The sequence below is a fragment of the Aphanizomenon flos-aquae FACHB-1287 genome (assembly GCF_014698755.1).
GTDB lineage: Bacteria > Cyanobacteriota > Cyanobacteriia > Cyanobacteriales > Nostocaceae > Dolichospermum > Dolichospermum flosaquae.
Genome location: NZ_JACJTO010000007.1, coordinates 57,672 through 145,630 on the forward strand (window position 1 = coordinate 57,672; position 87,959 = coordinate 145,630).

The window sequence follows — 87,959 nt, forward strand, 5'->3', positions numbered from 1 at the left end:
AATCTCCACCTTTATCGGAACTATTGATAGAGACAAATGTAAATAGTAATAATTTGTATGCTGAGACTTTGCTCAGGAGTTTAGCTATTAAAAAACCAGGAGAAAAAAATCAAAATACCGCTGTTATTGGCTTAGAAATTATCAGAGAAACTTTGACTCAATTAGGAGTTGAACCAGAAGGTTATATAATTGTAGATGGTTCTGGTTTATCCCGGAAAAATTTAATGACTCCAGCCACATTGGTACAACTTTTACAAGGAATTGCTAAATCACCCCAAGCAGAAGTTTTTCGGGCTTCTTTACCTATTTCTGGTATGAAAGGTAGTCTAAAAAATCGGTTTATTAATACTGCTGCTGCGGGAATTGTGCAAGGAAAAACAGGTTCAATGACAGGAATTTCTGCTTTGTCTGGATATATAAATGCACCTAATTATGAGCCGTTGGTTTTTAGTATTATGGTAAACCAATCTACACAACCTGGTAAAGTTATGAGAACAGCAATAGATGAAATTGTAGTTTTATTAGCGCAGTTGAAGCGATGTTAAAATAATAAGTAATATAGAAATATAGACAACTGACAATTGACAACTGACAACTGACAACTGACAACTGACAACTGACAACTGACAACTGACAACTGACAACTGACAATTGACAACTGACAACTGACAACTGACCATTGACAACTCTATGAACCTACAGGCATGATTAATCACACCTGTAGATTAACTACTGATTGGATAAATGTTCCAATTGCATCCTCTGTTCCATTTGTCGGAGAAAATAACCCGTCATCATTGCGGATGCTAATAATCCCGCCAGATTATCTCTGTCTGTTGTAATTTGTACATTAAAATGTTCCGTCGGTATCACCCCCACTAGTCCTTGGACATTTTGGGAAATGATTTGCTTAATTTCGGGGCTGACAGCTTGGGCGACACGGGCTAAAACTTCAGGAGATTGATGCTGTAAATATTTAAGTAATTGATTTGGGTTTTCCCCAAGATGATCATTCAGAAGTTGATTAGGGTGTTGCTCAGAGTCGTCATCTAAAAAGTCAGGATCAAACACCATTGGCAATTTATATGAATTTAACTGCTAGTTCTACTTTAAACCATATTACTAGACTAGCGTATTTTCTACGAGAAATAGGCAAAAGGCAAGGAATAATAGTTTTTTAATTTTTAATTGTTTTTTCTAACTCCACTTCTGGTTGTTGTTCTTTTTCAGGAGTTGTCAGAATTTGCGGAAGTTCTTCAATTTGAAAATACTGATGAAATTTTGGTGTGATTTGCAGGGTAAATGAACGAGAATCACCCTCCCGGCGTTTGCGGATAAAACCGGATTCTACTAATTCTTGAACGTGCTGATAAGCACCAGAGCCTCGTAGATTAATCAATTCGCTTTGTAATATAGGGTTATGAAGGGCGATCGCTGCTAATGTCCGTAAAGCACCTACACCAAATTCTACAGGTATCAGAGCTTGAACTAAATCATGAAAATCTGAGCGTAGTTGTAAACTATAACCATGTTCAGTTTCTATGACCTCTAAAGCAGTATCTCGACGGGCATAATTTTCCATTAGTTCGATAATTCCCTCTTCTGCTATTAAGCGATCGCACTTCGCATATTCAGCAATCTCGCTGATAGATAAAGGCTTCCCCTTTAAGTAAAGAATCGCTTCTATTTTCGCTGCTATGGGTATATTCTTGAGCATTCAAAAGTTTAAACTTGAGTTTGGTTATTGAGAAAACAATTCTCCCCTACTTTCTGATCCCTACTATTCCCTAGAACTAAGTATAAATTCTGCCATTGCTAAATCCTGAGGAGTGGTAATTTTCAAATTAGTTTCTTCTCCTGGAACTATTCGTACTTCAATACCACATTTTTCAAATAAAGCCGCATCATCAGTTACTTCCCAACCTTGACGGATACCTTCATCATGACACTGTTTCAACAATTTGACATCGAACCCTTGGGGAGTTTGAGCAGCCCAAAGTTGTTGACGATCTGGTGTGTTTTTAATTACGCCGTTGTCCTTAACCACTTTAATAGTATCTTTAACAGGTACAGCCGCAATTAAGCCAAAACAATCAATAATTGCTTCCGAACAAGCATTTAATAAATTTGGTGTTGCCAAACAACGAGCACCATCATGAATTAATACCCGTTTCGCATGACTTGGCAATGCTTGTAAACCATTGTAAACTGATTCTTGACGAGTAGAACCACCAGAAATTAATTCTATTGTTTTTTTCAGCCTTAAGTCAGCGATAATGGACTTAAAATCGTCCCAATCAGGAGGTTGAGAAACAATTCCTATCCAACTAATAGAACTTGCGGCTTCTGCTGCTAACAAAGTCCAAGCAATCAAAGGTTTTGAGCGTATCTGTAATAGAAGTTTATTACGGTCAGCACCCATTCTCTTGCCACTTCCGGCCGCGGGAATTAGTAAATACACAACTTTCCTTAATCTTCAAATAAATAAATTTAAAATGCCTATCAGCAGAACTGTACACAAAAAACGGCTAATTTTTAGATTTTGGCCAGACTTGCACCCCTACCTCCTAACTCCTAATTTTCAATACCTATATTCTCCTAAAATATAAAACAATAAGCGTTAATAGCGTTAATAAATATTATGTATGTAGTCGCCCTTGTACCTGGTTCAATTGATAACCAAATTCTTTTTTTTGCCACCCTTGATGATCTGAAGCGTTATTACCCCCACGCGCAGATAGATGTGATTGTAGAACCTCGGTCAAAGGCTGCTTACCGAGTCAGCAAGTCAGTTCATGATGTATTAACCTTTGATTACAAAGATCGTAATAGTTTAGCTGATTGGAGTAACTTAGTTGGCATGATCCGAGATCGTGAGTATGATATTGCTATTGTTGTCGGACAAAGTTGGTTAATAGGCTTATTGATCTGGTTAACAGGAATCCCTACACGCATTGGCTATCAAGGACAAGGTGCAGTTTTTCTCACTAACCCCATTACGCCTAAGCTATCTGAATATGTAGCGAAAATGTACCATGACTTACTCAAACCTTTAAAAATTGATACTCCTTGTCCAGCATTATCAGTTAATGTGCCTAAAATAGATCTTGAATGGGCGCGAGGAGAACAGAAACGCTTAGGAGTGAATGAAACAGGTTTTATTCTCATTAATGCTGGTGGAATTACTTTAGATACAACCTATCCCGGAGAAAGTTGGCAACAAATCATTGTTGCTTGTCAAGAAAAACAACCAGATTTACCTGTTGTTGTCATTAAAGAAGCCAAAAATGAGCCTTTAGTAAGATCGCTTTTAGAGCATTGTCACAATATTAAGGTTACTTCCCCCGACGATATTGGCAAATTAACTGCCATGATTGGTGGTGCTAGTTTAATGTTGTCTGTGGAAAATAGCCTCCTTCAATTGAGTATAGCTGTAGAAACATATACTATTGCTCTCCTAAATTGTACGGAGGCAGAAAAGTTATTACCGACAAGTGATAAAGTCTTAACTATTACTTCAAATACTGGAAAGGTAGCAGATATTTCACCACAAACAGTATTAGAAAAAATCTGGGGAGGCTGAGTATCAATTGTAGATTTTGGATTTTAGATTTTAGATTCAAAATCCAAAATCATCCAGTATAATTCAGGAATAAAAAGTCAGTAATTTCACTTTTAAAAGTATGATCTTTTTGTTCCCTATTCCCTTTAAGAATTGCTTTTTTCAATCATGTCAAAGAAAGCATCATCTAATTCATAACCCATAATTTGGGCTAGGGATTTGAGTCTAGAGGGACTAGCAATATTTTGTTTTTGCAACCAATCACTTAAAATAAAGATCTTATGCATCAAAAATATTTCTAAGGCTTCGGGATTATATTGGACACCTTCTTTAGAACTAAACTGATGAGGTATTAACATAGCTGCGTACCGAGCTAATTCTCCCGCTTTCCAGTCTAGTAAAAAAGGCAACCAGGGATATTTACTATCAAGACGTATGAACCAGAGTCTTACTTCTGGAATTTCCGATAGTTCTCGTGGGTCATTTGCTTCCCGTTCATAATTAATTTCTAGTCGCAGTTGCTGTTCATGGGAGGAAATGCTTCCTTCTTGTAGCAGTGGTTCAATCACCATTAAGGCTGGTGATATATCTAAACTATAAATAAAGTCGTTGTTGAGGGTGATTGTGATTGTCATGGACTATTGGCTGCTTACTTACTCAACAGTGTTGAGAATTAACAGTAGCAGTTTTTTAAACTCTTTAGGTAGATATTTACAAGAATTTTAAGATAAAGTTGTAATGACTTTGTTATAAGCATGGGAGATATAAAAATTTTCTTGAATTTGAAGAGCAGCAAGTTTTACGGTAAGGATATTTTGATTTGATTTGTCACTGATTCCTGAAATTCATAAACCGAAATATGTACAAGCAAGCGAGTTATAGTAAGCCTATTCGTTCCTTACAAGATGCTTTAGATAGGTGTCAAAATTTAGGAATGCGTGTCAGTCGTCAGCGGCGCTTTGTTTTGGAGTTGCTTTGGCAAGTAAAGGAACATCTTTCTGCTAGAGAGATTTATGATCGTCTTAATCAGAAAGGAAAAGTGATTGGACATACTTCAGTTTATCAAAATTTAGAAGCTTTATCTAGTCAAAGTATTATTGAGTGTATTGAACATGGTGATGGACGATTATACGGAAATAATAGTGATTCCCATAGTCATGTTAACTGTATAGATACAAATCAAATTTTAGATGTGCATATAGAATTACCTGAGGATTTGTTGCGTCAAGTGGAAGCGCAAACGGGGATAAAGATTTCTGAATATAGTATTAATTTTTATGGTTATCGTCATAAACCAAGTGATTAAGACTGCAAAATTAAAAATAACCTAAAAAATTAGGAATTAACTCTCTTGTAAAAATGAGCGATCGCCTTTTACAATTTTTATTAATTGATCCAGATCCAATTTTTCGGTTGGGACTGAAAGTAACCCTGGAAGCTATTCCTAATTTACAGGTAATAGCAGACGTGCCCACAGCAACCGCTGCTTTACAGGTTTTAGGGGAAATGGTGGTAGGAAATGATCAGCCAATTCAATTAATTATCTTAGAATTGGATTATGAGCAACTGGGATTAAAATTCTGTGGACAATTAAAAGCTTTATATCCCCACATACCTATATTACTTTTGAGTTCCAAATCTCAACCGGAACTGCTCATAGCTGCAAAAGCAGCAGGAATAAATGGTTATTGTTCTAAAGGTATATCAATTTCTGAATTAGTCCCCATTCTTCAAGAAGTAGCTAATGGTGGTTATTATTGGGTTACAGATTTGGTAATTGTCAATGCTTCTTTACCGTTTTTTAAGTTGCGAAATAATTTACAAATTTCAGGTATTAATGATATTGATCAGGCTCTTTATCAAGTCACAAAACAATTACAATTACCGGGAATAACCCTATTGAGTAAAGCAATTTTAGCCGGACAACGACGGGAACTTTTAGCATCTCGTTGGATTGTTAATCACCTATTAACACTACCGAAAGAAAGACAAAAACCATCACCAGAAAATAAATTATCATCCGTAAATACTTCTCCCAATCAGGCTATTATCAAATCAGATACACAACCATTAATAAATAAATCTCCTTTAGTTAGTTCTCAACAATTGCAATCAGAATTATTGATTTTATGTTTAAATAAACTACAATTTCCTTTAGATAATTTGACTAATACACCTTTAGAAATTGATATTTTGCAAGAAAATAAAAAGCGAGAGTTACTTTATATTATTCTGCGGAAATTTTTTCAGCAGTTGGAAGAAATCCGCGCTTTCAATTTTGATAAAAATCAGTTATTCAATTTACAAAGTCAGATTTTACTAGATTTATGGCAATTTACTATTACGGAGTTTTTTGGTAATTATTCTCGGATTATTTTAGATAAACAAGAAATCAGTTTAGTTAAATTTTTATTAGATAAAACCACAGATTTACAAACAGAAATCATCAATAAAGTTCCGTTGTTATTTGAATTATTGTCTCATTTACTATTACTAACAGATTTATATATTGATAATATTTCCTATCCAGTAGGAACTAAAGAATCTGAATCTCAAGCATTATTAATTTTAGAAAATTTATTGATTGATATGGCTAATGCTGTAATTCAACCATTACTAAATAATTTAGCAGACGAGGAAAGCATTAAACAAAATTTTTATCATCGACAAATGATCTCTACTAGAGAAATTGAGAAATTTAGAAATAACTTATCTTGGAAATACCAATTACGTCAATATGTAACTGAAGCGCAAACAATTTTTGAAAGTCGTTATGAGTTATTTATTTTCGCACCTCGTGGGATTACTAAAATTTCTATTTACGCACCTCGCAACCAAGAATTATTCCAACTTTCTGGTATTCCTCTAGGAGTAACATTAATACTAGAATTTCGAGATGCTATTTCCCCGCGTATACAATCATTAGTAGGGTTTTTAGGAACAGGAATTGTTTTTGTTCTTACCCAGGTAATTGGCCGGGGTCTAGGTTTGGTTGGGAGGGGGATTTTACAAGGAATTGGTAGTGTTTCTTTCACGGACAAGGGACAACGGAAGAATTGATATAGCAATTCCCAAGCTCAAGAAATACAACCCTCCCATGAACTTTAGGAGAGTTAATTTTGTATCTCACTAGAGAGGGAAAGGTTATAAATTCCAATCACGACGATAATTAAAGAAACTGAGTAACAATTCTTGGAAAACACGACTTTTATTAATTTTGTGTCTATACCATTCTCCGGCTGTTTCTTGGAGAATTTCCGATAAACTGGGATAAATAGGAGATAATTTTGCTAAATGATGAACTTTAATATTTTGTGATATTGCTAAACCAATTATATTTATTAATTCCCCTGCTTCTATTCCTAATATAGAACATCCTAGAATTGTTCCATTTTCTAAAACTATTAATTTACAAATACCTGTAATTTGTCCTTGGATTTGTGCGGCTGTAGCTGTTTTAAAATATTGCTTGAAAACTAAAACTTGATTTTGAGAATATCGTTTTTTGGCTTTGATTTCTGTTAAACCAATTTGTGCTACCATTGGTCGAGAAGATATTCCCCAAGGAACAGATTGATAATTAACTTTCAGTCTAGGAAAAAATAGGGCATTTTCTACAGCAATATTAGCTTCATAATTACCAATATTCTGAATATTATAACCTCCTAGCACATCACCACAAGCGTAAATGCGATGATTTGTAGTTTGTAATTTTTGATTGACAACTAAGCGCTGTTGATGATATTTTACTCCCACTGCTGGTAAATTCAGATATTCTAAATTTGGCTGTTGTCCAGTAGCAATGAAAATTTCATCGGTTTCAATAGCTTGATTTCCAGCTTGTACCCATTTTTTATTGTCTATTTGTCGTACTTGTGTGACTTGAGTTTGTGTTAAAATACGCACACCATCAACTTCTAATTGTGCTGTTAGTAATTGGGCTATTTCTACATCAAGATCAGGTAAAATGGTAGAATATTTAACTATTAAGGTAACTTGACAACCAAATCTGGCTAATATTTGGGCGATTTCTATACTTTGAGGAACACCACCCAAAATTACCCAATTTTCTGGTAAGGTAGTTTTTTCTAAATATTTCCAAATATTAGCTAAAGTCAAATATTCAATATTATCTAATCCTGTAATGTTGGGAATAAGGGGACGAGAACCATTAGCAAGTAAATAAGTACGACTATATAGCCGTCTTTCATTAATTGTTAAACTTAATTTAGGAGAAGATTGAAATTGACTATTACCAATAATAATATCAACTCCTTGAGCAGCTAAATGATGAAGAGAATTGATTGTATCAAGATTTTTTGACACCGCACCTGCATAGAATAATCCTTTTTTCCAGTTAAGATCTGCTGTATTTAATTTAATATTTATTTGGTGAATTCCTAGATTTGCTAAATTAGAATATTTTTGAGTAATTTGACTAATTTCACTTAGTGTATATTGATAATTTAAATCATATTGATGAGAAAAATCCTCACTGACAATTAAGGCAACCTTAGCGTGTAGCCGAGTAGCGGTTAAAGCGGCTTGGTATCCGGCAATACTGCCACCAATAATAACGAGATCGTAATCAATATTGGTCATTAGTCAGTTGTCAGTGGTTCGTGGTCAGTTGTCAGTGGTCAGTTGTTACAGTGGTTTCTGCTCTTATGAGGTATAAAGTTGAATCATCAAACTCTTGTGGTGCGGGCATCTTGCCCGCTAGATATGTACCTCATAACACCAGGAAGTGCTGTATTTTAAATTAAATTAGGTTGTCTCGTAATTTACCAATACTGAACTAAGAGCAGTTAATAGACGTTGATGATCAGATTCAGTACGGACCGCAACGCGAAAATAACGATCGCCTAATTCTTTAAAGCTTAAACAATCACGAATTAAAATTTGGTGTTCCTGAAGTAAAATTCTTTGTAACCGAGAAGTAGATTGTTGAGACTCTACCAATAGGTAGTTAACAGAGCCTTCTAGGGGGGTTAAACCAGGAATTGACGATATACATTGAAATAGTTCTTTTCTAGCGGCTGGTAGCCATTTCCAACTGCGAGTTTGAAATTCTGTATCTTGGAGAGCAGCAATGGCAGCGGCTGCGGCTAAAGTATTGACAGGCCAGGGATCTCGCCATGATTTCCATTTTGCCAATCGGTCGGGGTGGGCGATAGCATATCCTAATCTTAACCCTGGTAGACTGTAAAATTTGGTGAGCGATCTTAAAATCACTAAATTCTCATATTCTTGCACCAACCCAATTAGGCTTTGTTCCTCTTCCGGGGGCAAAAAATCCATAAACGCTTCATCTATCACCACCAAAGCAAACTTTTGTAAATACGGTAAAACAGATGCCCGTGAAAATAATTTTCCCGTTGGGTTGTGTGGATTATTCAGGAGTAGGCCAAATTTTGAAGTATCAAGCCTAGAATCTGGAAATAGGGAAATATTCGGTTTTCCTGTGCCTAAATCCACAGGAAACTCCAGAACCCTAGCGTTATCAACCGCAAGAGAGCGGTAATAGTCGCCAAAGGCTGGAGTTAGTAAAACTGTTCCCCCTAATTGCGCCAATTCTCTACCCACCAGAGTTAATAATTCTGCCGAACCATTACCTGGCAAAATCCATGCCGGGAGTAATTGGTGAAAATGACTCAGAGCTAGTCTGAGATCAATATACTCTGGGTCAGGATAATTTCTGAGATTATGCAGTTGGGAGACAATCGCGGCGATAACGCTGTTTGGTGGTCCCAAGGGGCTGATACTGGCAGAAAAATCCACAATAGCATCAGGGGAACAACCAGCCAGTGCTGCTGCCCAAGCTAAATTTCCCCCGTGCGCTTGTTGTGGCATCAAAAATATCTTTCCTATAACTGAATTTACTCTTTTGGCTCTTTTGGAGGTGCTACTCTTTCTCTGAACTGCTTCCCAGCCGAGAAAGCCGGAACTCTAGTAGCAGGAATTTCCATTTTTTCGTTGGTTTTGGGGTTGCGTCCTTCACGGGCTTTGCGTTCCCGTGATTCAAAAGAACCAAAGCCCACCAATGTTACTTTATCACCGGAAGAAACCGCTTCAACAATGGTTTCTATGGCAGCGCTCAAAACTTGGTCAGCCTGTTTCTTGGTAACGTTAGCCTTTTCAGCCACTGCATCAACTAATTCGCCCTTGTTCATGTCAAACTCCTAAAGTTTTATCAGAGATTATTTAAAGATGCACTATCAAAGCATCTCTACGTAAATCTCTGTTCGTAGAAATACAAAAATCGTTCCTTGAGAGCATTTACACTCAAAATCGCCGTAAATCTCATTGACTCGACTTTTCAAAGAATCATTCTAAGGTGTTGTAGCCCTAAGTGGATAGATGAAACTATTAATTTATATAGATTTCAGGGTTTTTTTATCTTTTCCGCCTCTTTTCTGTATTCAAAAGATCCTATTTTTAGAAATAAATACTTAGTGGACTCTTGTCGGTGGTCTGTTGTCAGTTTTTCTTTGTTCCATTAGTTCGGGTTTCCTGGGTCATGTCCTTTTTTCTAGCTTTCAGGACTCTACGCAGTCGGTCAGCACTCAAGTAAACTTGTCGGTCAGATGCTAGTTTTTTAGCTAGTTGTTTGGAGTTATAAGTCTGAGACCCTTCAAATAGACAGTTTTCTAGATATTCTAAATCATCTTCTGAATAACGGGGTTTTCCCCCTCGACCTGGAGCATCCCATAATCCTGTTAAACCCATTTTTTGCCAACGATGTAAGGTTTGACGGACTGTAGAAATTGCCCAGTTTAAACCTTGAGCAATTTCCTCATTTTTTAACCCCCGATCATTCAATAGTAAAACTTGAGCACGATCTTTAGTGCGTTGAGGAGCGTCCTTGGCTTTTCTCAACTCTTCTAGTGTTAATTTTTCTTCATTAGTTAAAAAAATTCTTAGTCGACATCCCATAAACCTTTGACTCTGATGAATGTATTTGGTATACTAATATCTGTTTACGACTGTATACTGGCAATTAAAGTATATAACGCCTTATGTGATTTGGAGTAGCAAAAAAGAAGGGTAAACTTCAAAATAAAGGTAATGACACCGGAGTTTGAGGTATTCCCATGAATATGATAGACGGTTCGAGCCTGTTAATAACAATTTTTATGTTAGTAGATGATTGGTATCAGCAATAAGGCTATTTTTATGTAACTTTATTGTCAGATTCCCTACCAAAATTCACAGATAGTCAAATGTTACTTTATTAGTAGCAAAGGTTTATTAAACAGCCTCCAAGAGCGGGTTGTAAGTGTATTTAATGAGGTACAAAATACCGGATGTAATTTGAAACGTCTACCCCGACGTAAAACTCAGAAATTGTGTAGAATTGCTAGGTGTAACGATGAACCTAGATAATGGATTTTAATCTCCAAGCGCCCTTTGTCCCGACCGGTGATCAACCACAAGCGATCGCTCAACTTTCTGCTAGTATTCAAAAAGGAAATCATTATCAAACATTACTGGGTGCGACAGGAACCGGTAAAACATTTTCTATAGCCGCAGTTATTGCTAAAGTCAATAAACCTACTCTAGTATTAGCACATAATAAAACATTAGCAGCCCAGTTATGTAATGAACTGCGGGAGTTTTTTCCTGATAATGCAGTTGAGTATTTTGTCAGTTATTACGATTACTATCAACCCGAAGCATATCTACCTGTTACTGATACTTATATAGAAAAAACATCAGCAATTAATGAAGAAATAGATATGTTACGACATTCCGCTACCCGTTCTTTATTTGAACGCAAAGATGTAATTGTTGTGGCTTCAATTAGTTGTATTTATGGTTTAGGAATGCCGGCAGAATATTTAAAAGCTGCCATTAGGTTACAATTGGGAATGGAAATTGATCCGCGTCAAGTTTTACGAGATTTAACAGCAGTTCAATATACTCGCAATGATATCGAAATGGGGAGGGGAAAATTTCGAGTTCGGGGTGATGTTTTAGAAATTTCTCCTGCTTATGAAGATAGAATTATTAGAGTGGAATTTTTTGGTGATGAAATTGATGCAATTAGATATGTAGATCCTGTTAGTGGTGAAATTCTCCACAGTTTAGAAGCAGTAAATATCTACCCAGCACGTCATTTTGTCACCCCGAAAGAAAGAGTAGAAATAGCTTGTGAAGATATAGCTACAGAATTAAAACAGCAACAATTAATATTAGAAGAAACTGGGAAATTAGTGGAAGCCCAACGCATTGACCAACGTACCCGTTATGATTTGGAAATGTTACGAGAAGTGGGATATTGTAACGGCGTAGAAAATTATTCTCGTCATTTAGCTGGAAGACAAGCAGGAGAACCACCGGAATGTTTAATTGATTATTTTCCCAAAGATTGGTTATTAGTAATAGATGAATCTCATGTTACTGTTCCCCAAATTCGCGGAATGTATAATGGAGACCAAGCGAGAAAAAAAGTATTAATAGATCATGGTTTTCGGCTTCCTAGTGCGGCGGATAATCGTCCCTTAAAAGCCGAAGAATTTTGGCAAAAAGTCAATCAATGTATTTTCGTTTCTGCGACTCCAGGAAATTGGGAATTAGAAATTTCGGAAGAGAATATTATTGAACAAGTAATTAGACCGACGGGAGTAATTGACCCCGAAATATTTGTGCGTCCCACGGAAGGACAAATTGATGATTTATTAGGAGAAATAAAAGACCGCGTTGACCGTCAAGAAAGAACTTTAATTACTACATTAACTAAACGTATGGCGGAAGATTTAACGGAATATTTGGAAGAAAGGGGAATTAAAATCAGATATTTGCATTCAGAAATTAATTCTATTCAACGCATAGAAATTCTACAGGATTTGCGAAATGGTGTTTTTGATGTTTTAGTGGGTGTAAACTTATTACGAGAGGGTTTAGATTTACCAGAAGTTTCTTTAGTTGCAATTATGGACGCAGATAAGGAGGGTTTTTTGAGAACTGAACGTTCCTTAATTCAAACTATCGGACGCGCAGCCCGTCACATTAAAGGAAAAGCTATTTTATATGCTGATAAATTAACAGGTAGTATGATTAAAGCCATTGATGAAACTGATAGAAGAAGAGGCATCCAAACGGCTTATAATAAACTACATGGAATTACACCGCAGCAGATTATTAAAAAACAGAGTAATTCGATTTTATCATTTTTAGATGCTTCCAGACGATTAAATACTACTGATTTAAAATTTGTTGATGAACATTTAGATGAATTATCGTTGGAAGATATTCCAGAGTTAATTATCTTATTAGAAAAACAGATGAAAGAAGCAGCGAAAAAGATGGAATTTGAAGAAGCTGGAAAATTACGCGATCGCATTAAGCATTTACGAGATAAAATGTTAGGTAGATAAACTAAATTTACAATTAGCGCACTACTAACTTCTTTTGAATAGCAGCATCTTGAATTACATAGTTGTTGCTAGTAAAAACCTGAATACCGGGAACAACACTATAATCCATATCATCAGTAATAATCTTAACTGTTCCTGCTCCTGCTATGCTAATAGCTTCGAGCACCAGCAAATCATAACCATCAATCCCAAAACCAAATGTTAGTATCTACAAAGAAAATATTGAATACTGAATAGTACCATATTCAGGATAGTGCTGACCGCAGCTATAAACACCTATTTTAGATTGACTGTAATCAAAAGCATTAGAATATATTTCTACGTTTTTTTCTGTTCACACACTTGTATGGTATTTGTGATTTGTGTAAATATTTTTTTAACGAACCACAGAGGCGCAGAGGACGCAGAGGAGGAGAGGTGGAGGGGATGTTTTCTGGTAACGAGGAAGCACCAATATTACAACGCGAATCTTTTTTCATATATAAACACAAAAATCCCCATTTATCTTTTGATTGATTTTTTTAGAGTCACAGTCATAGCAAAAAAGAGGAAGTTTTTACTTCTTTCTAAGCAAGTATTAAGGGGGTGTAAAGAAGACAAAAAACAACCCCCAAAAAATAAAGGTAAATATTCAGAGTACTAAATAGACAGCACTTCTAGCTAGATCAAGAGTAAAGATCTTATTATCGTAGAAACTGAATGGACCACGATATGCTGTTTCTAAATTATTTATACCATCATAAACAGTCGTTAAAGCAACATCTCGTCCACCCAAGAAAGGTAAAGGTAAAGGTATAATCCCAGTACCTAATAGCTTCTGTGTTTGCTCTGAATTTAAGTCATACAAAAATGTCTTTTCCTGTAAGTCAGAAATTACGATTGTAGCCATGATCTTATTTCCTCGTCAAATAGTGAAGAGTTCTGCTAAGTTTGACAAAATCGCCCTTGAATCTGAACAATTAACGGTTTACCCAAGCATTAACTGTTCGAGCATAATCTATAGTATTGAATTTATTATCATGAAAATTACCTGCTCCTTCATAAGTTTTGGATATGGTATTGACTCCATCATAAATTGTGGTTATATAAACACCTGGATTCAAGCCTAAGTTGGGATAAAGTCCCCAAAATGTCCCTCCTAATATAATACTTAGTTCTTTCGGCTCTAAGTTATCAATATAAGTTCCTAAAACCATAGGATACAAATCATAAATTACTATGTGATTCATTGTATTATCCTCTGAATCTTGAATTAAGTTAACTATTACATTTTTACATTATTTGTATCTTGATAATCCAAAAGTTGCATATCAAAGTCTTTTTTTTTAGACATAAATTTATGTTTTTTGTCTTTGATAATGTAACAATTATAAATGATTTGTAAAAAAAATAGCTATACATAAATATCTTCCGAAAGTCAAAAATGATCAAGAAGAAATTTCATAAATTCTCCTAAACGATATTTTTGCTGTTTGTAATCTTCGCTAATTAATTGAGCTTGATGTATTCCAGTTCGTTAGTAATCAATTCTCTCTCTGTAAGTAGCAGGGTACAGTACCATGAATTATGCGAAGTTTAATACTTGAAACATGGATCACCTGCATCTTTAGCTGCTATTATGATATTAAATATCTTTTTGGGTGATTTTACTCATTGTTAATGCACCCAAAAATCTGCTTTGATATTCTCAATGTTCATTAATATATAAAAAATGCTGGCTAGAATTTGGAGTGCATCTATTGTCGGAATTGACGCTGTAAAAGTGGGAGTAGAAGTTGATATTTCCGGTGGTTTACCGGGAATTGTAATTTTAGGCTTACCAGATTCTGCAATTCAAGAATCTAAAGAAAGGGTAAAAGCAACTTTAAAAAATGCGGGTTTTGCCTTTCCCCTCCGGAAAATTGTCATTAATCTCACTCCCGCAGATTTACGCAAGGAAGGACCTGCTTTTGATTTACCAATTAGTGTGGGAATTTTAACGGCTTCTGAACAAGTTAATGCGGATTTATTGGGAGATTTTTTATTTTTAGGTGAAGTTTCTTTAGATGGTAGTTTGCGTCCAGTTGCTGGTGTTTTACCTATTGCAGCAACTGCTAAAAAAATGGGAATTACGGGTTTAGTTGTTCCTGTTGATAATGCCCAAGAAGCTGCTGTAGTTGAAGGTTTAGCAGTTTATGGTTGTAAAGATATTGCTGATGTAGTGGACTTATTAAATAATCCTCAAAAATACCAACCTGTCCGCTTAAATCAAACCATTGAAACTTCCCAGACAACATCTTTAAATTTAGCAGATTTACAAGATGTTAAGGGACAAGCTCACGCGAGAAGGGCTTTAGAAATTGCGGCTGCGGGGGGACATAATTTAATTTTTGTTGGACCACCAGGAAGCGGAAAAACAATGTTAGCAAGACGGTTATCTGGGATTTTACCACCTTTAAGTTTTTCTGAATCTTTGGAAGTAACACGGATTTATTCTGTAGCAGGACTGTTAAAAAATCGCGGTTCTTTGGTGCGCGAACGACCTTTTCGCAGTCCCCACCATTCGGCCTCTGGTCCATCTTTAGTTGGTGGTGGTACTTTTCCCCGTCCTGGGGAAATTTCTTTATCTCACAGAGGTGTACTTTTTCTTGATGAATTAACGGAATTTAAAAGAGATGTTTTAGAGTTTTTACGTCAACCTTTGGAAGATGGTTTTGTGACAATTTCTCGCACTAAACAATCTGTGACTTTTCCGGCACAATTTACTTTGGTAGCCAGTACAAATCCCTGTCCTTGTGGTTACTATGGTGATACAATTCAAGCTTGTACTTGTTCACCTCGACAACGGGAACAATATTGGGCAAAATTGTCTGGACCATTAATGGATAGAATTGATTTACAAGTCGCGGTAAATAGGTTGAAACCAGAGGAAATTACCCAACAACCAACGGGAGAACCATCAAAATCTGTAGCAGAACGAGTGGAAAAAGCCAGAGAAAGTTCTTTAATTCGGTTTCAGGGAGAAGGAAATTTACAATGTAATGCTCAAATGCAAAGTCGTCATTTACAAAAATGGTGTAAATTAGATGATCCTAGTCGGAATCTATTAGAAGCAGCAATTAGGAAATTAGGATTATCAGCAAGAGCAAGCGATCGCATTCTTAAAGTAGCACGAACTATAGCCGATTTAGCAGGAGATGAAAATCTCAAACCCCACCATGTAGCTGAAGCAATTCAATATCGGACAATTGATAGAATGCAATAATGTAAAAATGTTCTATATTTCTACATTATTCCTATCTAATTTATAGGCAAATTATCAGGATCAATATTAAATAATGTTGATTCTAACCAAATTCTACTGATGAATCGGATTAACTGGAATATATATGAGATAATGTTACAGAGATTTGAAAATATTTCTCATAGATACAGCAATTCGTGAATTACCCCTACAAATATGTACAAATAATCTGATGTTCTACTACCTGTCGAAAGCACCTCGAAACAAAAAGAGACAACCGGATTTATCCCCTTAATTTCCGCTAAAATCAACATTGGGGAATTATTAAACAGGAGAAATCAAGCGTGCCTACACTCGGTGTAAATATTGATCATATCGCTACTATTCGTCAAGCTCGACGCACAGTAGAACCAAATCCCATTGCAGCAGCATTACTAGCAGAATTAGCAGGTGCAGATGGCATTACCGCCCATTTGCGTGAAGATAGAAGACATATTCAAGATAGAGACGTGCGACTATTGCGGCAAACCGTCAGAACCCATTTAAACTTAGAAATGGCTGCCACTGAGGAAATGTTAGCCATAGCTCTAGATATTAAACCTGATTATGTCACCTTAGTACCGGAAAAGCGGGAAGAAGTGACCACAGAAGGTGGTTTAGATATTGTCGGACAAACTGCTAGAATAGGAGCAATAGTTGATAAACTGCAAAATGTCGGCATTCCCGTAAGTTTGTTCATTGATGCCGATTTACCACAAATTGAGGCATCTGTCAAGGTAAAAGCCAAATTTATTGAACTGCATACAGGACAATATGCAGAAGCCAAAGACGAAACAACTCGTCAGCGGGAACTAGCTTTATTAAACCAAGGCTGTGAACAAGCCATTAAAGCGGGTTTAAGGGTGAATGCTGGTCATGGACTCACGTACTGGAACGTTTACCCCATAGCTGCAATTCCAGGCATGGAAGAACTCAATATCGGTCATACTATCATTAGTCGAGCCGCTTTAGTAGGGATAGAAAGAGCAGTTCGAGAAATGAAAGCAGCAATGGGAGGTAATTGGTAATTGGGTAAAATTCTTATCTTTTACTGGAGGGTATTAGCTGCGAAATCCTGTAAATTAAATTAAAGTCAAACTTGAAACTTTTATGACTCCTACACAGTCAAATGACTTACCCCTATGGGTACAGGATAGAGCTAAAGTAATTGCAGCCAGTACAGACGCTCAATGGCGCTATCAAAAGCCACCTGACTATACCCGTTCTCAGCAAAATCTAGATAAAGAGAGTATTCACCATCATTTAGAAGGTACACTAGAGGCAATTGTCGAAAACCTAGTTAGAACCTTTGAAATGGAAGTATCATGGAAAACCAACCCCCAACAGTGGTTATCAGTCGTTAATGATAAATTCCGGGTGAGTAGCAATGGAGGACAAGAATATACCGCTGCTGAATTAGGCGCGAAAGGTACTTATAATTTATTTATGGCTGATTCTGAACATTATAAAGCTTCAGAAGAAAGTTTTGAGTCATCCCATGATATCTTTCATAGTACCTTTCCCCAAGGATTTCCCTGGGAAGTATTAGCGGTTTATTCAAGTCCACCCCATGTTACATTCAAATGGCGACATTGGGGACATTTTCAGGGTGAATATAAAGATTATGCACCAACGGGGGAAACAGTGGAAATGATCGGTATGAGTGTTGCCCATGTTACCGATGATTTAAAAATTGTTTCCTTAGAACACTATTTTGATAATGCCCTGTTCTTGGAAAAGTTGACAGCAGGTGGCAAAATAGAAAATAGTGAAAATAAAGGTAGTGGTTGTCCTTTTGCTTCTTGGTTTCAGGGGTTAAAGAAAAGTTAATTGTTCCGAGTACAGCGCCAATACTGTACCATAATCAAATTCCCGATTTCTTTTTTTTCATGATGTCAATAAATAAATTATGAATTAATACAGAAGTCGGGGATATTACCACCCTAGCATAAAATTATAGATTAATCAGCAAACACAGAAAATGGAAAAATATTATTACGTTTTGGCCAGTCAACACTTTCTTATGGAAGAAGAACCAATAGAAGAAGTTCTCAAGGAACGGACTCGTAACTATCATGAACAAGAAAAAGAAATTGATTTTTGGTTAGTCAAGCAACCCGCTTTTTTAGAAGCACCAGAAATGAAAGATATTAAAAATAAATGTCCACAACCAGCAGCAGCAATTATTTCTACTAATGCTCAATTTATTACCTGGCTAAGATTACGGTTAGAGTATGTCATTACTGGAGAATTTTCAGCCCCTTCTAATATTATACCTAATCCATTAGCATCTCTTAGCAAGGTTTCTTAATAGGGAACAGGGAATAGGGAATAGGGAATAGGGAATAGGGAATAGGGAATAACAACTGACAACTGACCGCTGACAACTAACTAGATAATATATCAGAATTTCACTTTTTCTCCAATTATCAATTTATGCACAAATTACAAACTTTATCAAGTGTTTTATTATTGACAGTTACCCCTTTAATTAGCAATATTAATCCTGTTATTGCTCAACAAAATCTTACTAATTGTCAACCACCAAATATAGGGGAATATCTATTATTAATAGTAAGTCCCACAACTGAAAATCAAAAGCAACTGCGTAGTGCATTACCTACTGAATTTAAACCTGTTATTTGCAAATATAACAACCAGATAGTGACGCGAACTGGTGGGTTTAAAAATGTTGATGATGCCAGTCGCTGGGGAAGGTATATTCAAAATATAGTTGGGTTATCTCCTATTATTACCACTCGTGCGACAGAACAACCCCCACAACCAACATCAAACGGAGACAATTCAAAAATCAGCTATAATCCGAAAATATTAGGGGAAGGTTATGCAATTCTCATAGATTATTTTAATCGTCCAGAAATGGTTAGTCGTCTGCAAAAGGCTGTGGGAGGTAATGTAGGTTTTGTATCCTATGGACAACGCCCTTATTTACTAGCAGTTTATACTAATAATCAACAGCAAGCGTATAATACATTACAAAAACTCAGCAACAGTGGATTTGTAGCCGTTTTAGCAGACGGTCGGAAAGTGGTTTTGCTGCGCTCAATTGTGCGTTGATAGTTGTCAGTTGTCAGTTGTCAGTTGTTTTTTAATCAGTGACCGAAACTAGATACCTGGATTTCTCTTAAAGAATGAGAATATGACAGTCAATTGTTTTTTCTCACTTGTGAGAAATCTGGGGTGCTAATATTACAACAAAGAAAGTTGTGTATCCGCTTGATTAACCACATAAGCAACTCGCTTTTCTATTTTTGTTTTTATTACTTTACCTTCATTTATAGCTCTTGTTAACCAATCATCCATTTGTACTTTTCTCACTTGTAGAGAGTCCGCAAGTGATTTTGCATCCTTTGGTTGCTGTAAATGACTGAGAATTACAGGTAAAACAACATTATAAATATCTTTAGGAATAGTGGTTAAACTTTGTGAAATAGTATTATCATTATATTCTGGCTGTGTTGTAATTACTTCTTTTTTTATACTTTCAAAATCACCTATAGTTTTTACTAACATTTCCTGCAAATTACCATTATCAAATTCTAAAGGAAACTGTTTTGCACCTCGATTGTATAATTCTTGATTTCCTGCTGCAATTGGATATATCATGTTGACAAATACAGGAATTTCTTTGATTTTAGATAATGCTTCTACAGCACCATTCCAAGTCCCACCTTTTTCTAAATCAGACTTAACAACTAAAGCATAATCGGCTAAACTATAAATATATTTATTCCTTCCCATTGCATTACCTGTATTAAATCCAGCATCAGGATCATAACTGGAAATTAAAGTTAATCTACCTTCTCTAATACCAGAGCGATATTTACTATTTACTGCTGCTTTAGTTAAGCTATCAGCTAATACACCAACACAAGTTCCTCTATTATTTAAAATACCTAACATTGATTCTTGATCTATACCCCTTGCACCTCCAGAAATAACTTGTATATTTTGTTGAGAACAAGTTTTTGCTACTCTTTGTGTGTATTGAATCATCTCCTCATCTACATCACGAGAACCTACAATTGCTAATCCTCCTAAAGATAATAATTCTACATTTCCCACCCCATAAATAATAGCTGGTGCTGAATGTTTTAATATTTGTTTGAAACGTTGAGGATATTTAGGGTCACTACGTCCTAATATCCATAAACCTTGACTTGTCCATTTTTCTACTGCCAAACTTAACATTAAACCACGTTCTAATAAAGCTATAAGCCTATCAGGGTTAAGTTTATTAATGGTTATTTTTTGTATTTTTTCTATGGCTGTTGTTTCCAGTAAATCTCCTGGACGCATTTGATTTTCTAGCAACCATTCTGTTAACAAGTTATATTCACTTAGAGTTAGAGGTAACGGTTCAGTTTGGCGATTTTGACCAAAACTAGCGCACAATAGCAAAATTGCTTGAGTATCTGGTGGTAGAATATGATTTGACAAAGTATTAAACATAATTTTCTAATCCTCTTGACCCAATGAATTAAGAGCTAATGCTAGAGGATAAACTAATCCACTTCCAGTATTACGCAAAAGTGCAGCAATTACAGTAAAAGTCCAACGGGAATCTACCATATCATCAATTAAGAATACATTACCTCTCATTCCTTGCCAAGATTCAATTAAAAAAGCTCCATCTAAATTATGAGCTTGTTGATAACTATTGCTCATATTTTTTTGTAACTGAGTGTGTCGAATTTTGCGGACAACTGGTTTAAATGGTAATCCTAATTTATCTGCTAGTCTTTTGGCAAAGTTAGGTACAAGTTCTGGACGATTTAAAGAAGGAACACAAGTAACCCAAGTGGGAAAGGGTTGAGGTTTCCAATTTTGAATCATCTCAAAGGTAGCTTGTACAAGTTCATCATCAAAATGATTATCTCTATATTTTCCTTTTTTAACTAATTCTCCCCAACCTGCATCACCCCATAAAGATAATGCTCTTCCTGTTTCTGCTCTTAAATTAGTTCTGATGTTTCCCGAAAATTTATAAGTTAATAATGCTTGTGGTGGCCATTGTTTACGTGGTTCGAGAATTTGATTACTACGACGTAAAAATAGATTTGCTTGATTTAGTCGTGCATTGGTAAAACTTTCTGGTAATAAGCGTGTACCTACACAAACTGTACATCTACCACATTTTTGTGGATTTGGATCATCTAATTCTGTTGCTAAAAAAGCCATTAAACATTGTGGACTTTTCATATATTCTAACATTCGCTCTTGTTCCCGTCTGCGAATTTGTGTTAGCTCTTCAATTTTTTCCCTGTTATATTGATAATTTATAGCTGTGACATACCATTTTGAACCTTGTTTACTTACTGGTGCAGGAGATTCCAGAGATAGAATTTTTAAAACTTTATCAATTTGTCCTCTGGAAAGATTGAGTTGTTGTTCTAATTGAGGAAGAGAAAAACCATCAACAGCTTTTTCTAGTTCATTTAAAACTTGTTGCGTATGAATTTCTGGAGGAAATGCTGTATTAATAAAGTAATTATTAATTTGATCATCTTCATCACCACTCAAGAGAATACCATAAGCTGTTTCTACTGCTCTACCGGCTCTACCTACTTGCTGATAATAGTGAACAACAGAACCAGGTCTTTGATAATGAATAACAAAACCTAAATCTGGTTTATCAAAACCCATTCCTAAAGCTGTGGTAGCGACTAATGCTTTAATTTCATTATTCAGTAATTCGTCTTCTAATGCTATACGAACTTGAGTATCTAACTCGCCAAAATAGGCTTTTGCATTAATACCTTGAGTGTTTAACCAATCAGCAACTCTTTGAGCATCTCTAACAGTTAATGCGTAAATAATACCACTTCCAGGTAACTGAGGGAGGTGCTGTGCTAACCAAGCTAACCTTGTAGTTTGACTAGGAAGATAAATGTTTTGTAAGCGCAAACTTTTTCTAGTTAAATCACCTCTAGAAATACGCAATTTCTGCCCCAATTGAGCTTTGATATCATCAAATACTCGGTTGTTAGCTGTAGCTGTTGTGGCCAAAACAGGAATATTGGGAGGTAGTCCCTGTAAAACTCTAACAATTCGGCGATAATCAGGACGAAAATCATGTCCCCAATCAGAAATACAATGGGCTTCATCAACTACAAATAACCCGATTTTTTGAGATAATGGTAAAAGAATATTATTATAAAAATCTTCATTAGCTAATCTTTCTGGGGAAATTAATAAAACATCTACTTGATTTGTTAATAACTTTGTGTTGATAAGACTCCATTCATCAGTATTACTGGAGTTTATTGTTTCTGCTCTTATCCCTATACGTTTGGCCGCTGCAATCTGATTTCGCATTAATGCTAAAAGAGGAGAAATTAACAGAGTACAACCAGCACCTTGATCTCTTAATAAGCGAGTTGCTAAAAAGTAAACTAGACTTTTTCCCCAGCCTGTGCGTTGAACAACCAGTAACCGCGATTTGTTCAGTAGTAATTCTTCTATAGCTTCCCATTGTGCATCACGAAAATCAGCGCTTGGGTTATTCAAAGCCTGACGCAGAAGGACTAATGCTTTTTCTCTGAGTATGGTTGTCATATATGCTGAGTATCTACTTGACATACTATTGTATCACAAAGCATAACCAACACCATTTGTAATAGGTTGATCATCTGGGAAATCCGGGGAATTACCAATGACTAATAGGCTGCCCTAGCTAACCAAGAAATAGTTACACCCAGAACTGAACCAGCAATAACTTGAACTGGTGTATGTCCCAATAACTCCTTGAGACGGTCTTGAAAAAAGTCCGGTTTTTCATGAAATAATTCATCAATCATTTGATTAAGTATCCGGGCTTGCTTACCAGCAGCTTGACGGACACCAGCAGCATCATACATAACAATAATAGCAAAAACCGCAGCTAGAGCAAATTCTGGAGATGCCCAACCTAAAGTTTGTCCTACACCGTCTGCTAGGGCTGTCACTAGGGCTGAATGAGCGCTAGGCATACCCCCGGTCGTGACGAGGACACGCACATCTAATTTTTGGTGTTTGACTAACTCAACGATCAGCTTTAATCCTTGAGCCACAAAACAAGCTACAAGCGCGACCAACAGCACCCGGTTGTTAATAATTTCGCCTACGCCTATGTCCTGCATGGTATTTTGGTGAGGTTAGTAAGTGTGAGTAGTGGTTGTGTGGAGGAAAAACGAGTGTACAAGCCGCCAAAATCCAAAATTGGGCAAATCCAAAATAGAGGTTAGTGATTGCGGCTGGTGATAAAATGAGCGAGAGCTTGAAGAGGAATGGCCTTTTCCCCATAAAATTCTAATTCGGCACAAGCCTCAGCAACTAGTTGTTGAGCTTTAGCGCGAGATTCTTCAATTCCCCACAAACTAGGATAGGTGACTTTTTTAGCTGCCAGATCCTTACCAGCGGTTTTACCTAACTGTTCTTGGGTAGCAGTGATATCTAGGATATCATCAATGATTTGGAAAGCGAGACCAATATTTTGAGAATAACGGGTTAATTTTTGCACATCTTGAGCAGATGCACCAGCAATAATTCCTCCACAAACTACCGAAGCTTCTAACAAGGCTGCGGTTTTATGATTATGAATAAAATTCAGAGTTTCTAGGGAAATATCTGATTTACCTTCCGATTCTAAATCTACCACTTGGCCACCGACTAAACCAGCAGCGCCCAAGGCCTTAGCTAGACGAATAATTACTTGTAGAACCCTATCCTTAGGTACATTTTCGGGAGTTTGGGCGGCTACATACTCAAAAGCTAAAGCCAATAAACCATCACCTGCCAAAATAGCTACATCTTCGCCATAGACTTTATGATTTGTCAGTTTACCACGACGATAATCATCATTATCCATAGCGGGTAAATCATCATGAATCAGTGACATGGTATGGATCATTTCTACGGCGCAAGCTGTGGCCATGGCCATTTCTATTGTGCCACCAATCATGTCAGCAGTGGCGAGACAGAGAATAGGGCGAACTCGTTTACCTCCAGCTAAGAGAGAGTAGCGCATGGCTTCATAAATCTTTTCTGGATAAACGACGGTAATGGAATTATCCAAAGCCTGTTCACAAAGCTGTTGTCGTTTTTTGAGATAGGTAGCGAGGTTAAAACTAGCCGACTCTGATTCTTTTGGGGTTATTAATCTTTCATCCGTTGCTACCATGCTTTGTATTCCTCTTAACTGTTGAGAATATGGGGCTGTTGTTTGCGATTCTGTATAACAATTTTACGGGGGTTTGGGGCGGAAAGACTCACCGAATTTTAGATTTTAAATTTCGGCTTAAAGATTCAAAGTTTCAAATCTCAAGGAGTTTGAAGCCCCCAAATTCATTCGGGACATAAATCTAAAATCCAGAATCCAAAATTTTTAATCCTCCCGCATTCATAAAAATTATTTCTCAATTGCCTGTTGTTTGTAAATAGCTAGAAACAGTATTTTGCAGTAACATAGCCACCGTCATTGGACCGATACCACCGGGAACAGGGGTAATATATTCTACTACATTAGCGATCGCTTCAAACTGAATATCACCAACTAACCGACTTTTGCCATTGTTATCTGTAACTCGATTTATCCCTACATCTACCACAACCGCGCCCGGTTTTACCATATCGGCGCTAATCATTCCTGGAATACCTGTAGCAGCAATCAAGATATCAGCATCTTGAGTAATAGTTGGTAAATCCTGAGATTTTGAATGAGCAATGGTGACTGTAGCATTAGCCTCTAATAACATCAAGGCCATGGGTTTACCTACTAAAATACTACGTCCTACGACCACTGCTTTTTTACCCTGTAAAGGAATTTTATATTCTGCTAACAACCGCATGACACCAGCAGGGGTACAACTACGTAGACCTGTTTCACCCCGCACCAGTCGCCCTAAATTTACAGGGTGGAGTCCATCAGCGTCTTTATCCGGTATAATTCGATGGAGTAGACTGACGGCCTCTAAATGATTAGGTAAGGGTAATTGTACCAAAATCCCATCTACCCTTTCATCTTCGTTGAGTTCAGCAATGACTTCCTCCAATTCAGTTTGACTGATTTGGGTGGGGAAGTGTTTACCAAAAGAGGTAATTCCCACTTTAACACAGGATTTTTCTTTATTACGGACATAAGCGGCTGAAGCTGGGTTATCCCCAACCATTAATACTGCTAAACCAGGTGGTCGACCAATTTTACCTTGTAATTCGGTGATTGTTTGACTAAGTTCTGTTTGAATTTTATCGGCTAATGCCTTACCATCTAGTATTTTGGCAGTTTGTATATTCATAAAGAGGGGAACAGGGAACAAGGAAGAGTTTTTGATTATTCATTTTCTCATTTTCCCAGCCCCCTAAAATTAAATTTTTGCAGTAAAATACTAACTTGCTTTGTTCACCAATTTCCAGAATAATCAATATTAGGTTATGTGAATATAAGCACAAATCGCATACCCCAACTACTTATCTATCGTGCAAGATACCGACTCCATGAATGACATTGCTGCTGCACTCCAACAACCAGCAGATTTAGACTTTGAACTACCAGATCCAGAAGATGAAGAAATTCTTGAGTCTGATTTTTTACAACAACTTGATGTAGCATGGCAGGTATGTGATCGTTTTGACTTGCAAACAGAAATTTGGCGAGGCCGGATTTTACGTTCTATCCGTGACAGAGAAAAAAAAGGCGGAGATGGACGCGGTACTGGTTTTCTGAAATGGCTTAAAGAACGCGAAATCAGTAAAACCCAGGCCTACAGTTGGATTCAATTGGCTAATAGTGCTGATACCCTGATTTCTGACGGCAAACTAGACCCAGACACAGTTAATAACTTTAGTAAACGGGCTTTTGTCGAAACCGCCAAAGCTGTACCAGAAGTACAACAGATGGTTAGTGAAGCTGCACAAAAAGGCGATCGCATTACCCGCAGAGAAGTCCGTCAACTCAGCGACGAATGGACGGCCATGTCTTCCGATTTATTACCGGAAGAAGTCAGGGAAAAAGCCGCAGATAACAGCCTACCACCGCGCTATATCGCCCCTCTAGTCAAGGAAATGGAAAAACTGCCCGAATTGCACCAAAAGGCATTACAAAGGGATATAGCCGCCAATCCTGACGTTGATACTGTTAAACAAGCGACTTCAGAAGCCCGACAATTAGCTAAATATCTCAAATCTGCTGCTCAGGTACAAGCCTTAATAGCGGAAGATGTAGATATTGAAACCGCATTAGAAGAAGCACAAAGGGTCGGTTGTTTAAGTATCGCGGCTGACTTAGTAAATCAAGCGTCTCAAATTGAACAAACTATTGCCAAATTGTATATGACTTGGAAAAAAATTGGCAATTTAGCGGATAGATTATATGTAGATACTGGTGCAAGTACACCCAATTTGCGATCGCTCCTCACTTGTATAGAACCTCTCGGTGGTGAAATCATGGAATTACAACTAAGTGGCGCGATAGAACATACAATTAGACTACAAATTCAAGAAGCGAGTTAAACTAGCGGTTAGAAACTTAGTGTACACAGTCAAAATCATTAACTTTTCTTTTCATTCTGATTAAGCGAACTTAGTTAGGGTGACAAAGCCATATTATATTTGCCGATGCTATGATTTTAAGATGCTAATTCTTCCATTTTTTTCGCCAATTCCAAATCTAAATTACTGATAGCATTACCTATATCGTGGGTAATAAGATTCACTCGGACGGTGTTGTAAACATTAAACCATTCCGGGTGATGTCCCATTTTGTCTGCGTGAACACCAACGCTAACCATCCAACCTAAGGCAGTTGCAAAAGAGTTAAATTTATATTCTTTGTACAATTTGCCATCTTTGATTTGCCATCCTGGTAGACTGTTAAGGCCTAGTGTTAGTTCAGTTTCGCTCAATTTTTGTGCTATCATTTTCCTAACCTACACAGAGATTTATTAATAACTATTATATCTAATTTAATATCTAATCTCTCATCCACGTCCCCAAATTATTGTATAGTCTGAAGAGATACTACTTAACAATTTTTGAGTTATAATTTAATCTTTCATCGTCAAGAGAAAATCCTGAGCAGAAGGAGGTGGGGCTGTTCGATAAATAACTATAGGTGACAGGAAATAAAGAATCATCTACAATTTATATTGTATCAAAACTGTAATTAGTAAATTTTGTAATTAGTAAATTTCTAATTCGCTCAAGGGCGGATTTATCCGCGTTTATTTGCGTTTAATTCCTAATTTCCGTACCGACGGTGAGATGGGAAAGACTATAAAATCTGAATTAATTTAAACTGCGATCACTACTAGGGTACAATTAACAAAGGCCAGTAAAAACCTTCTTTCCATAGTGATCGACAATTGGCTAAAGTCCAATTACTTGGGAAAATCGCTGCTTTTGTTACCTAACCCTCCAAAAGGTCAGGAAAACAATAAATACACCTGTTAGCACCACTAACAGGCTCAAAAAATTGGCATTTTTGAGATTCCAATTTAGCTTGGACATTGGTTATGACTTCATGTATTTGTTTTTCTGGTACTAGAACATCAGTAAAAACTAATCTAAATCACTATAGTTCCTTGTTAAGTTAAATTAAATCACAGTGATAATTATCCCCAATTTTATCAGGTAAGTTCGGTTTTTGTATCAAATAGGATGAATGGAGTGATAGGGAATATGCAGCAGATAGTAGATGAAGTTAAAAAAATTGACTTTCAAAGTGAAGTATATAAAGATGCCTATAGCCGCATCAATGCCATTGTCATTGAAGGGGAACAAGAAGCCCACGAAAATTACATCACATTATCTCAATTATTACCGGCACAAGCAGAGGAATTAATTCGCCTGTCAAAAATGGAAAGTCGCCACAAAAAGGGATTTGAAGCCTGTGGAAAGAATTTAAAAGTAACTCCAGATCTGGAATTTGCCAAGGAGTTTTTCTCAGGATTGCACAAAAACTTCCAAACCGCAGCAGCAGAAGGTAAAATAGTTACTTGTTTGCTAATTCAATCTTTAATTATTGAATGTTTTGCGATCGCAGCCTATAACATATATATTCCCGTGGCTGACGACTTTGCCAAGAAAATTACAGAAGGAGTTGTCAAAGAAGAATACAGTCATCTTAACTTTGGTGAGGTGTGGCTGCAAAAAAACTTTACAGAATCCAAGGCTGAATTAGAGCAAGCAAACCGTCAAAATCTGCCCATTGTCTGGAAAATGCTGAATGAAGTAACAGATGATGCCAAAGTTCTAGCCATGGAAAAAGACGCTCTAGTAGAAGACTTTATGATTCAATACGGTGAAGCATTAAGTAACATTGGCTTCACGACCCGTGACATCATGCGTCTTTCTGCTTACGGACTTGCAACCGCGTAAATATTAATTATGGGGGTGACAATTTTGTTACCCTCCGACAAGATCAGTAAATATGTGGTATAATTTACGGCTACACTGATCCTGCGTACAATTGATAATTAGCGGTTTTTCCCAAATCCAGAATCTTAAATCCCAAGTTGGTATTGCTTAATCATTACACAGCTTTGCACAACAGCACACGCCTAATATATCACTCCATGTTTGGTTTAATTGGACATCTGACTAGTTTAGAACACGCTCAATCCGTAGCTCAAGAATTGGGATATCCAGAATATGCCGATCAAGGGCTAGACTTTTGGTGTAGCGCTCCACCGCAGATAGTTGATCATATCACTGTCACCAGTATTACCGGACAGATAATAGAGGGAAAGTATGTAGAATCTTGCTTTTTGCCGGAAATGCTGGCTAATCGGCGAATTAAAGCCGCAACCCGCAAAATCCTCAACGCTATGGCTCATGCACAAAAGCATGGTATTGATATTACAGCTTTGGGGGGATTTTCCTCAATTATATTTGAGAACTTTAATTTAGAACAGTTTAAACAGGTCCGTAATATTAATCTAGAGTTTGAACGATTCACCACAGGTAATACCCATACAGCTTACATTATTTGCAAGCAAGTAGAAGCAGCATCTAAACAACTAGGAATTGAATTATCTAAAGCGACGGTGGCTGTGTGTGGAGCGACGGGGGATATTGGTAGCGCAGTAACCCGCTGGCTAGATAAAAAAACAGATGTCCAAGAATTGCTATTAATTGCCAGAAATCAAGAAAGGTTGCAAGAACTACAAGCAGAACTAGGACGGGGTAAAATAATGGGATTGGAGGAAGCATTACCCCAAGCGGATATAGTAGTATGGGTGGCTAGTATGCCCAAGGGGGTAGAAATTGACCCAACAACATTAAAGCAACCCTGTCTTTTGATTGATGGTGGTTATCCTAAAAACTTAGGGACAAAAATTCAACATCCGGGGGTATATGTGTTAAATGGTGGCATTGTGGAGCATTCCCTAGATATTGACTGGAAAATTATGAAAATTGTCAATATGGATGTACCAGGCCGCCAATTATTTGCTTGTTTTGCTGAATCAATGCTACTGGAATTTGAGAAGTTATATACAAACTTTTCTTGGGGGCGTAATCAGATTACCGTAGATAAAATGGAGCAAATTGGTCGAGTGTCTATCAAACACGGTTTTAGACCATTGCTAGTTTAGTCATTGGTCATTGGTCATTGGTCATTGGTCATTGGTCATTGGTCATTGGTCATTGGTCATTGGTCATTGGTCATTGGTCATTGGTCATTGGTCATTGGTCATTGGTCATTGGTCAGTAGGAAAGAGAATACAACTGACAACCAACAACTGACAATCAACAACTGACAACCAACAACTGACAACTAAAATAATTATGGCAACCACTGAGCGCAAACCCTTACTATTAGATTTTGAAAAGCCCTTAGCAGAATTAGCGAACCGAATTGACCAAATTCGCCAACTAGCTGAAGAGAATGGTGTTGATGTTTCTGGACAAATTCGCCAACTAGAAGCAAGGGCTATGCAGTTGCGGGAGGAGATATTTAGTAGTCTGACACCATCTCAAAGATTGCAGGTAGCCCGTCATCCTCGCCGTCCTAGCACCTTAGATTATATCCAGTCTATCAGTGATGAGTGGATGGAGTTGCATGGCGATCGCTGTGGCGGAGATGATCCCGCTTTAGTGGGTGGTGTGGGTCGGATAGCTGGACAACCTGTGATGATGTTAGGACATCAAAAAGGCCGGGATACCAAAGATAACGTCGCTCGTAACTTTGGTATGGCTGCTCCTGGTGGCTACCGTAAGGCTCTACGCCTCATGGAACACGCCAATAAGTTTAGTATGCCAATTTTGACCTTTATTGATACTCCTGGGGCTTGGGCGGGCATAGAAGCCGAACACCAGGGACAAGGAGAAGCGATCGCCTATAATCTGCGGGAAATGTTCTGCTTTGATGTACCAATTATTTGTACAGTTATTGGTGAAGGTGGATCTGGTGGGGCTTTAGGTATTGGTGTAGGCGATCGCTTAATGATGTTTGAACACTCAGTTTATACCGTAGCTACCCCGGAAGCCTGTGCGGCAATTTTGTGGAAAGATGCTAGTAAATCGCCCCAAGCTGCCGTAGCTTTGAAAATCATTTCCCATGATCTGAAAAATTTGGGAATAATTGATCAAATTCTCCCTGAACCCTTGGGTGGTGCCCATTCTGACCCCTTAACAGCAGCTACCAATTTGAAACAAGCTTTGTTAGAAAACTTAGACGAACTGAACCGTATGACCCCAGCGGAACGTCGTCAACTCCGTTATGATAAATTCCGTAATATTGGCGTTTTCACAGAACTTGCTCACTAAAAATACTTCAGACAAGCCCATAAAATTAGAGTAATGCTATAATTGCCTGTGGCTGCTTAAAGATTATTAATCATCTTCTCAGCTACGGGCATTTGTATTTACTTAATTTTATGAGCATCCGTTGGCTGACAGGATTGCCAAAAACTGAAAAATATCATGAATTTTGAGAAAAAAAGACGAGCCTTGATCACCGGGGCCAGTACTGGAATTGGAAAAGCAACAGCTTTAGCCTTTGCAAAGGCCGGTATAGATGTAGCCTTAGTCAGTCGTTCCCAGGATAAATTAGAATCTGTAGCTAAAGCTGCACAGGAGTTAGGGGTAGAAGCTGAAGCTTTCTGTATGGATTTGGCAGAAGTTAGCCAAGTGAAATCCAAAATTCAAGGGATATCTGATGAATTTGGCAATATAGATATTCTCATCAATAATGCTGGTATTGCATATACAGGCAATCTGAGTGAAACGCCCTTAGAAGACTGGCAAGAAGTAATTAATTTAAACCTTACCAGCGTTTTTCAGTGCATGATGGGAATTTTGCCGGGAATGCGTCAACAAGGAGAAGGTACAATTATTAACATTGCTTCTATAGCGGCTAAACAGGCTTTTCCTGGTTGGGGTGCTTACTGTGTTAGTAAAGCGGGACTTGTTTCCCTATCCCAAACTCTTGCACAAGAAGAACGTGCTAACGGTATTCGTGTGATTGCTATTTGCCCAGGTTCTGTTAATACTGAAATTTGGGATACCCCCAAAGTCCATGCTAACTTTGATCGTTCCCGAATGTTAACTCCAGAAATTGTGGCTGCAACAATTCTGCACGCTGTCTTATTACCACAAGACGCAGTAATTCAAGAATTAACCATTATGTCCAATGCTGGTGTTCTCTAATTAGTGATTTTGTTATTTATCTCAATGGATAATTAATTAACACTGACTGACAACTGACTGATAACTAACAACTGACAATACTAACATTCAATCATGACTATCGCTGGTTCAAACGTTTCTAACAACCCTCAATCACCTTTAATTACCAACTTAGCAGAAGCTATCAATGTCCGACCAGACCGCAATACCCATGATGGTAGAGAACCAATAATAAATCCACCATCTGAGGAAACAATGAATGAGATGATGGCAGCGGTGCGAACAATGATCATAGGAGTAGGAGAAGATCCAGAACGAGAAGGACTCCTAAAAACACCCAAACGAGTAGCTAAGGCGATGAAATTCCTTACTAGTGGCTACAATGAATCTCTAGAAGACCTCATCAATGGTGCGATTTTTGATGAAGGACATGATGAAATGGTGCTAGTTAGAGATATTAACTTCTTTAGTTTGTGTGAACATCATATGCTGCCATTTATGGGTAGGGCTCACGTTGCTTATATTCCCAATCAAAAAGTGGTAGGATTAAGTAAACTGGCGCGAATTGTCGAAATGTATTCTCGTAGATTGCAAGTCCAAGAAAGACTGACTCGACAAATTGCTGAAGCACTGCAAACCGTTCTTGAACCGAGAGGGGTTGCTGTCGTCATGGAAGCCAGTCATATGTGCATGGTCATGCGTGGAGTTCAAAAACCTGGTTCTTGGACAGTTACTAGTTCAATGGTAGGCATATTCCAAGAAGAACACAAAACCCGTGAAGAATTTTTCAACTTGATTCGTCACCAAGCGTCATTTTATTAATTGGGAATTTCCTAGAAGGCAGGTGGGAAGAACAGGTAATTTGATTTTCCCCAATTATCTATTATCTAGTATCTAGTTTTTGAAATAATAGGGCTACTTTGTGTAGGTCTTTGTTACCTGGTGAGTGTTCGACACCGCTGGATAGGTCAATGCCACTCGGTTTAATGTGACTAAGTGCAGTTAAAATATTATCTGCTGTGAGTCCTCCGGCTAAAAACCAAGGAAGACTAGGGCTAAATTCCTGATTTAACTTATGCCAATTTAAGGTTTGCCCTGTTCCTCCTAGCTGTTGGGGATGATAGGCATCAAGTAGTAGGGTATCTACATAATCAGTGTAATTGGTGGTGGTTTGTAGATGCTCTAAACTGCGGACTCGGATAGCTTTGATAATTTCTACTTGGGGTAGGGATTGACGTAATTGCTGGCAAAATTCTGGTGTTTCCTCTCCATGTAATTGGATACCAGTTAAACCGGATTTTGTGACTATTTGACTAATTTCTGCAATGGTAGTATTAGCAAAAACGCCGATTTTATCAATATTTTGGGAAAGTGGCGCTATCGCCGCCTGAATTTGAGCTATGGTAACGTAGCGAGGGGAGCTAGGAACACAGATAAATCCTAGCGCCGTTGCACCCAGGGAAGCTATAGCTAGAGATTGCTGTGGTTGAGTAATACCGCAAATTTTAACCCGCATTTCTATCTGAAAAGTTACAAATAATCACAAAAGTATCTTAATTCAAATTAAAAACTTTTGCTTTGTCCTGGGTAATTTTATAATCCGTTAGGACTATATTCATTTTTTCGTTCAGGAGAACACACTTTGATGTCATCAATCTTATTAGCCGCAGCGTCCGTTCCTGTTACACCAGTGTGGAGTCCTACAGTCGGCATCATTATCAGCGCCAGCAGCGTAGTTGTACTTTTATTCACTTTTGCACTAAAATCTGCTAAGGTCGGACCAGGGATGCCTATATTACCTGTAAGTGTGCCAGGATTCATTGGGGCAATGGCTTTTGGTCATGTAATTGGTATTGGTATTGTCTTAGGACTAACTAACATTGGTCGTTTGTAAGTTGGATTAATCTTTTTGTCAGCAGCGATAGGTGATAGGCTGTACCGCATTTAGTTTGTATAATTCTAGCGGGCAAGATGCCCGCATCACAAAGTTTAAGTAAATTGTGGTTATCAAATTTAGCTGCGTAACGGCTTAAGTTTACCTATCTAAGTTTTACTGCATTTAGTTTGTATAATTCTAGCGGTCAAGATGCCCGCACCACAAAGTTTAAGTAAATTGTGGTTATCAAATTTAGCTGGGTAACGGCTTAAGTTTACCTATCGCTGTTTTGGCAAATTCCAGATCCCCGAATTTTCTAAAAAGTCTGGGATCTGACGCTTTTTTTGGTGATCAAATTTGGGAAATTGTCTATCCTAGAGTTATACCTAAATTTCTAACTATAAAAGAATTTCTGGAAATACTTAATAATGCAAACAAATTGGCAAATAGGTTCTTTATTTGGGATTCCTTTATTTTTAGACCCCTTATGGTTTGTAATTTTGGGGTTAACAACTCTCAATTTTGGTTTAGCTTACCAACAATGGGGGACTGTCGCGGGTTGGGGTGCTGGTTTAATTATGGCACTGCTGTTATTTGTTTCCGTACTGCTGCATGAGCTAGGACATAGTTTGGTGGCACAATCCCAGGGAATTAAAGTTAATTCTATTACTTTATTTTTCTTTGGGGGAGTTGCGGCTATAGAAGAGGAATCAACAACTCCAGGTCTGGCTTTTCAAGTGGCCATCGCAGGTCCTGCGGTAAGTGTGATTCTATTTTTATTACTGCGTCTAATAGCGAGTGTAATTCCTGATAGTAACCTCTTGAATGAAATGACGGGAGATTTATCAAGAATTAACTTAGTTGTGGCTTTATTTAATTTAATTCCTGGTTTACCTTTGGATGGAGGCCAGGTTTTAAAAGCGGCTTTATGGAAAATTACGGGTGATCGCTTTCAAGCGGTACACTGGGCTGCTAGATCTGGGCAAATTTTAGGTTATACGGCGATCGTTTTGGGATTTGTGATTGATTTTTTAACTGGGGAATTAATCACGGGTTTATGGATTGTTTTGATTGGTTGGTTTGCAATTCGGAATGCTAACAGTTATGACCGTGTAACTACATTACAAGAAACTTTACTAAAGTTAGTAGCATCTGATGCCATGACGCGGAATTTTCGGGTAGTTGATGCTAATCAAACATTGCGAGAATTTGCTGATTCCTATCTTTTGGAAACCACTACATCTCAAGTTTATTTTGCTGCTGCTGATGGTCGTTATCAGGGTTTAGTGGCGATTAATGATTTGCGGACAATCCAAAGAAGCGAATGGGAAAATCAAACTTTGCAAACAATTGTTCAGCCTCTGAATACAATTCCTACGGTTGTCGAATCTACTTCTTTTGCTGAGGTAATTAAGAAATTAGAAACTGCACAATTATCTCAAATTACCGTTCTTTCTCCTGCGGATGCTGTTGCTGGTGTTATTGATAGAGGGGATATTGTTCAAGCATTAGCACAAAATTTAAATTTGCCAATTCCCTCATCGGAAATCAAGCGTATTAAAGAAGAAGGTAGCTTTCCTCCTGGATTACAATTGGGGGTAATAGCAAAATCTCTAGAAAAATAAAAGGCTCTTAGATACTTGTTATGAGAAGGGAACAGGGAACAGGGAACAGGGAAAAAATTAATTTTCTAGTTTTTTAATAAGACTAATAATCATTCTGCTTTCTTCTTTTAATACATTAAGAATCATTACTATGAGTCTACTGAGATTAGAAAAAACGGAAATCTGAATTGTTTTCTTGCTTGATATAATTCCCCACTCTTCTTTGACCTTTTGCACTACCTGTTTTAACGGTCTTGGTTCTTGTTTTACAAATTCTCTGATTTTTTCTTTTTGCTCTGTATTAAATTTTGATTTACATCCTCTACCTGGTTTATTATACAATCCAATCATACTATTTGGCTGAAAGAGGATTGATTTCTCGAATAAATATCATTTTAATTAGAAATTAGAATTAATATAAATACTCTTATATCTTAATATATTATGTTATTTATTTGTGTAATTAATTATCTCCAGGTACTTACCGCGTTTGATCTCAAACTGCTGTAAAATCCATCGTGTCGCTTATATCTCAGATATCACTGAGTTTTACGCTTCCTGGATACTCTTATAAAAAGAGGGTTGAAAGAAAGTACATTGTTGACATATCGCTTTGATATATCAATAAATGACATTAATTTTTCACTACCATTAAAACGACAACAATTAACCTAACGACACTAAATTGTCACCAATGACATATTATAACTAGTCACTATACAAAAAGTATGGACGGTATTGGACTCGAACCAACGACCCCATCGATGTCAACGATGTACTCTAACCACCTGAGCTAACCGTCCTTAATCCCATAGACTAATAACATATCACATAAAATATAATTTGTCAATCCCTAAAATCCAAATTTTATTCTACATATATCTAGTCAACTGTACCCGATAGCGATCCTTTTTTGTCACCGCAATTTCCCCAACTTCCAACCGACCTTTTCCCCGAATAGCGATTAAATCCCCTGTTTTCAATTGAGAACTGGCTTGAGTGACTTCCTTCCAATTGACACGCACATCATTGGAATCTATTAGATCTACCATTTTACTGCGGGACATCCCAAACCCAGCAGAAGCCACCGCATCTAACCGCAAAGAAGCTTCCACGGTTGTTAATTCTTTTTTCTTAGGTTCGCGGATTTTTAATTCGCTAATATCGATACGTTGAGTTCTCACTGGTACAGAGCGCACCTGTTTTAAACTCATCTCTAAAAATTCTCCCAATTCCGGGACAACAATCACCTGTGACCCTCTTTCCCCCAAGACAATCACATCTCCCGTTTTTTCCCGGACAATCCCCGTTCCCAACATTGCGCCTAAAAAATCCCGGTGATTTGCTGTATCAAATAGGAAATTACCGGCAATTTCCAAAGCCATGATAGCAACTTGAGACTGATCTAATGGTAAATCAGCACGAGCGATCGCCAGTCGTTGTCTTTCCGCTTGTGGATATCCCCCCCAGGCTACCGAATGCACCTCCGTTAAGCGGCTAAATACCCTTTGAATTTCCGCCAACTCCGGCGGAGACAAAAAATCTGTAAATACGACTTCCCAGGTCTTTATAGCCTGATCTGCTTGATCAATCACACGGGCGACAGTATCGCGGTTTTCAACACCTTTTAAAAGTTCTTCTCTAGGTAGCATGAATTTAGGATTTACAGGGGGCTGGGGGCTGACAACGGACAACGGACAACGGACAACGGACAACGGACAACTAACTAATTAGTTTCAGCATAACCTTGAATATTTTCTGGTTCAAACTGGCGTAAAATACGAGTAGCTTGACGGGTCAGAGTTTCCGAACCCTGAACCACAATTAAATACTTACCTGCATCTAAACGATTACGATAGGGTAAAGCATCACCACCTCCTTCAAATAAACCAACACCACCCCCCACAAATATACTACCCATAGCCCCACTACCAGCGCCCAAAATTCCGCCAATTACGTGATTACCGATTTCTCCAGCCCAAGCAAAGGTATCTAAACCAGTGATCAAACTGAAAGTGAAACCGGAAAAAAAGCCAAATGGTACTAACCAAATCGCCATTAATTTTACTTGTTTTTTCGCTTGTTCTTTGGGATCAATTAAACCAAATTCATCAGCACTTTTATAACCTCTACCAAGAATAGTGCCATTTATGCCTTCTTTTTCTAAAGCTAGATCAGCGGCTTCGGCTTGGATACGGTCTGATAATACAGCAACAAGATAATTCATCAATTTTAAAATTCAGGATTAATGTGACTTTAGCAAGTCCAAAGGCTCACAAAAACTATTCACACCTTGTTTAAGAATATAAATTAAAACGGGTGCAGCTAGACCTTGGGGAAAACTAGGTATTGTCCCTAGATGTTTAATTATCTCTTGAATTGACCCATTTAACAAGTCTTCTCGATGTTCTTGTTCACAAATTATAGCCCGCCATTTTTTGGCTAAAGCGTCTAACCATTCGGAATTTGTTTGTTCTGGTTGTTGTCCAGCTTTAATAGCCAGAGTCATTACCGCGTCTTCTAAATCTCCATCGCAGTCCTCTATCAAGTCTAATGTTTCCATTGCTTGAGGATCATCTACCATAAGGGAACGAAATTTTGCAATCTCTTGTGATGTAACTTTAGTCATGAGTTTTTGACTAGCCCGGAGTTTGAAAACTATTTTACAGCATTGGGTATTGGGTATTGGGGACTGGGAAAATAAATTCTTGCCCCCTGCTCCCTGCTTCCTGGCTTCTTACTTAACTCCTGACTCCTGTAATTGTTTCAAACCCCTAGATGTTACATATCTTTGTAACTCTGTCAAAGCACGATTGTAATCTAATATTGCTTTGACGCGATTTCCTTCCGACCGTGTCAGATCATTTAATGCGTTAATTACATCACTTTGAGTTCCTACACCTGCTTGGAATCTTAACCGCGCTAACCGCAAAGACTCTTTAGCTTGTTCTAAAGCCACATTGGAAGTTTGTACGTTTTCTAAACTTGATGCTTGGGTAGAGTATGCTTGTTCTACCTGGAAGCGGATTTGGTTGCGCTGTTCAGAAAACTGAGTTTCAGCGATCGCAATACTGGTTTTAGCTTGGGCTGCTCTTGCTGTTCCTGCTCCCCCACCATATAAATTAATGCTGGCTTGTAGTCCCAATGAATAACCATCGCTGACACTAGTTTGGTCATCAAACTGATCTAATAAGTTATATCTACCGACTAAGCTCACCTGAGGACCAGAAGAAGATAAAGCCTGTTTTATTTGTGCTTCACCAATTTTGCGCTGTGCTAGGTTTTGTTGTAGTTCAGGACGATTTTGATAGGCTGTAACAATACTTTGCTCTAGTGGATGCTGCCATAAACCCGCTAATTTTACAGGATCACCTGCACTAATACTCACTGACTGGGGTAAATTTAACAGTGGTGCTAACTTGCGGCGGGCAATTTGTTGTTGAGAGATGGCATTAGTTAGCTCTTGTTGAGAATTAGCTAGGTTTACCTGCGATCGCAATACATCAAAACGAGTACCTACGCCAGCTTTTTCTAAGGCCATGGCATCTTTTAAACTAGCTTGTGCGTTTTCTACTGCTGACTGAGAAATTCTGACATTTTCATCGGTTTGTTGGAGATCATAATATGCCCTAGATACATTTAGGCGAATTTCTTCTGATTGTCTTTCTACATCCAATTCTTGTACACGTATCCTTTCTTCAGCCTCCTGAATAGCGCCATTACGCCTACCAGAGGTATAAATATCATATTTTATCTGTGCAGTTCCGCTTAGTGTCGTATTGGATGGAGGATCACCGACTAAAGGATTTGTAGTTCTAGCTTGGTCAAACTGTAGTGTAGTTCCAACATTGCGACTATTGGTAACATCAGCACTCAAATCCACACTAGGAAATAAAGCCGCTTGGGCTTCACGTAAAACTGACTTACTCTGTTCTAGTCTTAACACAGACACCTGTAAATCATTATTATTCCGTTTAGCCAATTCCAGAGCCTGTGACAAACTAATGGGCTGATTTCCCCCCACTTTCACTTCCTCTACTTGCGTCGGATATAACAGCGGATTAGGGCTAGGATCTAACTGATTAGAAACATTAGAAATAACAGGTTGATTAGGTGCGGGTTGAACATTCTCCGCAGGAGGAGACGGAGGAGGAGTATTAGATTCAGAGGTAGTAGGAACTGTTGTTTGTGCTATCCAACCATGAGTATTTTGGGGTAAGCAGGTATGAGCAGCAAGTAGCAAAGCCGCTTGACTTTTTAGTTGTGTCTGTGAACAATTACTAGATTCTAGTAACTTTGCGACACTGATATCACCACTTAATGTAGGATTACTAGTAGCTAGTAAATTACCGTTTGATAGATCAGAAAAACTGACAAATCTATTCTCATCTTTTTCAAGGATTTTTCCGCCCTCAAGACTGAGATAATTGTCAGCGATGATTACAGGTAGACCCCGGTTACCAACAGGGCTGATAGGACCTTGACTGAAATAACTAGCGGGTAATAATCCTGAGTTACCTTTAACCTGAACTTTGGGCAGTAAGCTATTGTCCGTGAATAAATTTTCACTCTTAGTAGCAAGCAACACGCTAGAAGCAGAAGTTAGCTGTATCTCACCGACTTTCATAACACTAGCCCAAGCTGGCTGAGTTGTTAATACTGCTGCTGTAACACCTGGCAAGAAACAATGGAATAATTGCTGTCCTTTCACCGCATCCCCTCACACAAAAAATATTAATATAAGCGGTAGAGTACCCGTCTTCACCACAAAATATAGCACGATCTCAAGTTTTAAGCAGAAATATCGCACCATACCCTATTTTAAATGTCAGAATTCGGCTTATCTTCAAAACGTTTGACAATCTGAGAAAGTTCCGCCTTTTCGTCTACATTAACGCGGCTAGGTGCACCACTAATAATTCGCTCATAATTACGGAATGAATCTTTAATATCAGGTCCATCGGCCGTAATATTGTATTCACGGATTCCTTTATCATGCCACGAGCCGCGCATTTTAAATACGTTAATTGCCCGTGACATTTCTCCATGAATTTCTACATATTGTAATATCAAAATTGTGTCTGTAATTGTGGAAATATGGGAGTCAGTAATGGAATTAAAACCGAGAAATTGGTCTGTAGTATTGGTAAAAAAACCAGTAATTTCTTCTTGTTTAGCATAACCTGTAACACCAATTACAAACTGACGAAAGGCGTTATTACTCACACCTCTAGCCATTGCTGACAGTGAATCAATGGCAATGCGGGCGGGTTTAAAATGGGATATTTCTGATTTAATAATTTGTAAGTGATTTTCTAAACCAGTTGATTCAGGATAGGTACAAATTATTTTTAGTAATCCTTGATGTTCTAGTTCCTCAAAATTAATTCCCCAGGAATAGGCATTTCGAGAAAGTTGGGCGCGAGATTCTTCATAGGCAAATAATATTACTTTTTCACCATTAATGCAGCCATCTTCAATAAACTTACTAACTAATAAAGTTTTACCAGTACCTGTAGCTCCTGTTGCTAAAATAATCGAATCTTTAAAGAAACCACCTCCACACATTTGATCCAGAATTTTCACCCCAGAAGATACTCGCATATTAGAGGATCTTTGTGTTAATCGCATTGCTCCCAAGGGGAATATATTAACTCCTTCGTTGGTGATTGTGAAGGGATATTCACCTTTCATGTGGGTTGTTCCCCGTAATTTGAGAATTTCAATGGTTCGACGACGGCGTTCTCCTGCTAAAATGTTGCGAACAATAACTACATTGTCGGAAACAAATTCTTCAACGCCAAAAGATGCTACAGGACCATATTCTTCAGCCCGTTCAGTGGTAATGATTGTGGTGACATTCAATTGTTTCAACCGTGCTACTAAACGAAATATTTCTCGCCGGACTACGCCGATAGCTTCATATTGTTGAAATATGGCTGTCATTGAATCAATGGAAACTCTTTTAGCTTTGTATTTACGAATGGCATATTGTAACCGTTCAATCAGGGCAGATAAATCAAAATTACCGACTATATCTTGACCTTCAGGATCTGGAGAAGCGTCGAGAATAAATAATTTACCTTCATCAATTAAACCTTGTAAATTCCAATCAAAAATATGAGCATTTTTAATAATGTCATTGGGTGATTCCTCAAAGGTGACAAATACTCCTGGTTCGTCAAAGTAAGTGATGCCATGATAAAGGAATTGCAGTGATAATAAAGTTTTGCCTGTTCCTGAAGTCCCACTAACTAAAGTAGTTCTACCAACGGGCAATCCACCATGACTAATATCGTCAAAGCCCTCGATCATTGTGCGAATTTTTTCGACACCAATGGGTATTTTTTTTTGTTCAGGTTGCTCTTTTGTGGTCATGGTTTATCTAATATGGATATTCAACCCAGGTTTTTAAAATCAAGAAAGTTTTTAATTATTTTTAATAACTAAATAAATATACCAAGTTTCAGGTAAATAAATTCCCAAATTTACATCAATAAATAGCTACCTCCAGGAATTTACTCTTACCTTTTGCCTCCTGCATTTTGTATTATTCTTTTCTATTTTCTTCATTTAATTCTTCATAAAGTAGATCTAAACCAATTAACACTCTTTCTCTGTCTGTTAAATCACCAATAATTTTTCGCACAGGAGGTGGCAAAATTTTTGATAGTGTTGGTGTGGCAAGTATTTTATCTTCTTCAGCTAATTGGGGGTTCTTCAGGACATCAATTACTTTTAAGGCATAAACTCCTTGAAATTCTTCTTCTAAGATATTTTTGAGTGTTTTTAAAGCCCGCATTGAATTAGGGGTTTTTCCTGCTACATAGAGCTTGAGAACATAGGTTTTTTTAGCTTCATTCATACAATATAAACTCCTAAAAATATAGAGGTAAAAGATCAAAAATTGCATTCCTGATATACACATTTAAGGATGTAGATGTAATTTCTACTAGTATTTAACTGATTTTAGCAACAAAACAGCGATACACTTCACCAGGATGTGCCAAAATATCTATTAAGGTTAAGCGGTAATCTGTTTCATTGCTTCTGCCTTCTATCCTTAATTGTCTCGCAAATTTATCAATGATTTTCATCTGCATTTCTATAATTTGTGGTACAGGAATATTAGCATAACATAAGGCATTAATAAACTTATCAATTTTTTCGTGTAATGCTTTGTCACTAATAAAATAATTGATAATAATTTGCCAATAATCTGATTTAAGTTTTGCTAAAAGTCGCTGTTTTTCATTAGCATTCATATCCTGAAAAGTTGGTGACTTTTGCGATTTGCTAAAGCACAAGAAATAATTATCTTGATTAGCTGATTTTTGATTAGGGTTTTGTGGCTGACAATATATTGACTTGCAACTAATGATACTTATTCAGACTCAGTAATAAAACTGGTAAATTCTAAGACTTACGCATTTAACCCAGGGTAACAACTGAGGGAAGATGTGATTGACATATCTATCAGGGGATAGATGACAAAATTTCATTTATTGATAAGATACTTAAACGAATTTAAAGAATTGTGGCATTTTAAATCATTATAATTCCTCAAGGTTCTAAAACGAATCTTTAGAGTCATAATTATTGTTGTAGTTGTCACCATAAAAAAATGATGACTTTCAACACCAGTAGCAAGCTGGTAAGGACGGTTACTTGCCCAAGGTAGAAACGTCAATTGTCAGCAGAATCGCTAATAGCGTAGTGTGGCGTAGCCATTCTAAATATTCTTGAAGGATATTGCTTCAGGCTTGAAGACCATCTAAACCAAGTGCTGATGGTAATGCTGGAGTTGATCACAAGAAGAATGACCACCGAGGATTTATGTTATGCTACAGTACCCACTTTATGAACTTCTAGCAACTGTACCAATTTGCTTAGAAACAAAGACTTTAGCAACAGCACTGCACATTTTTACCAAAGAACAGTGCGATCGCTTAGTAATAGTTAATTCAAAGCAATGTCCCGTTGGTTTGTTGTACTCTGCTCGGTTAGTGCCACAATTATTGGCGACGGCCGCTGGTGACTACCCCTTAAATTTAGAACAACCACTTTCACAGGTAGAAAAATCCCTAATAGAACCAATACAGACCATTCCAGCCGCAGACAGTCTGGAAAAATTCAGCTTATCTTTAAAATACCAGAAAACTAAACAACAAAGAAGCTTAAATTGGGTGCTAGTTGACTCAAATGGTAAATATTTGGGAATCCTCGATACTTTACGCCTATTACAATTATTAACTGGGGGGAAAATTCCCATTAGTACCACCAGGGAAGAAATAGGTAACAATTGCCAAACTACTGACAAAGCTTTAATACCCCAAGAAAATAGGAAACAAGGACAACAACACCAACCGAAAATACACAAATCCATAGTCCATTTATTAGCTAGATTACCCTGGCCAATAATGTTACAAACAAATTATGGTGAAGTAATTACGCAAAATCCCGCTTGGTGGCAACAACTAGGAGTATTAAAAGATCCCGAAGGCATTAGGAAACAGGTAGAAACTATACTTACCCCAAAAGATGCTCCACAACACCAGAGACAAGGTATTTCACCGACAGGTTTTCCGCCTTACTCACCATCAATTTTACCATTTCTACAAGAATCACCCCTAACTATAAGTAGTGGTGCTGACCGCTGTATTTTAGATACGCAATTAGATATTTGTACTTGTGTTGTTGAAATTAAAACTGGTCAAGAACGGATTTGGCAGTTTGCAAAAGTCCCTTTAGATAGTAGTGAATTAAAAATTTGGGCTACGGATTTAGAACCAACACCAAATAGAGAAGAACTATGGCTAATATTAGCCACAGATGTAACAGAACAACAACAAATTTATAAAGAATTGGCGGCAAAAAATGCCGATTTAATTCAACTTAATCGCTTAAAAGATGAGTTTTTAGCTTGCATTAGTCATGAATTAAAAACACCACTAACGGCAGTTTTGGGACTATCTCGATTACTTGTAGATCAACAGTTAGGACAACTAAATGAGCGTCAAGCCCGCTATGCTGGGTTAATTCATCAAAGTGGCAGACATTTGATGAGTGTAGTTAATGATATTTTGGATTTGACTCGAATGGAAACGGGACAAATGGAACTCACTTTCACTCCAGTAAACATTCAGTCAATCTGTGAACGAGCTTTTTCAGATGTTAAAAATATTTATCATCAAACTTACAAAACTAAACAGTTATCGAAATCAGAAAATCAAAATTTATCTAACCACCAATTTAGCCTAGTTATTGAACCGGGTTTAGAACAAATGGTAGCAGATGAATTACGTTTGCGGCAAATGTTGGTACATTTACTTGCCAATGCCTTTAAATTCACAGAAATATCTGGAGAAATTGGTTTACGGGTAACCCGTTGGGAACGTTGGATTACTTTTACTGTTTGGGATACAGGAATTGGTATTCCTGAACAACAACAACATTTAATTTTTCAAAAATTCCAGCAATTAGAAAATCCGCTGACGCGCCAGTTTGAAGGAACGGGTTTAGGATTGGTCTTAACTAGAGCTTTGGCTCGTTTGCATGGTGGAGATGTGAGTTTCTTGTCTCGTGAAGGTAAAGGTAGTCAGTTTACTTTGCTTTTACCTCCCAGCCCCCCAAAAGCCAGTTTTAGTGACTCTGAAGATATAGTCCCAAAAAGGAGGGAAATGGATAATTATGCTGATGATAGTCTCAATAATTCCTCCCAATATCAATCTAATTCTTCCCAAAGATTGGTGTTAGTAGTAGAAGCAGTAACTCAATATATTGAGGAGTTAACGGAACAACTCAAAGGTTTAAATTATCGTGTGGTTATTGCTAGATCAGGAACAGAAGCACTAGAAAAAGCTCGACGTTTACAACCAAAGGCGATATTTTTAAATCCTTTATTACCTTTACTTTCTGGTTGGGATGTGATCACTTTACTGAAATCTGATGTTTTAACTCGGGACATTCATGTTATTATTACAGCTACAGCAACAGAAAAGGAACAGGCATTTACTAAACAAGCTGATAGTTTTTTAAGTTTACCAATCAAGGAACAATCATTGATATCATTGTTAGAAAAAATATCAATAACGACTGAATTTAAGCATTCAGGAATAGAAAATCAGGATATCAATCCGAAGAATATTTCTCTCCGAATTCTTAGGTTAATAAATCCAGAATTAGAAGCAATTAATCTTTATCCTTCTCTGCGAGAACATAGGGTAATTGAAGTAGATGATTTAGACCAAGCCGATTTATTAGCGCGAGTCTGGCAGTTTGATGTGATATTATTAGATATGCAAATTTCTACCGCTCGCACTTATCTAGAACAATTAACTAAATATGAAACATTGACCATGCTACCATTGGTAACTTGTGATGTTGCTACTACTTTGGCTGCTTCCCAAATACCAGGATTATCTGTATTTCCTTGTTTAAGTCCCTTAATTCAGGAAAATAATCATCAAAATTATCAACAAGATGCTTTATCATCTGTATTACAAATTGCTGCTGGTATTTGTTGTCCAATAAATATTTTAGTAGTAGATATAACTATGTTGAGTAATTTAACCAAAGAAAAACGCCAACCAATCAAAGATTATCAATCAGTTAACAATTCTGTTCTTAATTCTGAAGAAGAGCAAATTAATAAGGGATATGAATGGTTTCAAGCTTTAATTCAATATTTACAAACTGCTGGTTTTAGAGCTTCTATTCCTAGTTGTTGGTCGGAAGTTGTTCAACAAGTCAATCGTAAAAGTGTTGATTTACTTTTGATTTGCTTACACGAAACGGCAATTAATAAAGAAGTACAAAAAGCTATAGAATCATTGAGTAATATACCCTTTAAATTACCGCCAATTTTGGTACTTGACCAAAAATTAAATCAACAGAATTATGGAAATCTGGCAAAATCTCGGAAACAAAAATATACCTCCTCTGCAGAAACTGCGGTTCGAGAAATTGCTACCCAGATATTACCACATTCCATTTCCATGGAAGAACTATTAACTCATATAAATCAAGCTTTGGCTAAAATTTGATTTATTTAAGACAAGTTGAAATTTTCCTGTTTAGCTGTTTTCAAAGGAATGCGAATAAGACGATAAGCACCTTTGGTAGCTAGATTTTTATAACTATCAGGTGATAAATTCATTTCTCGAAATTTTCCCTCTTCAAGTAGGATTAATAATGATGGTGGTTTAGTTTTTTGGGATGCTTGCTTTTGAATATATTCTAGAGCTTGTTGGGAAAATTTGATGTAATTAACATTCTGCTGGCTGTAGAAAGTCACGGTAGGTTTTTTAAAACCTACCATAATTAATTCTTCATTGGCTTGTTTTGATTCAACAATTAGGGCTGATAATTCTCTCAGAGGCAGTTGACGCTGTTGGTCCATGATTAAAACAGCAGGTATTAAAGCAATAGTAAGAAAGGCTATAAATCCTACCAAATTAATGATGATGATCTGTCGGTAACAGTGTTTTAATATGAGAATAGCTAAGGTAACTGTAGATAATAACCAAATTATTCCCCCAGCTTTGAGTATGCCTGATTTCTCCATTTGTACGTATAATTCAGGAGCAGCAGGATCAGACCCTGCAATTTGGGTAAGGTTGAATAGGGCAATGGCAATAATAGTCAAAAAGACTACGTTTATCCAAGCACTGATACGTAAAGATTTAAGAGGAATTGGGGTGAAAGTAGGGAAAAGATCACTCCAGAATAATGCCACAAGTATGGCCGCGGCTGGCATTAAAGGTAATACATAACTGGGTAACTTGGTAACGGAAATTGTGAAAAAGGCAAATACACCCAGAAACCATAAACAGGCAAATAAACCTAACTGTTGCGAACGTTCTTGTTTTAACCAGTGCGATCGCTGCCAAAATTTTACTCTAGCTAGGGACGCAGGGATGTATACTGCATAAGGGGCAAAGCCCAGCAATACGACTAAAAAGTAAAAATACCAGGGGGCTGAGTGACCATTCACAACTTCGGTAAACCGTTCTAAATTGTGATAAACAAAAAAGGCGTTAATAAAATTCCAGCCATTGCGCCAAGTTACCAAAATATACCAAGGAAGTGATAACCCTAAAACTATGCCCATACCCAAAATTGGGCGCATTTCCCGCCAAAGTTCCCAAAATTTCCCCACATACAAGGCAAAGGCAATCATAATTAATCCTGGTAAGACAATGCCTACGGGACCTTTAGTTAATATTGCCCCAGCAATTAAAACATAACAAGCTAGATACCATTGATTAGGAAGTCGCCAATTAGCAATGAAGATGGAAGTGTTATTATGAGCATATCCTAGGAAAAAACATAATAAGCTTGAACCTATACAGCCGGTGAGTAACATATCAGAAACCCCGGTTCTTCCCCAAGCAATCATTTCCGGGTTGAGTGCCATTAAAGCCGCAGCTATAGCCGCTGTCAAGTAACGTCTGGGTAAGTTGCTAACTTGTTCTAATTCGTCTTTTTTGGCAAAATACCATTGCACAGTATAAAACGCCAAGGCAATTACACTCATTGCGGCTAATACTGAGGGGATACGGGCGGACCATTCATTCACCCCCATAATAGAGTAAGCGATGGCTTGACACCAATAAATCAAAGCAGGTTTATCAAAGCGAGTTTCACCATTAAAAAACGGCGTAATCCAATCACCAGTAACTAGCATTTGTCGGGAAGCTTCCGCAAAAAGTGGCTCAGTTTCATCAATTAAGCCCACATTGCCCAAATTCCAGCCAAAGGCTATCCCACCAATCACCAATAACCACAGGGACGAAACAGCTACAGCCAGGACTGGGCGCTGTTCTAAATTATTGAACCACTGATCAAGAATTTGCCGAGGAACACTAAATTTTATACTCATGAATTCATACTTCCAGACTGGGAAATCCTGTCCTGCCCATAGACAATAAACAGTTTACAAGGGAATAACCTATCACCTATCTTGTAACACCAATTGCCATTCTTGAGTTTGAGGATTCCATTCAGGGGAGGACGTTTCTCCTACAACATAGGGACCCCAATAGCGTCGAGAACCATCTTGGGCAAAGGCCACTAAAATATCACCTTTCTTTAGTCTTAAATTAGCTTGAGGTAAAGATAAGACTAGCCCCCTCTCGTTGCCTTCTTGGGGAGCGAAATCCCAATGGGCTGGAATACTAGATTTATTTTTATTGACAGTGGCACTTTTTGAAGATGATTGTCTGGCTAATAATGCTAGACGGACAGGTTGTGTAGTTTTGTTGCTCATGCGAAGTGAGCCAGCGACCTTGGGTTTACTATCTGAATTAACCTGATAGTCTACAACTGTGGGCTGATTTTTCTGTGAACTTGATTCTACTGACGCATTTCTTGTACTATCTAAGTTAATTTGATCTCTATTTTCGCCAGTATTGGTGATCATCTGTCCAGTTGTTTCTGGATTTTTAGGCTCAAAAGATATTCTCATATCTAAGCATCCTGTGATGATCCCCATAAATCCCAAAGTCCAAAAAGCGATAATGAAGTGACGAGACGGATACAGAAGGTTTTTCATCATGATATAGATTTAGAAATAAGATTTTTTGTAGACAAACTCAATGATTTTCCAGGAAATTAGAGTAATTTACTGAGATTTTATAACAGTAAATTATCTAGGTTCACAAAATTAAACTGATTTTTTCTCCCCCGCTTTTTGTTCTCTGTCACTATGCAGAATACTCGTCTGAACAAGTTGTTAGTCACAATTTATAGAAGCTTGAGCGAATGGTTTCTTAATCCTTGGCGGCGCTTATCCCTAATACTAATTAGTTTTTTGTTTGGCTTTTTTTTGGGGTCTGCAGTATCAACAACTGCTGGACAAAAGGCAGAATTAGACATTGTGGTGGCTGGATTTTTGGTTTTACTAACTGAAATTACTAGTAGGATATTTTACAGCCGCAGATTCTTCGCTTACCAAGTATTTTGGGTGGAAATACTTAATTGTCTCAAGGTTGGTTTTATCTATAGTCTCTTTCTAGAAGCTTTGAAGCTGGGTTCTTGATTTTATGAGTAATGAATGGCTAGGTAAAATTTTGACAACGGACACATCTTGGCAAGTATTAGCACAAGCCTCAGCCTTGGCAAATCCAATACAGGCTAAGGTGTTTAATATTACTTCTGATAATGTGGTTGAACGTATACAAGGAAGGGGGGATTTACTGAAGTTAGTTTTCCCTGATTTTAGCCAATTTTGTCAAATTACCCTAAAAACTGAACCCCAAGCCCTGTTAAGGCCATTGTGGGATTTATGGCTACCTTTGGGAGTCCAAATTGCCACAAAACATAAACTGCTAGGTAAACCTTTTGTCCAGGGGATTTTAGGCTCACAAGGAACTGGTAAAACTACCATCTGCAAAATACTGGGTTTGATTCTCCAGCAGTTGGGATACCGGACTTTAAGTTTGTCTTTGGATGACTTATACAAAACCTATAATGACCGCTTGGCTTTAACACAGCAAGACTCCCGTTTGCTTTGGCGTGGTCCGCCGGGAACCCACGATATTCACCTAGCTCTAAGTGTACTCGATCAGGTTGCTCAAGGCAATAGTCCTGTCATAGTTCCTAGATTTGATAAATCTGCTTATGGGGGTGCTGGCGATCGCACTACTCCTGAATATATCACAAATTCTGTGGATATTGTTCTGTTTGAAGGTTGGTTTGTGGGTGTGAAACCAATTCACCCCAGAGCGTTTTTAACTGCACCACCACCGATTATTACAGATGCAGATAGACAATTTGCCGCTGATATGAATGCTCAACTTAAAAATTATTTACCACTTTGGGAAAGATTGAATAGTTTAATAGTTCTTTATCCCACAGATTATCGTTATTCTTTAGTATGGCGAAAACAAGCGGAAAAAGAAATGATTACTACTGGTAAATCAGGTATGAATGAATTAGAAATAGAGGAATTTGTGAATTATTTTTGGCGTTCTTTACATCCAGAATTATTTATTGATCCTTTAATTCAATCATCATCTGTTGATTTAGTAATTGAAATTAATGCTGATCATAGTTTTGGTAAGTTTAGATCCCCGACTTTTTGAAATGAACCACTCCAGGCACAGAGATCACGGAGGTAGAGAAAGGAGATATTTACACTTTTATTATCAATCTGCTGGTATGTACTTGAATGGATAAATTTTAGCCCCCTCCTCTCTTGTGGGGTGGGGGTTGGGGTGGGTTTCTTGTATTATTTCCCTGTCTGTAGTGTTTCCACTAAATCATAAAAAGGTTGCCAATTATCATCCTCGGTGATTCGTTCCCAAACTGACTCAATTACAGGTCTTAATAATGCTGTTTTTGGATTAGTTTCGGTTAAAGTTTTACTAATTTTATCCATTTGATCAAGATCAAAATGATTGAGGATTTGATGATAAAGGAAACACCAATTATCAAAAGTTGCTGATTTTCCTAATGGGGGGATAATATCTGAACCATTCATTACTAAAGCTGGATCATCTCGCCATTTATGAGAAAAGGTAGTAGCTATATCAGCAAAGAATTGATGATAACCAATTTGACTATCATGTAAAAAGGTGATAGTTAACCGCAACAATTCGTCAGCTTCTTCTAATTGTAAATCTGCAAAACCCAATTTTTTCAACATTAAAGACCGATATTCCGCTTGATAATATTCAGCAAATTTAGATAAACCAGTGTCTAAATCATTTTGAGGAATTATTGCTTTTAACGGTTCTTGTAAAAGTTCTAAATTCAGTTTGCAAATTCCTGGTTGCTGACTGTAACAATAACGTCTATAATAATCAAAATATGCTGCGGTAAATTGCAAATCGTAGGTAGGAATAAAAGCATAGGGTCCATAATCAAAACTTTCCCCGGTAATTGACATATTGTCAGTATTCAACACTGCATGACAAAAACCCGCTGCCATCCATTGGGCTACTAATTCGGCGACTCGCTGCACTAATTCGGCGTAAAACAAAGCGTATTTTTCATTTTCAGCTTGTAAATGTGGGTAGTATTGCTCAATTACATGATTTAATAGTTTTTGCGTTAAATCAGGTCGTTGGAAATAGTTTAATCGTTCAAAAGTACCAAAACGAATATGGGATTTACTCATGCGAATCATTACAGAAGAACGAGTTGGCGAGGGTTCATCACCGCGCCATAAGCCCAAGCCTGTTTCAATCATGCTTAAACAACGAGAAGTACGAACGCCTAAACCATGAAGTGCTTCAGCGGCTAGAACTTCCCGTACTCCTCCCTTAAGTGTTAACATACCGTCACCACCGCGAGAGTAGGGGGTTCTCCCAGAGCCTTTTGTGCCAAAATCGTATAATTCGCCGTCAATACCCCGTACTTGTCCATAAAGAAAGCCTCTACCGTCACCTAATTGGGGGTTATATTGTCCAAATTGATAACCGTGATAACGTAGAGCTAATAGGGGTTCTCTGTACTCAAATTTACCAAAAGCGTTAATAAAATCTTCGTCTTTTACGGACTGAGGATCAAGTCCTAAGCGTGGTAATATTGCATTATTGCGCCAACGTAAGATATGTTGAGGAAATTCCTCAGCTACGACTTTATCATAGTAGTCATCACCTAAAGATTCTAGGGCTGATTCATAGTTGAGGGTAAGTAAAGGATTGGTGGAATGGGTATGATTGGGAGTTTCATCCAGAGTCATTATAATTAGGCTTAATTGATATTTCTTTAATGATAGACAAAAAAGCGTAATTTTGATTCAAATGCTATTCAAGGATAAAATACCCCATTTAAGCTGGCTGGTAAAGTATTTAATATCCAAGACTTTTTTGTTTTAAAAGGTAATGTTAATTTAAAAACTCAAAAACTCTGGGAAAAAGATATTCCTGGAAACATTGAAGAAGCTAATCAAAATTTGCCTGGTATAGCTAAGAAAATTCGTCGTTAAGAGGTTATTTGAAAGGTATTAAATTAAACCGATAATCTTCAGAAACCTCACCCCCCTTTTCTGTTAGGGACTGGGGCTTCAAAGCATCTCCCGGACGCGGGAGAGGTTCACCAAAGGGGTTAAAAGTCCATTAAAACCAAAAATTTAACTTTAATTTATACATCTGAAGATATCTAATAAGTTATTTAAATCATTCTTCAACAAAAAACACTAGTACCCTATATTCTCATAATCTATTTACAAACCTGTTATAATGTGAAGAACAACTTAAACAGTAATGTGCCAGTTAACAGTTGAATTATTAGTTATTAAAAATGTCGTCTAAAATTACACTTACTATCACACAGGGTAAACTTTCTGGACAACAATATGTTTTTGCATCTCGTAGCACTTGCATTGTTGGCAGAAATGATGATTGCAACTTACAAATAGCAGATAAGGTTGATATGACTATTTCCCGCTATCACTGTTTACTGGATATTAATCCTCCAGATATCCGTGTGCGAGATTTAGGAAGTTTAAATGGTACATTTGTAAACGGTAAGAAAATTGGACAAAGACAAAAAGAGCAACCAGCAAAAGAAGCATTAAAATTAAACTTTCCCGAATATAATTTACAAGATGGTGATGAAATTAAGTTGGGTGATATTTTTTTTAAAATTGGTGTAGAAGTAGAAACCGAATTAAACAAAACACCAGACTTAATCGTTGAAAAAGAAAATGATCAACCCACTTTTTCAACCATTGCTAAAAAGCTTCTGGATTTAGCTCAAAGTGGTAATATCAGTCTTCAAAGTATATCTGGATATAATTTAACAAAATCATTGGGGAAAAGTGAATTTGCAGAAGTGTTTTTAGCCAAGCATACTGAAAACAATGACTTAATTGCTCTTAAGATCATGTTACCAGCGGTTACTGACCAAATACAAAGGGTAGAAATGTTTCTGGGAGCAACAGAAAATATCAAGATGTTGCAACATCCCAATATCATACAATTGTTAGATTATGGCTTTGTGGAAAATATATTCTTTTTCAAAATGGAATATTTTTCAGCCGATAATCTTTGGGACTTTATGCAAAAATTAGGATGGCGTTTACCTATTGATGTTGCTCTGGATATAACTTTGCAAATTATCGATGTTTTGATATATGCCCATGAAATCGAACTTTCTTCTATTAAATCAATTGATGGAAAAATTACTAAAGGTAAAGGTTTATTTCATCAAGATCTAAAACCAAATGATATTTTTATCAGTAAAATTAACGATAAAATAGTCGTGAAAATAGGCGATTATGGTTTGTACAAAGCATTCGATTTAGCTGGGTTAAGTGGACAAACTTTAACAGGGGCAAAAATAGGCACACCTGCATTTATGCCCCGTCAACAGGTACTAGATTTTCAAAACCAATCACCAGAAATTGATGTATGGGCAACTGCAGCTTGTTTATATAATATGTTGACGGGATATTTCCCACGTAATTTTATGGGTGATCCTTGGTTGTCTGTTTTACAAAATAACCCTGTTCCGATTCTTCAACGTAATAATAATATTCCCGAAAATTTAGCAAAGGTAATAGATTTAGCGTTGACAGAAAAACCGCAAATTTATTTTCAAACAGCAGCAGAATTTAAACAGGCATTGTTAGAGTGTATGTGAATTATTGAATTATCAAGGTAAGAAATTATGAGTGCATTACCAACAATGCAAAAACTAGCATCTCAATTGATTACACCAGAAAATTTTCAAGCCTATGGACAAGTAATATATGCAATTGGAGATAGGAACATTTTTGATCAAGAAGACGCACAATTAAATTTACAAAATGGTAGTCCCCGTTTTTATATTATGCGGTTACAGGAAAAAGGCCGAAAATTTCACCAAATTACTCGTCATATCAAATGTACCCAATGTTTAGGTTCTTTAGATGGTAAAGACTGGTTAATGGCAGTTTGTCCACCTAATAATGATCTGCATAAACCTGTATTATCAGAACTTGTGGCTTTTCAGATTCCGGGAAATTGTTTTATTAACTTAAGTGTGGGAACTTGGCACGCAGGTCCATATTTTGATCATGAGTTTGTAGATTTTTATAATTTAGAATTAAGTGATACAAATATAGTAGATCATTTCAGCTATAATTTTCTCAAAAGTGATAATTTAGCCTTTGAGATAATTTAATTAGCTTCATATTTGCACCACGCCAATTATTCCTGTAACTTTAAAGGTAAAATACGTTAAAATTCAATCAGAGTAAGTATTTACTGCTGAAATATACCCATGTTAGAAACTCTAGAAACCCGAATTTACGAACTTGAACAACTTGCTAACATCCTTGTTGCTAACCAACTTACTCACCTGAGTATTGTTAGTATTGCCATTATTTTTGCGGCTGGCTTGCTTACCAGCCTCACTCCTTGTATGCTGTCCATGCTGCCTATTACCATTGGCTATATTGGCGGTTATGAAGCTAAAACTCGCTTACAAGCAGCAGCCCAATCAACTTGGTTTGCGTTGGGATTAGCAACTACATTAGCAGGAATGGGAATCGTAGCAGGTTTAGTTGGTAAAGTTTATGGACAGATAGGAATTGGTTTACCAATCATTGTCAGTATTATCGCTATTATAATGGGGCTGAATTTATTAGAAGCATTACCCATACAATTTCCTTCTTTAAAGGAAACAAATTGGATTTCTCAAGATTTACCTCCCGGAGTGCGTTCATACTCTATTGGGTTAACATTTGGCTTAGTTGCTTCTCCTTGCAGCACACCAGTTTTAGCCAGTTTATTAGGTTGGGTTGCTAATACCCAAGATTTAATTTTAGGTGCTGTTTTACTACTTGCTTACACAGCCGGATATGTAACTCCATTAATTTTAGCAGGTACTTTTACTGCTAGTATTAAAAAACTATTAGAATTGCGTCGTTGGTCTGGCTGGATAAATCCTGTTAGCGGGGTATTATTAGTAGGATTTGGTGTTTTTTCTTTACTTTCTCGCATCCCTTTTGACAGTTTTTAGGCATGACTTTAGATAATACAACATCTACAGAATTAAGTTGGTGGTTAATACCTGGGCGATTTATCCGCAGGGAGATTTTGCCTATATTAACTGATTTACGGTTGGCAATTATCCTATTATTAGCAATTGCTATATTTAGTGTTAGTGGTACGGTAATTGAGCAGGGACAATCACCTGCATTTTACCAGTCTAATTACCCAGAACATCCGGCTTTATTTGGTTTCCTATCTTGGAAAGTTATTCAAGTTGTCGGATTAGATCATGTATATAGAACTTGGTGGTTTTTAGGTTTATTAGTTTTATTTGGAACTAGTTTAACAGCTTGTACCTTTACTCGTCAATTACCAGCCCTCAAGGCTGCTCAAAAATGGAAATATTACGAAGAACCTCGCAATTTTAAAAAATTAGCCTTGAGTGCTGAATTAGAGGGTATTTCTTTACCAACAATTACACCTATTTTACAGCAGAAAAGTTATCAAATTTTCCAAGAGAAAGATGATATTCTTTATGCTCGTAAAGGTATTATTGGCAAGATTGGTCCAATCATTGTTCACATTGGTATTGTGGCTATTTTGTTGGGTGGAATTTGGGGAGCAATGACGGGATTTATGGCTCAAGAAATGATTTCTAGTGGCGATACATTCCAGGTAAAAAATATTGTTGATGCTGGTGCTTGGTCTTCTCAGGATGTGTTAAAAGATTGGTCTGTGCGTGTCAATCGTTTTTGGATTGATTACACACCAACAGGAGGAATTGACCAATTTTATTCAGATATGTCTGTGTTGGATAATGATGGCAAAGAAGTTAATCATGAGAAGATTTATGTTAACAAACCTCTGCGTTATCATGGTGTAGTTTTCTATCAAACAGATTGGGGAATTTCCAGTGTTCGGGTCAGATTAAATAAAAGTCCAATTTTCCAATTACCAATGGCACAATTAGACACCAAAGGTAGAGGGAGACTTTGGGGAACTTGGATTCCTACCAAACCTGATTTAAGTGAGGGTGTTTCCCTATTAGCTAAAGATTTGCAAGGTATGGTATTAATTTATGATGGCCAAGGTAAATTAATTAATACTGTGCGTGCGGGAATGTCTATCCCTGTGAATGGGGTAAATTTACAAATTCTTGATGTCATGGGTAGCACTGGGTTACAAATTAAGTTTGATCCTGGTATTCCTATTGTTTATACTGGCTTTGCTTTATTAATGTTGGGCGTGGTCATGAGTTATTTTTCCCATTCTCAAATTTGGGCTTTACAAAAAGGTGAAACTTTATATATTGGTGGAAAAACTAACCGCGCTCAAGTTGCATTTGAACAAGAGATTTTGGGAATTTTAGATCAACTTAGTGCCGTCAAAAAGCCCTAAATTTAAGATCCCCAACTTTTCTAAAAAGTCGGGGATATAAGATTTAATTAAACTGGGGTGAGCATTTCTGACCGCATTTGTGCAATTAATTTATCTAAATTACCTGTATTTAACCGATAACTTAAAGGGTGAACAATTAACCGGGCTGTACTTTCATACAAAGTCGCAATTTCAATTAAACCATTTTCTTTTAAAGTCTTTCCCGTCGAAACTATATCAACAATTGCTTCTGACATTCCCGTAATTGGACCTAATTCCACAGAACCATATAAAGGGACAATTTCTATTGGTAAATCCAAATTTTGGAAATATTCTCGCGCACAATTTACATATTTAGAAGCAACTCGACCATGGGCAGGTAAATCTAAAGGAGATTTGTAGGAACTGGTAGCTTTTACAGCTACAGACATCCGACAATATCCAAATTTTAAATCCACTAATTGGGCAACTTGTGGCTGTTTTTCTCTGAGGACATCGTAACCCACAATTCCCAATTGTGCCTGACCATATTCTACATAAACAGGCACATCTTGTGCTCGGACTAACAAGGCTTTTGCCTGTCCACTAGGATCAGAAATTTGCAATTGGCGGTTTCCTGATTCTAAGAAAGCACTAAAATCTAATCCTACAGATTGTAATATGCCAAGACTAGGTTTCAGTAGTTCCCCTTTTGGTATTGCAACAGTTAACATTGTTTTTTTGGTATTCTTAATGTGTTTGCAGTTCACTATATTGAGAATATATCTATATTGCTCACTAAGAACGTCATGAAAATTTTATTAGTTGATGATGAAGTCGAACTAACTGACCCTTTAAGTCGTCTGTTAACCCGTGAAGGTTATAGTGTAGATGCTACTTATGATGGAGTAAGTGGCAGCAATTTGGCAAAAATAGGGAGTTATGATTTACTGATTTTAGATTGGATGTTACCAGGAAAAACTGGTTTAGAGATTTGTCAGGAATTACGTCGTCAAGGGAAAAAAACTCCTGTGCTATTTCTAACTGCAAAAGATACACTTGATGACCGAGTACAGGGTTTAGACGCGGGTGCAGATGATTATTTAGTCAAACCTTTTGAATTGCGGGAATTATTGGCAAGAGTCCGGGCTTTGTTGCGTCGTACTAGTACCGAATCCCATACTGGGACAACGGGAAAGTTAGCTGTAGCGGATTTAGAACTGGATATAGAAAATCAAATAGTTTATCGTCACGGGAAAATTATTGAACTCTCTCAAAAAGAAAGTCAGTTATTACAATACTTTATGGAAAATGACGGACAATTACTGACTCATGCTCAAATTTTGCAGCATTTATGGCAGAATGAAGAACAACCTAATAGTAATGTTATTGCGGCTTTAATTCGTCTGTTACGTCGTAAGGTAGAAATAGGAGATAACACTCAACTTATTCATACTGTTTATGGTAAAGGCTATCGTTTTGGAATTATTGTACTTGAATAGGCCAGAATAAACCTAATAGTTAAAGTCGGTTTTAACCGACTTCTTCAAGAAGTCGGGGATCTAAATTTATCCAGAAATATGAACTACCAATTCTCTCACATTATTCTGTTGACGATGTTCCCAAACATAGATTCCTTGCCATGTTCCTAATACTAAATGACCACGATTAATAGGAATTTGTTCAGAAGTGTGGGTTAAAACTGTGCGAATATGTCCTGGCATATCATCTGGTCCTTCAGAATTATGAATATAATAGTTTCCTTCTGGTACTATTTTGGCCATGAAATTAGCTAAATCAACTAATACATCAGGATCAGCATTTTCTTGAATTACTAAACTAGCTGAGGTGTGACGTAAAAATAAACTACAAAGCCCAGTTTCTATGCCAGATTCGGCAACAATGGCTTCAATTTTAGCAGTAATATTGTGAAATGATTTGCCCGTGGTGGAGACTCTTAATAATTTTTGGTAGTGGGTCATAATCCTCATGCTGTAAAGTCCCCAACTTCTTTTGCAATGATATCAATAAATAATGAATCAATGATAGAAGTTAAGGATATGAATACTTACAAATAATCTATCACGGCTTTGGCTATTGTTTCATTGCCATTTTTATTGATTACCTGTGTTTGTTTTGGAGGTTGGGGTGACTGATAAAGAAAATCCCAATCTCCTTGAAAAAATTCCGGTGCTGTGAGAATTTGATGATGGTTATAATCAGCAAGTCCTGCTAACATAAAAGCCGCTTCAGCAAAATCATCACGGGGAATAGTTACCACTGGTACTTCTAGTAGGGTAGCCTCTGAAAATGTTCCATAACCAGGTTTAGAGATAATTCTCCCACAAATCGGCATAAAATCTACAGGACGATATTGACGATTTGTAACTTTAATTAAGTTGGGTAAATCTGGGGCTAAAAAATCAAAAGTAATAAATTGCCAATCGGGAAATTTGCTAATATTAGCATAAGGAATTTCTTGCAAACCTAAACCACCAAATGTTAGTAAAATGGTTTTTTCTAAAGTTGTATTTATTTGCCAATTACTGCGTAATTTATCAGTAGAAAAATGGGGAGAACCACCTGTTAAACCGACATCTATAATATTTGTAAAAGCGGACATTGGTTCATGAAAAGGAAGACGAAATAAACGGTTAGACTTTCCATACCAATCGCTAATCCAATCAGCAATTTCTGTAAATTCTCCCCCCCAATCTCTATAGATAAAATCCCAACCAAAGTTACTAATCATCCAGCAAGGAATATCTGTAGCTTCAGCAAATCCAACCGCAAGAAAGGGAATATCTGCTAAAATTATATTCACGCGATTTTGACGAATAAAATTAACTTCTGAAGCAATTAAAGATTTGTAATTTTTCTTAATTTCTCGCAATTTCTCCAGAGTTGCTGGTTTATCCATTGTCAAACTATCAGCTTGAATTACACCTAAATCAAACGCCCGTTGACGTAAAATAAAATCACCTTCTATATAAGATTCTAATAACCAGCGCGGTGCGGTAGTAACTATAATTAATAACACTTCAGGACATAATTTTTGAATGGTATTAGCTATGGAAGCTGTGCGGGTAGCATGACCAAAACCGTGATTGGTAATGGCTATGTATATAATTGGTCTTTTCATGATTTAAAACAAGGTTAAAAAGAGTATTAGGCGATTGGAAATCGCTACTATATAAGCAAAGTCCGCCGTCGCGGACTAATATAATTTAACCCATAAAGGTGGGTTTTGTCTGTGTAGCCGCGACTTCTAGTCGCCCATTTCTCTAAAATTTGATACTGCTGTGATTAATTCATCAATCTCTGATTCTAATGTTAAGTAATGAACGCTAATACGAATACAGTTAGGTTGAGAAATTGTTCTGGTTAAAATCTGTTGTGATTCTAGATATTGCACTAATTTAATACTAGTTTGATTCGTTAATTGAAAAGAGACTAACCCGCTTTCTGGAGGAGAATTTTTCAAACATTTAACATTAGATAAAGAGGTTAATTTTTGCCAAAGATATTGACTATTTTTGCAAATTTGCTCATATCTTTTCTCTGCTGTTCCCCACTGTTCATGAATTGTAATTGCTGCTTTTAAACCTATATATAATGGTGTTGATAAAGTAGAAACTTCATATCTGCGCCCATCTGGTTGCCAACCCGTCGGTTGAGCTTGACTATTAGTAGTAACTCCATTTAAACCAATAAATGTAGGATGCAAATTTTCCCTGGTTTCGGGACGGACATATAAACCACCCACACCAGCAGGACCACATAACCATTTGTGACCAGTAAAGGCATAAAAATCTACACCCAACGCGGTTAAATCTACGGGGAGAACACCCACTGATTGAGCCGCGTCTATCAACAGCAGAGAATTATTACTTCTGCATAGTTCTACAATTTTGTCAATAGGTAAAACTTGACCGGTATTCCATAAAACATGACTTAAAACTACTAAACGGGTACGAGGACGGAGATTCTCAGCAATAATACTGATAGGATTTCCCTCATTTAAAGTAGCCATTAAGGGACAGGTAGTAACTTCTATCGCCAATCTACGGGCAATTTCCTGGGCAGTAGCAATGACTCCAGGGTGTTCGCAGTCAGAAAGAAGAAGATGATCACCGGGTTGCCAATCAATACCCCACATAGCGATATTACAACCTATGGTAACATTACCAGTGAGAGTGATTGTGTTAGATGGTATATTTAATGTGGATGCGATCGCTTCTCGGCTGGCTTGTATTTGCGGTGATATCCAACCATAGGCCGCATTACCAAAAGGACCGAGATGTTGAATATGTGCCTGAGATTGGGCAATAGCATCCATAGCCCCTTGAGGCATTGGACCCTGTCCCCCGTAATTAAAATAAATTTTATTACTTAAAGCGGGAAATTGGGCGCGATGGTGATGTAATTTATTCATAAAATCAACTAGGTTTGTGGTTTTTATCTAATTCATTGATATATACTTTTATCAATAAATAATCAACATCAAATTCTACATCAAAAACTATGAATTGGTGGCAACGACTTAACAAAAATCCTTTAGCACGATCTGGGGCAATTGTCCTCTTCTGCTTCTATTTAGCCGTAATTGGTGCTGATTTTATCGCTCCTTATAACCCTTATGATTCACAACCGAACGGTTCACTACTTCCACCGACTCAGATTCATTGGGTATCTCAATCAGGGCAGTTTATTGGACCCCACGTATATCCTACAACACAAGGCGATACTAACTTAGAAACTGGGGAAAGAAAAATAATTATAGATCAGACAAAACCTTCACCATTACGATTATTTGTGACTGGGACAAAATATCAATTATTTAATTTGAGTATTTCCCTACCTCCAAAATGGCAGGAAGTCACAATTATTCCGGGTATTTCTTTAAATTGGCATTTGTTTGGCGTTATTGGTGACGCAAAATTTAATATTTTGGGAACAGACGAACAAGGGCGCGACCAATTTAGTCGCTTGTTACATGGTGGTCGAATTAGTATGTTTATTGGTATTTTCGGGATTATCATTACCTATCCATTGGCATTGCTTATTGGTGGTATTTCCGGCTATTTTGGCGGAATAATTGATAGTATCATCATGCGTTTAGCAGAAGTCTTGATGACCTTTCCGAGTATTTATTTATTAGTAGCATTATCAAGTATTTTGAGTCCAAAATTAACCAGCACTCAGCGATTTTTATTAATTATTGTGATCACTTCTGTAATTAGTTGGGCAGGTTTAGCCAGAATAATTCGCGGACAGGTATTATCAATTAAAGAACTCGAATTTGTGCAAGCAGCAAGGGTAATGGGTGGTAATCCAATTTATATTATTGTCCGTCATGTTCTGCCACAAACTGCAACTTATATCATTATTTCTGCTACTTTGACAATTCCTAGTTTTATTGGTGCGGAAGCAGTTTTGAGTTTGATTGGGTTAGGGATTCAACAACCAGATCCTTCTTGGGGAAATATGCTTTCTTTAGCTAGTAATGCTTCTATTTTAGTATTACAACCTTGGTTAATTTTACCACCGGCAATTTTGATTATTATTACAGTTTTGTCATTCAATGTATTAGGTGATGGTTTGCGTGATGCTCTTGACCCGCGTAGTTTACAGAGGTAAAAATGTCTGAATTAGGATTATTAGTAGGTCGGGTTAGGCAACAGCGCAAACTAACAAAAGTTTTAATAATTAGGTTTAATAATGTTGGCTTTCCTGATGTTAACCCAATCTAGTTAACTAATACCTAATTCTCGGATCTACATAAGCATTAAGAATATCAATCAAAATACTCGCACTCACAACAATTGCTCCAAAAAATACTAACACCCCTTGGACTGTGGGATAATCGCGGTCAGAAATAGCTTGATATAAACGATTTGCTAAACCCGGCCAAGAAAATGTGACTTCTGTTAAAATCGCTCCACCTAACAAGGAAGCAAATGTTAATCCTAAGACCGTAATTACCGGGATTAAGGCATTTTTTAAAGCGTGGGAAACCAATATCTTATTTTCAGAAATTCCTCGCGCTCTAGCCGCTTCTACATAATCAGCCTTTAAGGTTTGTTTTAAATTAACCCTGACAATGCGCTCAAAAATTCCACTCAGCAAAATTCCCAAAGTTAAACTTGGTAAAGCTAAATGATGTAAAGATGTAAAAAATTGACTTAAATTCCCACTTAATAAACTATCAATTGTATATAAACCAGTAATATTTGTGGGTGCAGGAAGATTAGGAGGAAAACGATTAGAATTGGGAAACCAACCTAGTTGAACTGAGAAAACTAATTGTAATAACATACCTGCCCAAAACATGGGTAGTGCATAGGTAATAATCCCAAATAAACGCCCACTAATATCAAAAGCAGTTCCGGGACGAGAAGCAGAAATAGTCCCCACTAAAACACCAACAATTAAGGCCACAGCCATACTCGCAAATGCTAATTCTACGGTGGCTGGAAAATATTGACCAATTATTTCACCTACATTTTGTCCGCGACTGGTTAAGGAAGTTCCTAAATCAAAGTGCAGTAAATTACCTAAATAATTGAGATATTGTAACCAAATTGGTAAATCTAAACCAAGCTGTTTTCTTAGTTCTTCTTTGGCACTTTCTGGCGCACGTCCTCCTAAAATTGCATCTGCAGGATCTCCTGGTGTGGATCTAAGTAAAAGAAAGACAATGGTAATAATAGTTAATAGTTGCAGTGGCGCAAATAGTAACCGGGAAACAATGTAATACTGTAATGCTTTAGAACGAGACATATTTATTAATTAAAAATTCAAAATTCACAAAAACCTCGTTCCTTGTCTCTGACAAGGAATGCAGTCTTGAGGCTCTGCCTCTTGTTAATTATATCAGGCAGAGCCTCTAAATGGCATTCCCAGCCGGAGTCTGGGAACGAGAGAACGAGAGAAATGGCATTCCTAGCCGGAGTCTGGGAACGAGAATCACTGAGATCCTATTCCCTACTTTTTAATTGTTTTATAAATCAGGTTTTGGGTAGGATCAAGTTTGACGTTATTTACGCCTTTTTGAGCAAATACATAATCTTTATTTTGCCATAAAGGTATATAAGGAACATCAGTTAAAACTTGGTTTTGAATGTCAGCAAATATTTTTTTCCGGGCTTCAGGATTTTGTTCTTTACGTTGTTGATCTATGAGTTTATTCATGGTTTCACTATAATAGAATGAACCCTGAGATTGACTACCACCGATTTCACAACCTTTAGCAACTGAACCTTTTTCACAGGCTAAAAATGGCTGTACATAGTTATCTGGATCTAAAAAGTCTGGATACCAATCAAGTAAAGCGACTGGATATGAACCTTTGGAAATTTCTTTAAAGAAGGTAGCACCTTCTACATTTTGAATTTCTAATTGTAATATACCATCCATTTTAGTATCGGCCAGGGATTTTAAGGTTTGTGCTGTTAAACTGCGAGTAGGTGAACTAGAAGGATACCAAATTTGCACTTTAGCAGGATTTTGTTTAGAAAAACCAGCCGCAATTAAGGCTTTTTTAGCTTGTTCAAAGTTACCATCACCATATTTATCTTTAAATAATGGTTGGGAAACATTGAAGGTTGTGGGAATCATGCTGTAAAGAGGATCGGCTTGAGAAAATAATACCCGCTCATTTAATAATGGCCGATCAATTAATGATGTGATCGCTTGTCTAACTTCTAGTTTATCTAAAGGTTTCTGATTGCGATTTAACACCATATAACTAACTACACTACCTTGAGCAGTAATTGCTTGCCAGTCTCCTTTTTTAGCATTTGCTTCTAAACTCCGAATTTGATCTGGTTGTAAAGATAGATAAGCCACATCTATCGCACCAGTTTTAAAAGCATTAAATAAGTTGACTGGACTGGTTTGAATTTGGACATTTATACCTTTATTTTCGGGTTTTGTTCCCCAATATTGATCAAAAACATCAAATCTTAAAGAATCAGTTCCATAGTTAGCTAATTTGTAAGCGCCAGTACCTACAAAGATATTCGGTTTAAATTTTCCAGGACCAATTTCATAAGCTTTTGGTGAAACTGCACATACTCCAGAAAATGCTAACAACGAAGGAAAAGCCGCAAAGGGTTTTTTCAGTTTAATTGTTAATTCATCCTCTCCTGTGGCTTTAACTGAAGCTACGGTATCAGAAAGTAAAAAAGATGGTTTACCTTTGTTTTCAATAAAACGTTGAATACTAAACTCCATTGCTTTGGCATTAAAGGGAGTTTGATCATGAAATACTACCCCTTTGCGAATAGGAATAGTATAAGTTAAACCATCTGCACTGACTTTAGGTAATTCTGTAGCTAATTGTGGTTTAATTTCTGTACTTCCTGGCTCATAAGTATATAAGCGATCGCTCATATTAAATATTAAACCCAAGGATGATAATTCATACGCATCAGCAGGGTCAAGAGTTCTTGGCTTTCCTGTTGTCCCTATAGTAATCCGACTATCACCTGCAACAGTATTAACGGCACTAGACGAGGGTGTATTTGTCTGTTGTTTAGGAGTACAACTAACCACCAATAATAGACAAAGACAGAACAAAGATAGGAACTTTGTCATCCTACTCCATTGTTTTATTAGCAAGGAACACCAAGTGATCATTATTAATTTTTTTTAATCAACGGTGGTTAATTATAGCAGAGAACAGGTAATATGATTATTTTTACCATTAATTAATTACGTGAGTAATAATATACCCAAATTTTCAATAATTTAGATATTTTAAGTTGGTGATTTTATTAACTCAAGATGGATTATAATAACTTTAACAAAAAGCTCAATCAAAATACTCAAAAAATTATGGTTTTAACAGCTTCCACAATGTTACCTTTAGGCACAAAAGCTCCCGAATTTCATCTACCAGAAGTAGTAAATGGGAAAATAATTTCTCTTGAGAATTTTGCCGACAAAAAAGCATTATTAATCATGTTTATTTGTCGTCATTGTCCATTTGTCAAACATATTCAACAAGAATTAGCAAAATTAGATCAAGATTACAGCAATAGTGATCTAGGGATTATTGCCATTAGTGCTAATGATGCTAAAAATTACCCCAATGATGCCCCAGAATCATTAAAAGAAATGTCCATAGAACTGGGCTTTGATTTTACCTTTTGTTACGACGAAACTCAAGCAACAGCAAAAGCTTATACAGCAGCTTGTACACCAGATTTCTTTTTATTTGATAGCGACAGAAAACTTGTTTATCGTGGACAATTAGATGATAGTCGTCCTAGCAATAATCAACCTGTAACAGGTAAAGATCTCAGAGCAGCTATTACCGCAGTCTTAAATAATCAACCCATAAGCAGTGAACAACAACCCAGTATTGGTTGTAATATCAAATGGAAAGCAGGTAATCAACCTAATTATTAGGAGTAATTGGTAATTGGTAATTAGTAATTGGTAAAACTCTTAATTTACCTCAATGTTGAATTTCCAAATTGAGAATATAACACCCCAATTGTACCTTTCCTGTCCATAATTCATACTCTAAACGAAGATGCTCTGGAAAAGGATGTCCACTGATAATAAAACTTTTGGTGAAATTGGACAACCGCATAGGTTGATGGGGTTGTAATGATTCATTTGGCAACCAAAAACGACTAATACCATAGACACCTAACTCCCAAAAGTGACGGTAACTAACTTGGCTATTTCCTTGCATTGTCATAATTACCCGACAAGATGAAATTTCCAACCATAAAATTCTGGGACTGCTAGGGGGAGAAAAATTGTTTTTAGTTTGGGAAAAGGTATCTTCTGGATTTAAATAATTGCCTAGTTCACAACTAATCAGAGGTGGTGCAGTTAAAAGTAGATGAAATTTACCTGTATCTTTTTGGATCAAAGTTCCAGCAGTGTCAACCACAGACCAAATTGGTAAGTCAGTGGAAATTATTGATAAACATACGGGTTTGCGGTGGTGGTTTAACATGAGAGGATGAGGGATTAAAAATGAAGAATAAAATTTCCGAGATTTTCTAAGGTGCTAATTTTGGTTTTATTTTTTGTGTTTTAGTCCATTCATTTCCTTAAAATTAAATAATAAGTAAAACCTGATTGATAGTTACCAAATATTTTGATTTGTTAATATAGACAATTAAATATGGTATTACTGTTCTCTATCTTAATAACCACTGTACTTACCAAAAAGAGGTAGGATACTAAACTGGAAGTGAATAGTGATAATCAATCAAGTCGCTGTTTAGCTTTTATTCCATTCAAAAGCCATTGTATCCTAATGTCAGCTATTGTTATCACCTTAGAAACTCAAGCAAACTCCTCTGATCACTTAATTATTCAGCGCCCTTCTGGTGGATTGTCTTTACAGGGACGTATCCGAGTCCCTGGAGATAAATCTATTTCCCATCGCGCTTTAATGTTAGGTGCAATTGCTGAAGGGGAAACTCAGATTCAAGGACTCCTTTTAGGTGAAGACCCCCGCAGTACAGCCACCTGTTTTCGGTCACTAGGTGCGGAAATTTCGGAATTAAATACAGAATTAGTTAAAGTTAAAGGCATCGGTTTAGGTAATTTTCAAGAGCCTATAGAGGTCTTAGACGCTGGTAATTCTGGAACAACGATGAGGTTGATGTTAGGATTATTAGCATCCCATCCAGGGCGATTTTTCACGGTGACAGGTGATAGTTCTTTGAGATCGCGTCCCATGTCCCGTGTCGTCAAACCTTTGCAACAAATGGGAGCGCGAATTTGGGGACGCAAGGATAACACCTTAGCACCTCTAGCTATTCAAGGACAAGCCCTTAAACCCATTCATTATCATTCTCCCATTGCTTCGGCTCAAGTTAAATCCTGTATCCTCCTGGCTGGTCTAAACACGGAAGGACAAACTACAATTACCGAACCCGCATTATCACGGGATCACAGTGAACGAATGTTAAGGGCTTATGGTGCGGAATTAAGTATAGATCCAGACAGTAATAGCGTTACAATCACAGGTGGGGCAAAACTCTACGGACAAACTGTAATTGTCCCTGGTGATATCAGTTCGGCCGCTTTTTGGTTGGTTGCGGGAGCGATTGTTCCTGGTTCAGATTTAGTAGTTGAAAATGTCGGTGTCAATCCTACCCGCACCGGGATTTTAGAAGCATTGGCGCTCATGGGGGCAGATATTCAATTAGAGAATCAGCGGGAAGTTGCGGGAGAACCTGTGGCTGATATTCGCGTCCGTTCCGGGGGTTTAAAAAGCTGTACTATCGCTGGTGATATCATTCCGAGACTAATTGATGAAATTCCTATTTTAGCAGTTGCAGCGGCTTTTGCTGAGGGGACAACCATTATTCGGGATGCGGAGGAGTTACGAGTCAAAGAGAGCGATCGCATTACTGTAATGGCACAACAACTCAATAAAATGGGTGCAAAAATTACTGAACTACCCGATGGTATGGAAATTACTGGCGGTACTCCATTAATTGGTACAGAAGTAGATAGCTATACAGATCATCGTATTGCGATGAGTTTGAGTATAGCTGCTCTTAATGCTATTGGTAAAACTACAATTCACCGTGCTGAAGCTGCGGCTATTTCTTATCCCAATTTCACGAACACATTAAGGGAAATTTGTCAATAATTTTTAGGGACAGGGTAAAGGGAAAAGGTAGAGGGATGTTTATTTGTAAAATATTTAATAAATTTTGCTCAGGGAAGCACATTAATCATGGTTTCATGAAAATATAATGATTAACTTTCGTTTTCTAAACTCTTTTTTTATATCGTCAAGTTCAAGATTATTAGCACGATTACAGGAGTCAAGAATGCCTAAAAATATTAGTTATGATACTGAATTAATTGAATCTTGAAAAGATTCTTCAGAAGCAGCAGTTTATTTTGAAGTTGTGCGAGAAGAAGGTGATCTAATGATGATTAAAAAATCTAAAGATGTTCAAAAATGATAAAATTTGCAGAAAAGAAAGAGGTTAAATTGAGTTTAATTTTTACGAATATTGCTAGAGTCTTTAGGGTTAAAAGTTTGGATTCAGAGAGATTTTACTGAGGAAGGGGTAGCTAGTGAGTTGGTAGATTTGGGAGTACCAAAAACGGATATGGTTTTAGGTTTTAAGTCACATTAAATGAGACAATTTACTGATTTTGCATCGGTTTAGATTTTTTATTTAATTTTTATATTTTCGTAACTTGATAATAGCTTGGCCTTTTGGGATAGGCGTTTTACTTGTCCCTTTTTTTTCGCGCCAAGACGCAAAGGAAGGAAGAAAATCTATAACTAAAAATAAAACAAGCTACCGCGAATTTTTTAAAGTTACAATTTAAACTACTTACTAGATAAAACAATTAACGTCTAGCAGGACGTTTTATTATGTCAGGAGGTAATTGCAGTCCATCAAATCTTGAAAGTCGCCGTACTCCAGACATGAAGATGGTATGTATAATATTTAGGGTGTCAATAGCTTCTATAGACACAACAGAACATAAGAAATTACCAAATTTTTCGCCATCTAGGTTTGCCCCAGTTATCAGTTTACCATTATAAATCGAGAAATTTGTGGGTATTTTTTCACAATGTTGGAGATATTCATTTATTGATATGCTTAAGTATCCATTTTTATAAAGTGCCATTTCTATAGTGAAAGGTTTTTGAAACATATCGACATTTACAGGAACTTTAATTGTTTTGTTCAAAGATGTTCTATTTTGGCTAAAAGTTTTAAATATTAAAAATTTTAGATTGTGTTCACAAGATAAACTAATATTCTTTTGATGCCGATTACCATAAACAAATATAAACCCTTGCTGTAGAGTATTCAGCATCTGCAATTCTAAACAAATTCTAATACCATAATTTACTTGTTCAGCTATGGGGATTTGGAGGTATGAATGGTTAAATAAAAGAGTTGGATCACCATAACCATCTTCGATCAACTGGCCATTATTGACAATCATAGGTTGACGGCTCATAATATCAGAATAGCCATCATTATTACCATCAAATTTTTCAAAAATTTCTTTATATGCTGCGACAAGACAACGGGATATATCATGAATTAACCGTAAAGATGTTTCTGATATTTCACAAATAACATCATTATATAACTGATTTAAATTAGGCTGATTAGCCTCACAACTAGGTTGCCAATGAATAGAACCACTGTAGGCAATTGCAAACACAAAATTTTGTAAAGTATATAATTCATTGTTGTACTGAATAATGGGGGCAGAGAGAAATTTTTCAACTGTTATTGACTTACTATCTTTATCATTATAAATTTGTGTGCAGCATTCGATATTGGGAGTAATACTCCATCTATTTGGAAATTTTTTATCTACTGGTACAAGTACAATGAGGTCATATTTACTTAACTCATGAGGTAATGATTTTGGAGTATCTTTCTCAATAATTACATTTCTTATAAAAAGTGCTAAGTCTTCAAAGCGATTATCAAGTTCTTGTTCTGCAAAGACTTGTAATTTTTTATAATATTCTAATCCTCTTGTTGTTTTATTGAAAGGATTTTTGTTGAACTGCTTATTCATATTTATTTTCCCAATAACATACAATAACTGACGAACAATACCTTAAATATGGGCTGATTTTGCTGATTTTATTTAAATATTATTATATGAATAATCTTGATATGTCAATAATAACACCCGGCGAATATAATTCGGGTCTACACAGACAAAACCCACCTTCGCGGGTTCAAAAATCTTGCTTTTAGTCCACGCAGGTGGACTTCGTTTGTATGATTCCGTGATTTCTAATCGCCAGGGCTTCTCAATTATTCATTGAAACAAAGATTCCAAATCTCGATAACCACTAACTACACGCACAATTTCAATTCCACCATTAATAACTCGATAAAGAATAACGTAACCATCCAAAGGAACACCCCGCAAATCAACCCTAATATTTTCATAGCTACGCCCCATATTAGGGAAATTAGCTAAATACTTACACTTGGTTTCAAACTCATCAACAAAACGCTCTCCAGCATCAATATTTCTAGTAACAAAATAATCAATAATTTCTGATAAATCACGACTAGCTTCTGGGGAAATAATATGTATTTTCATCCTTATATCTCTCTCGCTTCACGCAACTTATCCCGCAATTGTGAAATCACAACTTCCCCATTAATACCTTCACCTCTATCTAATTGTTCAATAGCAACATCGACCTTTTCCCGTGTTTCTTCCACCCAATTCTGATAACCCTTATCCCACTCCAAAAGCAATTTTAACGCCTTACTAATTACATCTTCAGGATTTGTATATCTACCTGTTGCAATTTGCGCTTGAATAATTTGCTCTAATTCCGGTTTAATTTGGATATTCATAATTTTACCTTTTTATACCACTTGCTCAAAATCTGGAAGAGAAAAACCTTTCCACTTTAAAAGTGCATAGACATAAGCTTTTTTTAACATTAAATAATCAGCACTCACTCGTAGAGATTTCAACAATAATCTATCAGATTCACTTAATTGATTATTTTGATTTTTTTCTAACAATTGAAAATGTAATTCTTGCTGACTTTCTGGAATTTGACTTTGAGCAATATTTAATAATTCCTCAATCGTTAATTCTTGCATAACCATAAATTCCCCTTGTAATTCCAGAGGTGCATAATCAACAGCAGGAGGAGCATTAATTTGAGTAGTCATACATTTTTACAATAATTTGTTTTGATTATAACTTATTTTTGATAAATGCCATTTTCAACCCCAACCCTCAATTTTTTTCCTTTCTTCCTTCGTGTCCTTCGCTCCTTCGTGGTTCATTAACTCTGCGTCCTCTGCGCCTCTGCGGTTCGTTAAAAACAATCTAGGGGCGGACAAACCGCCCCCATTAAAATCAGGTAACACCAAAAACAATCACCAAGCCCAAAACAGCCCCAAAAACGATCAAGGCATAGAATTGAACCCGACCGCTTTCTAAGTATTTCAAACCTTCACCACTGACAAGAGTAAAGAAACCCGTGAGATTAACAGCGCCGTCAACAACGCGGAATTCGCCCCTAATATTTTCATCTTTGATTCCTGAATTTTCCTACATAGGAAGGCAAAAGGCAAGAGGAGTTGAGAAATAAGGGTGTACCGAGTTTTGTTCAAAAATCAAATAAGAGTGCTATAGTTACCATTGATTAATATTTACTCAGTAAGATATAAAATTGCTAGTTTTTATGTCGAAATATTAAGGAATATTGCATTTATATCAAAACCTCAAGCTCAAAGAGAAATTCAGCCAAAAGTCCGTGATAGGATACTCTGGGAAAATATTTATAATTGGGAGAAAACCTTTGACACTACGGGTTGCTGTTGTTGGTTCGGGACCTGCGGGTTCATGCGCTGCTGAAACCCTAGCTAAAGCTGGGATTGAAACCTATTTGTTTGAACGGAAGTTAGACAACGCCAAACCTTGTGGGGGCGCTATTCCCCTGTGCATGGTGAGTGAGTTTGACTTACCGCCAGAAATCATTGACCGTCGGGTACGGAAAATGAAAATGATTTCTCCCTCTAATCGTGAGGTTGATATCAATTTGATAAATGAAGATGAATATATAGGAATGTGCCGCCGAGAAGTGCTAGATGGTTTCTTGCGGAACCGAGCGGCCAAATTAGGGGCAAATTTAATTAACGCCACCGTTCATAAAGTTGATATTCCTGGAAACAATACCGACCCCTATACAATCCACTATGTTGACCATACAGGAGACGGGGCGCAAGGTATTACCAAAACCCTGAAGGTGGATTTAATCGTTGGTGCAGACGGCGCAAACTCCCGCATTGCTAAAGATATGGGTGCTGGAGATTACAATTATGCGATCGCTTTCCAAGAACGCATTCGTCTTCCCCAAGATAAAATGGACTATTATAATGACATGGCGGAAATGTACGTTGGTGACGACGTTTCTACCGACTTCTACGCTTGGGTATTCCCCAAATATGATCACGTAGCAGTAGGTACTGGCACAATGCAAGTTAACAAAGCCAGTATTAAACAATTACAAGCTGGTATTCGCGCCCGGGCTGCGGAAAAACTAGCCGGTGGTCAAATTATCAAAGTAGAAGCCCACCCTATCCCTGAACATCCCCGTCCTCGTCGCGTTGTCGGACGCATAGCCTTAGTAGGGGACGCAGCCGGTTATGTCACTAAGTCCTCCGGTGAAGGTATTTACTTCGCCGCCAAATCTGGCAGAATGTGCGCTGAAGCTATTGTAGAAGCAGCCAATGGCGGGGCGCGGATTCCTACAGAAGCGGACTTAAAATTATATTTGAAGCGTTGGGACAAAAAATACGGACTCACTTACAAAGTATTAGACATACTCCAAAGCGTCTTTTATCGTTCCGATGCCACCCGGGAAGCATTTGTAGAAATGTGTGATGATTTAGACGTTCAAAAGCTAACTTTTGACAGTTATCTTTATAAAACCGTAGTTCCGGCTAACCCCTTCACCCAATTAAAAATTACTGCCAAAACCCTTGGTAGCTTAATCCGTGGTAATGCCCTTGCACCCTAAAATATGGGAATTGACCGAAAAGACGGGACACAAGCCCCGTCCTTCTAGGACGGCTTTATGTTAAAATTTGGTCATAGTCGCCATAGGGCATTGGGAGACTTTAAACGGACATGGAGGGACGATAAGACCACTTGTGGCGTGTTTCATTGAAGTGTCAAGAATCACCGCACCTTCAGGTCGGTGAGTATGTCAACCCAGATCCCCGATTTCATAGATCGGGGATTTGACTTTTGTAAGCAGGTTAACACAATAAAATCAAACTCTTTAAAAAAACGCAAAATCACTAAAATTGCTCTTGTCTCTTGCCTTTTCCCTGGCTATAACGACAATTTTTAACGCTAACCTATTTACTTTCTAACGTTAACAGATTACTGATCATAAAATTTTTGCTCTTTCTGTTAGACTATTTCTTTTTGAGGATTGAGATCCAATAAGGTTCAGATAAGATATTTGCATAACCAAACATTTCTGTAAGAACACACTATAGAAAAGGCAAATATGATTAATCTAATTTGGACGGCTGCATTGGTGCTCTTTTTCCTCTGGCTGTTAGGGTTCTCAGTCAATGTCGGTGGTAGCTTAATCCATCTGCTTTTAGTTTTAGCTCTAATTTGCATAGTTTATAACTTACTAATTGGTCGCCGCATAGTCTAGTTTTTGAGAACTCAGTGCTTTGCTGTATATGAGATTTAATAAAAGTATTGAATTTATAACTACATTACTAAAAATCTCAACCTGATCAAGATGAATAGACATCCTCATGAACGAAGTAATTCTGAGCGGAGGCAAGAACTTCGCAGTGAAGAAGAAACTTTTCGACTACAACAGGCCGAGGGACGACTTGAATCTGGCAAACGTAGATCTACATTTGCCTGGATTATCAACAGCATTTACCTTTTAGTTGGAATGCTCGAAATCCTGCTGATGTTACGCTTCTTTCTGCATTTTTCCGGGGCAAATACGCAAAATACTTTTGCCCAATTTATTGACAATCTTTCTGAACCCTTCATTGCGCCATTTTCCACCTTACTGATTAGTCCTGTAGCCAGTGGTGGGACAAATATTTTTGATGTCAACATCTTAGTTGCAATCATCATCTATGCCCTCTTAGGCTGGCTCGCTCTATGGCTGGTAAGATTTCTCTATGGTCGATAGAGAAAAGTTGAAAAATAATAGGCTTTAATTTCATTACAGGAACATCTGGTAAGCGTAAAGCTCAGTGGCTTTAGCCACTGAGCTTTACGGGACTCGTGCGGTTTTGACTGCATTCAGTCATGTAAGTACCTAGGCACAATTAATTACACAGATAAATAACATAATATATTAAGATACAAGAGTAGTTATATTAATTCTGTCCAGGTACTTATTTTAACATAGGTTTTCGCTGTGGTCTAAAGTAGTTCTAAATTTTGAACTATTACCTGTAATGATATTAACTGGTGAGTGATACAGTCAAGTCATAATTTTGACATAGATTGATGAGTTTTCCTTTAATAGGCGATCGCACATCCTCCGGTGAAACTACAATACAATCAGAGGAATACTGCATAATTTCCCGAATAAACCAGAATGTATTTGATATTCTTCTAATTACTTTTTTGACCTGTGGTTGTTCTGGTATCCATTCCACTATTTTATCCTCTGGTTTAGGTTGATAGGCAAACGCTAACCTATTTAATAAGTGTATTTCCACATCTATTTGATCTAAATTAGAATACCATTTACCAGTAATTTCCGTAACTGCTGCTTCGTTAATTCTGTCTAAACGAAAACACCAGTTATGTTGTAGTTCTGGTATGTCAGAGTTTCCTTCTGTCTCTTCACACCAACAGTCAAGGTATTGGCGTTTTTCATAGGGTGTGATTTTGGCATAACGTACAGTAAAATTAAATACTCGTTCGGACGCATCTTGATAAGCAAGTTGAAAGGGTTGTTGACGTAAGATATAGTGATCTATTTGTAACCGCCAAGATGGACGGGAGTTATTTAAAAACCCCTCTATTTCTTTCCGTAAAGGTACGGATAATTCACTGCGTTCTAGTAGTAAATTAGCTATAATTTCCGCCTGTTCATTTTGTCCGATGTCCGTTAATGCACTTATACAACGATGTAAGGCACGGATACGGGAATCTTGCCAGTCATTATTTTTACTAACTATTAATTCATGTTGAGCAATGGCTTTGATGAGTTTGGAGATATTGGGATCGTCTCCCCACATCATACCAAATTCGAGTGCGATCGCTTCTAGTTGCGTTTTATCACCCTCTGATACTGACAGGGTAATAGATTGACCTTTTCGACTCATGGAAAGTGTCCGTATACTTTATACTTGTTTTCGCTTGTCAATTTTTATTGTGGCTGTTATGCTAGATTTTAGCAATGAGTTACGGACAGTTTTTAATTGTCTCAATGAATTACCAAAAATAAAATAGTAAAAAGGACTAAATAGGAAATAGCAGAAATGAGTACCAATAATTTACTATCTCGAATTTCGATTGATCCAAATATTTGTGTTGATAAACCTTGTATTAAAGGTCATAGAATTTGGGTATCACTAATTGTGGATTTTCAGCCCGAAATATTTGGAGAATGAGAGATTTTTATTTAGCTTATCACTCCAAAGAAAAACTGACACCATTGGTGGCAGAAATTGGCTGCACTCATAATATAGTCATTTTAGAAAAGTGTAAAAATGACTTAAAACGTCAGTTTTATATGAGAATGACTCGCAAGTTTGGCTGGACAAAAAATGTTTTAATTCATCAGATTGAGAATAGAACTTATGCAAAAAAGTATTCCCACAATTGCAGAACTTCAAGAATTATCTTCACAGATTCCTGAGAGAATACCTTACTTAAAAATGTTAGTTTTATTTGGTTCTAGAGCAACTGGTAATACCAAAGCCGATAGTGACTGGGATTTTGCGGTTTTATGTGATGAAGAAAAATATAACTTATACATTGAAGATCACCCATTAGCTTTATTTGCAATACCTGGAATTTTGGGAGAGATATTTAAAATCAATTCTGATAAAATTGATATTGTCAAACTTAATTATTCTTCCAAATTAATAGCCCATTTTGTAGCTCGTGATGGAAAGGTATTATATGAAGAATCAGCAGATGAATTTGAAAAATTTAAACAAAGGGTATTATTGAGTAATACAGAAATTACAATGATTAGAAAAAACCAATTGGCAACCATTGAAAATTTTTTACAAAGGTGGGAAGTATGACAAATACATCAATATCCTATTTATGTTAGACAAACTAACTCTTATTGAATTAGATTGGAAGAAGAAAATGATTAAACGCGGTAGACTTGTAAATCGTCCTCCTATATCCTTAGAGGAACATTATTTCAGCGAAATTCGCCCCCAGCTTTATGAAAATCATGCACATCATCATCAATATGGTGTGAGAAAGGGTACAACCCTTGCAGAACATTTAGACTCTGCTTGTCAATTTATTTTGACAGTCAGCCATATAGCACAAGTAGCAGAAGATAAACGACCTTTATTATTAGCTGCGACTGCTGTTCATGACCTCAATAAATTAGATCCTCAAGAACGAAAAGTCAAAACCTTAGCTAGAGATAAAGACTTTTTAAAAGAACAACTTGAAAAGGCTTGTGTTCTTAGCTTTGTAAACACAGAAGATGATTTAGAATTACTCAGAAAACTAATTGAACGCCATTCAGGTCACAATGTCAGTGATGGGGCAAGATTTTTACCAGAAGACCCAAATATTGAACGTTGGGCAGCAATGTTAACTGCTGCGGACTTGTTTGATTTAGGTATTCCAGATGAGCTAAGACTTCACAAAATAGAAACAGAATTAACCGTTGCTTTTGGCAGAAAATGTAATCTTTTTCGAGTACGTTTATCCGAAGATAAAGGTTATATTACATCTCTGTTACTGGGTGCTTGTGAAGAAGTTTTACAAAAATATGGCTTTCATCCAATCGCAATTTTTCCAGATAGTGAACTGTTTGAAGGGTCAAATTTACCAAATAGTGAACTGTTTGAAGGGTCAAATTTACCAAATGTAGATTTAACCAAAGAAATCGCTGCTGTTTGGCAAAGTAAAATTGATCAAGTTTTTGGTAATAATATTGAGAAACTTGTCAGACCTACTAAAGATGGTATCAAAATTACTCATCAGGCTATTCAACAAAATGTTGATGAAGTTTTGGTCAATGTTCAAGCTCTTTTAGAAAAGAAAAAAGCTGGTTATAAATCAGATAAAATTGCTAAAGATGTTACTAAATGGGGTGATAATGCTGGTGAGGAAGCACTAATAAAAGCTGCTGAACTGGGATTATTATCTGTAAGTAATGCAGAAGAATTTGCTATATCTGAAGGTTTGAAAGCAGCTTATCTAAGCTATCGAGAAGCAGGTTTAAACCCTAAAGAAGTTTGGGATAAAATCGCTCATCATGCTGGAATTTCTGAACATCAACGTCTTGCACTTGAACCATTTAATGGTCAGTATGGACGACCTTTATTTGCAGCAAAAGCAGCTATTAACGGAATTGAAGGAATTAACGAAGCTCTCAAAGAGTCTTTTCAATTAAGAAATAACAGTACAGAAACTTCTGAAGAAATAGAAGTATCTGAAGAAATGATTTTAGCAGTTAACAGAATGGTAAAGTTACCTTTTGCTACTCAGTTAATTGGAATTAATGATTTAAGTTCCTATGTAGAAGCTAATCCTAGACAAAGATGTTCTTTAGGTTCTACATCCAGTGAAATAGATGAATTAATTTCTGCAAATATGCCTCCTGGAACAAAAGTACAGGCTTTTTCTAATCGTTTACCAGGTGGTATTAGTGCTGAACCAAAAAGACAAGCAGATTCTATTGCGGCTTTAGCTTATCAACTAATGACAGTGGGTGCAAATTTCCCTAAAGTTAGCAAACAAGAACCTCTTTATTTACATTTAGCATTACCAAAAGGTTCTGCTCCGGAACTTTTAAGAATTTGGCGCGAATTTTTAGAAAAACTTGCAAATACAAATGCTGAAGGAGGTACTGTTACTGTTGATCAATTACAACTTTATCGAGATCACCAACTTGAATTTAAAGCTAATAAAGTAGTTGGTGCAGCATTACCTAAACGACCGGATTTTATTCATACATCTGTGATTATTCCTTTAGTTTGGGGAGATGTTAATGCTTCTTTAGCTTTACTCAAATCACTGAGATTAGGATTAGAAATATCTTTATCTTTAGATATTCGTTTTCCTTTTACTTTAAGCAGCAATATGGAGGTAGATTTATTTGATGATGTGTATGGCAGAGTTGAAGGTATTCCCTCTGCACTGCAACCTTTACTGGGAAATGGACAATATGATCAAAGTCAGGATGCAGAAAAAATTCTCGAAAGATTACGTTGTCTTGGAGAATTAGCAATATCTGTTGCCAGCATTCAGAAATCTGATGATTGTTTATATGATTTAGCTCGTACTTGTGATAGACCAATTGAACTTTACTTTGTTTTGTTACGTTGGATTTTGCGAGAACAAGATGAACCGAATTTGAGTGTTATTTGGAGTCGTATTTGTCAGCCGTTAAATACATTAATGGAGAGCCTTATGCCTAATGAAAATTCACTTTTGACTAAGTATTTGAAGGAAGCTGCTCAAATAGCAGCAGAAGGCAGAATTTGGGGAAGTTCATTTAAAAGAACTGCTCAATCAGAACCTTTGACAGCTTTTATTGCTGCTGTCAAAACTCAAAAACCTTATTTAGATTTAGAGGTAATGTTTGCAGCTTTGGTACAGCAATATCATACTCGTTTAGATCGGATTAGTGAATATCATGTAGGAGCAACCAAACGTGAAAAAGTCAAGCGTTATTACGATGTATTACACAAGCTATATGAGGAAGTTTACTCAGCACGTCCAGAAAAGTTGTTATCTGATCAAAAGACTTTAGAAGCTGCTTATTTATTTTTCTTAGAAGAAGCACGTAAACAGCTTAAAAATAAATCAGAAGATGATTCTGATGACACAAATACAAACGTTTAATTAATCATTAACCAACCAGGAGTTTATCATGTCAATTCAAAAACTTTCCCCTGTTCTTGCAACCACCTATGAAAATTTCCCCAAAGGTCGGTTTATTACCTTAATTGTTCTCAGAACAACTCACTCAGAAACGATTTTTCGCACAGAAGGTTCTGGTGAATCAATGTGTAACGAGTTTGTTCAAGCTGGTGTGAATAATGATAATATTATTCAACGTTTAGTGATGACTAAACGTAAACAAGTAGCACCAGAAAGACGTTATGGAAGAGAACATTTAAGGGCGCATGAACTCCTATACAGTAAAGATGGTTCTCTTTGTTCTTTAAATACTAATGCACCTTGTGAAATGTGTGTAGATTGTTTCCTTTATGGTTTTGCTGCTGGTGGAGGTGGCGCACAAAAAAGCCGTATTTGGACTGAAGATGCTTTTAGTATATTATCCGCTACTGATGTGGTAGGCGATCGCACTATTAACGCCATTTATGAAAACGGTACAATGCGTTTAAAGCGAGAAGAGGATACTAAAGCTTCAACATCTTTAAATACTAGCGAATACATCAAACCAGGAGTTCATTTTTTAGATGTTGTCACACTCAAGGATGTAACTGCTGATGAACTGCGCTACATTATTGGAAATATTCTTTTTACCAGTCGTTATGGTGCTGTTTCCAGTCGTGTAGGAAGAATGGAAAATCAAATATTAGGTATTTTTGGCAGTATTACCGAATTACCTAGCTCCTTGGAACTTGTACAAGCTACATACAGTGCTTTAGGTGAACCTTTAGAACACCCTTTAAATATTAATAGAGTCATCACAGCAACCAAGCAAGTAATTACAAATTGGCAAAACAGAAGAGGGGTTTCTGTGCAATTATCTGATCAAGAATTAGCAAATTTAATTTCTGATGTAGAAACCCACTGGTCAGAAGCAGAACGTGATACTTTTCTCAAGCGTTTAAGTCAATCCTATGAACCTTTCCGTCAAGTAGCACCTGAGAAAAACAAAGGTAAAGGTAAAGGTAAAAACAAAAATACTCCAGTTGAAGTAGAGAGTTAAATTATGTCAACAATTCCTTTTTCACAGGCAAAACTTATTGAATTAAACTGTCTTGAACCAGTCTTTTTTGCCTCTAGGGAGTTGTCTGATACCTATTACACTGAGGGGTTACTTGGGAATTATGCTTTAACCTATGCTTTAGGTTGGGTAAATTCCCCCTATCGTCTCCAAGGTCAGGCTACAGGACGACCAACCTACAAAGAAGATTTTCAAGCAATAGCGTCATCTTGCTACATTTTACCAGCTTCACCAATAGGCAGAGTTACATTTAGATTTGAAAGATTTAACGCTCTTTCTGATGCTTATTGGTACACCATGACTAATAACCGTGTAGCAACTGCGAGAGAAGATTTACCATTACAACGTCAAGGTACAAAACCTAGTTCCTTTAGAGCAAGTAATTTTCCTCAAACTGGCAGATTACGCATGATTGAAAGGGGTAATAAATTCCAAACATTAGTATTTGGAAATCAACAATTACCAGATTATATTCGTGTGGGAAAATTCGCTAGTAAAGTTAAAGTGAATGTCTTAAAAGAGTTTCCTATAACTTTACTCCCAGAAGGCGAATATAAAAGTCAATTTTATCTAAATGTTGCTGATTTACCAACACAAATAGAAGCATTTGTATTTGACTTAATCTCTATACCTCCTGCACCGATATTAAAAAATCTCCACTTTCGTGGTGCAGCTTGGCAAATTGGGGAAATGATTGTACCGGCAGGTTTACATTATTGTGGTAGAGAAAACGGAAATGAGTAATCAAAAATTAGTTATCAGGTTAGAGGATCGGAGTATTTCAGCTTGTGTATCTCCACCAAGTGAATTATTTTTTATGGGTAGTCAACCACTACAACATCAAATTGATATTTTTCAAAAATCAAAAGATGCCGATATTATCCTTGATTTAGCACCTACTGGTACAGGTAAAACTAAAGCTGGACTAACAGTTTTATTACATCAAAAAAACCAAATTGCTGTTTATATTGCTCCAACTAATGCCTTAATTGAACAACAAACAGAAGCAGCACAAAAATTTGTTAAAGATGCCAATTTACCTCATATAGTTAAATCAGCTTCAGCTAAAGAGATTAAAAATTGGCCTAGTGATAAAGTTGGCAATCGTCCAGGAGAAAAGCTATATAATGTTTTGCGAAATCCGGCAACTATTTTTAGTGATATTGGTGCTAATACACCGATTTTGCTAGTAACTAACCCTGATATTTTTTACTATGCAACTTTCTTTGCATACAACAGGTTAGATAAAGGTAATATTGATAGTGGTTTCTACACTAAATTCTCTACAGTTATCTTTGATGAATTTCATCTTTATGATGCTAAACAGTTAGTAGGGATGTTATTTTATCTTGCTTATTCTCACATTTTTAAATTTTTCCAATATGGACGTAAGGTAGTATTACTGACAGCAACACCTGAACCAGCTTGTGAATTAGCATTAGAAAATTTACAAAATGCAGGTGTGAGAATAGCAAGAATTGATGGAGAAGCAAATAATGGTCAGCTTTTACCATCACAAACAGCAGTTAATTTAGAATTACGACCTAAACCAGATACTAAAGAAGAATGGATAACAGAAATAGCAGCAGAAGTTGTTAAACGTTTTCAATATAAACCAAATGAAAATGGTGCAGTAATTCTTGATTCTTTGGATAATATTAATCGTCTCTCAGATTTACTAAAACAGCAAGGACTTAGTGAACATATTGGACGTATCACAGGACCTGCACCAAAAAAAGATAGACATAGTGCTATGCAACGTCAAATCATTTTAGCAACTAGCACTGTAGATGTAGGATTTAATTTTGAAAGAACTCCTGAACCCACAAGACAAAATTTAGATTGGTTGATTTTTTCGGCACGCGATCGCTCGGCATTTTGGCAAAGAATAGGTAGAGTAGGCCGTGTTTTAGGTAAATCTGAAACTAATATAGATTCAGAAGCCATTGCTTATTTACCTGCTGAAGCATGGGAACAAAATATAACTTCTCTTGATACCACTGGTGGACGTGCAGCACTCAAAGAGATGTTAGATAAACTTCCTTGTTTAGATAAACCTTTCCTAAAAGCTTATTGGCATTCAGAAGCATCACTAGAAATAGCACGTCCTTTATTAGAATTGGAAGAATTACTTGATAAAATACCTGGTGCTGAATTAATTCCCAAACTGTTTGATACATTAAGACTAATTTTTGAAAGTAAACGAACTTGGGAAAAATGCCGCTACAGAATGAAAATTTTGCGAGGTGCAGAAGCTATTGCTGAAAAAACTATCCAAGAAATTAAAAAAGATTGGATAAGAATTAAAGGTCGTCAAGCTTTTATTAAAAGATTTATCGAGGTAACATCACCTGAAGAATGGAATGATTTAAAAGCTGGATTTACAACGATAGAAAAATATGAGGAGGAGTTTAGAAAACGAGATGATATACTGGCTGATTTAAAAGAATTTGCTGAAATCTTCAGTACCAGCTATGCACCTTTATTTAGTTTCCGCTACAGTTTATTTGATACTTTTCCCATTCGAGATCCCCATGGATTTATTTTAGATGAATCTGAAGAAACACAATTAGATCCTTTTCACTTATTGAGGTATTATGAATTTTTCCAAAACGGTGAAGTTATAGAAATTCAAAGTCGTGCTAAGGAAATCTATAACATCAGTTTTAGAATGCGTTACCCTGATAGTAAACGAGAGTTTGCTAGTACGGAAATCAATAAATTAACAGCTTTTCCAAATTGTCAAGTTGTTCGTAAAATTGGAGATGCAATTAGACCAACACCTGCATTACAAATGTTATCAAAATATCTCTTACCAGGAGTAATTATTTGTCCCATAGCTAATGCTGCTGTGATTTTTCAATTACGTAAACAAGGAATAATTTCCTATCCTATAACTATTGTTTGTAATGATGGTGAAAGAGAATATCAATTTTTAACAGGTTTATCAGGTATCTTAACCATTGCCATGAAACTTAAACAGTTACAACTTCCAGATGATGAAGTTTTAATTGCTTAATCTTATACCCATAACCATCAATAAAGTTGACAAAATAAACCCGATCAAATTACAGAGATTCAAACCGAGGAAAATTAGATTATGACTATTCTTGATCATACTCAGTCTTATACTTTTAGCAAATATTTTGAGATGCACATTTCACCTCAAGATTTTGCTCAAGAATTTGGCTATACATTTACTCGAAAACGTTTGAATTTACCCCAATATCAAGAAAATCTAGACCGATTACAAGAATTGCAAGAAAGACTTGATGAAATTCTTCCATACTTTGATTTAGCCAATGAGACAAGTCGCAGAGAAGTATTAATTTCTCCCATAATTTTGGACTTAGTTCACTATACTAAATCACAAGTGAGAATTGAATATCAAATTAAAGTCAGCGAACAACTACAAGGTTACTTTGATTATCTGATCAAAAATCGCAATAACCTCTTAGTAATCGAAGCTAAAAAAGAGGATTTAGATTATGGTATGACTCAACTTTTTGCAGAATTAATTGCCCTAGATCAATGGCAAGAAAATCAACAACAAACTCACCTTATTGGTTCAGTTACCACTGGCAAAATATGGGAATTTGCCCAACTAGATCGCATTAATAAACATCTCAATCAAGGACTTGATAGTTATCGTGTTCCTGATGACTTAGACCCCTTAATGCGGATTCTGGTTCAAGCTCTCATTTAATTTACTTTCATCGCCTGATCTCGTTCCCAGTCTCTGACTGGGAATGCCTAACAGAGTCTCTGACTCTACCTTTACAGAAGGCAGAGCCTTCAAAAATTCATTCCCATACAGAGTATGGGAACGAGTAATTTACATCTATTACCTAACCTTTGGAGAAAATCATGGCACTCTTAAAAACCGTTGATGCTAAATTATTTCAAACAGAAATTCCCTACAAACCAATGGGTAAATATGTCCACTTTCTCACCATTCGTGTTACTGAATCTTACCCTTTATTTCAAACAGATAGCGAACTAAATAAAGCACGAGTGAGAGCAGGAGTTAAAGACAAAAACACCATTAGTCGTCTTTCCATGTTCAAACGTAAACAGTCTACACCAGAAAGATTAGTAGGTCGGGAATTATTGCGGAAATACGAATTTATGACAGCAGAAGATTGTGAATATAACGTATCTTTTGCAATGGATAATCCTGATTGTATTATTTACGGTTTTGCTATTGGTGATTCTGGTTCAGAAAAATCCAAAGTTGTGGTAGATACCGCATTTTCAATTACTGCTTTTGATGAATCTCATGAAACCTTTACTCTCAATGCTCCTTTTGAAAATGGGACAATGGCTTCTAAAGGAGAAAGTGGTTCTAAAGCTGGTGAAGTTACTAGCAGAATTAATCAACAAGACCACATTAGACCACAGGTATTTTTCCCCAGCATTGTCACATTAAAAGACCCCACAGAAGCTAGTTTCCTGTACGTTTTTAATAACATCCTCCGAACTCGTCACTATGGCGCACAAACAACCCGTACAGGTCGCGTTAGAAATGAATTAGTCGGTGTGATTTTTGCTGATGGAGAAATTACCAGTAACCTGCGGTGGACTCAAGCCATATATGACCAAATGAAGGCTAATAATACTTTCAAATCACCAGATCCTTTAGATGAAGATGATGTAATTACATCTGCTAAAAGTGCAATCGAGAATTTAATGAATGATGAATTTATTGTGCATACAGACTTCATTGGTGATGCTTTTATTCCGCTAATTAATGAAGTTAAATCTCTCACAAATAACGAAGCAGGAATTAAATCAATTTTGCAAAAAGCTGATACTGAAGCTAAAGAATATGCCAGCAAACATATTAGCAAAAAGAAAACAGCCGCTAAAACTAAGTAGTTGAATATTCAGATTCTCGACTTCTCAAAGAAGTCGGGAATCTATACCCCATCATCACCACTATGACCATTATCTATCGCTGCAAATTAGAACTACATGACAGCCTTTATTTTGCCACTCGTGAAATTGGCAGACTTTACGAAACAGAAGCAATAATTCATAATTATGCTCTCTGTTATGCACTGGGTTTAATTGATAGCAAAATCTACTCAACAACTGTTGCTGAAGAAGATTCCTATCGCTATTTCTGCCCCGAACAAGTCCCAAAATATGCAGCACATTTAACTCCTTTAAATGAGCAAGAAATTTACATAACTCCGGCTTGTTCTTTGCATCATTCATCTATGCTCAATACATGGAAATATGCAAATAATAACTACCATGTAGAAATGGAGAAAACCCAAAAGAATATTCCCAGTTTTGGTAGAGCAAAGGAAATTGCACCAGAAAGTCAATTTGAGTTCTTTCTAATTGCTCAAAAAGACATCAAATTACCTAAATGGATTCGTTTAGGTAAATGGATGAGTAAAGCAGAAATTACCGTTGAGAAATTACCACCACCAAAAACTAAAACTGATTTATTTACTTGTACTCATCCTTTAAATCCTTTAGATGTCATGTTTACTAATCGAGTAATTAGCTATGATGTAGTGAATATGCCGCCAGTAAGTCTGATTCAAAATGTGCAAATGCAAGGAGAATATTACTATTTTGATGATCTCAAAAATGTAAAACTTCCTAAACAAATGCAATACAGATTTAAGGCTTAAAATTTCAGATCCCCCCCAACCCCCCTTAAAAATGGGGGCTTATAAATCCTGTGGGTTGGGCATCTTGCTCGCCCTTAACTTAGAATTTTTACCATCAATAATATGCCCCATAGTCTCATTCTCAATATCATCCCCCAATCTCCAATTTACCCCAATTTCCTCACAGGTAGACATTACCACGCCTTATTTCTTAACCTAGTGAGTTCTGTTGATAGAAAATTAGGAGACTACTTACACGAATCCAACGCCGATAAAGCCTTTACTCTCTCACCATTGCAGGTACAAAACAAACATAAAACCCCATCTTATACCTTGCAATATGCCCATCAAAATCCTATTCCTGCTGGTACTTCTTGTTGGTGGCGCATTTCTTTATTAAATGACAATTTATTTAATCAGCTTACACCTTTATGGTTAAATATAAACCCCAAACAACCTTGGCACTTAGGTTCAGCTAACTTATATATTACGAGCATTCAAGGTACACCCCAATCTAATCAACCTTGGGCAAATGCTTGTAATTATTATCAACTTTATCAACAAGCAAGTGAGGAAGAACGCAATCTTAATTTCATTTTTTCTACACCTGTAGCTTTTCGTCAAGGTGCTTTTGATAATGTTTTACCTACTAGGGAATCTGTATTTAACAGTCTTCTAAATCGTTGGCATAAATACAGCGGTATTGAATTAACCAATATTTCTTTTGAATCAATTTATCCTAGTGCTTTTAATATCAATACTGAAGTTATTAGCAACTATGACAATAAATTTATTGGTTGTTTGGGTGAAATCAGTTATCGCATTCTTGGCAATGTAGAAACAACAGCAATTAAACAAATTAACGCCTTAGCTGACTTTGCTTTATATGCGGGAGTCGGACGTAAAACAACAATGGGAATGGGCATGGTGAGAAGAAAATTGTAGGTTGAGTTGACGCAAGGAAACCCAACATTATTTGATTGATCACATTATCAATATTTTATTGGGTTTCATTCCTCATTTTGTTGGTTTTCATTCCTCATTTTGTTGGGTTTCATTCCTCAACCCAACCTACAGATTAATTGTTTTTATTGTTTTAAAAAATCGAATTGGTAAGACTATATGCTATCACCTGTAACCTCTGATGATGATTACGTTAATATCGCCTCTTTAAATCAATATTCCTATTGTCCTCACCGTTGTTGGTTGATTTATTGTGCTGGTGAATTTATTGATAATCAATATACTATTGAAGGTACAAGTTTACATGAACGAGTTCACACAGTTGGAGAACAAAATCGTGAGGAAGTTTACCAAATACGCGCTATTTATTTGAAATCAGAACAATATAAACTTATTGGTAAATCTGATTTAATTGAGTTTGAAAATGGCGAATTTTACCCTATTGAATATAAAAGAGGACGTAAGGGAGAATGGGATAATGATGAATTACAAGTTTGCGCTCAGGCTTTGTGTTTGGAGGAAATGACGGGTAAAAATATCAATACTGGTTATATCTATTATGCTCAAACTCATCAACGGAAGTTAATAGAAATTACCCCGGAATTACGAAGTAGTACCATTGCGACTATTGAGGCTATCCAAACATTACTGTTTACAGGTTCTATGCCAAAAGCTATCAAAACAAAACGCTGTAATGGTTGTAGTCTTTATTCTCGATGTTTGCCCCAAGCTGCTGATAAGGTTGGGCGTTATCAAGAAGCAAATTGAGAAATTTATACTTGATATAAAAACCTTTCTAAAACTCTTTTTACTGTCCCCTGTCCACTGTCAACTATTTTGAGGATTTAATCATGGGTACTCTTTACATTGTGCAAGATGACGCTTTTATCGGCAAGGTTGATGAACGGATTCATGTAAAGTTTGAAAGGAAAATTCTTCAAGATGTGCCTTTTATTCATGTTGAAGGTGTAGTTATTTTAGGACGAGCAACTATTTCACCAGCAGTTGTATTTGAATCAGAAGTGTTGAATGTTAAGAAAAGCCTGATAAAAATAGCCAAAAATATGTTAAATTTTGGGCGAAGGATTAAAATATTTTGATTAACCATGATCATAAACTCATTTCCCAAG

84 protein-coding genes, 1 tRNA gene and 4 pseudogenes (1 of these 89 only partly in view) are annotated in these 87,959 nt (G+C 36.8%); 47 read left to right on the forward strand and 42 right to left on the reverse strand.

Features of this window, described 5'->3' with window-relative positions; translation table 11 throughout:
- On the forward strand, positions 1-545 hold the 3' portion of the coding sequence (gene dacB / locus H6G44_RS05215; RefSeq protein WP_190386284.1) for a D-alanyl-D-alanine carboxypeptidase/D-alanyl-D-alanine endopeptidase. It extends 925 nt beyond the left edge of the window; only the last 545 of its 1,470 coding nucleotides appear in the window; the start codon falls outside the window, past its left edge; the stop codon is at positions 543-545.
- A 184-nt stretch (positions 546-729) separates the two neighbouring features.
- Here the strand turns inward: dacB and H6G44_RS05220 are convergent, their stop codons facing one another.
- The 3 genes from H6G44_RS05220 to ispD form a co-directional block, all read right to left on the reverse strand.
- Entirely contained in the window at positions 730-1,074 is a 345-nt protein-coding gene (locus H6G44_RS05220) for a DUF760 domain-containing protein (protein ID WP_190386283.1), read from the reverse strand.
- Positions 1,075-1,177: 103 nt separating this feature from the next.
- Positions 1,178-1,717 carry an SMC-Scp complex subunit ScpB gene (gene scpB, locus H6G44_RS05225; protein WP_190386282.1) on the reverse strand — a complete coding sequence of 180 codons (540 nt, stop codon included), beginning with the start codon at positions 1,715-1,717 and terminating at the stop codon, positions 1,178-1,180.
- A 63-nt stretch (positions 1,718-1,780) separates the two neighbouring features.
- Positions 1,781-2,461, reverse strand: coding sequence for a 2-C-methyl-D-erythritol 4-phosphate cytidylyltransferase (gene ispD / locus H6G44_RS05230; RefSeq protein WP_190386281.1), 681 nt, complete (start codon positions 2,459-2,461; stop codon positions 1,781-1,783).
- Positions 2,462-2,641: 180 nt separating this feature from the next.
- Between ispD and H6G44_RS05235 the strand changes: the two genes are divergently transcribed.
- On the forward strand, positions 2,642-3,583 hold the full coding sequence (locus tag H6G44_RS05235) for a glycosyltransferase family 9 protein (RefSeq protein ID WP_190386280.1): 942 nt from the start codon (positions 2,642-2,644) through the stop codon (positions 3,581-3,583).
- Between the two features lie 125 nt (positions 3,584-3,708).
- Here H6G44_RS05235 and H6G44_RS05240 read toward each other — a convergent pair whose 3' ends face one another.
- Positions 3,709-4,197: a CRR6 family NdhI maturation factor gene (locus H6G44_RS05240; RefSeq protein ID WP_190386279.1), complete on the reverse strand. Its 489-nt coding sequence runs from the start codon at positions 4,195-4,197 to the stop codon at positions 3,709-3,711.
- A 224-nt stretch (positions 4,198-4,421) separates the two neighbouring features.
- On the opposite strand from H6G44_RS05240, the gene H6G44_RS05245 reads away from it, so the two are divergent.
- Positions 4,422-4,868, forward strand: a complete 447-nt coding sequence (locus H6G44_RS05245; RefSeq protein WP_190386278.1) for a Fur family transcriptional regulator — start codon at positions 4,422-4,424, stop codon at positions 4,866-4,868.
- 53 nt (positions 4,869-4,921) lie between these two features.
- On the forward strand, positions 4,922-6,622 hold the full coding sequence (locus H6G44_RS05250; protein WP_190386277.1) for a DUF3685 domain-containing protein: 1,701 nt from the start codon (positions 4,922-4,924) through the stop codon (positions 6,620-6,622).
- An 84-nt stretch (positions 6,623-6,706) separates the two neighbouring features.
- Here the strand turns inward: H6G44_RS05250 and H6G44_RS05255 are convergent, their stop codons facing one another.
- From H6G44_RS05255 to H6G44_RS05270, 4 genes are all read right to left on the reverse strand, one after another.
- Positions 6,707-8,164, reverse strand: a complete 1,458-nt coding sequence (locus tag H6G44_RS05255) for a dihydrolipoyl dehydrogenase family protein (protein WP_190386276.1) — start codon at positions 8,162-8,164, stop codon at positions 6,707-6,709.
- A 165-nt stretch (positions 8,165-8,329) separates the two neighbouring features.
- Positions 8,330-9,415: a threonine-phosphate decarboxylase CobD gene (cobD, locus tag H6G44_RS05260; protein ID WP_190386275.1), complete on the reverse strand. Its 1,086-nt coding sequence runs from the start codon at positions 9,413-9,415 to the stop codon at positions 8,330-8,332.
- A 26-nt stretch (positions 9,416-9,441) separates the two neighbouring features.
- Positions 9,442-9,735, reverse strand: coding sequence for an HU family DNA-binding protein (locus H6G44_RS05265; RefSeq protein WP_190386274.1), 294 nt, complete (start codon positions 9,733-9,735; stop codon positions 9,442-9,444).
- A 307-nt stretch (positions 9,736-10,042) separates the two neighbouring features.
- Positions 10,043-10,498 carry a helix-turn-helix domain-containing protein gene (locus tag H6G44_RS05270; RefSeq protein ID WP_190386273.1) on the reverse strand — a complete coding sequence of 152 codons (456 nt, stop codon included), beginning with the start codon at positions 10,496-10,498 and terminating at the stop codon, positions 10,043-10,045.
- A 164-nt stretch (positions 10,499-10,662) separates the two neighbouring features.
- Here H6G44_RS05270 and H6G44_RS20800 point away from each other — a divergent pair.
- Together H6G44_RS20800 and uvrB are read left to right on the forward strand one after the other, a co-directional pair.
- A pseudogene (locus H6G44_RS20800) lies at positions 10,663-10,791 on the forward strand (IS982 family transposase); the annotation flags it as partial.
- A 153-nt stretch (positions 10,792-10,944) separates the two neighbouring features.
- Positions 10,945-12,942: an excinuclease ABC subunit UvrB gene (uvrB, locus tag H6G44_RS05275; RefSeq protein ID WP_311138782.1), complete on the forward strand. Its 1,998-nt coding sequence runs from the start codon at positions 10,945-10,947 to the stop codon at positions 12,940-12,942.
- Positions 12,943-12,955: 13 nt separating this feature from the next.
- Here uvrB and H6G44_RS05280 read toward each other — a convergent pair whose 3' ends face one another.
- From H6G44_RS05280 to H6G44_RS05290, 3 genes are all read right to left on the reverse strand, one after another.
- Positions 12,956-13,108, reverse strand: coding sequence for a hypothetical protein (locus H6G44_RS05280; RefSeq protein ID WP_190588818.1), 153 nt, complete (start codon positions 13,106-13,108; stop codon positions 12,956-12,958).
- Positions 13,109-13,573: 465 nt separating this feature from the next.
- A complete protein-coding gene (locus tag H6G44_RS05285) occupies positions 13,574-13,831 on the reverse strand; it encodes a hypothetical protein (protein ID WP_190386270.1) in 258 nt (85 codons plus the stop codon).
- Between the two features lie 70 nt (positions 13,832-13,901).
- The gene (locus H6G44_RS05290; RefSeq protein ID WP_190386269.1) at positions 13,902-14,171 is read right to left on the reverse strand and encodes a hypothetical protein; all 270 of its coding nucleotides are present in this window, start codon (positions 14,169-14,171) and stop codon (positions 13,902-13,904) included.
- A gap of 482 nt (positions 14,172-14,653) precedes the next feature.
- On the opposite strand from H6G44_RS05290, the gene H6G44_RS05295 reads away from it, so the two are divergent.
- The 5 genes from H6G44_RS05295 to H6G44_RS05315 all read left to right on the forward strand — a co-directional run bounded on the left by H6G44_RS05295 (position 14,654) and on the right by H6G44_RS05315 (position 19,282).
- A complete protein-coding gene (locus tag H6G44_RS05295) occupies positions 14,654-16,186 on the forward strand; it encodes a YifB family Mg chelatase-like AAA ATPase (protein WP_190386268.1) in 1,533 nt (510 codons plus the stop codon).
- Positions 16,187-16,509: 323 nt separating this feature from the next.
- Positions 16,510-17,232: a pyridoxine 5'-phosphate synthase gene (locus H6G44_RS05300; protein ID WP_190386267.1), complete on the forward strand. Its 723-nt coding sequence runs from the start codon at positions 16,510-16,512 to the stop codon at positions 17,230-17,232.
- An 82-nt stretch (positions 17,233-17,314) separates the two neighbouring features.
- Positions 17,315-18,034: an ester cyclase gene (locus tag H6G44_RS05305; RefSeq protein ID WP_190595359.1), complete on the forward strand. Its 720-nt coding sequence runs from the start codon at positions 17,315-17,317 to the stop codon at positions 18,032-18,034.
- Between the two features lie 151 nt (positions 18,035-18,185).
- A complete protein-coding gene (locus H6G44_RS05310; RefSeq protein WP_190386265.1) occupies positions 18,186-18,515 on the forward strand; it encodes an MgPME-cyclase complex family protein in 330 nt (109 codons plus the stop codon).
- 125 nt (positions 18,516-18,640) lie between these two features.
- Complete coding sequence (locus H6G44_RS05315) at positions 18,641-19,282, forward strand: hypothetical protein (protein ID WP_190386264.1); 642 nt, start codon at positions 18,641-18,643, stop codon at positions 19,280-19,282.
- A gap of 132 nt (positions 19,283-19,414) precedes the next feature.
- Here H6G44_RS05315 and H6G44_RS05320 read toward each other — a convergent pair whose 3' ends face one another.
- The 5 genes from H6G44_RS05320 to folD all read right to left on the reverse strand — a co-directional run bounded on the left by H6G44_RS05320 (position 19,415) and on the right by folD (position 25,500).
- On the reverse strand, positions 19,415-20,677 hold the full coding sequence (locus H6G44_RS05320) for a DNA-processing protein DprA (protein WP_242031699.1): 1,263 nt from the start codon (positions 20,675-20,677) through the stop codon (positions 19,415-19,417).
- A 6-nt stretch (positions 20,678-20,683) separates the two neighbouring features.
- A complete protein-coding gene (locus H6G44_RS05325; RefSeq protein WP_190386263.1) occupies positions 20,684-22,783 on the reverse strand; it encodes a RecQ family ATP-dependent DNA helicase in 2,100 nt (699 codons plus the stop codon).
- A gap of 101 nt (positions 22,784-22,884) precedes the next feature.
- Positions 22,885-23,346, reverse strand: coding sequence for a divergent PAP2 family protein (locus tag H6G44_RS05330; protein WP_190386262.1), 462 nt, complete (start codon positions 23,344-23,346; stop codon positions 22,885-22,887).
- Between the two features lie 101 nt (positions 23,347-23,447).
- Positions 23,448-24,386 carry a geranylgeranyl diphosphate synthase CrtE gene (gene crtE, locus H6G44_RS05335; RefSeq protein WP_190386261.1) on the reverse strand — a complete coding sequence of 313 codons (939 nt, stop codon included), beginning with the start codon at positions 24,384-24,386 and terminating at the stop codon, positions 23,448-23,450.
- A 235-nt stretch (positions 24,387-24,621) separates the two neighbouring features.
- Positions 24,622-25,500 carry a bifunctional methylenetetrahydrofolate dehydrogenase/methenyltetrahydrofolate cyclohydrolase FolD gene (folD, locus tag H6G44_RS05340; RefSeq protein ID WP_190386260.1) on the reverse strand — a complete coding sequence of 293 codons (879 nt, stop codon included), beginning with the start codon at positions 25,498-25,500 and terminating at the stop codon, positions 24,622-24,624.
- Positions 25,501-25,681: 181 nt separating this feature from the next.
- Between folD and H6G44_RS05345 the strand changes: the two genes are divergently transcribed.
- A complete protein-coding gene (locus tag H6G44_RS05345; RefSeq protein ID WP_190386259.1) occupies positions 25,682-26,713 on the forward strand; it encodes a hypothetical protein in 1,032 nt (343 codons plus the stop codon).
- A gap of 116 nt (positions 26,714-26,829) precedes the next feature.
- Here the strand turns inward: H6G44_RS05345 and H6G44_RS05350 are convergent, their stop codons facing one another.
- Positions 26,830-27,120: a 4a-hydroxytetrahydrobiopterin dehydratase gene (locus H6G44_RS05350; RefSeq protein ID WP_190386258.1), complete on the reverse strand. Its 291-nt coding sequence runs from the start codon at positions 27,118-27,120 to the stop codon at positions 26,830-26,832.
- 760 nt (positions 27,121-27,880) lie between these two features.
- Here H6G44_RS05350 and H6G44_RS05355 point away from each other — a divergent pair.
- The 5 genes from H6G44_RS05355 (at position 27,881) to folE (ending at position 32,653) form a co-directional block, all read left to right on the forward strand.
- Entirely contained in the window at positions 27,881-28,579 is a 699-nt protein-coding gene (locus H6G44_RS05355; RefSeq protein ID WP_190386257.1) for an aldehyde oxygenase (deformylating), read from the forward strand.
- Between the two features lie 197 nt (positions 28,580-28,776).
- A complete protein-coding gene (locus H6G44_RS05360; protein WP_190386256.1) occupies positions 28,777-29,796 on the forward strand; it encodes a long-chain acyl-[acyl-carrier-protein] reductase in 1,020 nt (339 codons plus the stop codon).
- A 193-nt stretch (positions 29,797-29,989) separates the two neighbouring features.
- The gene (locus H6G44_RS05365) at positions 29,990-30,970 is read left to right on the forward strand and encodes an acetyl-CoA carboxylase carboxyltransferase subunit alpha (RefSeq protein ID WP_190387024.1); all 981 of its coding nucleotides are present in this window, start codon (positions 29,990-29,992) and stop codon (positions 30,968-30,970) included.
- 156 nt (positions 30,971-31,126) lie between these two features.
- Positions 31,127-31,852 carry an SDR family oxidoreductase gene (locus H6G44_RS05370; protein ID WP_190387025.1) on the forward strand — a complete coding sequence of 242 codons (726 nt, stop codon included), beginning with the start codon at positions 31,127-31,129 and terminating at the stop codon, positions 31,850-31,852.
- A 93-nt stretch (positions 31,853-31,945) separates the two neighbouring features.
- Positions 31,946-32,653: a GTP cyclohydrolase I FolE gene (gene folE, locus H6G44_RS05375; protein WP_190387026.1), complete on the forward strand. Its 708-nt coding sequence runs from the start codon at positions 31,946-31,948 to the stop codon at positions 32,651-32,653.
- 61 nt (positions 32,654-32,714) lie between these two features.
- On the opposite strand, the gene H6G44_RS05380 is transcribed toward folE, so the two are convergent.
- On the reverse strand, positions 32,715-33,347 hold the full coding sequence (locus H6G44_RS05380; RefSeq protein ID WP_190387027.1) for a phosphoribosylanthranilate isomerase: 633 nt from the start codon (positions 33,345-33,347) through the stop codon (positions 32,715-32,717).
- 126 nt (positions 33,348-33,473) lie between these two features.
- Here H6G44_RS05380 and psaK point away from each other — a divergent pair, with 126 nt between their 5' ends.
- Positions 33,474-33,725 (forward strand): photosystem I reaction center subunit PsaK, encoded by a 252-nt coding sequence (gene psaK / locus H6G44_RS05385; RefSeq protein WP_190387028.1) that lies wholly within the window; start codon positions 33,474-33,476, stop codon positions 33,723-33,725.
- A gap of 410 nt (positions 33,726-34,135) precedes the next feature.
- The gene (locus tag H6G44_RS05390) at positions 34,136-35,332 is read left to right on the forward strand and encodes a site-2 protease family protein (RefSeq protein ID WP_190387029.1); all 1,197 of its coding nucleotides are present in this window, start codon (positions 34,136-34,138) and stop codon (positions 35,330-35,332) included.
- A 57-nt stretch (positions 35,333-35,389) separates the two neighbouring features.
- On the opposite strand, the gene H6G44_RS05395 is transcribed toward H6G44_RS05390, so the two are convergent.
- The 9 genes from H6G44_RS05395 to H6G44_RS05435 all read right to left on the reverse strand — a co-directional run bounded on the left by H6G44_RS05395 (position 35,390) and on the right by H6G44_RS05435 (position 42,576).
- A complete protein-coding gene (locus H6G44_RS05395) occupies positions 35,390-35,662 on the reverse strand; it encodes a helix-turn-helix domain-containing protein (protein WP_190387030.1) in 273 nt (90 codons plus the stop codon).
- A 378-nt stretch (positions 35,663-36,040) separates the two neighbouring features.
- Positions 36,041-36,114, reverse strand: a tRNA-Val gene (locus H6G44_RS05400).
- Between the two features lie 69 nt (positions 36,115-36,183).
- The gene (locus tag H6G44_RS05405; RefSeq protein ID WP_190387031.1) at positions 36,184-36,963 is read right to left on the reverse strand and encodes a photosystem II S4 domain protein; all 780 of its coding nucleotides are present in this window, start codon (positions 36,961-36,963) and stop codon (positions 36,184-36,186) included.
- Positions 36,964-37,037: 74 nt separating this feature from the next.
- Positions 37,038-37,538 carry a hypothetical protein gene (locus H6G44_RS05410; protein ID WP_190387032.1) on the reverse strand — a complete coding sequence of 167 codons (501 nt, stop codon included), beginning with the start codon at positions 37,536-37,538 and terminating at the stop codon, positions 37,038-37,040.
- An 18-nt stretch (positions 37,539-37,556) separates the two neighbouring features.
- Positions 37,557-37,940 carry a hypothetical protein gene (locus tag H6G44_RS05415; RefSeq protein WP_190387033.1) on the reverse strand — a complete coding sequence of 128 codons (384 nt, stop codon included), beginning with the start codon at positions 37,938-37,940 and terminating at the stop codon, positions 37,557-37,559.
- Positions 37,941-38,048: 108 nt separating this feature from the next.
- Entirely contained in the window at positions 38,049-40,022 is a 1,974-nt protein-coding gene (locus H6G44_RS05420; protein ID WP_190387034.1) for a TolC family protein, read from the reverse strand.
- Positions 40,023-40,132: 110 nt separating this feature from the next.
- Entirely contained in the window at positions 40,133-41,689 is a 1,557-nt protein-coding gene (kaiC, locus tag H6G44_RS05425) for a circadian clock protein KaiC (RefSeq protein ID WP_190387035.1), read from the reverse strand.
- A 172-nt stretch (positions 41,690-41,861) separates the two neighbouring features.
- The gene (kaiB, locus tag H6G44_RS05430; RefSeq protein ID WP_190387036.1) at positions 41,862-42,176 is read right to left on the reverse strand and encodes a circadian clock protein KaiB; all 315 of its coding nucleotides are present in this window, start codon (positions 42,174-42,176) and stop codon (positions 41,862-41,864) included.
- A 94-nt stretch (positions 42,177-42,270) separates the two neighbouring features.
- On the reverse strand, positions 42,271-42,576 hold the full coding sequence (locus H6G44_RS05435; protein WP_311138779.1) for a circadian clock protein KaiA: 306 nt from the start codon (positions 42,574-42,576) through the stop codon (positions 42,271-42,273).
- 576 nt (positions 42,577-43,152) lie between these two features.
- On the opposite strand from H6G44_RS05435, the gene H6G44_RS05440 reads away from it, so the two are divergent.
- Entirely contained in the window at positions 43,153-46,356 is a 3,204-nt protein-coding gene (locus H6G44_RS05440) for an ATP-binding protein (protein ID WP_190387037.1), read from the forward strand.
- 5 nt (positions 46,357-46,361) lie between these two features.
- On the opposite strand, the gene H6G44_RS05445 is transcribed toward H6G44_RS05440, so the two are convergent.
- Positions 46,362-48,194 (reverse strand): ArnT family glycosyltransferase, encoded by a 1,833-nt coding sequence (locus H6G44_RS05445; RefSeq protein ID WP_190387038.1) that lies wholly within the window; start codon positions 48,192-48,194, stop codon positions 46,362-46,364.
- Between the two features lie 72 nt (positions 48,195-48,266).
- A complete protein-coding gene (locus tag H6G44_RS05450; protein WP_190387075.1) occupies positions 48,267-48,866 on the reverse strand; it encodes a hypothetical protein in 600 nt (199 codons plus the stop codon).
- Between the two features lie 153 nt (positions 48,867-49,019).
- Between H6G44_RS05450 and H6G44_RS05455 the strand changes: the two genes are divergently transcribed.
- Entirely contained in the window at positions 49,020-49,352 is a 333-nt protein-coding gene (locus tag H6G44_RS05455) for a DUF565 domain-containing protein (RefSeq protein ID WP_190387039.1), read from the forward strand.
- 4 nt (positions 49,353-49,356) lie between these two features.
- Positions 49,357-50,397 (forward strand): glycerate kinase, encoded by a 1,041-nt coding sequence (locus H6G44_RS05460; RefSeq protein ID WP_190387040.1) that lies wholly within the window; start codon positions 49,357-49,359, stop codon positions 50,395-50,397.
- Positions 50,398-50,543: 146 nt separating this feature from the next.
- Here H6G44_RS05460 and H6G44_RS05465 read toward each other — a convergent pair whose 3' ends face one another.
- On the reverse strand, positions 50,544-52,001 hold the full coding sequence (locus tag H6G44_RS05465; protein ID WP_190387041.1) for a protein adenylyltransferase SelO: 1,458 nt from the start codon (positions 51,999-52,001) through the stop codon (positions 50,544-50,546).
- 560 nt (positions 52,002-52,561) lie between these two features.
- On the opposite strand from H6G44_RS05465, the gene H6G44_RS05470 reads away from it, so the two are divergent.
- The 4 genes from H6G44_RS05470 to H6G44_RS05485 all read left to right on the forward strand — a co-directional run bounded on the left by H6G44_RS05470 (position 52,562) and on the right by H6G44_RS05485 (position 56,637).
- Positions 52,562-53,905 carry a protein kinase domain-containing protein gene (locus tag H6G44_RS05470; RefSeq protein WP_190387042.1) on the forward strand — a complete coding sequence of 448 codons (1,344 nt, stop codon included), beginning with the start codon at positions 52,562-52,564 and terminating at the stop codon, positions 53,903-53,905.
- A 27-nt stretch (positions 53,906-53,932) separates the two neighbouring features.
- Positions 53,933-54,427 carry an ureidoglycolate lyase gene (locus H6G44_RS05475; RefSeq protein ID WP_190387043.1) on the forward strand — a complete coding sequence of 165 codons (495 nt, stop codon included), beginning with the start codon at positions 53,933-53,935 and terminating at the stop codon, positions 54,425-54,427.
- A 99-nt stretch (positions 54,428-54,526) separates the two neighbouring features.
- A complete protein-coding gene (locus H6G44_RS05480; RefSeq protein ID WP_190387044.1) occupies positions 54,527-55,267 on the forward strand; it encodes a cytochrome c biogenesis protein CcdA in 741 nt (246 codons plus the stop codon).
- 2 nt (positions 55,268-55,269) lie between these two features.
- Entirely contained in the window at positions 55,270-56,637 is a 1,368-nt protein-coding gene (locus tag H6G44_RS05485; RefSeq protein ID WP_190387045.1) for a cytochrome c biogenesis protein, read from the forward strand.
- 47 nt (positions 56,638-56,684) lie between these two features.
- Here the strand turns inward: H6G44_RS05485 and hisG are convergent, their stop codons facing one another.
- A complete protein-coding gene (gene hisG / locus H6G44_RS05490) occupies positions 56,685-57,329 on the reverse strand; it encodes an ATP phosphoribosyltransferase (RefSeq protein WP_190387046.1) in 645 nt (214 codons plus the stop codon).
- A gap of 75 nt (positions 57,330-57,404) precedes the next feature.
- On the opposite strand from hisG, the gene rppA reads away from it, so the two are divergent.
- Positions 57,405-58,097, forward strand: a complete 693-nt coding sequence (rppA, locus tag H6G44_RS05495; protein ID WP_190387047.1) for a two-component system response regulator RppA — start codon at positions 57,405-57,407, stop codon at positions 58,095-58,097.
- 66 nt (positions 58,098-58,163) lie between these two features.
- Here the strand turns inward: rppA and H6G44_RS05500 are convergent, their stop codons facing one another.
- The 3 genes from H6G44_RS05500 to H6G44_RS05510 form a co-directional block, all read right to left on the reverse strand.
- Positions 58,164-58,577 (reverse strand): secondary thiamine-phosphate synthase enzyme YjbQ, encoded by a 414-nt coding sequence (locus H6G44_RS05500; protein WP_190387048.1) that lies wholly within the window; start codon positions 58,575-58,577, stop codon positions 58,164-58,166.
- A gap of 86 nt (positions 58,578-58,663) precedes the next feature.
- Positions 58,664-59,737: a glycosyl transferase gene (locus tag H6G44_RS05505; protein ID WP_190387049.1), complete on the reverse strand. Its 1,074-nt coding sequence runs from the start codon at positions 59,735-59,737 to the stop codon at positions 58,664-58,666.
- A gap of 126 nt (positions 59,738-59,863) precedes the next feature.
- Complete coding sequence (locus H6G44_RS05510; protein WP_190387050.1) at positions 59,864-61,030, reverse strand: aminotransferase class V-fold PLP-dependent enzyme; 1,167 nt, start codon at positions 61,028-61,030, stop codon at positions 59,864-59,866.
- An 89-nt stretch (positions 61,031-61,119) separates the two neighbouring features.
- Between H6G44_RS05510 and H6G44_RS05515 the strand changes: the two genes are divergently transcribed.
- Complete coding sequence (locus tag H6G44_RS05515) at positions 61,120-62,235, forward strand: ABC transporter permease (RefSeq protein WP_190387051.1); 1,116 nt, start codon at positions 61,120-61,122, stop codon at positions 62,233-62,235.
- A gap of 117 nt (positions 62,236-62,352) precedes the next feature.
- On the opposite strand, the gene H6G44_RS05520 is transcribed toward H6G44_RS05515, so the two are convergent.
- Together H6G44_RS05520 and H6G44_RS05525 are read right to left on the reverse strand one after the other, a co-directional pair.
- On the reverse strand, positions 62,353-63,378 hold the full coding sequence (locus tag H6G44_RS05520; protein WP_190387052.1) for an ABC transporter permease: 1,026 nt from the start codon (positions 63,376-63,378) through the stop codon (positions 62,353-62,355).
- Between the two features lie 204 nt (positions 63,379-63,582).
- Positions 63,583-65,196, reverse strand: a complete 1,614-nt coding sequence (locus H6G44_RS05525) for an ABC transporter substrate-binding protein (RefSeq protein WP_190387053.1) — start codon at positions 65,194-65,196, stop codon at positions 63,583-63,585.
- Positions 65,197-65,436: 240 nt separating this feature from the next.
- On the opposite strand from H6G44_RS05525, the gene H6G44_RS05530 reads away from it, so the two are divergent.
- Positions 65,437-66,012: a thioredoxin family protein gene (locus H6G44_RS05530; RefSeq protein WP_190387076.1), complete on the forward strand. Its 576-nt coding sequence runs from the start codon at positions 65,437-65,439 to the stop codon at positions 66,010-66,012.
- A 49-nt stretch (positions 66,013-66,061) separates the two neighbouring features.
- On the opposite strand, the gene H6G44_RS05535 is transcribed toward H6G44_RS05530, so the two are convergent.
- A complete protein-coding gene (locus tag H6G44_RS05535; RefSeq protein ID WP_190387054.1) occupies positions 66,062-66,574 on the reverse strand; it encodes a hypothetical protein in 513 nt (170 codons plus the stop codon).
- A 306-nt stretch (positions 66,575-66,880) separates the two neighbouring features.
- Here H6G44_RS05535 and aroA point away from each other — a divergent pair, with 306 nt between their 5' ends.
- Both aroA and H6G44_RS05545 read left to right on the forward strand, forming a co-directional pair.
- Complete coding sequence (gene aroA, locus H6G44_RS05540) at positions 66,881-68,230, forward strand: 3-phosphoshikimate 1-carboxyvinyltransferase (RefSeq protein ID WP_190387055.1); 1,350 nt, start codon at positions 66,881-66,883, stop codon at positions 68,228-68,230.
- 394 nt (positions 68,231-68,624) lie between these two features.
- Positions 68,625-68,729 (forward strand): annotated as a pseudogene (locus tag H6G44_RS05545) (element excision factor XisI family protein); the annotation flags it as partial.
- A gap of 220 nt (positions 68,730-68,949) precedes the next feature.
- Here H6G44_RS05545 and H6G44_RS05550 read toward each other — a convergent pair.
- The 4 genes from H6G44_RS05550 to H6G44_RS05565 all read right to left on the reverse strand — a co-directional run bounded on the left by H6G44_RS05550 (position 68,950) and on the right by H6G44_RS05565 (position 71,279).
- Positions 68,950-70,149, reverse strand: a complete 1,200-nt coding sequence (locus tag H6G44_RS05550; protein ID WP_190387056.1) for a hypothetical protein — start codon at positions 70,147-70,149, stop codon at positions 68,950-68,952.
- A gap of 249 nt (positions 70,150-70,398) precedes the next feature.
- Complete coding sequence (locus tag H6G44_RS05555; protein ID WP_190387057.1) at positions 70,399-70,689, reverse strand: type II toxin-antitoxin system RelE/ParE family toxin; 291 nt, start codon at positions 70,687-70,689, stop codon at positions 70,399-70,401.
- Positions 70,690-70,691: 2 nt separating this feature from the next.
- Entirely contained in the window at positions 70,692-70,952 is a 261-nt protein-coding gene (locus H6G44_RS05560) for a ribbon-helix-helix domain-containing protein (protein WP_190387058.1), read from the reverse strand.
- 12 nt (positions 70,953-70,964) lie between these two features.
- Complete coding sequence (locus H6G44_RS05565; RefSeq protein WP_190387059.1) at positions 70,965-71,279, reverse strand: hypothetical protein; 315 nt, start codon at positions 71,277-71,279, stop codon at positions 70,965-70,967.
- Between the two features lie 635 nt (positions 71,280-71,914).
- Between H6G44_RS05565 and chlP the strand changes: the two genes are divergently transcribed.
- The 3 genes from chlP (at position 71,915) to H6G44_RS05580 (ending at position 74,290) form a co-directional block, all read left to right on the forward strand.
- Positions 71,915-73,135 (forward strand): geranylgeranyl reductase, encoded by a 1,221-nt coding sequence (chlP, locus tag H6G44_RS05570; RefSeq protein ID WP_190387060.1) that lies wholly within the window; start codon positions 71,915-71,917, stop codon positions 73,133-73,135.
- Between the two features lie 498 nt (positions 73,136-73,633).
- Positions 73,634-73,789: a lmo0937 family membrane protein gene (locus tag H6G44_RS05575; RefSeq protein ID WP_190387061.1), complete on the forward strand. Its 156-nt coding sequence runs from the start codon at positions 73,634-73,636 to the stop codon at positions 73,787-73,789.
- 90 nt (positions 73,790-73,879) lie between these two features.
- Positions 73,880-74,290: a YggT family protein gene (locus H6G44_RS05580; RefSeq protein WP_190387062.1), complete on the forward strand. Its 411-nt coding sequence runs from the start codon at positions 73,880-73,882 to the stop codon at positions 74,288-74,290.
- Between the two features lie 277 nt (positions 74,291-74,567).
- Here the strand turns inward: H6G44_RS05580 and H6G44_RS05585 are convergent, their stop codons facing one another.
- Positions 74,568-75,440 (reverse strand): WYL domain-containing protein, encoded by an 873-nt coding sequence (locus tag H6G44_RS05585; RefSeq protein WP_190387063.1) that lies wholly within the window; start codon positions 75,438-75,440, stop codon positions 74,568-74,570.
- Positions 75,441-75,596: 156 nt separating this feature from the next.
- Here H6G44_RS05585 and H6G44_RS05590 point away from each other — a divergent pair.
- The 13 genes and pseudogenes from H6G44_RS05590 to H6G44_RS05650 form a co-directional block, all read left to right on the forward strand.
- Positions 75,597-75,704, forward strand: a pseudogene (locus H6G44_RS05590) (DUF433 domain-containing protein); the annotation flags it as partial.
- Positions 75,698-75,925 (forward strand): annotated as a pseudogene (locus tag H6G44_RS05595) (DUF1016 N-terminal domain-containing protein); the annotation flags it as partial. The pseudogenes H6G44_RS05590 and H6G44_RS05595, both read left to right, overlap by 7 nt.
- Complete coding sequence (mntA, locus tag H6G44_RS05600) at positions 75,918-76,370, forward strand: type VII toxin-antitoxin system MntA family adenylyltransferase antitoxin (RefSeq protein ID WP_190387065.1); 453 nt, start codon at positions 75,918-75,920, stop codon at positions 76,368-76,370. The pseudogene H6G44_RS05595 and the gene mntA, both read left to right, overlap by 8 nt.
- Positions 76,371-76,392: 22 nt before the next feature.
- Positions 76,393-79,164, forward strand: a complete 2,772-nt coding sequence (locus H6G44_RS05605; RefSeq protein WP_242031740.1) for a CRISPR-associated protein Csc3 — start codon at positions 76,393-76,395, stop codon at positions 79,162-79,164.
- A 28-nt stretch (positions 79,165-79,192) separates the two neighbouring features.
- Positions 79,193-80,221 (forward strand): type I-D CRISPR-associated protein Cas7/Csc2, encoded by a 1,029-nt coding sequence (gene cas7d / locus H6G44_RS05610; RefSeq protein ID WP_190387066.1) that lies wholly within the window; start codon positions 79,193-79,195, stop codon positions 80,219-80,221.
- Between the two features lie 3 nt (positions 80,222-80,224).
- Positions 80,225-80,983 carry a type I-D CRISPR-associated protein Cas5/Csc1 gene (gene cas5d / locus H6G44_RS05615; protein ID WP_190387067.1) on the forward strand — a complete coding sequence of 253 codons (759 nt, stop codon included), beginning with the start codon at positions 80,225-80,227 and terminating at the stop codon, positions 80,981-80,983.
- A complete protein-coding gene (cas3, locus tag H6G44_RS05620) occupies positions 80,976-83,258 on the forward strand; it encodes a type I-D CRISPR-associated helicase Cas3' (RefSeq protein WP_190387068.1) in 2,283 nt (760 codons plus the stop codon). The genes cas5d (H6G44_RS05615) and cas3 overlap by 8 nt, the downstream gene beginning before the upstream one ends.
- A gap of 81 nt (positions 83,259-83,339) precedes the next feature.
- A complete protein-coding gene (locus tag H6G44_RS05625) occupies positions 83,340-83,945 on the forward strand; it encodes a type I restriction enzyme HsdR N-terminal domain-containing protein (RefSeq protein WP_190387069.1) in 606 nt (201 codons plus the stop codon).
- Between the two features lie 161 nt (positions 83,946-84,106).
- A complete protein-coding gene (gene cas7d / locus H6G44_RS05630) occupies positions 84,107-85,117 on the forward strand; it encodes a type I-D CRISPR-associated protein Cas7/Csc2 (RefSeq protein ID WP_190387070.1) in 1,011 nt (336 codons plus the stop codon).
- A 62-nt stretch (positions 85,118-85,179) separates the two neighbouring features.
- On the forward strand, positions 85,180-85,887 hold the full coding sequence (gene cas5d, locus H6G44_RS05635) for a type I-D CRISPR-associated protein Cas5/Csc1 (RefSeq protein WP_190387071.1): 708 nt from the start codon (positions 85,180-85,182) through the stop codon (positions 85,885-85,887).
- Positions 85,888-85,989: 102 nt separating this feature from the next.
- Positions 85,990-86,811, forward strand: a complete 822-nt coding sequence (gene cas6, locus H6G44_RS05640) for a CRISPR-associated endoribonuclease Cas6 (RefSeq protein WP_190387072.1) — start codon at positions 85,990-85,992, stop codon at positions 86,809-86,811.
- A 177-nt stretch (positions 86,812-86,988) separates the two neighbouring features.
- Positions 86,989-87,597, forward strand: a complete 609-nt coding sequence (cas4, locus tag H6G44_RS05645) for a CRISPR-associated protein Cas4 (RefSeq protein ID WP_190387073.1) — start codon at positions 86,989-86,991, stop codon at positions 87,595-87,597.
- Between the two features lie 83 nt (positions 87,598-87,680).
- Positions 87,681-87,929 (forward strand): CRISPR-associated endonuclease Cas1, encoded by a 249-nt coding sequence (locus H6G44_RS05650; RefSeq protein ID WP_375379323.1) that lies wholly within the window; start codon positions 87,681-87,683, stop codon positions 87,927-87,929.
- Positions 87,930-87,959 lie beyond the last annotated feature (30 nt).

Coding starts and splice junctions, on each gene's coding strand:
- H6G44_RS05295 (WP_190386268.1), top strand. CDS start 14,654: ATGCTGGCTAGAATTTGGAGTGCATCTATTGTCGGAATTGACGCTGTA.
- H6G44_RS05520 (WP_190387052.1), bottom strand. CDS start 63,378: ATGTCTCGTTCTAAAGCATTACAGTATTACATTGTTTCCCGGTTACTA.
- H6G44_RS05585 (WP_190387063.1), bottom strand. CDS start 75,440: ATGAGTCGAAAAGGTCAATCTATTACCCTGTCAGTATCAGAGGGTGAT.
- H6G44_RS05320 (WP_242031699.1), bottom strand. CDS start 20,677: ATGTTTAATACTTTGTCAAATCATATTCTACCACCAGATACTCAAGCA.
- H6G44_RS05370 (WP_190387025.1), top strand. CDS start 31,127: ATGAATTTTGAGAAAAAAAGACGAGCCTTGATCACCGGGGCCAGTACT.
- H6G44_RS05220 (WP_190386283.1), bottom strand. CDS start 1,074: ATGGTGTTTGATCCTGACTTTTTAGATGACGACTCTGAGCAACACCCT.
- aroA (WP_190387055.1), top strand. CDS start 66,881: ATGTCAGCTATTGTTATCACCTTAGAAACTCAAGCAAACTCCTCTGAT.
- H6G44_RS05440 (WP_190387037.1), top strand. CDS start 43,153: ATGCTACAGTACCCACTTTATGAACTTCTAGCAACTGTACCAATTTGC.
- H6G44_RS05355 (WP_190386257.1), top strand. CDS start 27,881: ATGCAGCAGATAGTAGATGAAGTTAAAAAAATTGACTTTCAAAGTGAA.
- H6G44_RS05350 (WP_190386258.1), bottom strand. CDS start 27,120: ATGATAGCACAAAAATTGAGCGAAACTGAACTAACACTAGGCCTTAAC.
- H6G44_RS05325 (WP_190386263.1), bottom strand. CDS start 22,783: ATGACAACCATACTCAGAGAAAAAGCATTAGTCCTTCTGCGTCAGGCT.
- scpB (WP_190386282.1), bottom strand. CDS start 1,717: ATGCTCAAGAATATACCCATAGCAGCGAAAATAGAAGCGATTCTTTAC.
- H6G44_RS05285 (WP_190386270.1), bottom strand. CDS start 13,831: ATGGCTACAATCGTAATTTCTGACTTACAGGAAAAGACATTTTTGTAT.
- H6G44_RS05575 (WP_190387061.1), top strand. CDS start 73,634: ATGATTAATCTAATTTGGACGGCTGCATTGGTGCTCTTTTTCCTCTGG.
- H6G44_RS05605 (WP_242031740.1), top strand. CDS start 76,393: ATGTTAGACAAACTAACTCTTATTGAATTAGATTGGAAGAAGAAAATG.
- H6G44_RS05365 (WP_190387024.1), top strand. CDS start 29,990: ATGGCAACCACTGAGCGCAAACCCTTACTATTAGATTTTGAAAAGCCC.
- H6G44_RS05250 (WP_190386277.1), top strand. CDS start 4,922: ATGAGCGATCGCCTTTTACAATTTTTATTAATTGATCCAGATCCAATT.
- H6G44_RS05270 (WP_190386273.1), bottom strand. CDS start 10,498: ATGGGATGTCGACTAAGAATTTTTTTAACTAATGAAGAAAAATTAACA.
- H6G44_RS05625 (WP_190387069.1), top strand. CDS start 83,340: ATGACTATTCTTGATCATACTCAGTCTTATACTTTTAGCAAATATTTT.
- H6G44_RS05500 (WP_190387048.1), bottom strand. CDS start 58,577: ATGACCCACTACCAAAAATTATTAAGAGTCTCCACCACGGGCAAATCA.
- H6G44_RS05580 (WP_190387062.1), top strand. CDS start 73,880: ATGAATAGACATCCTCATGAACGAAGTAATTCTGAGCGGAGGCAAGAA.
- H6G44_RS05530 (WP_190387076.1), top strand. CDS start 65,437: ATGGTTTTAACAGCTTCCACAATGTTACCTTTAGGCACAAAAGCTCCC.
- cobD (WP_190386275.1), bottom strand. CDS start 9,415: ATGCCACAACAAGCGCACGGGGGAAATTTAGCTTGGGCAGCAGCACTG.
- H6G44_RS05565 (WP_190387059.1), bottom strand. CDS start 71,279: ATGACTACTCAAATTAATGCTCCTCCTGCTGTTGATTATGCACCTCTG.
- H6G44_RS05560 (WP_190387058.1), bottom strand. CDS start 70,952: ATGAATATCCAAATTAAACCGGAATTAGAGCAAATTATTCAAGCGCAA.
- folD (WP_190386260.1), bottom strand. CDS start 25,500: ATGAATATACAAACTGCCAAAATACTAGATGGTAAGGCATTAGCCGAT.
- cas7d (WP_190387070.1), top strand. CDS start 84,107: ATGGCACTCTTAAAAACCGTTGATGCTAAATTATTTCAAACAGAAATT.
- folE (WP_190387026.1), top strand. CDS start 31,946: ATGACTATCGCTGGTTCAAACGTTTCTAACAACCCTCAATCACCTTTA.
- H6G44_RS05360 (WP_190386256.1), top strand. CDS start 28,777: ATGTTTGGTTTAATTGGACATCTGACTAGTTTAGAACACGCTCAATCC.
- H6G44_RS05290 (WP_190386269.1), bottom strand. CDS start 14,171: ATGAATCACATAGTAATTTATGATTTGTATCCTATGGTTTTAGGAACT.
- H6G44_RS05485 (WP_190387045.1), top strand. CDS start 55,270: ATGACTTTAGATAATACAACATCTACAGAATTAAGTTGGTGGTTAATA.
- H6G44_RS05445 (WP_190387038.1), bottom strand. CDS start 48,194: ATGAGTATAAAATTTAGTGTTCCTCGGCAAATTCTTGATCAGTGGTTC.
- H6G44_RS05550 (WP_190387056.1), bottom strand. CDS start 70,149: ATGAATAAGCAGTTCAACAAAAATCCTTTCAATAAAACAACAAGAGGA.
- H6G44_RS05235 (WP_190386280.1), top strand. CDS start 2,642: ATGTATGTAGTCGCCCTTGTACCTGGTTCAATTGATAACCAAATTCTT.
- H6G44_RS05475 (WP_190387043.1), top strand. CDS start 53,933: ATGAGTGCATTACCAACAATGCAAAAACTAGCATCTCAATTGATTACA.
- mntA (WP_190387065.1), top strand. CDS start 75,918: ATGCAAAAAAGTATTCCCACAATTGCAGAACTTCAAGAATTATCTTCA.
- H6G44_RS05555 (WP_190387057.1), bottom strand. CDS start 70,689: ATGAAAATACATATTATTTCCCCAGAAGCTAGTCGTGATTTATCAGAA.
- cas4 (WP_190387073.1), top strand. CDS start 86,989: ATGCTATCACCTGTAACCTCTGATGATGATTACGTTAATATCGCCTCT.
- H6G44_RS05305 (WP_190595359.1), top strand. CDS start 17,315: ATGACTCCTACACAGTCAAATGACTTACCCCTATGGGTACAGGATAGA.
- kaiC (WP_190387035.1), bottom strand. CDS start 41,689: ATGACCACAAAAGAGCAACCTGAACAAAAAAAAATACCCATTGGTGTC.
- H6G44_RS05315 (WP_190386264.1), top strand. CDS start 18,641: ATGCACAAATTACAAACTTTATCAAGTGTTTTATTATTGACAGTTACC.
- H6G44_RS05450 (WP_190387075.1), bottom strand. CDS start 48,866: ATGAAAAACCTTCTGTATCCGTCTCGTCACTTCATTATCGCTTTTTGG.
- H6G44_RS05405 (WP_190387031.1), bottom strand. CDS start 36,963: ATGCTACCTAGAGAAGAACTTTTAAAAGGTGTTGAAAACCGCGATACT.
- H6G44_RS05515 (WP_190387051.1), top strand. CDS start 61,120: ATGAATTGGTGGCAACGACTTAACAAAAATCCTTTAGCACGATCTGGG.
- H6G44_RS05470 (WP_190387042.1), top strand. CDS start 52,562: ATGTCGTCTAAAATTACACTTACTATCACACAGGGTAAACTTTCTGGA.
- cas5d (WP_190387071.1), top strand. CDS start 85,180: ATGACCATTATCTATCGCTGCAAATTAGAACTACATGACAGCCTTTAT.
- H6G44_RS05330 (WP_190386262.1), bottom strand. CDS start 23,346: ATGCAGGACATAGGCGTAGGCGAAATTATTAACAACCGGGTGCTGTTG.
- H6G44_RS05435 (WP_311138779.1), bottom strand. CDS start 42,576: ATGAATGCTAATGAAAAACAGCGACTTTTAGCAAAACTTAAATCAGAT.
- H6G44_RS05505 (WP_190387049.1), bottom strand. CDS start 59,737: ATGAAAAGACCAATTATATACATAGCCATTACCAATCACGGTTTTGGT.
- H6G44_RS05535 (WP_190387054.1), bottom strand. CDS start 66,574: ATGTTAAACCACCACCGCAAACCCGTATGTTTATCAATAATTTCCACT.
- H6G44_RS05395 (WP_190387030.1), bottom strand. CDS start 35,662: ATGATTGGATTGTATAATAAACCAGGTAGAGGATGTAAATCAAAATTT.
- cas6 (WP_190387072.1), top strand. CDS start 85,990: ATGCCCCATAGTCTCATTCTCAATATCATCCCCCAATCTCCAATTTAC.
- H6G44_RS05310 (WP_190386265.1), top strand. CDS start 18,186: ATGGAAAAATATTATTACGTTTTGGCCAGTCAACACTTTCTTATGGAA.
- H6G44_RS05410 (WP_190387032.1), bottom strand. CDS start 37,538: ATGAATTATCTTGTTGCTGTATTATCAGACCGTATCCAAGCCGAAGCC.
- H6G44_RS05415 (WP_190387033.1), bottom strand. CDS start 37,940: ATGACTAAAGTTACATCACAAGAGATTGCAAAATTTCGTTCCCTTATG.
- H6G44_RS05390 (WP_190387029.1), top strand. CDS start 34,136: ATGCAAACAAATTGGCAAATAGGTTCTTTATTTGGGATTCCTTTATTT.
- H6G44_RS05380 (WP_190387027.1), bottom strand. CDS start 33,347: ATGCGGGTTAAAATTTGCGGTATTACTCAACCACAGCAATCTCTAGCT.
- hisG (WP_190387046.1), bottom strand. CDS start 57,329: ATGTTAACTGTTGCAATACCAAAAGGGGAACTACTGAAACCTAGTCTT.
- H6G44_RS05255 (WP_190386276.1), bottom strand. CDS start 8,164: ATGACCAATATTGATTACGATCTCGTTATTATTGGTGGCAGTATTGCC.
- cas5d (WP_190387067.1), top strand. CDS start 80,225: ATGTCAACAATTCCTTTTTCACAGGCAAAACTTATTGAATTAAACTGT.
- crtE (WP_190386261.1), bottom strand. CDS start 24,386: ATGGTAGCAACGGATGAAAGATTAATAACCCCAAAAGAATCAGAGTCG.
- rppA (WP_190387047.1), top strand. CDS start 57,405: ATGAAAATTTTATTAGTTGATGATGAAGTCGAACTAACTGACCCTTTA.
- H6G44_RS05480 (WP_190387044.1), top strand. CDS start 54,527: ATGTTAGAAACTCTAGAAACCCGAATTTACGAACTTGAACAACTTGCT.
- H6G44_RS05650 (WP_375379323.1), top strand. CDS start 87,681: ATGGGTACTCTTTACATTGTGCAAGATGACGCTTTTATCGGCAAGGTT.
- kaiB (WP_190387036.1), bottom strand. CDS start 42,176: ATGAATGAAGCTAAAAAAACCTATGTTCTCAAGCTCTATGTAGCAGGA.
- H6G44_RS05510 (WP_190387050.1), bottom strand. CDS start 61,030: ATGAATAAATTACATCACCATCGCGCCCAATTTCCCGCTTTAAGTAAT.
- H6G44_RS05465 (WP_190387041.1), bottom strand. CDS start 52,001: ATGACTCTGGATGAAACTCCCAATCATACCCATTCCACCAATCCTTTA.
- H6G44_RS05240 (WP_190386279.1), bottom strand. CDS start 4,197: ATGACAATCACAATCACCCTCAACAACGACTTTATTTATAGTTTAGAT.
- H6G44_RS05245 (WP_190386278.1), top strand. CDS start 4,422: ATGTACAAGCAAGCGAGTTATAGTAAGCCTATTCGTTCCTTACAAGAT.
- H6G44_RS05525 (WP_190387053.1), bottom strand. CDS start 65,196: ATGACAAAGTTCCTATCTTTGTTCTGTCTTTGTCTATTATTGGTGGTT.
- H6G44_RS05455 (WP_190387039.1), top strand. CDS start 49,020: ATGCAGAATACTCGTCTGAACAAGTTGTTAGTCACAATTTATAGAAGC.
- cas3 (WP_190387068.1), top strand. CDS start 80,976: ATGAGTAATCAAAAATTAGTTATCAGGTTAGAGGATCGGAGTATTTCA.
- cas7d (WP_190387066.1), top strand. CDS start 79,193: ATGTCAATTCAAAAACTTTCCCCTGTTCTTGCAACCACCTATGAAAAT.
- H6G44_RS05265 (WP_190386274.1), bottom strand. CDS start 9,735: ATGAACAAGGGCGAATTAGTTGATGCAGTGGCTGAAAAGGCTAACGTT.
- H6G44_RS05460 (WP_190387040.1), top strand. CDS start 49,357: ATGAGTAATGAATGGCTAGGTAAAATTTTGACAACGGACACATCTTGG.